This is a genomic window from Streptococcus gordonii (assembly GCF_001553855.1).
Classification (GTDB): Bacteria; Bacillota; Bacilli; order Lactobacillales; family Streptococcaceae; genus Streptococcus; species Streptococcus gordonii.
On record NZ_LQWV01000023.1, the window covers coordinates 1 to 115,343 of the forward strand.

Consider the following 115,343-nt stretch of genomic DNA (forward strand, 5'->3'; position numbering starts at 1 on the left):
GTGAAGACAACAAGGTCGTTACCAATGGTTCCAAAGTAACTGTAACTGATAAAGATGATGACCTTCCACGTAAGGTAACTTTCAGTAAGATCAACCAATACGGTACCGAAATTGGTAGTGCACAAATTCAAATTTTCCGAGGCAACGAGGCAACTGGTAATCCTGTAGCAGAATGGACTTCAGAAGTAAACAAATCACATGATTTAGAATTAGCTCCTGGAGTATATACTTTCCATGAAGCGACAGCCCCAGCTGGTTACCTAGCTGTTAAAGACATCACTTTCCAAGTGAACTTCGACGGAACGATAACAATTTTGAACGCTAATGGAAACACAGTAGAGTACAAGGATGGGAAGTTAGTAGTAACAGACCAAAGTATTCCAACAATTCCAAGTGTCCCAAATAAACCAAATAAACCAAACAAACCAAATAAACCTGATAAGCCAGGTAATAAAGATCCTAAAGATCCAGGCAATGGAAAACCAAAGGATCCGGATAAGAAAAATCCTAAAGATCCTGGTAAGACAAATCCAAAAGATTCAGAAAAACCACAAGAAAAAGATAAGACTAAGAATACTTTACCATTAACAGGTACAGAGCTTAGCTTTACACTTCTTGCCCTTGGTTTAACTATGATTGTTGGATGGGGAGTTTACTACGGGACTCGTTTTAAAAACTAAAACAAGAAACAAGTGTCAATGAAAATTGACGCTTGTTTTTTTATGTCTTTTACTTTTTTTATCAGAAATAAGTGACAGAACTGAACAGATAAAAATTGCTGATAACTGAAGAAAATTCTATGATTCTCCTAATTTTAGAAAAATCACTCATAAATATGAAAACGGCTTCATTCGTATTGAGATTATGCAACTTGTTTTATAAAATAAGGTGAAGAAAACTATAGGAATAGCTTGCTTCTATAAAAATGGAAGCGATTACTTGGTGGAGGGCCTTATGGAAAAAGGATATTGGAATCGTAAAAGAGTCTATAGCATCCGGAAATTTACTGTTGGTGCATGCTCAGTACTTATTGGAACTTGTGCAGTTTTGTTTGGAGCTAGTCTTTCTGCAGGAAACCCTGTTTATGCGGAAGAAGTGGCCGTTAACGCTAGTGCTGAAAGCGTCAAAGAAGAAGGAAAGATTGAGGAAGAGCACTCTGATAAGGCAGTTGCCACTAGTGAATCATCTGAGACTGCAGATGCTAGTCCAGCTCTTTCAACACAGGAAACTTTTCCAGAGAAAACAGAAGAGAATTCACCTAGTCCTAAGGTAGAAAAAGAGTTTTCTGAATCAGTAAAAAATGAAGTGAAAGAAATAAGCGAGTCCTCTGCCCAAGAAGGATCAGAAAAGGATAAGGTGAAATCTGCTACTGAGGAGGAAGTGAGTCAAATGATTGAGGATAGAAAGGTCAATTTTAATCAGAATTGGCACTTTAAATTAAACGCTAATGCTAAGGAAGCAATAAAAGATGAGGCCGATATAACTTCATGGAAAAAATTAGACTTACCTCATGACTGGAGTATCCACTTTGACTTTGATCATGACTCTCCTGCACAGAATGAAGGGGGCCAACTTAATGGTGGAGACGCTTGGTATCGCAAGCCCCTTAAATTAGATGAAAAGGATTTAGATAAAAATGTACGTCTGACCTTTGATGGGGTCTATATGGATTCGCAAGTCTATGTGAATGGCCAGCTGGTCGGTCATTATCCAAATGGCTATAATCAATTTTCATACGATATTACAAACTATCTTCACAAAGATGGCCGGGAAAATATCATTGCTGTTCATGTGATTAACAAGCAACCAAGCAGTCGTTGGTATTCAGGAAGTGGAATCTACCGTGACGTTTCTCTTCTTATCAGAGATAAGGTTCATGTTCAAAAGAACGGAACAACCATCTTGACTCCTCAGTTGGAAAATCAAAAAGATGGAAAGGTAGACACTCTTGTCAGCAGTAAGATTGCTAATACAGATGATAAAGATCATGAAATTACAGCTGAATACCAAATTGTGAGACGAGGCGGTGAAGCAGTAACAGAAGTGGTTCGTACTGCCAGTCAAAAACTGAAAGCTCATGAGACTAGTACAATTCAGACAAGGCTACAAGTTGAAAGACCAGAGCTGTGGACTGTGCTGAATGCTAAGCCTGCCTTGTATGAGCTAGTGACACGGATTTATCGTGATGGTCAGCTTGTTGACGCTAAGAAAGACTTGTTTGGTTATCGCTATTATAACTGGACTCCTAATGAAGGTTTCTCTTTGAATGGTCAGAGAATCAAATTTCACGGGGTTTCCTTGCACCATGATCACGGAGCCCTAGGAGCAGAAGAAAACTATAAGGCTGAGTACCGTCGTCTCAAGCAAATGAAGGAAATGGGGGTCAATTCGATTCGTACGACCCATAATCCTGCTAGTGAACAGACTTTGCAGATTGCGGCAGAGTTGGGATTGCTAGTCCAAGAAGAGGCTTTTGATACCTGGTATGGAGGTAAGAAGCCTTACGATTACGGTCGTTTCTTTGAAAAAGACGCCACTCACCCAGAGGCTCAAAAGGGAGACAAATGGTCTGATTATGACTTGCGGACAATGGTGGAAAGAGGTAAAAATAACCCTGCCATCGTCATGTGGTCTATCGGAAATGAAATCGGTGAGGCTAATGGAGATGCTCATTCTTTAGCGACTGTTAAACGTCTGGTCAAGGTTATCAAGTCAGTTGATAAAACCCGCTATGTGACGATGGGGGCAGACAAATTCCGCTTCGGTGATGGTAGTGGTGGCCACGAAAAAATCGCTGATGAGCTAGATGCAGTTGGTTTTAACTATTCAGAAGAAAATTACAAAGCCTTGCGTGCCAAACATCCAAATTGGTTGATTTATGGTTCTGAAACGTCTTCTGCGACTCGTACGCGTGGCAGTTATTTCCATCCAGAGCAAGAATGGGTTGGAAGCAATCAGTCTTGGCGAAACTATGAACAATCGGACTATGGAAATGATAGAGTTGGCTGGGGTAAAACGGCAACAGCTTCTTGGACTTTTGACCGAGATAATGCTGGTTACGCAGGACAATTTATCTGGACAGGAACAGACTATATTGGTGAACCAACTCCTTGGCACAACCAAAACAGCACTCCTGTAAAAAGTTCTTACTTTGGAATAGTGGATACAGCCGGCATTCCTAAAAACGACTATTACCTTTACCAAAGTCAGTGGGTTTCTGCTAAGAAGAAACCAATGGTTCACCTGCTTCCTCACTGGAATTGGGAAGACCAGGAATTAGCAGACAATGTTGCAGATGCTGAAAATAAAATACCAGTCCGTGCGTACTCCAACGCTACTAGTGTTGAATTATTCTTGAACAACCAATCTTTGGGACTCAAGAAATTTAACAAAAAAGAGACAAGTGACGGCCGTAGCTATCAAGAGGGGGCAAATCCTCAAGAACTCTACCTTGAGTGGAAAGTAGCTTATCAGCCAGGGACTTTGGAAGCAGTAGCTCGTGATGATCAAGGTAAAGAAATCGCCCGAGACAAGATTGTAACAGCAGGTCAACCTGCAGGTGTACGCTTGGTCAAGGAAGAGCATGCTATTGCAGCAGATGGAAAAGACTTGACCTATATCTACTATGAAATCGTAGACCGTGATGGCAATGTCGTGCCAACTGCCAATAACCTCGTTCGCTTCCAGTTGCATGGGCAAGGTCAACTTGTCGGAGTAGATAATGGCGAGCAGGCTAGCCGTGAACGTTACAAGGAACAAGCAGACGGATCTTGGGTTCGCAAAGCCTTTAACGGGAAAGGGGTTGCCATTGTCAAATCAACAGACCAGGCAGGGAAATTCACCTTAACGGCTCATTCTGATTTATTAAAATCGGACCAGGTGACTATTTTCACTGGAAAGAATGATCAGAAAGAAAAGACAGTTTTAGGAACGGAAGTGCCAAAAGTTCGTACAGTTTTGGGACAAGCTCCAAGCTTGCCAGCGACAGTTCCTTTTGTCTACAGTGACGGAAGTCGGACTGAACAGCCTGTGACTTGGTCACAAGCAGATGTTAGTCATTCAGGCATTGTAACCGTCAAAGGAGAGTCAGAAGGCCGTCAGGTAGAAGCGCGAGTTGAAGTTCTAGCCGTTGAAAGAGAGTTACCAGTTATCAAACGAGTAGCACCAGGGACAGATTTGAGTGCTGTAGATAAGTCAGTTGCTCTTGCCTTAACTGATGGGAGTCTTGAACATTATGATGTGGATAAATGGGAAATTGCGCCAGAAGATAAGGACAAACTTTCTGTTCCAGGTTCCCGCATTCAAATGACTGGTCAACTTGCAGGTACAAAGGTTTCAGCAACCTTACTGGTGACAGATAGTGAAGCAGAAGCACCTGTGAATCCAGTTGTAACTCTTGACGGTGATTCTGTAACAGGTCTAACCAGTCAGAAACCAGTTCATTACCATAGTCTAGCCTACGGATCTCAACTTCCCTTAGTAGCTGCGACAGCTGAAAATGCAGATGTCACAGTTGTTCAAGCTAGTGTTGCAAATGGGTTGCGGGCCAGCATTTATGTTCAGCCTAAGGATGGCGGTGCTCTACAGACCTATGCTGTTCAGTTCCTAGAAGAAGCTCCTAAAATTGAACGTTTGAGCTTACAAGTTGAGCAAGCGAATCATCTAAAAGAGGATCAGACTGTTCCATTAACTGTTTTGGCTCATTATCAAGACGGTACTCAGGCGGTCTTACAGGCTGATAAGGTGGTCTTCTCTACAACAGGAGAGGGAGAGCTGGCTGTTCGTAAAGGAATGCTTGAATTACACAAGCCTGGAACAATCACACTCAAAGCTGAATACGAGGGAGCAGAAGGACAAGTAAACTTGACGATTCAGGCTAATACAGAAAATAAAACGGTTCAATCCGTTCGTCCTGTTAGTGTGGTAACTGATTTGCATCAAGAACCAAATCTTCCAACCACTGTTACTGTTGAGTACGACAAAGGATTTCCAAAAGTTCATAAGGTTACTTGGCAAGCGGTGGCTAAGGAGGAACTTGATCGCTACCATACTTTTGAAGTAGTCGGAAAGGTCGAAGGTATTGATCAAAAAGCCATTGCTAAAGTCTCCGTTGAAGGGATCATTGCAGTAGAAGAAGTCAGTGTTACGACACCGATTGCAGAAGCTCCACACTTGCCAGAGAGTGTACGAACTTACCACTCAAATGGCCAAGTTTCGTCAGCAAAAGTTACTTGGGAGTCTATTACCCCTAGTCAATATCAAAAAGAAGGTGTCTTTACTGTGTCAGGACAGGTGGAAGGAAGTGCTTTACCAACCAAGCTTCATGTACGAGTATCAGCTCAAACAGAAAATGGTGCTAACATCTCTGACCAATGGACAGGTTCAGAATTGCCACTTGCTTTTGCTTCAGACTCTAACCCTAGCGATTTAGTATCTAATGTTAATGATAAAGTGATTTCTTATACTGATCAGCCAGCCAACCGCTGGACTAACTGGAACCGTCGTGAAGAAGATTCGGTAGGGGTTCTCTTTGGAGATTCTGGTATCTTGACTAAACGGTCAGTAGACAACCTAAATGTAGCCTTCCATGAAGATCACGGGGTAGGGGCACCTAAGTCTTATGTGATTGAATATTATGTTGGGCAAGCTACGCCAACAGCTCCAAAAAATCCTAGCTTTGTAGAAAGTGAAGAGCATGTCTTTAATGATGATAGCAATTGGAAGCCTGTAACCAATCTGAAAGCTCCAGATCAGCTTAAAGCAGGTGAAATGAATCACTTTAACTTTGATAAGGTAGATACCTATGCTGTCCGTATTCGTATGGTGAGAGCAGATGACAAACTTGGAACCTCTATCACAGAAGTTCAAATCTTCTCGAAACAAGTTGCTCCAGCTAAGCAAGCACAGACTAGGATACAGGTGGCTGGGCAAGATTTGCCAAACTTTAATCCGGACTTGACGGACTACTATTTAGAAGCCAAGGATGGGAAGGCGGATTCAGTAACCGCAAGCGTCAGCAACAATGGTCTGGCAACCGTTGTACCAAGTGTCCGCGAGGGAGATCCCGTTCGTGTTATCGTCAAGGCTGAAAATGGAGATATTCTTGGTGAGTATCGCATCCACTTTACAAAGGACAAAGATCTATTGGCACGTAAACCAATAGCGACAGTAAAACAAGCTCGCCTGCTCCAACTAGGTCAAAATCTAGAGCTACCAAGCAAGGTCCCTGTTTACTTTACAGGGGAAAAAGACTATGAAGTGAAAGATTTGGCTGTCGAATGGGAACCTATTCCAGCTGAAAGTCTATCAAAAGCTGGTCAGTTTACTGTTCACGGTCGTCTGGTTGGAAGCGACTTACCTGTTGAGCTAAGAGTTCGAGTGACTGATAAGTTAGGCGAATCTGTATCAGAGAATCCTTACTATGATGAGAATAGTAACCAGGCTTTTGCTTCTGAAACAAATGATGCTGATCCAGATTCTCATGATCGAGTGGATTATATCAACGACGGGGACCTTGATGAGAGCCGACGTTGGACAAATTGGTCAGCGACACCATCAGCTAATCCAGATGTTTCAGCAGGTGTTATCTTCAAAGAAAACGGTAAGATTGTCGAACGGACAGTTAATCAAGCCAAACTGCACTTCTTTGCCGATAGCGGTACAGATGCTCCGTCTAACCTAGTCTTAGAGCGCTATGTTGGTCCGGACTTTGATGTTCCAATATATTATTCAAACTATCGAGCTTATGAATCAAACCACTTGTTTAATAATCCTGATAACTGGGAGTCCGTTCCTTACAATATGAAGCAAGATATCCAGGCTGGTACAGAACTGACAGCAACCTTTAATGCTGTGAAATCCAAGGCTATGAGATGGAGAATGGATAGAAAAGCAGATAAGAATGGAGTTGCCTTGATTGAGATGACTTTCTTGGCACCAAGTGAGTTGCCTAAAGAAAGTACAAAATCAAAAATCTTACTTAATGGCAAAGAACTTCCAGACTTCTCTGCGGAGCGCTTAGAATATCAAGTGTCCTATAGTGGTCAACGTCCTAAAGTTACAGTAGAAGAAAATGACCAAGTGGCTTCGACTGTTGTAGATAGTGGAGATAACCGTTTGCCAGTCTTGGTTCGACTTCTGTCTGAGAGTGGTAAGCAGGTTAAGGAATACCGTATTCAACTGACGGAAGAAAAAACTACAGCTGGTAAGGTAGCAGCTGCAGTTCAAGAAGAACTTCCTCGTCTAGAAGTTGAAGAAAAAGCACTTCCTTATCAGACGATTGAAAAAGAAGATGCCAATCTCTACCTTGGGGAAACCCGTGTAGAAAAAGAAGGACAAAATGGTAAGGAAAGAATCTTCACTGAAGTTGCTTCAGACGGTCAGCGAGCAGAAAAACTACGAGAAGTGGTTCAAGATCCAATCAATCGCATCTTGCTTGTCGGTACTAAGAAAGGAACAGCTCTTCCAGAAGATGATATTAAAGATTTGGTTCTCTATAGACCAGAGCTTCTGATAGAGGAAGAAGAGATTGATTTCCAAGTGCAAGAGCGAAAGAATGATATGCTTCCAGCTGGTCAAACGCGTATTATCCAAGAAGGTCGTAAAGGTATTCGTGTGAACTTAGTCGAGCTTGAAAATGGCAAACGCACTCTTAAAGAAAGCTACAATAAATTAGAAGCACAAGATCAGATTCTAGAAGTGGGAACAGCCCTTTCAGAAGAGAAAACAAAGTCACAAGATACTTATACAGCTCATTCACAAACTTCTGGGCAAGACAAAGATCAGATTCTAGAAGAAAAAGTTCAAGGCACCAAAGCTGTGAAAGAAGAGCGTACAGAAGCTAAATCTGAAGAAGCGAAGCTTCAAGCAGAAAAAGTAAAATCAACTGAAAAAGGCCACTTACCGAATACGGGAAGCCAGCCAGATCAAGCAGCGATAACCACGGGCTTAGCTCTCTTGGGCTTAGGCGCGGGTCTTGTAGCAGGGAAACGTAGAAAAGAAGACTGAGATTCAATGATAAGGTAAGAGGACAGTTAGTTGAACTAGACGAAGAGATCAGGGAATTATCCCTGATCTTTTTTATGTAAATACAGCCCTTTTAGTAAGCTAAGTCTAGCAAGATAAGGTTCATATTGACTTCTTGTGTTGAAAGATGACAAAATTGTAAGCTTTAACAGCCCAAATGAAAGGTTAAGTTATGGAAGCGAGTTTAAAAAAGCAGTATCCTTATAAGTGTAAAGGAAAGGGAAAGAAAGTTTCCCTTGATAAAAGCAAATGTTATAAAGGAGGCCCACTATGAAAACTAAACTTTTTAACCAAGACAAACGTCCTCTAAAAGCACAAAAGATTTCTAAAGAAGAAATCGAGAAGACTCGCTTAGGCTGTGCCTCTAGTCAATATTACTTCTGGTTACAGTATAGTCATTAAGGAATATTAAGTTCCAGTTTCTATAAAGAGAAAGTTTGTCAAAACTTTCTCTTTATACAGTTAAAGGCTAAAGATGACAAAAATGTAAGATTAGAAGTAAGATTGTAAGGTTAGGTTATGGAAAGCCGAGTGCAAATTCGGTAGAATAAGATTATCAAAAGAAAGAAGTGTTTAGAATGAAAGTATTTAAAATCAGCCAAAAGAAAGACAGACCTTCCATTCGGCCAAGTAAAAAAGAAATTGAATGGACGAAATTCGGATGCCAGGCCAATCAGGTAGCTCAAGAAATGTACTTAGGATTTTAAAGGAGAAGTTATGAGTTTATTAGATGTACAACACGTAAAAAAGATTTATAAGACCCGTTTTCAGGGCAATCAAGTAGAAGCGCTAAAGGATATCCACTTCACAGTGGATGAGGGTGACTATGTGGCCATCATGGGAGAGTCTGGCTCAGGTAAGTCAACACTCCTCAATATTTTAGCCATGCTGGACAAGCCCACAGAAGGCCAAGTCTTTCTGAATGGAACAGATACAGCGTCCATCAAAAACAGCCAAGCATCCAGCTTCCGTCGAGAAAAACTTGGCTTCGTCTTTCAGGACTTTAATCTGCTGGATACCTTGTCAGTAAAGGATAATATCCTCTTGCCTTTAGTGCTTTCTCGACGTCCCGTCACCGAGATGATGCAAAAGCTAGTCACCACTTGTACTGAATTAGGCATTAACAAGCTGCAAGAGAAGTTTCCTTATGAGATTTCCGGTGGTCAGAAGCAGAGGGTTGCGGTTGCGCGGGCTATCATCACTGAGCCAGAGATTTTGCTGGCAGATGAGCCAACAGGTGCACTGGATTCCAAGTCATCGGCTGCGCTTTTGGATGTTTTTGACGATATTAATGACCGAGGTCAGACCATTCTCATGGTGACCCACTCGACATCAGCAGCCAGCCGTGCCAAGCGGGTACTCTTTATCAAGGATGGCATTCTTTATAATCAAATTTTCCGTGGTGACAAGACAGAACGTCAGATGTTCCAGGAGATTTCTGATACTTTGACTGTCATGGCAAGTGAGGTGGGTGCTCATGATTAGATTAACCGGTAAGCTTGCGCTTTCCAATCTGGTGAAAAATCGTAAGCTCTATTATCCCTTTGCCCTCGCGACCTGTCTGGCAGTAGCTATTTCCTACATCTTTTTCTCTCTGACCTTTAATCCCCATTTGGCAGAAATGGTTGGAGCGAGTGCCGTTTCCATGGTCTTGGCTCTAGGATTAATTATTGTTAGTATTACCACATCTATTATTGTTTTTTATGCCAATAGTTTTGTCATCAAGAACCGGTCCAAAGAATTAGGACTCTATAGTATGTTGGGGCTGAATAGGTTTCATCTCTTTATCATGGTGGTCATAGAGTTGATAGTCTTTGGGCTGGTGACACTTCTAATTGGTTTGGGGATAGGTCTCTTATTTGACCAGTTGATTTACGCTTTACTGCTGAAAATCATGGATCTGAAGGTAGTTTTGGCTTCAACTTTTCAGCCTCTAGTACTATTCCTAGTCACTTTCTTCTATGGCTTTGTATTTTTCTTCTTGATGATTAAAAATGGCTTGTATTTGAGAAAATTAGATGCCCTCCAGCTCGTCAAAGAAAAAAATAGTGGCGAAAAGAAAAGTCGCTTCCTAGGTCTACAAACCATTTTAGGTTTAGCCTCTCTTATTTATGGTTATTACTTGGCATCAGGAGTAACCAATCCAATAGCAGCAATCCTTGTGTTCTTTGTTGCAGTTCTCTTTGTCATTTTGGGAACTTATCTTCTCTTCAATGCTGGAATCACGAAATTTTTACATTTCTTACAAAAGAGAAAAAACTATTATTATCAGCCCAATAATATGATTTCGGTGTCTAACTTGATCTTCCGAATGAAAAAAAATGCTGTTGGTCTGGCAACAATTACAATCTTGTCAACCATGGTTCTGGTGACCTTGTCTGGCGGTGCTAATATCTATGCTGGTGGAGAATATATGCAAAATGCCATGTTCCCTCATGATATCAGCCTACAAGGAAAAGGTGTGAATAGCCAGCAAATAGATCAAGTCTTGACAGAGTTTTCTCAAGAGCAGAACTTACCCGTGACTAAAAAAGCTGTCTATCAATACTATACTATGGGAGTCAAAAGTCTAAATGACAATCAGCTGGACTTATACCCAAGTACTCAAAAAGCAGTAGCACCTAATATCTATATCTTGGCTGTCTCTGAAGCGGTTTATCAAGACATGACTGGAAAGTCACTTAATCTTGAAGAAAATGAAGTGGCAATATTCCAACAAGGTTTGAAACTGAAAGATCAAGAAACGCTGACAATCGCTGACCAAACTTTGAAAATCAAGAAAGTGTTAAAAGAAGACTTTATTTATGGTCATTTACCAGATCAGATGAATATGATTGTTCCCGGGAAAATCTATATGGTGGTGAAAGATCCAAGTAAGATCTTCGCTGGCTTGATGGAAAAATATGCTGTCAATAGTAACTATTACGGAGGTCTGAATCTGGATCTGCCAAAAGACCAGCAAAGTAAATTGAGAGATGCCTATCAAGAAAAGCTCAGTGCCTATAATACAACCCTGCCTGAAAATCATGCGGTCTATGGATCAGTATCGACTTCTGATAAACAAGAAATCAAGGGGATGCTGGGAGGTATGTTCTTTATCGGAATCTTCTTATCCGTTGTCTTTATGCTTGGAACTGTACTCATCATCTATTACAAGCAGATATCTGAAGGGTATGAAGATCGGGATCGCTTTGTGATCCTGCAAAAGGTCGGTTTAGATGAAAAACAAATCAAGCAAACCATTCGTAGACAGATCTTGATAGTCTTCTTCCTACCTTTGGCCTTTGCCTTTATCCATCTAGCTTTTGCTTACCATATGCTAAGCCTCATCTTATCAGCTCTTGGAGTACTCAATGCAAGCTTAATGTTAGCAGTAACCTTGGGAGTCTGTGCAATATTCTTTATCAGCTATATTATTGTCTTTGCGATTACATCGCGTAGTTATCGTAAAATCATTTCAATGTAAGAAGTTGGGTTTGCCAACTTCTATTTTTATACAGCTATTATGCTTTACAAAGTAGTGAAAGGGTGTTATACTAAGTGTAAGAAAGCTAGTATGTATTGCATATTAGTTGATGTCAATTTTCACAGAGGAATTTGAAATTAGATGAAAGGAGAGAGGATGGAGCAAACGCAACTGTTAAAAGGAATCTTGGAGGGCTGTGTCTTGGAAATCATTTCGCAAAGAGAAATCTACGGTTATGAATTGATTCAAATATTAAATGAAAAAGGATTTAATATCGTAGCTGGGACAGTCTATCCCTTACTTCAGAAATTAGAGAAAAAAACCTACATTAGGAGTAGGATCAAAGCATCACCAGAAGGACCAGATAGGAAATACTTTTCGCTGACCAAGGAAGGACGACTCTATCTGCAAATTTTCTGGCAACAGTGGGAAGGGCTGTTGACTAATGTCACAAATGTCAGAGGAGGAAAAAGCAAATGAAAAAGGAAAAAAACAATATTCAGGAACTCATTCAAAAAACAAATGACTCAGTCCAGAACTTAAAACCTGAAAATCAAGCCTACTTTGATGATTTAATTGTTTATATGGCTTCGTCCTCTTTGTTTCATGACGAAGGGGCTATTCGTGAACAGTTATATCAGATGGTATTGGATTTTTCGGACGCTGAGAAGGATGGAATTACTGCTCAAGAATTTTTCGGTGAAAATCCTCAAGCAATGGCAGATGAACTAGTTAAAGACAGTCCTAGGATTAGTAAGCGACAATTGTTCGAAATCAGTTTGATGGTGGGGGCCATTTTGGTCTTCTTCCGTCTCCTAAGTAGTTTCGCCAGTAAATCTTATTTGCAAATCGCTCCGCTAGTTTACCTTAGTGATACAGTTTTAGGGCTGGTAGTTGTAAATGTGATTTTTTACTTAGTGGCTAAGACTATTTATGAGGATTGGAAAAAGTGGCAATTATGGCTGGCTAGTTCTTTAACAATCATACTGGCTGTCTTACTTAGATATGGAGCAGAAACTAGTTTGGTGGGAGTAGGTGGTTTTGTCATCTCTTGGCCGTGGGATGTCATTCTTTTAGGTAGCCTAGTTAGTCTTATTTCCATCTTTCTAAGCAAAAAAGAAGCTCTATTTCGAATGATTCTTATCCCGATTGTTGCTCTTTTCCTAGTTGGATTACTTAAACGCTGGTCAGACAGAATGCAGATTACAGATCCTTTATGGACAGTGGCTCTGCCTATCGGACTAATTTGCCTATCGCTTCTTATTTTCTATTTTTATAGTTGGAAACAAGGTAGGAAATAATTTTGCAGTTTCTAAAAGCTAAAACTTGTGATATAATGAACCGTCTATATTTTTGAGGAGATGATGATGGGTATTTTTCGTAAAAAAGATGTCAGCAAGTCTAGGACTGGGATGAAAAGACATCTAAAGATTCATGATTTGATTTTATTAGGAATTGGAGCTATGGTGGGAACAGGGATTTTCACCATCACAGGGATTGGAGCAGCCAATTATGCTGGTCCGTCCTTGATTATTTCGATTATCATTTCAGCGCTTTGTGTGAGCATGTCAGCTCTTTTTTACGCTGAATTTGCTTCTCGCATTCCGGCCAATGGTGGGGCTTATAGCTATATCTATGCTGTCTTCGGTGAGTTTCCGGCATGGATTGCTGGCTGGCTGACTATTATGGAATTTATGACTGCTATCTCAGGTGTTGCTTCTGGCTGGGGATCCTATTTAAAGGGGCTATTGAGCGGCTTTGGTATCCAACTTCCTACAGCCTTAAATGGCACCTTTAATCCTAAAGGGGGGACTTATGTAGATCTCTTGCCTATCTTGGTTTTACTTTTTGTCACCGCAGTTGTCTTATTAAATTCTAAAGCAGCTCTACGCTTTAACTCAGCCTTGGTAGTTCTGAAATTTTCAGCTTTAGCACTTTTCGTTATTGCAGGTCTTTTCTTTATCAAGCCAGAAAATTGGTCTAACTTTGCCCCTTTTGGTTTTGGTGAGATTTATGGCGGGAAGGTCGGTATTATGGCTGGGGCTTCGCTCATGTTCTTTGCCTTTCTAGGATTTGAGTCCATTTCTATGGCGGTCGACGAAATCAAGGAACCTCAAAAGAATGTTCCGCGTGGGATTGTCCTGTCCTTGACCATTGTGACCATTCTCTATATTTTGGTGACCTTGGTCCTGACAGGGATTGTTCACTACACTAAGCTAAATGTTTCAGATGCGGTAGCCTTTGCTCTTCGCAGTGTTGGACTTGGCTGGGCGGCAAATTATGTTTCAGTAGTGGCGATTTTGACCTTGATTACCGTTTGCATTTCCATGACCTTTGCCCTGTCTCGAATGATCTACAGTATTGCGCGTGATGGTCTCTTACCTCGTTCATTTAGACAATTGACAGAGACCAGTCGGGTACCAAAGAATGCAACGATTTTGGTGGGGCTTGCGTCAGCTGTTTGTGCGGGTATTTTCCCCTTGGCTAGTATCGCATCTTTCCTCAATATCTGTACCTTGGCCTATCTAATTTTATTGGCTCTTGCCATTTTGAAATTACGAAAAGACAAAGGGATGCCCCAAGCAGGTGAATTCAAGACTCCTTTTGTTCCGGTCTTGCCAATTTTATCTATTATCATCTGCCTATCCTTCATGACCCAGTATACTAAGGAAACCTGGCAAGCTTTCGGTATTGCTTTACTGGTGGGAAGTCTGATTTATTTTGGATATGGCTATAAGCATTCTGAGATTTATGCAGATCATTAATTTTTATCGCGAAAATATTAGACAGAGCTGTTTGTAGCTCTGTTTTTTTAACAGAAAAATCAGATTGATATGAGAAAGCAAAAAGTTTTCCAAATAGAATTTTTCATCTAAAGAAAATCGGAAGAAGAACGGTCACCTGAAGACAGCAGGGAAGGCTACTTTTCTGATATAATAAAATGTAAAACGAGGTGACAAATGATTCGTAAAGTAAAACTAAGTGACGCCGCAGCCATTCAGCGAATTAATGCTGAGAGTCTAGGATATGATTTTGATAGGGAAGCGACGGAGGCCCAACTGAAGAGACTGCTAGAGACTGACCAGCATTTGATTTTGGTAGTTGAAGAAGACGGTCAGGTCATAGGCTACGCTCATGCGGCTAGCTACGACTGTCTCTATTTCCCGTCTTTGCTCAATCTCTTGGCTTTGGCCGTCGCTCAGAATTTTCAAGGGCAGGGACATGGCAGAGCGCTGATGCAAGCTTTGCGTGACGAGGGAAAAGCTGCAGGCTACACAGGGATTCGGATTAATTCAGGCATTTCCCGCACATCAGCCCATAGATTTTATCGCAGTCTTGGCTGTAGTGAAAAAGCAGATCAGAAACGATTCTATTGGGATTTTTAGAGAAAAGAGGAGTAGATGATGATTGAACCACTAACCCAGCAGCATGCTTTGGAAATTGCTAAGGACTGGCATTACGAGGCGCCCTATGATTTTTATGATATGAAAAATGATTTGGAAGATTATGAAGAAATAGTCTCCCCAGAAGCGCGTGGAGACCGTTATTATCAAGTCCTGAGAGAAGGGGAACTCTATGGATTTTTCTGCTTGGAGCAGAAAGGAGAGCGAAATGTGAAGCTTGGTTTGGGCATGAAGCCGGAGCATTGTGGAAAAGGTCAGGGCGCTATATTTCTGCAGGAAATTCTGGACTTTATCATGGCAAATTTTGCACCCCAAGTCATAAGTCTATCAGTGGCTGACTTCAATCACCGAGCCCAGCAGCTTTATCTCAACATGGGCTTTGAAGTGGTGAGGCGCATCCCTCAGGAAAGTAATGGCGATATTCATCTTTTTGTGGAAATGGAGAAGAAGGTCTAATTTTAGATCAACTTTCAGAAGCAAGGTAAGATAAAATTGAACTTTCCGATTATAAAGATGTTTTAAACCGTGGTGATTGAATATGAGAAAAATAATTTTTATTGGATAGAGCGGTGATAAGGCAGTCTACTATAATACACGAACAAAAGAGGCTCTGGTAGCTGATAAGAGTGCTCTCTTAAATACGGAAGGGGCTAGGAAGACCAATAAGGCTATTATTCCTTTTATGTTGGTTTTCATTTTCTTAGGTTTAATTGGAGGGATGGTCGCTATACCAGCTTTTTCAGGTTTTCGATACAGTAGCTGGATGGTTCCGCCTTATATCGTTGCCCAGTTCTTTGTCTGTTTTGGCTTTATATGGATGATGGAAGTTGCCTTGTATAAAGACGTGAAGCAGGTTCAGGGGGGAAGTTCTCAACAGTTCGCGAAAGCTGTTGATTCAAATCTGTTCTGGGAAAATTTTAGTGAGAAAAAAGCGACGTTTGGGAAGATGTTTATTTTTATGATTGTCATGTTATTAGTTTTTATGACTACTATAGTAATATTTGCTGCTGCCATCCCGGGCATTATTGACTCATTCAATAAGCAAGAGACATTTGATATACAAATCTTTTTTTCGCTTTTGGCGGGATTGTTTCCAGCTGTTACTTACTTGCTTTTATTCCAAAACAACCCTATCCGCTGGTTCTTAGCTGTGCGGAAGTATGAGCAGGGGAAAGTGATATTTAAGGAAGAGAAGTGAGAGGAGGATAGGATGAAAGATAGATACTTATTTTTCTGCTTCTTCCGGCCCTAATGGTATTAGGAGATACAATGCAATGATTTGATCACAGAAGGAGCAAACTAATATGAAAAAAATTATCCTAAGTCTCTTCACCCTCCTTATAGCAGGTCTCTGTGTCTTTGGTTTTTTGAGATATCGAGACTATGACTCACTTAAAAACCCAATTGATGAAATCTATTATGCGAGTGTTCATTATAAAAATATTCTAGGATTACCAGATATGAGTAAGATTATAAGAAGTAATACGGCATATGTAGGTGAGCCGGCCTGGATATACTATCGTCGTGCCAAACCTAGGTTGGCAGATGATGAAGATTTGCAGCTATATATCAATTCCGATGGTCTGCTTGCTGTTCTGTATAGTAAAAAGTTATCAGGAGATACTTATCTCAACATTGACTATGTATATGAGGATGGCTTCGTTAAACAAAATGTTTCCATTGCTTTCTCCAAAGTTTCGGATTTCACTGTTCAAGCTTTTATTAATCAATCTAAAAAAAGGGGATATGTCCGGACAACAGATGAAATTTATCGCTCTATTGGAGGGGGAGAGCCCCCGCGTAAGAGTCTAGTTTCAAAAGAGGAGATATTGGACTATCTGAAGGATTACGATATTGATCAGGCTTGGTTTGCAGAAAAATCTGATCAAATTCTCTACACCTATTTTCTAGATATTTGGTTTAAAGAGGGAAGTCAGCGCTATTCCAAAGAAAATATGGGGAATTTAAAAGTGAAATACTCAGATACTATAGGTAAAGAGTGAGTATGCCATACAGAATTTAAAAAGTTTCTTTCGCTAAAAAAAGTTATACGCCTTTTCGATTCAAAGGTGAATCATCATAAGACAGTGTAGCTCTTAGAGGATATCAATACGAAATTGGAAAAGATCGACTATCGCTATATTTCCGTTAGAATCGGTATGGTATTTTTCCCTTGTCTGAATTAGTTTATAATCAAATGGTTTACTGATTGGTAGAATCTCAATTTTTGGGAAACTAGATAGCGTAATAAAAGTTGATCTGATACTTTTATCTCCCGACACTGATATAATATTCAATAGAGATTATAAAATACTTTCTACTCCCTATTTAGCTAATGTAATTGGGAACTTCTCATCAACAACCTGCTATGAGATTAGACATGATAAAATTGAACTTTCTGATTATAGTGATCGATGGAAACCATGGTGATTGAATCTGAGGAAAATGATTTGTTAAGCAGGAGGGGGACACTAGATGACAAAAAATCTGAATAAGATATGTAAATTTATTATTTGTTTAATATCTATATTGTTTATTTCAGCTTGTTCTTCAAAAGAGAAAAATAAGAAATCAAGTAATAAAAAAGAATCTTATCAATATACAATTTATAATGCTAATGCAGATATTCAAAATGTTGAATTTATTCATAATAAAAACGGTATCGTTGTTGAATGGAAATTTGATGAAAAAGAACGTAAAGAATCAATTGCGTCTCCGGATTCATCAGATTGGGTTAGGGTAAATTCAAACTATTTGGTTAGGCACAGGGAGCGAGTGAGAGGGGTTGTTCCGTCTAAAAAAATGAAGTCAGATGAATACGCCTATCTAGATATCTTTGATTTAACCAATAAAAAAGCTACTAAAAAAGAAGTTGACGTTTGGAAATTGATGGTCAACTATTTAAAAAATGACAATATTGAGTTGCATGGGACTTTACCAACCCTTAGAAGAATAGGTGACAACGACTATGTTGTACTTTCAATAACTGAACAGAAAAAATATCGATATTTTTTACTAAATTTAAAAAACCTTAAAATAGATGCTGAGAAAACTGAGCAAGAGTTGAATGAGAAAAATAAAATAGATCTCATGTTGGACACGAAAGAGGCTCTTAGAGCAGGTGTGGAACCTTTTGATAATGGATTTTGGAAATCTGAAGATTATAAGGGGGACATCAATTTAAGAAATTCTAACTCGTCAGCCTTCAAGCTATTTTCTAAAAAGAACAGCTTTGCTTATAAGGTAATTCAATCAGAGAATGGGGCCATTACAAATGGTAAGGAGCTCATTGAACTCGAAACAGAATTTTTGAAAACAGGAGTATCTGTTTATGATGAATTATACTTGCCGGGTAAGTGGAGCACTGAAGGGTAGGACACAAAAATCATGAGCTATGAAGATATTCAGAAATATTATAATGGCAAGTTTGGAGCAGAATAATGAGCACAATCTTGGACAAAATTTCATATCTCAACCAGAGAACCAGATTGCGCAAGATTCATCATCGTCTAATATAATTTCTAATGCTAAGTAGTAAATTTGTAAGTAAATATCAATAAAACAAAGGAGAAAACCATGACATTTGAAGAAATTTTACCAGGCCTTAAGGCCAAGAAAAAATATGTGCGTACAGGCTGGGGCGGAGCAGAAAACTACGTCCAGCTCTTTGACACGATTGAGCAAAATGGGGTGGCTCTTGAAGTGACACCATATTTTCTCATCAATGTTTCAGGTGAGGGGGAGGGCTTCTCCATGTGGAGTCCGACTCCTTGTGATGTTCTTGCGACAGATTGGGTGGAAGTAGATGACTAAGACAGTACTAGTGACGGGGGTTAGCTCTGGTATTGGTAGAGCTCAAGCCCAGAGCTTTTTGGAAAATGGCTACCGGGTTTACGGGGTGGATAAGGATGAAAATCCTGGCTTTCTAAATGAGCTTCGTTTCGTCAAGTTGGATTTGACAGGTGATTTGACGCCACTCTTCACCAGCTTGCCCGAGGTAGACATTCTCTGCAATACAGCAGGAATCTTGGACGATTATCGTCCCCTGCACGAGACCAGTGATGAGGACTGGGATCAGATTTTTGCGCTTAATCTGACCGCTACCATGAAAATCACCCGATTTTACCTGCAGAAAATGCTGGAGAAAAAGTCTGGTATCATCATTAATATGTGTTCGATTGCTAGCTTTTTGGCTGGCGGAGGCGGTGCTGCCTATACGGCCTCTAAGCATGCCTTGGCTGGCCTGACCAAGCAGATAGCCTTAGACTATGCGGATAAAAATATCCAAGTCTTTGGCTTGGCGCCAGGCGCTGTTAAGACAGCCATGACTGCTGCAGATTTTGAGCCAGGAGGCCTAGCTGACTGGGTTGCTGAGGAAACGCCGATTAAGCGCTGGCTGGATCCTCAGGAAGTAGCTGACGTCAGCCTCTTTCTAGCCAGTGGCAAGGCAGCTGCTATGCAGGGCGAGATTATCAAAATCGACGGCGGCTGGAGTTTGAAGTAAGTGAATGAAGGATACGAACAATGAAAAAACCTAAGAATCTTTTCCAATCCTGGACAAAAAATATGGTACTTTACGGTTTGGATGCTGGTCTAGGGCAGTTCTTTATGAACGCGCCTGAGACATCCTGCCTTTACCAACTAGGAAATTTCATCTTTCCGGCTGGTCAGGTGGATTTGGATTTTTGGCAGGATTATAGTAGCCAGTATGGTCTGGCTGATAAGATTATCATCTCTGAGGATTTCAGCTGGCGAGAATTTTTTGATAGTCAGAGTGAGTTGCAGCAGTTTACTCGCTACGCTTTTTTGGATAGGGCTGATTTTGATACAGAGGCTTTGGAGAAATGGCTGCGCAGGCTACCTGCAAACTACTACCTTTGTCCGATTGATAAGGAAAGTTATGAGCGTTTGGCTGGGGAAGTTTGGTCTCAGGATTTGCAGGGTGATTTTTCTGATTTTGACCATTTTCAAGCGTCGGGTGGCTTTGGTTTTTTAATCTATTCAGATAAGGAAATCATCGCTGCTGTATCGACAGGATTGGTCTATCATAGAGCTCTTGAGATTGAAATTGCTACCAAGCCAGCCTACCAAAGGCAGGGCTTGGCCAAAATCTTGGGCGCCCGGATGATTATAGAAGCGCAGCATCGCTCGCTCTTTCCTCTATGGGATGCGCACAATGAAGCTTCCAAGAAGGTCGCAGAAAGCTTGGGCTATCAGTGTCTAGGAGCTTATCCGGCTTATGAATGGAAAGGGACTTTTAACCAATGAAGAAAAACCAAACCTATTTCTTAAAAGATATCATGGAGGCTGTAAAATCAGAAGAGCTAGATGATGATTTCTGTTTATATGCTAAGGAAAATGGAGAACTGAATTTTCAGGACAGCTACTTGCTTGCTGATTATCCTCAAGTAGTGGATAATAAGGACGTTTATCCAGATCAAGTAAGAGAGCTGGAGATGATTTATTATGGTGAAGATTTTGTAGATGTTCTCTTATCAGTCATGGAGCAGAAAGCAGAAGCGACTGATCAAGAGTGTTTAAAGGCTCTACTTTACTATTATGAGCATGATGACTTTATGGATTTTGATAAAGATACAGTTTTGTAGGAAGAATTTTTATAAACAATAATTTTCATTTTAGAAAGACAGGAGAAGTGATGACTCCAAAAGAAATGTGGCAAGCATATAAGAAAATCAATCCAGAAATTGGCGATACGATTGACGCCTGGGCCTTCGGTGCTTCGGCAGATGAGCTTGCTGACTTAGTGCTATGTGGTGAGAAGACAGCGACGTCTTCGGCCTATGAGTTCTATAAGCTTGAAAATGAGCCCTTGCCGCAGGCAGGAAGCTTTGATGTCATTTTAGACAGTCAGGACAAGGCAGTCTGTATCATTGAAATCACCAAAGTCTCTGTGGTACCTTTTAATGAGGTTTCAGCCGAACACGCCTTTAAGGAAGGAGAAGGAGATAAATCCTTGGCCTACTGGCAGCAAGTCCATGAGGCATTTTTCACGGAGAGTCTAGCGGAAGCTGGTTTGGAGTTTTCCCAAGAAATGGGTGTCGTCTTAGAAGAATTTCGCAAGATTTATCCCTTGAATGAAGAGTAGAGTTTATTTTGAATTCGCATAGTATTTTTAAAAATTTTCTTTTAGTGGTATAATAATGGTACTATCTTACAGAAAAGAGTTGTTTTATGACAAATTACGCGATTATTTTGGCTGCGGGTAAAGGTACTCGCATGAAGTCGGATTTACCAAAGGTACTGCACAAGGTGGCAGGAATTTCTATGCTAGAGCATGTTTTCCGCAGTGTCAATGCCATTAATCCAGAAAAGACCGTGACAGTTATCGGTCACAAGGCCGAGCTGGTGGAGCAAGTCTTGGCAGGTCAGACTGAGTTTGTTCGTCAGACTGAGCAACTGGGAACGGGACATGCCGTTATGATGGCAGAGCCTGTTTTGGAAAATCTGACGGGTCAGACGCTAGTCATTGCTGGCGACACTCCCCTGATTACAGGAGAAAGCTTGAAAAACCTGATTGACTTCCATATCAACCACAAGAATGTTGCGACCATTTTGACAGCAGAAGCAGACAATCCTTTTGGCTACGGCCGTATCGTTCGCAACCAGCACGGAGAAGTTTTGAAAATTGTTGAGCAGAAGGATGCTTCTGACTTTGAGCAGCAGATCAAGGAAATCAATACTGGGACTTACGTCTTTGACAATGCTCGACTCTTTGAAGCCCTCAAAAATATCAATACCAATAATGCCCAAGGTGAATACTATATTACGGATGTGATTGGCATTTTCCGCGAAAATGGAGAAAAAGTCGGCGCTTATACGCTCAAAGACTTTGATGAAAGTCTGGGGGTTAATGACCGGGTAGCTTTGGCTACAGCTGAGAGTGTCATGCGTCGTCGGATTAACCAGCAGCATATGGTCAACGGTGTCAGCTTTGTCAATCCAGATGCGACCTATATCGATGTGGATGTGGAAATTGCGCCTGAAGTTCAAGTTGAAGCAAATGTGACCCTGAAAGGTCAAACCAAAATTGGGTCAGAGACGATCCTGACCAATGGTACCTATATCGTGGACTCTGTCATTGGAGAGCGGACTATTATCAACAACTCTATGATTGAAGAGTCAAGTGTGGCAGATGGAGTGACGGTCGGGCCTTACGCTCACATTCGTCCAGGTTCTAGTCTGGCCAAGGATGTCCATGTTGGCAACTTTGTAGAAGTTAAAGGATCGTCAATTGGAGAAAATACCAAGGCTGGTCATTTGACCTATATTGGAAACTCTGAAGTTGGTGCTAATGTAAACTTTGGTGCAGGTACGATTACGGTTAATTATGATGGTCAGAAGAAATACAAGACTATCATTGGCGACAATGTCTTTGTCGGTTCCAACTCGACCATTATTGCTCCAGTTGAGCTAGGTGACAACTCATTGGTCGGTGCAGGTTCTACTATTACGAAGGATGTGCCAGCAGATGCAATTGCTCTGGGACGTGGCCGTCAGATTAACAAGGAAGATTATGCTAAGCGTCTTCCTCATCACCCTCAAAATAAGTAGGTTTAATCATGGAATTTGAAGAAAAAACCGTCCAACGGACGGAGATTTATCAGGGACCGATTTTTAAAGTGGTTCAGGACCAGGTAGAGCTGCCAGAAGGGAAAGGCCAGGCACAACGAGATTTGATTTTTCATAATGGAGCGGTGGCTGTGATTGCTATTACTCCTGAAAATAAGATGATCCTCGTTAAGCAGTACCGCAAGGCTATTGAGGCAACTTCTTATGAAATTCCAGCTGGTAAGCTAGAAGTGGGAGAAAATGCAGATCCGCATGCAGCTGCCCTTCGAGAATTAGAAGAAGAAACTGGTTACACAGGTCAGCTAGAGCTAGTTTATGATTTTTATTCTGCTATTGGTTTTTGCAATGAAAAGATTAAGCTATATAAAGCTAGCCAATTGACAAAAGTAGAAAATCCTCGTCCTCAGGACGAAGATGAAACCTTGCAACTTTTTGAAGTCAGTCTGGAGGAGGCACATCAGTTGCTGCAAAACGGTGACATCTGCGATGCCAAGACCATCATGGCTCTTCAATATTGGGAAATGCAGGAAAATCAAAGATAGGGGGAAAACCTATGGGAAGACCTTTATTAACTGATGAAATCATCGAGCGGGCTAACCGTGGTGAAGTCATATCGGATCCTCCTCTCGTGGATGATGAGGAAACTAAGATTATTAGAACTGATCAAGGAAGATTTGGTTATGCTACACCGCAAGGAGAGTTTAATCAGGACACCATGCAAATTGAAGTTGATCGGGAAGTTGTGAAAAGCCGACGCATTGAAAATCAGAAGCGAGGGGTCTTTCAAGCTAAACTCAATAAAATTTTGTTGTGGATTATTCTCCTGTTGGTGGTTTTGATTGCAGCCATTATTTGGCTATAAAAATAAGCGATAAGCCTAAGGCTTTCGCTTTTTTAGAAAAGGTTGGAAATAATGAAAATTGGAATTATCGCGGCTATGCCCGAAGAGTTAAAAGTATTGCTGGAGCATTTAGAAAATCCAGAAAAGCATCTTCGATTGGGACATGTCTATCATACGGGTTCTATTGGCCGTCATGAAGTAGTCTTGGTTGAGAGCGGAATTGGAAAGGTCATGTCTGCGATGAGTGTGGCTGTTCTGGTCAATGATTTCAAGGTTACTGCTGTCATTAATACAGGCTCAGCTGGAGCGGTGGCTGAAGGTCTGGCTATCGGTGATGTGGTGGTCGCAGATCGTCTGGTCTACCATGATGTGGACGTGACAGCCTTCGGCTATGACTATGGTCAGATGGCTCGCCAGCCACTCTATTTTGAGGCTAGTCGCTATCTGGTCTCTGAAATGAAGAAAATTTTAGACAAGACCCATCAAAAGGCAAGGGTAGGTTTGATTGCGACAGGCGATAGCTTTGTTGCTGGTCAAGAAAAGATTGATCGTATCAAGGAACATTTTCCAGATGTCTTGGCTGTCGAGATGGAAGGTGCAGCTATTGCTCAAGCCACACATTCGATTGGCCTGCCTTTTATGGTTATTCGGGCAATGAGCGACACAGCTAGTCATGATGCAAATGTCACTTTTGATGAATTTATTATTGAAGCTGGTAAACGCTCGGCAGAAACCCTGATTCAGTTTTTAAAAGAGTTAATCTAGAGTAAGATCGACCTAGTCGGTCTTTTTCTATTCTTGCCAAAAAATCCCTTTTGATGGTATAATCAAGGGACTGCAATCAATGATAGAGGAGAAAAAGATGAGTATTTTAGAAGTAAAAAATCTTAGCCACGGTTTTGGTGACCGGGCTATTTTTGAGGATGTATCTTTCCGCTTGCTCAAGGGTGAGCACATTGGCCTTGTTGGTGCTAATGGCGAGGGGAAATCAACCTTTATGAGCATTGTGACAGGTAAAATGCTACCGGACGAAGGTAAAGTCGAGTGGTCCAAGTATGTGACGGCTGGCTATCTGGACCAGCATGCTGTGTTGGAGCAGGGCCAAACTGTCCGTGATGTTTTGCGCACAGCCTTTGACGAACTTTTCAAGACAGAAAGCCGCATCAACGACATCTATATGAGCATGGCTGAAGAAGGAGCCGATGTTGATGCCCTTATGGAAGAAGTGGGTGAGCTGCAGGACCGCTTGGAGAGCCGAGATTTCTATACCCTAGATGCTAAGATTGACGAAGTTGCGCGGGCACTAGGTGTTATGGACTATGGTATGGAAAGCGATGTGACGGAGCTATCTGGTGGGCAACGGACCAAGGTTCTCTTGGCTAAGCTACTTCTGGAAAAACCTGATATCCTGCTTTTGGACGAGCCAACCAACTATCTGGATGCCGAACATATTGACTGGCTTAAGCGCTACCTACAGAACTATGAAAATGCCTTTGTTCTCATCTCGCATGATATTCCTTTCCTGAATGACGTGATCAATATCGTCTATCATGTAGAAAATCAGCAACTGACCCGTTATTCTGGTGATTATTACCAGTTCCTAGAGGTCTATGAGATGAAAAAATCTCAGCTGGAAGCAGCCTACGAGCGCCAGCAGAAGGAAATTGCGGATCTCAAGGACTTTGTGGCTCGCAACAAAGCCCGAGTGGCGACCCGTAATATGGCTATGTCCCGCCAGAAAAAGCTGGATAAAATGGACATTATTGAGCTGCAAAGTGAAAAGCCTAAGCCTTCCTTTGACTTCAAGCCTGCCCGGACACCTGGTCGCTTTATCTTCCAAGCCAAGGATTTGCAGATTGGTTATGATCGACCGCTGACCCAGCCCCTTAATCTGACTTTTGAACGCAATCAGAAGGTAGCGATTATCGGGGCAAACGGGATTGGGAAAACAACCCTACTCAAGAGTCTGCTTGGTATTATCCCACCTATCGCAGGTCAAGTTGAGCGCGGGGACTATCTGGAGTTGGGCTATTTCGAGCAGGAAGTTGAAGGTGGCAATCGTCAGACACCGCTGGAAGCAGTCTGGAACGCCTTTCCGTCCCTCAATCAGGCTGAAGTGCGAGCGGCTCTAGCTAGATGTGGCTTGACTTCTAAGCACATCGAGAGCCAGATTCAAGTCCTTTCAGGTGGAGAGCAGGCCAAAGTCCGCCTGTGTCTTCTCATGAACCGAGAAAATAATGTTCTGGTGCTGGACGAGCCGACCAACCACCTGGATGTCGATGCCAAAGAGGAGCTCAAGCGAGCTCTGAAAGAATACAAGGGTAGCATTCTCATGGTCTGCCATGAGCCTGATTTCTACGAAGGTTGGATGGATCAGATTTGGGACTTCAATCAATTGACATAAAGATTTTTTCTGTAGAAAAAGTATTTTGTTTTTTAGATAAAAGAGAAAGAGGCTGGTCATATACTGACCAACCTCTTTTTGAACTTAATAATTTAAATATTCATTAATATCTTGTTTTTCAATCTCTTTGCCATATTCGCAGACAGGGCAGAGTACATAATATTTTCTACCATAAGGGATGAGAGGAATCCAGTAGAGGGAAAATTTCCGACCTGTTTCAATAAGATCCCAAGGAGCAGTTTGTTGACAGTTTCCACATTGGATAGCAGACTGAGTATGTCCTAGTTCTTTTTTATAGCCTTTGTAACCCCAAATAATCATATGAATTTATTCCTTTCTTAGTTAAACTAGAGGATTATTTTTTAAAGTTGTAATCCTTGATCACTTCGATCTTTTGAATCTTGATCTCGTTTTTAGGTTTATTGTTTTCATCAGTTTCGCTTTCGGCAATCTTATCAACAATATCCATGCCGTCTATGACTTGGCCGAAGACTGTATAATCACCATCTAAAGAAGGATTTCCACCTTTCTTGTATGCCTTAATAATCTGAGCTGGATATTTGCTTTCAGATAATTTGCTTGAGCTGTCTGTCTGGTTTTGGTTGATAAAGAATTGACTGCCGTTAGTATTATCAGATGCTGCATTGGCCATAGATAGAGCCCCGCGGAGGTTATATAGGTAGGCAGAAGTTTCATTCTTAAAGCCTTTTCCTGTGTCAATTTTTTGATTCTTTCCATACCATATTGACTCCCCACCTGTACCGTTTCCTTTAGGGTCACCACCTTGAATCATGAAGCCTTTGATGACGCGGTGGAAGATAACTCCATCATAATAGCCTTCTTTGGCATGAGTTAGAAAATTTTCAACTGCTAGAGGTGCATATTTGGGAAAGAGTTTGAGAGTGATGTCACCAGCTGTCGTTACGATTTTAACTTTCGCTTCATCTTTGGCAACTTTGGTTGATAGTTGAGGGAAGTTGGCATTCTTATTTGTCAATGCTTCCTTGATTTCAGCTTCTTTTTTGCTGGCTTCAGCACTGCTTGCACTAGCTGCTAGGCTAGAGTCTACATATTCATCACCCCGCAAGACACGTTGGATACTAGTACAGCCTGCTAACAAAAGGCTAGCTGATAGACCCAAAATAATTATTTTTTTCATCATGATCCTTTCTGAAATAGAAACTACTCACATTTTACTATAAAGATCAACGATTTTCAAATCTTGTTAAAAAAGAAAGGATCCTTACTTGCAAAGCTTTTGGTCTGAAAGGAAGATGAGGGAAGTCAGAAAGGTTGATCCACCTAGCTTCATATAGGTTTTGAGAATGACTGCGTTCCTTTTCCTCACCACCTATCGTTAAGTTTTCTAAGCCCGTATAGATTGTCCAGAAATAAATGTGTTGATTATCGTCAGAGTCATAAGTGAAGGCAGGTTTTAGGTCTTCTGACTTAAAAATAAGCTGGACTTCTTCTTTGATTTCTCTTATAGCAGCTTCGATTGGACTCTCACTCTCCTCAATTTGCCCACCTGAAAGGACGTAGTAGTGTTGTCCATTTTTATATCGATAAATGGTCAGAATGCTATTTAGTTTGGGATGATAGATAAGAACGCCAGCTCTCATAAGCAACCCCTTAATTTTTCTATTCATCAAGTTTAACAAAATAATGTTTAGAATACTAGATTAGAAACGTATTAACGAAAAAGTTGCGATTGTGAAATCTAGCTAATCACTAGGGCCTTTATTTAGTTGGTCATAATTTTTGTTTTATTCCTAAAATCTTTCTGACGCTATCTAGGGAAGGACAAGGTGAGAATTTTGATGAAAGCGACAAGAGTCTAATTAGAATCTAATGTAAGGCGATGAGATGCTAGTTCTTATCTTTACCTGAAAGGTTGTGCATACAAGAAGATTATGGTAAAATGAAAAAAATAAAAATTAATAGGAGCACTTTCCATGGAGAAAAGACTTACACGAGATACTAAGAATCAAAAAATTGCTGGTGTTTGTGCTGGTTTAGCTAAATATTTCAACGTAGATCCTACACTTGTTCGCGTACTGTGGATTATTTCAGTGTGTGCTCTTGGAACAGGGGTTCTTGCTTATGCAGTTTGCTGGTTCGTTATGCCAGAAGAGGGAGCAACCCAAGACTAAAAGAAGACTTGATCTTTTAAAATCCCAAGCCAGCTAAGCTGGTTTTTTTCTTTTCGTAAGAATTATTAAAGGTGAAGATTAAGTGTGTCAAAGCGTAAAATTTATCGTTTCTTGTCTATAGTTATTGTGGTATAATAAAGGTTATGGCAAATAGTAAAAATACGAAAAAAGGCCGAACAACACGTCGGCCAACAAAAGCAGAATTAGAAAGACAAAGAGCTATTAAAAGGATGTTACTGAGTTTTGGCTTGGCCTTCATTCTTCTTTTTGCTGCCTTAAAACTAGGTGTTTTTGGGGTGACTATTTACAATCTGATTCGATTAGTGGTTGGTAGCTTGGCATACTTAGCAATTGTAGCGACTTTGATTTATCTTTTCTTTTTCAAATGGTTAAGCAAGCGCGAAGGTCTGATTTCAGGTTTTATTAGCATTTTTGTTGGTTTACTTTTAATCTATCAAGCTTACTTTGTAGATGTCTTATCACTCAAAGGTCAAGTCTTGTCCAGCACTTTAGCCAGAATTTTTTCTGATTTAACTGCATTTAAAGTTAGTTCATTTGCTGGTGGTGGTTTATTAGGATCACTCTTGCACTTACCCATCTCTTTTCTCTTTTCAAATTTTGGTTCTTACTTTATTGGTATTCTCTTTATTTTAGTAGGTGCTCTACTAATCAGTCCTTGGACCATTTACGATATTTCTGAAAAGCTGGTTGAAACATTCCACCGTCTTAGTGAAAAACGTGAAGAAAAGCGACAACAGCGTTTTATTGAAAAAGAAGAACAGGCTGCTTTAGAGGCAATGCAGGCGATTGAAGTGGAGCAAGAAGGACCTGAAGTCGATTTGGAAACAGGCGAAATTTTGGATGATGAAAATCATGTAAGAACTCCCGTTGTCATTGAAGAAGAGGGATATGAAGATTTAGGAGAATTTGAACTAGAAGAAGTTCAAGATTTAAAAATTCAGCAGGAGTCAGAAGAAGCAGACGCGGACACAGATGTTGAGGTAGACTTCACAGCCAAAGAAAGTTTGGATTATAAGCTACCGACCATTAACCTCTTTGCGCCTGATAAACCAAAGAATCAGTCTAAAGAGAAGCGGATTGTTCGTGAAAACATCAAGATCTTGGAAGAAACTTTTGCTAGCTTTGGCATCAAGGCCACTGTTGAGCGGGCTGAAATCGGCCCTTCCGTCACCAAGTACGAGGTCAAGCCAGCTGTTGGTGTTCGGGTCAATCGGATTTCCAATCTGGCTGATGACTTGGCTCTTGCCCTAGCTGCAAAGGATGTACGGATTGAGGCACCAATTCCTGGGAAATCCCTGGTCGGGATTGAAGTGCCCAATTCTGAAGTTGCGACCGTGACTTTCCGAGAACTTTGGGAACAGTCGAAGACGGATGCCAGCAAGCTCCTAGAAATCCCACTTGGGAAGGCTGTCAACGGCTCTGTCCGCTCCTTTGACCTGGCTAAGATGCCTCACCTCTTGGTAGCGGGCTCTACTGGATCGGGTAAATCTGTGGCTGTCAACGGCATTATCGCCAGCATTCTCATGAAGGCTAGACCCGATGAAGTCAAGTTTATGATGGTGGATCCTAAGATGGTGGAGCTGTCCGTTTATAATGACATTCCCCACTTGCTTATCCCTGTTGTGACCAATCCTCGCAAGGCCAGTCGTGCCTTGCAGAAGGTTGTGGATGAGATGGAAAATCGTTATGAACTCTTCTCTAAGGTCGGTGCCCGTAATATTGCTGGCTACAATGCTAAAGTAGCCGAGTACAATGCCCAATCAGAATACAAGCAGGTGCCCCTACCTTTAATCGTCGTCATCGTGGATGAGCTGGCTGACCTTATGATGGTAGCCAGCAAAGAAGTAGAAGATGCTATTATTCGTCTGGGACAAAAGGCGCGTGCGGCTGGAATTCACATGATTCTGGCTACCCAGCGACCATCAGTAGATGTTATCTCCGGTCTGATCAAGGCCAATGTGCCATCTCGGATTGCCTTTGCTGTATCCAGCGGGACAGATAGTCGTACCATTCTAGATGAAAATGGAGCAGAGAAGCTCTTGGGGCGTGGGGATATGCTCTTTAAGCCCATTGATGAAAACCATCCGGTTCGTCTGCAGGGCTCCTTTATCTCAGATGAAGATGTTGAGCGAATCGTAGCCTTTGTCAAGAACCAAGCTGAAGCGGATTATGACGATAGCTTTGATCCCGGTGAAGTATCTGAAAGCGATATGGAGTCTGGCGGTGGCGCTGATGAAGGTGATCCGCTCTTTGAAGAAGCCAAGGCCTTGGTTATCGAAACTCAGAAGGCCAGCGCTTCTATGATCCAGCGGCGCCTCTCGGTCGGCTTTAACCGAGCTACACGTCTTATGGAAGAACTTGAAGCAGCGGGCGTTATCGGTCCAGCCGAAGGCACCAAGCCGAGAAAAGTTTTGCAGACAAATTAATTCTAATTTCACTAGTCTGCTAGCAAGATAATCATTTGATAAAAACAAATCTGCCAGCAGTCAGCCGGCAGATTTTCTCTACTCACTCAACGGAAAGGAAAAGAAGGTATGAAACTGGACACTATTCACCACATAGCCATCATTGGTCATGACTATGCCAAGACCAGGGAGTTTTATGTAGACAAGCTGGGCTTTGAGCAGCTGGATGAGCACCACCGGCCAGACAAGCAGGATATTCTCTTTAATATCCGCAAGGGAAATCTAACTCTAGAGATTTTCATCAAGAAAGAAGCACCCAAGCGGCCAGCCTTGCCGCATCCTGAGCATACAGGTCTGCGGCACCTGGCCTTCCGAGTGACAAATGTCGAAGAATGCTTAGCGGAATTTGACCGTTTGGAGATTCCCCATACAGAGTTGCGCTATGACGACTTCGACGGCCGTAGGATGGCTTTCTTCTTTGATCCGGATGGTCTGCCTCTGGAAATTCACGAATGAAAATGTAATTCTATTTTACAAGGGCAATTTTAAATATCCATACTTCAGCCTAAAGTCTGAAGAAATGTTGCCCTGTTTTTGCTACAATAAGTAAAGCAAAATCAATAAGGAAAACTCTATGCATCAGAATCAATTTCAAGGACTTAGTCAAGCTCAAGTTGAAGAACGTCGCCAAAAAGGTCTGACTAATCAGGTTACCATCTCTACAGAAAGAACAACCTGGCAGATTGTTCGGTCCAATATTTTCACCTATTTTAATTTTATTTTTCTTGTATTGGCTATTCTTTTGGTTGTAGTTCAGTCATGGAATAATCTCCTCTTTGTTCCTATCGTTGTCATTAATTCTTTGATTGGGATTTTTCAGGAATTGAGAGCTAGAAAAGTTCTCAACCAAATGAAATTCTTACATACTTTCTCAGCAAATGTGATTCGAGATGGGAATGAGCAAATAGTTTCAGTTGAAGAACTTGTTCAGGACGATGTGGTTAAATTTTCTGCTGGGAATCAGATTTATGCCGATGGACAAATTCTCTCAGGAAGCTTGAAAGTAAATGAATCCCAGCTGACGGGTGAGGCTGATGAGATTGAAAAAAATCCGGGAGATGAGGTCCTGTCTGGTAGCTTCGTAGTTGCTGGTCAAGCCTATGCTCGACTGGACAAAGTAGGAGACCAGGCTTACATAAACCAGCTAGCTAAAGAAGCCAAAGAAATAAGCGGTGTAGAAGAATCCAAGATGGTTCATGCTGTCAATCGCCTAGTGCAGATCATTGGGATATTGATTATTCCTTTAGGACTCTTGCTTTTCTTCCGCAGTTTTATCAGTAATCAAGAAACTCTGCAAGTCAGTGTGACTTCAACAGTCGGTGCTATTGTGGGAATGATTCCGGAGGGACTCTATCTCCTGATGACGCTTGCCCTAGTTTTGGGGGCTGTTCGCCTAGCCAAACAGAAAGTTCTTCTAAACAGTATGAAGGGTATTGAGACTCTGTCGCGTGTTGATGTTCTTTGTGTAGATAAAACAGGGACTATTACAGAAAATGAAATGGCTGTTAGCCAGTTGCTTCCAGTAGGGGATCAAAAAGAAGTTGCCTTGGAAGCACTGGGTCAATATCTTGAGGCTAGCCAGGACGCCAATGATACAATTGAGACCATGCGAGCTTATCCTGGGATAAAAAAAAGTGGACAAGCCTGGTCCATTAAACGGCAGTATCCGTTTAGCTCTAAAAATAAATATGCAGCAGTATCTTTTGACCAAGGGACCTTTGTTTTAGGAGCTCCAGAGTATGTCCTTCGACAAGATTTGGAACATTATCAATCTTATTTTCAAGATGCAGCAGAAGAAGGGAGCCGAGTGCTAGTTTTTGGACTCTATGAGGGCTCAAACTTAGAAGCTAGCTTGGAGGCCCCTGTTAGTCCGCTTCTGTTTATCCTTTTGGAAAATCCTGTTCGAGAAAATGCTGCTGAAACTTTTTCGTATTTTGAAAGACAAGGTGTGACAGTTAAGGTTATCTCAGGAGATAATCCAATTACTGTCGCCGCAGTTGCTAAGAAGGCAAAGATTCCTCATGCAGAAAACTATATCGATGCTAGAAGCTTGGATTCGGATGAAAAGATCATTCAAGCTGCAGAAACACATACAGTATTTGGTAGGGTCAGTCCAGAGCAGAAGCAAAAATTGATTCAGGCATTACAAGGTCAAGGCCATAATGTTGCCATGACAGGAGACGGTGTTAATGATATTCTTGCTATGAAAAAGGCTGATTGTAGCATTGCGATGGAATCTGGGAATGATGCAACCAAGCAGATAGCGCAAGTGGTTTTGCTGGACTCAGATTTCTCCCATATGCCCCACATCGTTGCAGAAGGAAGACGGGTGGTTAATAATATCCAACGTTCAGCCAGTCTTTTTCTAGTTAAAAATATATTTTCTATCTTATTAGCGCTGACTTCGACCATATTTGCCTTCACATATCCTTTGCAAGCTTCGCAGATGTCCCTGATCAGTGGTTTTACAATTGGGATACCCGGATTCTTGCTGGCTTTAGAGTCCAATAAGGCACGGATTAGAGGACGCTTTTTAGAGACGGTTTTGAAAAATGCCTTGCCTGCTGCAATTGTAGATTATCTAGCGGTTTTAGTGGCAGTATATTGTGGTCATTGGCTTGGACTTTCTCCTAAGGAAATCAGTACAAGTTCGATCATCTTGCTAGCGGTGGTCGGTTTTACAATCATGTATAAACTCATAAGACCACTGAATCGGATTAAGATGGGAATTATGCTCCTCAATATAGCAGGTATTAGTCTAGCAGCTTTGCTCTTACCTCGCATCTTTAATTTGAGTGGCCTATCAATCGCAGCGATTCTAATGACTGTCTTGCTTTCGTTACTTTTGGAAAGACTGATATGGTTCTTCCAGTTTTTAACTAACAAGGCAGTAGCTCTGTACAAAAAACGTAAATAAAATGAAGTTGGAAAATCCCAACTTCATTTTATTTTGCTAAAAAGAGGCCAATGACCATCGCTAGGTATAAAAAGAATGTCAACATAAAGCCAGCTCGCCAAAAAAATTTCAAAAATTTTGGATAGTAGAAAGTCTGCTTTTTCTTGAGAAAATAGACCGTAATTCCGATTGCCAAGGCAGATAAAGCCAAGACCAGCTGTGGCAACATGCTATGGTAGTATGCTCGGTCAGAAATAATATAGAATTCCAAAAAGAACATTGGGAAGGCTAGATCTGCAAAGTTAAGACCAAAGCGTTTTAAACGTAAAAATTTAATTAAAATAATAGATAAAGCAATAGTTAAAAAAATAAATAAAACAGCAGCAATTCTTAATAACATCATAGCTATATTTTATCACAAAAAAAGTTAAAAAAGAAGAGAATTATTCTTGCATTTTCAATTCTTTAGTGTATAATAGAAAGGTATGCGATAAGCATGCTTGTGGGAGGTAATGCTCAAGTTTTATTGAGTAAATTCTACCGCCTAACCACAAAGGAGGATTTAAAATGGCTAAAAAAGTCGAAAAACTTGTAAAATTGCAAATCCCTGCTGGTAAAGCTACTCCAGCTCCACCAGTTGGTCCTGCGCTTGGTCAAGCCGGTATCAACATCATGGGATTCACTAAAGAGTTCAACGCTCGTACAGCTGATCAAGCTGGTATGATCATCCCAGTTGTTATCTCAGTATACGAAGACAAATCATTTACTTTCGTTACTAAAACTCCACCAGCTGCTGTTCTTTTGAAAAAAGCTGCAGGTGTTGAAAAAGGTTCAGGTACACCTAACAAAACAAAAGTTGCAACTGTTACTCGTGCACAAGTACAACAAATTGCTGAAACTAAGATGCCAGATTTGAACGCAGCAAACATTGAGTCTGCAATGCGTATGATCGAAGGTACTGCTCGTTCTATGGGATTCACTGTTACTGACTAATTGTAATAATCCTATTTGCCCGCAATACACTTGATCATGAGACGAGTGACGTGGGAGATGAAAATCGATATGACCACATTACAAGGAGAAAGATAAAATGGCTAAAAAAAGCAAACAACTTCGTGCTGCTCTTGAAAAAATCGACAGCACAAAAGCATACAGCGTAGAAGAAGCTGTAGCTCTTGCAAAAGAAACTAACTTTGCAAAATTTGACGCAACTGTAGAAGTTGCATACAACTTGAACATCGACGTTAAAAAAGCTGACCAACAAATCCGTGGTGCAATGGTATTGCCACACGGTACTGGTAAAACAGCTCGCGTTCTTGTTTTCGCACGTGGTGCTAAAGCAGAAGAAGCAAAAGCTGCTGGTGCAGACTTCGTTGGTGAAGATGACCTCGTTGCTAAAATCAACGACGGTTGGTTGGACTTCGATGTAGTTATCGCTACACCTGACATGATGGCTCTTGTTGGACGTCTTGGACGTGTCCTTGGACCTCGTAACTTGATGCCAAACCCTAAAACTGGTACTGTAACTATGGATGTTGCTAAAGCAGTTGAAGAATCTAAAGGTGGTAAAATCACTTACCGTGCGGACCGTGCAGGTATCGTACAAGCTATCATCGGTAAAGTTTCATTTGATGCTGATAAATTGGCTGAAAACTTCAAAGCTTTCAACGAAGTTATCCAAAAAGCAAAACCTGCTACAGCTAAAGGAACTTACGTAACTAGCTTGACAATCACAACTACTCAAGGACCTGGTATCAAGGTTGATGTAAACTCACTTTAAAAATAATAAGAAACTCTGGTTCTGCCAGAGTTTTTTTCTGGAGAAAAATCAAAATATTTTACTTGGTGCATGAAAGTTTATTCAAATTTTAACAATGTTAGCAGACTAAGTGTATAAGAGAGGCCAAGAAATATCATGCTAAAACTGGCTGTTCCCCCAATAAGCCTAGTTACAAGTCCAGATAAACATGATATAATATGGTGAAACAATTTATTTATATAAAAAGGAGACGATGCGATGAAAAAAGATCAGAATCAGCTTACTTGGCTGATGGTGTCCCTGATTGCCTTTAACATGGTATGGGGGCTTGGAAATGTCGTCAATAACTATTCCCAGCAGGGAATCTCTGTTATTGTTTCCTGGATTCTTATCCTAGCTCTATACTTCATTCCTTATGCTCTGATTGTAGGACAACTGGGTTCTACATTTAAGGAAAGTGGTGGCGGTGTCAGTGACTGGGTTGAGAAGACTTCTACCAAGCGCTTGGCTTATTTTGCTGCTTGGACCTATTGGGTAGTGCATATTCCCTACTTGGCGCAAAAGCCTCAAGGAGTTTTGATTCCGCTTGGTTGGGCTCTTCAAGGGAATGGTGATTTTTTAAGTAGCCTCGACATTCATTGGATTGTGATTTTGAGTTTGCTAATTTTCGGAGCCTTTCTCTATTTGTCTACCAAGGGACTTTCTACCCTCAAGGTAATTGGTGGTCTAGCTGGAAGTGCTATGCTCATCATGTCTATCCTTTTTGTTCTTTTAGCTGTAGGTGCGCCTTTTATCAAGCCTGATATGCAATTTGCAACGGCTAATATGGATAAGCTTAGTACCTATATTCCTAATTTTGACTTTTCATATTTTACAACAATTTCTCTCTTGGTCTTTGCGGTCGGTGGAGCTGAGAAAATTTCTCCTTACGTTAACCAAACCCGCAATCCCGCAAAGGAATTTCCAAAAGGAATGATTGTCATGGCTGTTATGGTTGGGGCTTCTGCTATTTTGGGGTCTCTAGCTATGGGGATGCTATTTGATGGAAGTAATATTCCAGACGATTTGATGCGTAATGGTGCTTACCAAGCCTTCCAAAAACTTGGAAATTACTGGGGTGTAGGTAATCTTTTGGTTGTAATTTACGCCTTGACAAATATGGTCGGACAAATTGCTGCTCTGGCTTTCTCTATCGATGCGCCTCTGCAGATTTTACTTAATAATGCTGATGCTGAATTTGTTCCAAGCTGGTTGCGTAAACGCACTTCAAAAGGTGTATTGATTAATGGTTATATCTTAACAGGGATTTTGGTGAGTCTCTTGATTATCCTGCCAATCTTTGGAATAAAAGAAATTGATGGTTTGGTTAAATGGATGACCAATCTCAACTCCATCGTTATGCCGATGCGTTATCTCTGGGTTTTCCTTGCCTATATGTTGTTAAACAAGGCTTGGAAGAAGTACAAAAATGCGGAATATAAATTAACAAAGAATCCTAAAGTTGGCTTTGTTATTGGAGCTTGGTGCTTCCTCTTTACTGCTTTCGCTTGTATTCTGGGGATGGTTCCAAAAGTGGATTATGCTCAAGATCCAGCTGGTTGGAAATTCTCTCTCTTAACCAATGTTTTAACTCCTCTTGTTCTGATTAGTTTGGGAATTATTTTGCCTTTACTAGCTAAGCGAGAGAAAAGACAAGCTCGTCGGCAAGAAATCGCTGAAAAATAAATTAAGTAATATATAAATCGGTCCTATCTTATGATAGGGCTGATTTTAATAGAGACAGATAGCTCATAATCAAGATGAGCAGCAGAGTAGTGAATATTTTATACTTAAATTTGGATGAGTAGAGAAGATGTTAAGGTATCTTATTGCAATCAAAGCAAAAACTGATGAAAGCTCTGTTTACTTATGGATTGTTTGAATTAAACAAGCGAATTCGCTATAATGAAGATACTATAATAAGACTAGCAAATAGAGGAAAGATGAATCAGATGAAAAGTATTGTTTTAGCAGGAGATTATGGCTATATTCGTCAAATTGAGACAACTATCAAGTCTTTATGTTGCTATCATGAAGGTCTGCTTATCTATGTTTTTAATCAAGATATACCACAAGAATGGTTCATTAATACTCGAAAAAAAGTAAAAGGGACAGGAAATAATCTACTTGATATCAAGCTTTTACGAGATGATTTAAGGATGAAGTGGGAAGAATCAACCTACTCTCATATTAACTACATGGCCTATGCTCGCTATTTTATTCCAGAATATGTGAAGGATGATCGAGCTCTTTACCTTGATTGTGACTTGGTTGTCACTCAGAACTTAGATCACTTGTTTGATTTGGATCTGGAAGATTACTATATTGCAGCAGTAAGAGCTACCTTTGGTTTGGGGATTGGATTTAATTCTGGTGTCATGCTCCTAAATAACAAGCGTTGGCGAAAGGAAAATATTTCTCAACAATTAGTTGAGTTGACTGACAGGGAAATTGAAAGGGTTTTAGAAGGAGATCAGAGTATTTTAAATATGCTCTTTGAGGAGCAGTACTTAGAGCTAGAGGATAGCTATAATTTCCAAATTGGTTTTGATATGGGAGCCGCTCAGTATGGGCATGATTTTGTCTTCGACATTCCTCTGTCTCCTCTGCCAGCTATTGTTCACTATATTTCCGCTCTAAAACCATGGAACCTTCTAACAAATATGAGACTGAGGGAAGTTTGGTGGTTTTATAATGACCTTGATTGGACGGCTATCATTGCGAGCAAGACACTTAAAGGTATAGAAAAGCATGGTCAAGATCTAGACCAAGTCTACAAGAAAGAATTATTGACCTTGACCAATAGTGACTCTTTGGAGCGCATCAAAGAATTGATTCAAGCTTTGCCAGATTGTCTTTTCCATATCGCCGCTTACTCAGATATGTCAGATCGTTTGATCAGTCTTTTGTCTTACGAGAATGTTCGCCTGCACCGCTTGGTTCTACCGATTCCGTTGAAGCAGTTAGGTGTGGCTTGCGATCTTTATCTAGACATTAATCATGACCACAAGTTTCTAGATTTTTTGGAGATGATTGAAAAACAAGGAAAGCCGATTTTTGCTTTTGAGACTACTCAGACAGAAGGAATTACGGAAAGAATTTTTGCTACTGACAAATACCAAGAAATGATAGAAGCTATTCGCCAATATCCTTCTTAAGGAAAAAATCATCTAACATATTTGTTTATCTCTTGAATTAAGCTAGTCTTATCCTCTGACAAGGCTGCTTTTTCTTTGCAACTGATTGAGCAGAATATCGATTTATCAAAAAAGAAAATTTTAAAAGATTTAACTATATAAAAATCATAAAATGTGGTAAAATAGTACAGATAAAATAAGGAGTGTAAAAATGGTAGAACCCAAGTATAAACGTATTCTAATCAAGTTGTCCGGCGAAGCTCTTGCTGGTGACAAAGGTGTTGGTATCAATATTCAGACCGTTCAAAAAATGGCTGAAGAGATCAAGGAAGTTCACGATTTAGGAATTGAAATTGCTCTTGTTATCGGTGGTGGCAATCTCTGGCGTGGAGAACCAGCTGCCGAAGCTGGAATGGATCGTGTACAAGCTGACTATACTGGTATGTTGGGGACTGTTATGAATGCTTTGGTCATGGCTGATTCTCTACAGAGAGTTGGGGTTGATACTCGCGTTCAGACTGCAATTGCTATGCAACAAGTTGCAGAGCCGTACATTCGAGGTCGTGCACTCCGTCATTTGCAAAAGGGACGTATTGTTATTTTTGGAGCTGGTATTGGGTCACCCTACTTTTCAACCGATACAACAGCTGCCCTTCGTGCTGCAGAAATTGAAGCAGATGCAATTTTGATGGCTAAGAATGGTGTTGATGGGGTCTACAATGCGGATCCTAAGAAAGATAAGACTGCTGTTAAGTTTGACGAATTGACCCACCGCGATGTCATCAGCAAGGGATTGCGAATCATGGATTCTACAGCTTCTACTCTTTCTATGGACAACGATATCGATTTGGTTGTCTTTAACATGAATGAAGCTGGAAATATCAAACGTGTTGTCTTTGGAGAGCAAATCGGGACAACAGTATCAAATAATTTATAAGAAATTGGAGATAAAAAACTTATGGCAAATGCAATTGTAGAAAAAGCAAAAGAAAGAATGAGTCATTCGCATCAAAGTTTGGCGCGTGAATTTGGAGCTGTCCGTGCGGGTCGTGCGAATGCAAGTTTGTTAGACCGTATCAGTGTTGAATACTATGGTGTAGAGACTCCGCTCAATCAAATTGCTTCTATTACTATTCCTGAAGCTCGTGTTCTTTTGGTGACACCTTTTGATAAATCTTCTCTTAAAGATATCGAACGTGCTATCAATGCGTCTGATCTTGGTATTACGCCAGCCAGCGATGGATCTGTTATCCGTTTGGTTATCCCGGCTTTGACTGAGGAAACTCGTCGCGACCTAGCTAAAGAAGTGAAAAAAATTGGCGAAAACGCTAAGATTGCAATTCGAAATATCCGTCGTGATGCTATGGATGAAGCTAAGAAGCAAGAAAAAGCAAAAGAAATCACTGAAGACGAATTGAAGACTTTAGAAAAAGATATTCAAAAAGTAACAGATGACGCCGTCAAGCATATTGATGAAATGACTGCGCACAAAGAAAAAGAACTATTAGAAGTTTAAAATTTTATCAAATGAACACTCAGTTGGCACTGCTGACTGAGTTGTTTTAACATAAATATCCTTGCCCTTCAAAAAATGCAAGGTAGAAGAAGGAATCAATGAATACAAATCTTGCTAATTTTATTGTGGGTTTGGTTATAGATGAAAACGATCGATTTTACTTTGTCCAGAAGGATGGTCAGACCTACGCCCTAGCTAAGGAAGAAGGCGAGCATCAGCTGGGCGAGTCCGTCAAGGGATTTGCCTACACTGATATGAAGCAAAAATTACGCCTGACGACTCTAGATGTAACAGCAACCCAAGAAAGCTTTGGCTGGGGAACAGTGACTGAGGTGCGTAAGGACTTGGGTGTCTTTGTCGATACTGGACTTCCTGATAAGGAAATTGTCGTATCGCTGGATATTTTACCTGAGTTGAAGGAGCTTTGGCCCAAAAAGGGTGATAAGCTCTATGTACGCCTGAGTGTAGACAAGAAAGACCGAATCTGGGCGAATCTGGCCTATCAGGAAGACTTTCAACGTTTGGCTCGTCCGGCCTATAACAATATGCAAAATCAAAATTGGCCAGCTATTGTCTATCGCCTGAAGCTTTCAGGTACCTTTGTTTACCTTCCGGAGAATAATATGCTGGGTTTTATCCATCCAAGTGAGCGTTATACAGAGCCACGTCTGGGGCAGGTCTTAGATGCGCGGGTCATTGGTTTCCGTGAAGTAGACCGTACTCTTAATCTTTCTCTTAAACCTCGCTCTTTTGAGATGCTGGAAAATGATGCCCAAATGATTCTGACCTACCTAGAAAGCAACGGTGGCTTTATGACCTTGAACGATAAATCCTCACCAGAAGATATCAAGGCCACTTTTGGTATTTCTAAGGGACAGTTCAAAAAAGCTCTGGGTGGTCTGATGAAGGCAGGAAAAATTAAGCAAGATCCGACTGGCACTGAGCTACTTTGAGGAATCATTTAAAACTTATGAATTTGGAAGGAAGCCAAGCGAATTTACCCCTTTTCCAATGATAAGATTCTCCTCCATCAGGAGACATTCCTCTTATAATCTGGGCTTCTTTCCCAGATTATTTTTTATCTTTTTGTGGTAGAATAGAAGAGACTTTTACTAGAATGAGAGAAAATATGCCTAAGAAAGAAAGAAAATTTGATAGCCATTCTATTCCGAGACGCTTAAATCTCCTATTTGGAATGGTGATTATATTATTTGTGACTTTGATTGGCCGTCTGGCTTATATGCAAGTCTTCAACCAAGATTTTTATACTAAAAAATTAGCAACTGCTAGCCAAACAAAGATAAAACTAAGCTCGGTTCGTGGGCAAATTTATGACGCATCTGGGAAGCCTTTGGTTGAAAATGCGACCAAACAAGTTGTTTCCTTCACTCGCAGTAATAAGATGACTGCTGCCGATATCAAAGAGACTGCCACTAAGTTACTGGATTATGTGGATGTGACAGATGTAGACTTAAAAAAACGCCAGATTGCTGATTATTATCTAGCGGATCCAGAGGTTTACCAAGAAGTAGTTGCCAAGCTACCGAAGAAGAAGAAGTTTGACTCAGATGGAAATCGCTTATCTGAATCAAAAATTTACAATAATGCTGTAGAAAGTGTGGATGTATCTAGTCTTAACTATAGTGATCAGGAGAAAAAGGCTATTTTTCTCTTTAGCCAGATGAATGAGATTGCTAATTTCGAGACGGGAAATATTCGTACGGACGATTTATCAACAGAACAAGTGGCTCTAATTGCATCTAGTAACAAGGAATTAACTGGAATTAGTATTTCAACTGCCTGGGAGCGCAAGGTCTTGGATACTCCATTAGCTTCTGTTATCGGTAGTGTTTCAAGTGAAAAAGCAGGTATCCCAGCTGAGGAAGTAGATGCCTATTTGAAGAAGGGCTATTCTTTGAAAGACCGTGTGGGAACCTCTTATCTTGAAAAAGAATATGAGTCGGTCCTGCAAGGAGAACGGGCGATTAAGGAAATCCACCTGGACAAGAACGGGAACATGGAAAGTATCGACACAATTTCTGAAGGAAGCAAGGGAAAAAATCTCAAGCTGACTGTGGAAATGGCTTTTCAAAATGGTGTAGATGAGATTCTAAAAAACGCTTTTGTCGCGGAATTAACAGCAGGGAATGCCACTTATTCTGAAGGAGCCTATGCTGTTGTCATGAACCCGGAAACTGGAGCCATTCTTGCTATGGCTGGAGTTAAGCATGATTTGAAATCAGGAATTGTTAGCTCGAACTCTTTGGGAACTGTGACAGATATCGTGGTACCAGGATCAGTAGTTAAGGCAGCCACTTTGACAGCAGGTTGGGCTAATAATGCTATCTCAGGTAACCAAACCTTGACGGACCAACCAATAGTCTTCGGTCAGGATTCGTCATCAATTACATCATGGTTTACTAGTTATGGGAATCGGGATATTACAGCTGTGGAAGCCTTAGAGTATTCGTCAAATACTTATATGGTGCAAGTTGCCCTCAAGATGATGGGGACGCCTTATACTCCGAATATGGGAGTGGATTTGAAGAATTTAGACTCTTCCATGGAAAAATTGAGAGAGACTTTTGCAGAATATGGCTTGGGTGCTAAAACGGGAGTGGACCTTCCGACAGAATCCCAAGGTTATACTCCTAAAGAATTCACTTTTGCTAATTACTTGACCAATGCTTTTGGTCAGTTTGATAACTACACACCTTTGCAATTAGCTCAGTATGCAGCTACAGTCGCGAATAATGGTAAACGGGTTGCCCCGCATTTAGTTGAAGGTATTTATGCTAACGACAAAAATGGTGGCCTAGGAGACTTGATTGAAAAGAAAGAAACCAAAGTTTTGAATCAAGTGAACATTTCTGAAGAGAATATGAAATTGATCAAAGAAGGTTTCTACCAAGTGGTTCACGGGGGAAGTGGTTTTACGACAGGAAGAACCATTTCTCAAGGTGAGTCAGTTCCAATCAGTGCTAAGACAGGAACGGCTGAAACCTTTGTTAATAATGGTCAGCAGGCTATCAACACTAATGTTGTAGCTTATGCCCCAAGTGATAATCCTAAGATCGCAGTGGCGGTTGTTTTCCCACATAATACCAATCTATCATCAACGGTTAGCCACAGCGTTACTCGGGATATTATCAATCTCTATAATCAACTACACCCTATGAATTAGAAAGGATGCTATGTTATATCCAACCCCTATCGCTAAGCTCATTGATAGTTTCTCAAAACTGCCTGGTATCGGTATTAAGACAGCTACACGTTTAGCCTTTTACACCATTGGAATGAGTGATGATGATGTCAACGAATTTGCTAAAAATCTTTTGGCAGCTAAGCGTGAACTAAGTTACTGCTCAATTTGTGGTAATCTGACGGATGAAGATCCTTGCGCTATTTGTCGAGACGAATCGCGTGATCAATCTACAATCTTAATTGTTGAGGATAGTAGAGATGTCTCAGCCATGGAAAATATTCAAGAATACCACGGACTTTATCATGTCCTGCATGGCTTGATTTCACCTATGAACGGTATTGGACCGGATGATATCAATCTTAAAAGCTTGATTACTCGTCTGATGGATAGTGAGGTGACAGAAGTTATTGTTGCGACCAATGCGACAGCAGACGGAGAGGCAACCTCCATGTATATCTCAAGGGTCTTGAAACCTGCTGGCATTAAAGTTACTCGACTAGCGCGTGGTTTAGCAGTTGGCTCCGACATTGAGTATGCGGACGAGGTTACGCTGATTCGCGCTATCGAAAATCGTACAGAATTATAAAAATAAGGATTCTTCTATTCTTGAAGAATCTTTTTTCTATTCAAAAAAAATCGGAATTATGATATACTAAAACGGTCTAAAGAGAATCAATCTCAAGTATAAAATCTTTAAAGAATAGGATAGACGAGATGGCAAAGAAAAGTTTAATTTTGTTGTACGGTGGTCGTAGTGCAGAGCGGGAAGTATCAGTCTTGTCGGCAGAAAGCGTTATGCGGGCTATCAATTATGATCTATTTTCTGTAAAAACATACTTCATCACGAAAGAGGGCGACTTTATCAAGACTCAGGAATTTGAAGCAAAGCCAGTTGCTGATGAAAAGCTGATGACCAATGCCACAGTGGACATGTCTCGGAAGATTAAGCCAAGCGATATTTACGAAGATGGAGCAGTGGTCTTTCCAGTCCTGCATGGTCCCATGGGCGAAGATGGCTCAATTCAAGGCTTCCTAGAAGTCCTCAAAATGCCTTATGTCGGCTGTAATATTCTATCTTCTAGCCTGGCCATGGATAAAATTACGACCAAGCGAGTTCTGGAATCAGCAGGTATTGCTCAAGTACCTTATGTAGCGGTGGTTGATGGTGAGGATCTAGAGCAAAAAATCCAGGAAATTGAAGAGAAACTGTCCTATCCCGTCTTCACCAAACCTTCTAATATGGGCTCCAGTGTCGGCATTTCAAAATCTGATAATCAGGAAGAACTGCGTGCTTCTCTGGACCTGGCTTTCAAATACGATAGTCGGGTACTAGTCGAGCAAGGTGTAACAGCTCGTGAGATTGAGGTTGGACTTCTTGGTAACACTGATGTCAAAAGCAGTCTTCCAGGGGAAGTTGTTAAGGATGTGGCTTTCTATGATTATCAAGCCAAATATATTGACAATAAAATCACCATGGCAATCCCAGCTCAGCTTCCTGAAGGTGTTGTGAATACTATGCGTCAAAATGCCGAGACAGCTTTTCGTGCTATTGGTGGGTTAGGACTATCTCGCTGTGATTTTTTCTACACAGAAGATGGTCAGGTCTTTCTTAATGAGCTCAATACCATGCCAGGTTTTACCCAGTGGTCTATGTATCCATTGCTTTGGGAAAATATGGGGTTGGCCTATCCTGACTTGATTGAGAAGTTAGTCAGACTTGCTGAAGAGGCATTTGCCAAGAGAGAAGCGCATCTTCTCTAAAATATGATATAATAGAAGGGCTGAAAATTTTCGGTCCTTTCTTTTTGCGAGTAAACCGAAAAACGAGGAAGAGAAGAAGTATGAAATTAGATTTATATGAAATCGCAGAAGTCCTGTCTGCGAAAAACGATGTGACTCAGTTTGAAAATGTTGCGCTTAGAAATGCGGAGTTTGACAGCCGCTTGATTGAGTCAGGTGACCTTTTTGTGCCGCTCAAGGGGGCGCGTGATGGCCATGACTTTATCCCAACAGCCTTTGCTCAGGGAGCTGCTGCTACCCTATCTGAGCATTCAGTGGCAGAGGGTCCGTATATCTTAGTTGACGATGTCCTAACGGCCTTCCAGCGCTTGGCCAAATATTATCTGGAAAAGATGCAGGTGGATGTGCTGGCGGTGACAGGTTCCAACGGCAAAACGACGACCAAGGACATGCTGGCTCAGCTACTAGCAACCAGCTACAAGACCTATAAGACACAAGGTAATTACAATAACGAAATCGGCCTGCCTTATACGGTTCTTCATATGCCTGAAGATACAGAGAAACTTGTCTTAGAAATGGGGCAGGACCACTTGGGCGATATCCACCTCCTGTCTGAACTGGCCAAACCTAAGACGGCTATTGTAACTCTGGTTGGAGAAGCCCATCTGGAATTCTTCGGTAACCGAGCTGAGATTGCCCAAGGCAAGATGCAGATTGCGGACGGTTTGAAAAAAGATGGCCTCTTGATTGTTCCGGCGGATAAGATTGTCAATGAATTTCTTCCAGCAGACTGCAAGCTAGTTTGCTTTGGTCCTGATGCGGATATCTTCCTGACGCGTCTGGAAGAGCGCAAGGATAGTTTGAGCTTTGAATGTAACTTTTTAGAGCAGAGGATTGACCTGCCTGTAACCGGTAAGTACAATGCAACCAACGCCATGATTGCAGCTTATGCAGCTCTGCAGGAGGGTGTATCTGAGGCGGCTATTGCTCAAGCCTTTTCCGAGCTGGAGCTGACCCGCAATCGAACGGAGTGGAAAAAAGCTGCCAATGGCGCAGATATTTTATCGGATGTCTACAATGCTAATCCAACAGCTATGCGCTTGATTCTGGAGACTTTCTCGACCATTCCGGCCAATCCAGGCGGAAGAAAATTGGCGGTGCTGGCGGATATGAAAGAGCTGGGAGCGGATTCTAAGTCTATGCACGGCTCGATGATTACCAGCCTCAATCCAGAAATTGTGACTGAGCTTTTCCTCTATGGACAAGACATGGAAGCCCTCTATGACTATGCCAAAGAAATCTACCCGCCAGGAAGAGTCCATTACTTTATCAAAAATGACGAGAAAGACCAGTTTGAACAGCTGACTAAAGCTGTCAGAGAGAAGCTGACTCCTGCCGATCAAATCCTTCTCAAAGGCAGCAATTCCATGAATCTGGCGAAGCTGGTAGAGGACTTGGAAGATGGAAACTAAAGAAACTGCAAAAACCATTCAGCGTCTCCTTTCTATTACAGAGACAGGTCTGGCATTTAGTCGTGATGAATTTGATCAAGAGCGTTACTTAGAACTCCGTCAGCTTTTGGGACACCTCCTGGCTGATTGGTCAGATTTGGATGGGAAAGAATTGACAGAGCTGTTGCGCCCAACGGATTTTTACGCCACTCCCTTGATTGATGTCCGAGCTGTACTGGTTCGAGACGGAAAAGTCTGTTTGGTCAAGGGGAAAAATGAGAATACTTGGGCTTTACCTGGCGGCTTTTGTGAAGTCGGCCTATCTCCTAAGGAAAATATCGTCAAGGAAGTCCAAGAAGAAACGGGATTTAATGTTTCAGTTTCTCGTCTGCTTGCAATTTTTGATACTAATAAATTTCAATTTCAGAGTAAGCAATATGCTAAACTGGTCTTCGAGTGTCAGATAGAGGATGGAGATTTTCAGCCTAATACAGAAATAGAAGAGTTAGCTTTTTTTGATATCCAATCTTTACCAGAATTATCTTCTAAGCGGACTACAAAAGAGCAGTTGGAAATCCTTTGGGAAATTTATCAAGGAGATAGAGAACAGTATTTGGATTAGTTGAAAAATTAGTCAAAGACTATTAAATACTTTATTATTAATTTTAAAAATAGGAGATGAGAATGGGAGATTTTTTTACAAGTCAAAAAACAGAACCGCCCGTATTAACACCTTTGGGATTAGTGCTCATGCTACTTGCTTTATTTATTGTGATCTATAGCGCAAGTAGATTTTACAAACAAAAAAGCTTTCAAAGAATTTTTCAAGGACTGCAGATTGTCCAATTGGTTCTTTTGTATGGTTGGTACATGGCTACTCAGGCTCCCTTGACTGAGAGTTTGCCTTTCTACCATTGTCGGATTGCTATGTTTGCAGTCTTGCTCTTGCCAAGGAGAACATCTTATAAACAATACTTTGCCTTATTGGGGGTATTTGGACCGATTTGTGCCTTGCTTCACCCAATTTTTGATCCTTACCCGCTTCCGCATATTACCTTATTTTCTTATTTAGTTGGGCATTTGGCTCTTTTGGGAAACTCTATTGTTTATTTGATGAATGAGTACGACTATAAAATTTTATCCAATCGTCGGATTATTGAAATAACTTTTGGCATGAATGCTGTCATTTTCCTTGTGAATCAGCTAACTGGTGGAGACTATGGATTCCTCAAAAATCCTCCTTTAGTTGGTGACTATGGTATGTTAGGAAATTTCCTCTTAGTATCTACAGTATTAGTTGTAGCTCTGTGTGGTTTTTCCCTTCTTTTTAAACGCTTGAAAGAAGCTCAGGAAAACAGAATATTCCTTTTAAAAGATTGGAGAGAATGAGATGCTTCCATTTTTAACGACAAATCAGACGGCTCCCCCTTTGATCTCGGCTCTTGCCTATGCTTTAATGATTTCCCTTGTTGTCTTATCCATTTATGGTGCAGTTAAATATCATGACAATCCAAGCTTTGTTAAGACGTTTAAGTGGATTCAGTTTGTTCAGCTTTTGGCTCTTTATGCTTGGTATATCGGTTTCCGTCTTCCTTTGGCCAACAGTCTTCCTCTTTATCATTGTAGACTAGCCATGTTTGCTATGATTTTCTTACCAGATAAATGGAAGATAAAGCAGTATTTTGCTTTACTTGGAGCTAGTGGTGCTATTTTTGCCTTAGGTTATCCTGTATTTGATCCTTATGACTTTCCACATATTACAAGCTTTTCATTTTTGATTGGTCATTATGCACTTTTAGTTAATTCTTTGATTTATCTATTTAATCATTATGATAAACGTTTACTAAAAAAGTCCGAGATTATTGTCTATACCTTGATGTTGAATCTCTTCTTAATTGGGGTCAATCAAGTGACAGGAGGAAATTATGGCCTTCTAGCTAGACCTCCGTTTATCAGTGGTGACAACCTCTTGATAAACTATTCTTTGGTTTCTTTTATTTTGATTCTGGCCTTGCTTCTCTTTGACGAGTTATTTAAAAGAAATATTTTCAAAAAAAGTATTTTTAAAAGAAAAAGATCTGCTTAAGAGGGCTTGAAAAGAAGTAGATTTCTTTAGAATTTAAATATTAAAAGCAGCTCTTCAAGAGCTGCTTTTGTTTAAGTTTTTATGATTTAGTATCAAGAATTGTCAAGGCATCTCGCAGTTCATCTGCCAGGTGATTTTTCTTATAGGCAAGAAATTCTTCTAAATCTTTAACAGTGTTATATCGCTTGTGAAGACGATACATCTGTGAGATTTTGTACTGAGGAAAGTCATTAAAAAAGTTTTGAGTCAGTTTCCATTCACGAATATAGCCCAGGGGACGCATGTGGTAGCGAACACCATCAATGACTCGGCTATGGTTACGATGATGAAGATGGCCAAAAACGACATCTTTCACACCATATTTGACAAAGAGTTGGTGGAAAGCTTGGCTTCCTAGGAAGGCGTTGAAGCGTTGGAAATAGGGATGGTCATAAAGAAAGTCTTGATGGGGGACAAAATGCATAGTAATAATAATGGGACCATCCAAAGAAGCAAGTAGTTTTTCTAACTGAAGGAGGCTGTGAGCTGTAATGCTGGGATCGTCTAGTTTCCTATCTAATCTACGATCAAACCAGAAGTTATTTTTTGTTCTCAGGTGCTCTTCCTTACTTTTTTCTGGAACAAAGCTGTAATCATACCAGCCAGAAAAGCTGATGAGCTTGGTCTGACCAAACTGCTGGACCTGAAAATCATAACCAGAAATCTCTTGTTCAGAAAGTCCCAGCATATCGTGGTTGCCGAGATTAAATGAGATGGTAAGTTCTTGCCTCAAGTCTTCAATAAAGGGCAAACTAATATGGGCTAGATCATTAGATAAATCCCCTGCAATGTGAAGATGGTCAATTTTTTCTTTTTTTAAAACATCCTTAAGTGTCTCTAGTTCAAAGTGACCAAACTGATTGGAGTCCAGATGAAGGTCGCTCATAAATCCGATTCTTGTCATGGTTTTAGTCTAGCACAAAATTGTTCACTTGAACATATATAAGGTTAATTAGTTTTGCAGAGCTGATTTTAAGGGATATTCAAAGAAGAACAGCAAAAGAACAGACATTTTCATGTCGTGAAATTTACTTTTCTAACAATTTTGTAACAAGGAGTCCCTTGGCTTGCTATTCAATAAAAAGTATCATACACTTGATTCTGGACTTCTTGAATTTTATTTCAAAAAATAGTCAAACGTGTATAAGTATGGTATAATTAAACGATATGTGAAAAGAGGTAGTTATGGATATTTCAGAAATTCGTCAAAAGATTGACGCAAATCGTGAAAAATTAGCTTCTTTCAGGGGGTCTCTTTGACTTAGAAGGTCTGGAAGAAGAAATCGCCATCTTAGAAAATAAGATGACAGAACCTGACTTTTGGGATGATAATATTGCCGCTCAAAAGACATCTCAAGAACTCAATGAACTCAAACAAACCTATGAAAATTTCCATCAGATGACGGATCTTTTTGATGAATCAGAAATTTTGCTTGATTTTCTAGCTGAGGATGATTCGGTTCAAGAGGAATTAGAGGAAAAGCTGGCAGAACTCGAGAAAATGATGACCAGCTATGAAATGACTTTGCTTTTGTCTGAACCATATGATAATAATAATGCGATTCTCGAGATTCATCCAGGCTCTGGAGGTACTGAAGCTCAGGATTGGGGAGACATGCTGCTCCGTATGTATACACGTTTTGGCAATGCTAAGGGCTTCAAGGTAGAGGTTCTAGACTATCAGGCTGGTGATGAAGCTGGTATTAAATCGGTTACTCTCTCTTTTGAGGGGCCACATGCCTATGGTTTGCTTAAGTCAGAAATGGGAGTTCACCGTTTGGTTCGGATTTCGCCATTTGACTCAGCTAAACGTCGCCATACGTCCTTTACTTCCGTAGAGGTTATGCCTGAATTGGATGATACCATTGAAGTAGAAATTCGAGAAGACGATATTAAGATGGACACCTTCCGTTCGGGCGGAGCTGGTGGTCAGAACGTCAATAAGGTTTCTACTGGGGTGCGACTGACGCATATTCCTACTGGAATTGTGGTGCAGTCTACCGTTGATCGGACTCAGTATGGGAACCGTGATCGTGCAATGAAGATGCTTCAGGCTAAGCTGTATCAACTTGAACAAGAGAAAAAAGCAGCTGAGGTTGACTCATTAAAGGGCGACAAAAAAGAAATTTCGTGGGGAAGCCAAATTCGTTCTTACGTTTTTACACCTTACACCATGGTCAAAGACCATCGGACCAGTTATGAAGTGGCCCAGGTCGATAAGGTGATGGACGGCGATTTAGATGGCTTTATCGATGCTTATTTAAAATGGCGTCTCAACTAACAGAAGGGAATTTTAGTAATAAATGTCTATTATTGAAATGAGAGATGTTGTCAAAAAATACGACAACGGGACAACAGCTTTACGAGGTGTGACGGTGAAAGTAGAACCAGGGGAATTTGCCTATATTGTAGGACCCTCAGGTGCAGGGAAATCAACTTTTATTCGCTTGCTCTACCGTGAAGTTGCACTAGATAAGGGTGCACTAAAAGTAGCCGGTTTTAATTTGGCTAAGATAAAAAAACGCGATGTACCAATGCTTCGCCGTAAAGTAGGAGTAGTTTTCCAAGACTATAAACTGCTTCCAAAGAAGACAGTCTATGAAAATATTGCCTATGCCATGGAAGTAATTGGTGAACGCAGAAGTCACATTAAGAAACGGGTTATGGAAGTATTAGACCTAGTGGGACTTAAGCACAAGGTCCGTTCTTTCCCTAATGAGCTTTCAGGGGGAGAGCAACAGCGGATTGCTATCGCTCGTGCCATTGTCAATAACCCTAAGGTTTTGATTGCTGACGAGCCAACTGGGAACTTGGACCCAGATAACTCTTGGGAAATTATGAACTTATTAGAGCGGATTAACCTGCAAGGTACAACTGTTCTAATGGCGACCCACAATAGCCAAATTGTAAATACTTTACGCCATCGCGTCATTGCGATTGAAAATGGCCGTGTGGTACGTGATGAAGCGGAAGGAGAATACGGATACGATGATTAGTAGATTTTTCCGTCATTTGATAGAGTCGTTAAAAAGTTTGAAGCGAAATGGTTGGATGACGGTAGCCGCAATCAGTACGGTAATGATTACTCTTAGTTTGGTTGCTATTTTTGTTTCGGTTATTTTGAATACGACAAAATTAGCCAATGACTTAAAAAACAATGTTCGAGTGATGGTTTATGTTCGCAAGGATATTGAAGACAACAGTTTGACGGTTGTTAAAGAAGGTCAGACAGTTGATAATGAAAATTACCATAAAGTCTATGATGCTTTGAAAAAAATTGATCATATTGAGAAAATTACTTTTTCAAGTAAGCAAGAGCAATATGAAAAATTGACAGAGACTATGGGAAGTGATTGGAAAATCTTTGATGGTGACGCCAATCCCCTATACGATGCCTACATCGTTGAGACAACCGACCCAAAATATGTTTCTTCAGTGAAGGAAGAAGCCCAGAAAATCGATGGAGTCTCTGATGTTCAAGATGGTGGAGCAAACACCAAGCGGATTTTCTCTTTGGCTGACTTTATTCAGACTTGGGGCTTAATCTTGGCTGGTATGTTGATATTCATTGCTATCTTCTTGATTTCCAATACTATTCGGATTACCATTATTTCTCGGAGTCGCGAGATTCAAATTATGCGATTGGTAGGCGCAAAAAATAGTTATATCCGCGGACCTTTCTTGTTAGAAGGTGCCTGGATTGGTCTACTTGGAGCTGTTATGCCAGCAGCCCTGGTTTATTTTGCATATAATATTGCCTATCGATCAGTCAATAAAGGTTTAGTGGCACAAAATCTCTCAATGATTGCACCTAAATTATTTATTCCAATCATGATTGCCTCTCTCTTTGTTTTGGGAATCATTATTGGCTCAATTGGATCTGTCTTCTCAATGAGACGTTTCTTGAAGATATAAACAAAAGGATTAGCTTAGCTAATCCTTTTCATTCTGTTCGTTTATTTTAAAAATGGATTGAACATTTTTTCATGTGCAATCGTCGTAGCCGGTCCGTGGCCTGGATAGACATCATATTCCTTTGGTAAATGAAGCAATTCTTGTTTGATACCAGTAATCAGCTGGTCAAAATTTCCAGTTGGAAGGTCTGTGCGTCCAATTGATTCTCTAAAGAGAGCGTCACCAGAGAGAACGAAATATCCTTCAGGAAAGACAAGGGAGACTCCTCCAATTGAGTGGCCTGGTGTAGGTAGAACATAAAATGTGAAACCATCCAAGTCATATTTTTCATGATAAATAAAGAAATGCTCAGCCGGTTTTAAAACAAGTGTTTCGATATCATTATGTCGATCGAGTCCAGAAAGATTCAACTCAGGTGTATAGAGCCAGCTGGCTTCGCTTTCAGCTACATAGACTGGAGGATATCCAAATGATTCTCGAACCAAATCTAGGCTCATGATATGGTCATAATGGGTATGGGTTAGTAAAATTGCTGAAATAGGCTTTCCGATTTCAGTGATTTTCTTTTGGATTGCTTGAAAATTACTACCGGGATCAACTAGGATCAGATGACTGTCATTTTCTATATAATAGGTATTTTCGTAAGCTAAAGGATTTAATGTTTTATGTACTTGCATGATTCTTCCTCTCTATGATGAGTGTATCAAAAAAAATAAGTTTTAGCAGAAATGAAGCTTGAAAATGGGCTATTTATCTTTTGCTAAAAGTAGATTGTATAATCAAGAAATCATCTAAGTGCTCTCTGGTTTTCATTATTCTAGCCTCGCATCTTGACTGCAAACATGGTATAATTTTGATAAGATGAAACGAAAAAATATGAAGTATGCTATTGTCGATTTGGAAGCGACAGGAACAGGTAGCACTGCAAAAATTATTCAAGTAGGAATTGTCATTCTAGAAGATGGAGAGATTAAGCAGACCTACCAGACAGATATTAACCCTCATGAGGCTTTAGAAGAACATATCAAACAGCTGACAGGTTTGTCTGATCAACGCTTGAGCCAGGCACCAGATTTTTCTCAGGTGGCGCGTGAGATCTATGAACTGATTGAAGATGCAGTTTTTGTAGCCCATAATGTTAAATTTGATGCGAATCTATTAGCAGAGTCCCTTTTTTGGGAAGGCTTTGACTTATTGTCTCCTCGTGTCGATACTGTAGAGTTGGCTCAAGTCGTGTTTCCAACTTATGAAAAATATGGGCTATCCAGTCTCTGTGAACTACTGGAAATTCCTTTGGAACAAGCCCATACCGCTATTTCAGATGCTATGGCGACTGCCCTGCTATTTTTAAAAATCCAAGAAAAAATTCAAAGTTTACCCAAGCCCTTACTAGAACGCCTTCTTGTTTTGTCTGATAGCTTGATTTATGAGTCTCGCTTGGTGCTGGAAGACTGTTTTGAGAAGATGCCAGATGGAAGAGCAGATGATTGGTTTGATTGTCACGGAATTTATTTAAGAAAGCAGTCTAAGATTGGTAAAGAAAGATGTCTATCTAGTGATTTTGCTAAAAATATTTCTTTGCTTGGACTAGAAGAAAGACCTGAACAGCAAAAGTTTGCTTCTCTCATAGAAGAGGCCATAAAAAATCCTTTGCCTAATTTCTTACAAGCCCAGGCTGGCTTAGGAAAGACCTATGGTTATCTGCTACCTCTTTTGGCACATTGTCAGGAAAAGATCGTAGTCAGTGTACCGACTAAAATTTTGCAGGATCAAATTGCAACTGGAGAAGGAAGAGCGATTGAAGAGGTTTTTCAAGTAGCTTTTCATAGTTTAAAAAGTCCAAAATCCTATATCAAGTTGGATGCTTTTTACCAGAGTTTAGAGCGCTTGGATGATAATCGCTTGCTTAACCGTTGCAAGATGCAGCTTTTAGTTTGGCTTACTGAAACTAAAACAGGAGACTTAGAAGAAATTGGTCAAGCTCATCGTTATCAAGCTTTTTTTGAGGAGATAGGACATGACGGCCAATTGAGCAAAAAATCTTTGTTTTACGGTGTAGATTTTTGGCAGATTGGTCAGGAAAAAGCAAGGGAGAGTAGAGTATTATTGACTAATCACGCTTACCTCCTCACTCGTTTAGAAGATGATAAAAGTTTGATTGAAGGACGTATTTTAGTAGTAGATGAGGCTCAGAAGCTCTTTTTGGCTTTAGAAAGTTTTTCTCAAAAAAGTCTCAAGATGAATCAGCTATTGCAGACAATTCAGCAAGAAATTCTTCGTGTGGATTCTCTTCTGGAACGCCGTTTACTTGAAAGTCTGCAATTTGAACTAGCACAGCTAGTGGAAGTTCTTCATAACGAAAGAGTGAGTGAAGTAAGTGACAAAACCTTACTTAAGCTTAGACAGGATTTGTCTGAACTTCCAGATCACTATCTTCCAGAATTGCGTGAGATTTTGGATCACAGGTATGAACAATTTTGGTTGGAAGATGAATATTTTGAACAACATCGAGTAACTAGTCTTCATGCAGCTAGATTATCTTTGATGAACTTTCAGGATTTTCTGCCTGAAAGGGTCCAGCTCTTTTTCATATCTGCAACCTTAGAAATCAGCCGAAAGGTGAATCTAGCTCAGCTACTTGGCTTTCAAGTCTATCAGTTTTATCATTTGCCAGCTAAGAATTATCACCAGCAGAGAATTTGGGTCGATAAAGATTTTCCAGATTTGGCTGATTTGCCACTTCCCCACCATGCCCAATTCATTGTTGAGAGGATTGAAAGTTTATATGACCTAAACCTTCCGATTTTAGTTCTCTTTACTTCTAAGGAGCTCTTGTTGGAAGTATCAGAAAATTTGTCTTTGCAGCATCTAGCTCAGTATAAAAATGGTGATGCTAGTAACATTAAACGTCGTTTTGATCGAGGAGAAGCCCAAATATTACTAGGTACAGGTAGTTTCTGGGAAGGAACGGATTTTTCTAGTCAGGACAAAATGATTCAAATCATTACACGTCTACCTTTTGACAATCCGCAAAATGTTTTCACGCAAAAGATGAATCGACGACTTCGACAAGAAGGGAAAAACCCCTTTTATGATTATAGTTTGCCGGTTGCGATTCTACGTTTGAAACAAGCTTTGGGACGGACGGTTCGCCATCGCAAACAGCAGTCTGCTGTTCTTATCTTGGATAATCGTGTCTATACCAAGCGATATAGTCGCCAGATCAGAGGAGTCTTATCTAAGACAGCACCAATTGAGCAGTCTTCTTTTCATCAAATTCGACAAGATATAGGACTTTATTTTAAGAAAAAGATTGAAAAAAAGAAAAACGAGTAACTTGTGTTTGGAGATCAAAGAATTTTTAAAAACTTTTAACACTCACTCAACTCAAGTTTCTAAATTCTGCTATAATAGAAACATTGAAAAAAGAAGAAGGTTCTGATTAATCATGTTTAAAAAATACATTCCAGGTTTGGGTTTATCTTTAGCCATAGCTGCGCTTGCTACTTTTTTGGGCAAAGCTTTTCCTTTGTTTGGCTCCAGTGTATTTGCAATTTTACTTGGTATTCTGTTGAATCATTTTTGGAAAATTCCTCAGAAATTTCATTCTGGCTTGGTTTTTTCGGGTAAGAAACTCTTACAGTATTCTATTATCTTGCTAGGTTTTAGTCTGTCTATTTCAAAAGTTTCTGCAACAGGCTTATCATCTTTAAAAATCAGTATTCTTACGATTTTACTAGCCTTTTTATCCGCTTATCTTATAGGCCGTTTTTTGGGAATGGGACGAGTCTTAACCTTGTTGATTGGATTTGGAACGGCTATTTGTGGGGGGTCTGCTATTGCGGCAGCTTCACCTATTTTAGAAGCTAAAGAAGAAGAGATTGCTCTTTCGATTTCAACTATTTTCTTCTTCAATATTTTAGCAGTTTTCATTTTTCCTTTTCTTGGACATGTTATGCAGATGTCGGCCGAAACCTTTGGAACCTGGGCAGGGACAGCTATCAATGATACTTCGTCTGTAGTAGCTGCTGGCTATACCTATGGACAGACTGCTGGTGATTTGGCAACTATTGTTAAATTAAGTCGAGCTCTGATGATTGTGCCAGCTTGTCTCATTTTTGCAGGTGTTCGCTATATTAAGTCCCAGTCATCTAAACAAAAAGTAGATTTAAAGAAAATTTTCCCTTGGTTTATTTTATGGTTTGTCTGTGCATCTCTGATTAGTAGTACGGGTTTTTTACCTGCTTCCTTTATTTCCTTTACAAAAATTCTATCTCAATGGCTGATGGCAATGGCTTTAGCAGGAATAGGCTCTCGGGTCTCTTTTGCTCAGTTTAAACAAGCAGGAGCAGCTCCACTTTTAACGGGTGCCTTTGCTTGGTTTGTTGTTGCTGTCTCTAGCTTGATTATTCAGTATTTCTTCTAGATAGGAGTGAGTATGTCTTATTTTAAACCCTCGATTGATTCGCGAGTGGATTATAGTTTAATTTTACCAGTTATTTGTTTATTGATTTTTGGCATCATGGCCATTTATATAGCAGTGAATCATGACTATCCTGCTAGTGCCTGGGCTATAGTTGGACAGCAAATTGCTTGGATAGCTTTAGGGATTGTGATTAGTTTTGTCGTCATGTTTTTTAACACCAAATTTCTTTGGAAGATAACTCCCCTTCTCTACGTTTTCGGTTTAGGTCTCATGGTTCTACCCCTGGTCTTTTATAGCCCGTCTCTTGTTGCTTCGACAGGAGCTAAAAACTGGGTAACTATTGGTGGTACGACCCTCTTCCAGCCGTCAGAGTTTATGAAAATCTCTTATATTCTGATCTTATCGCGTTCAGTTGTTCAATTCAGCCAACGAAATAAAGACAAGATTAGGACTATCAAAATGGATTGGCTATTGATTCTAGAGCTCTTTCTCTATACTGTGCCAGTCTTGATTTTGCTGACCTTACAGAGTGACTTGGGTACGGCTCTTGTTTTTATGGCCATTTTTTCAGGAATTGTTCTCTTATCTGGAGTCTCTTGGAAAATTATTCTTCCTATCTTTCTAACGGGCGTTTCACTTTTTCTAGCTTTTATGCTAATTTTCACCTGGGAAGGTGGTAGGGCGTTTCTTCACAATCTAGGCATGCCGACTTACCAAATTAACCGGATTTTAGCATGGCTTCATCCTTTTGAATATGCCCAAACAACTACTTATCAACAAGCTCAGGGCCAGATTGCTATCGGTAGCGGTGGAATCTGGGGGCAAGGTTTTAATGTATCCAATTTATTAGTGCCGGTGCGAGAAAGTGATATGATCTTTACGGTCATTGCGGAAGACTTTGGTTTTATGGGCTCGATCTTCCTGATTGCCCTCTACCTTTTGCTTATTTATCGCATGTTAAGGATTACTCTGAAATCGAACAATCAATTTTATACCTACATTTCTACTGGTCTCACTATGATGCTGATTTTTCATATTTTTGAAAATATTGGAGCTGTGACGGGCTTACTTCCTTTAACAGGAATTCCCCTGCCCTTTATTTCCCAAGGAGGCTCCTCTATTATCAGTAACCTAATTGGAGTAGGTCTCTTGCTTTCTGTTAGTTATCAAAATAATCTTTTAGAAGAGCAACAGACAGGATATTCTAGAAGACGAAAGAAAATTATTCTGAAAAAATTAAAATAGGAGGATAGGATTCATGACGAAAGTTGCGGTTATACTGGCTAATGGTTTTGAAGAAATAGAAGCACTCACGGTTGTGGATGTTTTGCGTCGGGCCAATATTACCTGTCATATGCTTGGATTTGAGAAATTAGTGACAGGTTCTCATGGAATCAGTGTTCAAGCTGACCGATTGTGGCAAGGAAATTTAGATGATTATGACATGGTTGTTTTGCCGGGTGGAATGCCTGGATCTGCTAATCTTAGAGATGATCAGGACCTAATGAAAGCTCTAGCTAAGATGCAGGTAGAAGATAAGTGGATTGCTGCAATCTGTGCCGCTCCCATAGCACTTGAAAAAGCAGGAGTACTGGAGAATAAAAAATTCACCTGTTATAATGGCGTTGAGGAGAGCATTAAGAGCGGGAATTACCTGAAGGAAACGGTGGTTACTGATGGCAAACTTATTACAAGTCGAGGTCCCTCAACTGCGCTTGCTTTTGCTTATGCCATAGTGGAGGAGCTAGGTGGTGATGCGGATTCTTTACGCCAGGGTATGCTATATACAGATGTTTTTGGAGAATAAACTAGGAAACCCATTTATCAATAAGTGGGTTTTTTATTTATTAATATAAATGAGGAATCCATACTTTATTTTTATTTGGTTTAAAAGGATTCTTATCAGTATATTTTGCCAATATTAGCGCTTTTTCAGGAAAAATATGGTATAATAAAAGCTATGGATTATCAAGATTATATCTGGGATTTAGGCGGTACGCTTCTCGATAATTATGAAACTTCCACAGCTGCTTTTGTACGAACTTTAGCGTCATTAGGCATAGAAGCTAGCCATGATGAAGTATATCAAGCTTTAAAAGTATCAACGGATCATGCAGTGCAGCAGTTTGCACCGGGAGTGAAAGATTTTTTGAGATCTTACAAGGCCAATGAAGCTAAGGAACTTCAGCATCCTGTTTTATTTAACGGGGCAAAAGAGCTATTAGAGAACATAATTGAGCAAGGTGGCAGAAACTTTTTAGTCTCCCACCGGGACAATCAGGTTTTAGAAATTATCTCTAAAACAGGAATTGAATCCCTCTTTACAGAAATTGTCACAGCTGATAATGGTTTTAAGAGGAAACCAGACCCAGAATCCATGAATTATCTTAAGGAAAAGTACCAGATTCGCTCCTGCTTAGTTATTGGTGATCGCCCATTAGATATAGAGGCTGGTCAAGCTGCAGGTTTTGCTACTTATCTTTTTGATAGTATGGAAAATCTAAAGAATTATTTACATTTAAATACAGAAAAGGAATAAAATGACAGAAGAAAAGCAACAAGACATCCAATCTCAAGAATATGATGCCAGCCAGATTCAGGTCCTTGAAGGACTTGAAGCAGTTCGTATGCGTCCGGGTATGTATATTGGATCAACTTCTAAAGAAGGACTGCACCATTTGGTATGGGAAATCGTTGATAACTCTATTGACGAAGCCTTGGCTGGTTTTGCTAGTCATATTCAAGTCTTTATTGAAAAAGACAATTCTATCACAGTAGTCGATGATGGGCGCGGGATCCCTGTCGATATTCAGGAAAAAACAGGTCGTCCTGCTGTTGAAACTGTCTTTACGGTCCTTCATGCTGGAGGGAAATTTGGCGGTGGCGGCTACAAGGTTTCAGGAGGTCTTCACGGTGTAGGTTCTTCTGTTGTAAATGCTTTATCCACCCAACTAGATGTTAAAGTATATAAAAATGGTCAAATTCACTTCCAAGAATACACTCGTGGCCAGGTCGTAGCTGATTTGAAAGTAATCGGTGAAACAGATCGTACGGGTACAACGGTTCATTTTACGCCAGACCCAGAAATCTTCACCGAGACTGTTGAATTTGATTTTGAAAAACTCAATAAACGGATCCAAGAACTTGCCTTTCTCAATCGAGGCTTGTCTATCTCAATTACCGATAAACGAGATGGTATGGAACAAAGCAAAGACTATCATTACGAAGGTGGGATTGCTAGTTATGTCCAGTACATCAATGAAAATAAGGAAGTAATCTTCGACAATCCTATCTATACAGATGGAGAAATGGAAGATATAACCGTGGAAGTAGCTATGCAGTATACGACAGGCTACCATGAAACGGTGATGAGCTTTGCAAATAACATCCACACACATGAAGGTGGGACACATGAGCAAGGTTTCCGTACAGCCCTAACTCGAGTCATCAATGATTACGCTAAGAAGAATAAACTTCTCAAAGAAAACGAAGATAATCTCACAGGTGAAGACGTTCGAGAAGGCTTGACAGCAGTTATCTCTGTTAAACACCCAAATCCTCAGTTTGAAGGACAAACCAAGACCAAACTGGGAAATAGCGAAGTTGTTAAAATTACCAACCGTCTATTTAGCGAAGCGTTCTCAGATTTTCTTTTAGAAAATCCTGCAGTTGCTAAGAAGATTGTCGAAAAAGGAATTTTGGCTTCAAAAGCTAGAATAGCTGCAAAAAGAGCGAGAGAAGTCACCCGTAAAAAATCTGGCCTGGAAATTTCGAATTTGCCAGGTAAACTGGCGGATTGTTCCTCAAATAATCCTGCTGAAACAGAACTCTTTATCGTAGAGGGAGACTCAGCTGGAGGTTCAGCTAAGTCAGGACGGAACCGTGAATTTCAGGCAATCTTGCCAATTCGAGGTAAGATTCTCAATGTTGAGAAGGCCAGCATGGATAAAATTTTGGCCAACGAAGAAATCCGGAGCCTTTTCACGGCTATGGGAACTGGTTTTGGTGCTGATTTTGATATTAGCAAGTGTCGTTACCAAAAATTGGTTATCATGACTGATGCCGATGTCGATGGAGCTCATATTCGTACCTTGCTTTTGACTTTGATTTATCGCTATATGAAGCCGGTCTTGGAAGCAGGCTATGTTTATATCGCTCAGCCACCTATCTATGGTGTTAAAGTTGGAAGCGAAGTAAAAGAATATATTCAGCCAGGTGCTGATCAAGAAATAAAACTTCAAGAAGCCTTAGCTAGGTATAGTGAAGGTCGCTCTAAGCCTTCAATTCAACGTTATAAAGGTTTGGGAGAAATGGATGATCACCAACTATGGGAAACAACCATGGATCCAGAACACCGCTTGATGGCGCGTGTTTCAGTTGACGATGCAGCAGAAGCAGACAAGATCTTTGATATGCTGATGGGAGATAGGGTAGAACCACGTCGTGAATTTATCGAAGAAAATGCTGTTTACAGTACATTAGATGTATAGAAATGAAGAAATTATATACAAGACTAATGAAATTATGATATAATCATTATGTTTATTCTCAAGTAATAATACGAAGGAGTTTTATATGTCTAACGGACTAATTATTCTAATCATAGTGATTGCAGTAGCTTTAATTCTTGCTTATGTAGCTGCTGTTGTCCTAAGAAAGAGAAATGAGACTCTACTTGATAGTTTGGAAGAACGCAAAGAGAAACTATATAATCTTCCTGTGAATGATGAAGTAGAGGCGATTAAGAATATGCATCTCATCGGTCAAAGTCAGGTGACTTTCCGTGAGTGGAATCAAAAATGGGTTGACCTTTCCCTTAATTCTTTTGCAGATATTGAAAATAATATCTTTGAAGCAGAAGGTTATAACAATTCCTTTCGCTTTCTAAAGGCAAAGCATGCGATTGATAACATTGAAAGTCAGATTAATCTGGTTGAAGAAGATATTGAGTTAATCCGTGAGGCCTTAGCTGACTTAGAAAAGCAAGAAGCTAAAAATAGCGGACGTGTTCTCCATGCTTTGGAATTGTTTGAAAATCTACAAGTTAAAGTAGCTGAAGATACTGAAAAGTATGGACCAGCAGTTCAAGAGATTCAAAAGCAATTGCAAAATATTGAATCAGAGTTCTCCCAATTTGTTACCCTTAATTCTTCTGGGGACCCAGTAGAAGCTGCGGATATTTTGGATAAAACTGAGAACCATATCCTTGCTTTAACTCATATTGTTGATAAGGTGCCAAGTATTGTCACTGAACTAAGAGAAGTTTTACCAGACCAGCTGGAAGATCTTGAATCTGGTTATCGGAAATTAGTGGAAGCTGGATATCATTTTGTTGAAACGGATATCGAGTCTCGCTTCTCACAACTCCATTCTAATATCACTCAAAACTATGAGAATATTGCTGCTTTGGAGCTGGATAATGCCCAATATGAAAATACTCAAATTCAAGAAGAAATCAATGCTTTGTATGACATCTTTACGCGAGAGATTGCTGCTCAGAAAGTTGTTGAAAAATTACAAGAAAACTTACCAGCTTATTTGAAACATACAAAAGAAAACAACCAACACCTTCAAAGTGAGTTGGATCGTTTGTCTAAGATGTATCTTCTATCTGATGAAGAAGATGAGAAAGTTCGTGATTTACAAAGTGAATTGTCTGCATTAGAGGCAGTTGTTTTAGCTACTGTAGAAGACTCAGCTGAAAATAAACAAGCTTATTCGTTAACTCAGGAAGCACTTGAAGCAACTCAAGAGCGCTTGAAAGAAATTGAAGACGAACAAATCACTCTTGGTGAGCGTTTAGAGAGAATTGAAAAAGATGATGACAATGCTCGTCAAAAAGTCAACATCTACATCAACAAGCTTCACACAATTAAGCGCTATATGGAAAAACGCAATTTACCAGGAATTCCAAAGAGTTTCTTAAGTCTCTTCTTTACAGCCAGTGATCATACAGAGGCCTTGCTTACAGAGTTGGAGCAGTTGCGCGTAAATATTGATAATGTTAATTTGTTACTTGAAAATGTTACAAATGACATTCATGATTTGGAAACTGAAACCTATCAGATTGTTCAGTACGCAACTTTGACAGAACAACTTCTCCAGTATTCTAATCGTTATCGTTCCTTTGATCAAAGTATTCAGGAAGCTTTTAATAAAGCTTTGAATATCTTTGAAAATCAATTCGATTATGAAAGTTCATTCGAAGTGATTTCTCAAGCTCTTGAAGTTGTCGAGCCTGGCGTAACAAGTCGCTTTGTTACATCTTATGAGAAAACTCGTGAAAATATTCGATTTTAAAAGAGTTCCTAAGGGAACTTTTTTATTTTTATTCTCTCCATTTTCTTATGTTATAATGGGGATAAGGATGGTCTTTGCTGAAGATTTTCCCCATTAGTTGACTCTTTAACAAAAAGCTTTTGCTCTTGAATATCTCACATTTTAAGCAATAGACTTCAAGATTGAGAAAAGAATGTCCTGAAAGGCAGAAAGTTTTTCCGTAGGAAAAATCTTATGTGAACAAAATGGGGAAAAAGCTTCCTGGTTCATGGAGTGAATGATAAAATGATGTAAGCATATAATGAGGTGAAAGAATGGAGCAAATAAAAGGTCTCTTAGTCATGGATGTAGACAGCACCTTAATCATGGAAGAGGGAATAGACCTGCTAGGAGAAGAAGCGGGTGTGGGAGCTCAGGTTGCAGCTATTACCGAACGTGCCATGCGAGGAGAATTAGACTTTGAAGTTTCTTTACGTGAGCGGGTCGCTCTTTTAAAAGGCCTGCCGGAGGATATTTTTGATCGAATTGCAGAAAGAATCCACTTCACGCCTGGAGCCGAGGACTTGGTCAAGGAGCTGCATAAGCGTGGTTATAAAGTAGGCTTGGTGTCAGGTGGTTTTCATGAGACCGTGGACAGACTGGCTGAGCAGCTAGGAGTTGACTACGTCAAGGCAAACCGTTTGGAAATCAAGCAGGGCCTTTTGACAGGACAAGTCTTAGGAGAGATTGTCACTAGGGATACCAAGCTTGCCATGCTAAATGCATGGGCAGCTGAAAACAATTTAGAATTAAATCAAACGATTGCTATGGGGGATGGTGCCAATGATCTGCCTATGATTCAGGCGGCGGGGATGGGAATTGCCTTTATGGCAAAGCCAATCGTGCGTGAGCAGGCTCCTTATCAGATTCAAGAACGCAACCTCTATCGGGTTATTGCTCTTTTAGACAATAGAAAAGAATAGGAGAGAAGTATGCATATCCTAATTGCACCAGATTCTTTCAAGGAAAGTTTATCAGCTCCTCAGGTTGCTCAGGCTCTGCAGAACGGATTTTCTCAGGCCTTGCCAGATGCTAGCTTTGACTTGCTGCCGGTCGGTGACGGGGGCGAGGGGACAATGGCTGCGCTGACATCAGCCTTGGGCTGGACTGAATTTTACCACACTGTGACTGGTCCTTTTGGCCAGCCAGTAAATATGCCTTATGCTAGGAACGGTCAGCAAGCACTGTTTGAGATGGCTGACTTGGTCGGACTCGCCTCTATTCCTTATGAAAAACGAAATCCCTTGGCCATAGAGACCAAAGGATTGGGAGAATTGATTTTGTACCTAGCTGAAGATGGTGTCAGAAAAATTTTAGTGGGTGTTGGAGGCTCGGCCAGTAACGACGGTGGGATTGGATTGGCAGCTGGATTGGGCTATGAATTTTTCGATGTGGGCAATCATAGATTGCGCCCCATTGGCTCGTCTTTGGGAAAGGTCGCTCGAATATCAGCTGAGCAGGTTCCTGCTTTCTTGAAAGAAGTTGAGATTGAGATTTTGACGGACGTTGACAATCCTCTTTGCGGTGAGCGTGGTGCGACAATTGTTTTCGGAGGTCAGAAAGGTCTAGCATCCTTATTATTCTCTCAAGTGGATCAAGCTATGGCAGATTTCTATCAGTTGGTTGATCCTCAGGTGATTGATATGGATGGAGCTGGAGCCGGAGGCGGAATGGCTGCAGGACTGGTTGCTTTTGCCGGAGGAAAAATTGTTTCGGGCATTGAAACTTGTTTAGATTTATTGGATTTTGATGACAGAGTAAAAAAAGCGGACTTGGTCGTCGTTGGCGAAGGACGAATGGACCGTCAGTCTTTGGCGGGTAAAGCACCTGTTGGGGTCGCAAGACGAACACCTGAAGGTATCCCTGTACTGGCTATTTGCGGTAGTCTGGCAGATGATTTACCAGATTTCCCGATTGAAAATATTCAGGCAGCTTTTCCGATTATTGCACGAGCAGATAGTTTAGATAAGATACTAGAACAGGCTGAGCAAAATTTGATTCGAACAGCTAGAAATGTTGGTAATCTACTAAAAATGAAAAAAAGCGGTTAGTCCGCCTTTTTTAGTAGGTATTCAAGTTCTTTGACTATCAAGCCCTTTTCAAAGAAGAAGATGTCACAAGACAGGTCACCCAAGTCATTTTCTAAAATGGTCACAATCCGATTCTGGTCGGGACTAAGCTGATAATAAGTACAACGAAATTGGACGGGGTTGTTATGGTAGGCTTTTTGAATCTTAGTCAGGTAGCCTGTTTTTCCTTTGATGATTTCGGTTGTGTCACCTTCTAATTCCCAGCTAACATGATCAGAAAGAAAAGTCTGATAGGTTTGCCAATCTCGCTGATTTTCTGCATCAAAAAAAGCAAAAAGTTTCTCTATATTAGTCATCTTATCCAAACCACTTTTTCCAGATAGATTGCTTTTCTTTTGTAGGCTTTTCTGTTGGCTGAAAAAGACTAGCAAACTGTTGGAACATGTCCTTATCATCCACTTGGACTAGATGGTCACTGTGGATAATGAGGCCAAATGGAGAAGTTTGGTAATCACCAGAAACAATTGTTGCCTCACAACTAAGATCTTTAGATATTTTCAAATAAAAGATTTGATTGCTAGACTCCACTTCTGGTGAAATTTTGACAAGGACAGGCTGATAGTTTTCTACAATTTTGCTGAGCACTTCTTTGAAGTGACTACGAACGAGAGAGCCATTTGCTTGCTCAATAGAGCAGGAGACCAGTACTCGTTCCTCAAAAGTTCCTAAAAATTTTCGTTGCTCATCAGGGTTAAGTTTGGCACCGCCTTGGGCTTTCTCCATGATTACTTTATTAATATCTGTCATAGGTTTAGTATAGCATAAAGTCATAGGGGCTGCAAAAATACTTATTTTCATAATATTTCATAAAAATAGAAAAAGTATGCAAAGTGTAAGCGGTTGCTTGATAAATCTAGATTTTTTAAGGTTAAGAGACGATTTTTTCTTGAAAAAAACGCTTATTTAGAGTATGATAGAAGAGTAAATAAAAAAACTCAAAGGAGAGTAAGAAATGTCAATTATTACTGATGTTTACGCTCGCGAAGTCCTAGACTCACGCGGTAACCCAACACTTGAAGTAGAAGTTTATACTGAATCAGGTGCATTCGGACGTGGAATGGTTCCTTCAGGAGCTTCTACAGGTGAACACGAAGCAGTTGAACTTCGTGATGGCGACAAATCTCGTTACGGTGGTCTTGGTACACAAAAAGCAGTTGATAACGTAAACAATGTTATCGCTGAAGCTATCATCGGTTACGATGTTCGTGACCAACAAGCCATCGACCGTGCAATGATCGCTCTTGATGGTACTCCTAACAAAGGTAAATTGGGTGCAAACGCAATCCTTGGTGTGTCTATCGCTGTAGCTCGTGCTGCTGCTGACTACCTTGAAATCCCTCTTTACAGCTACCTTGGCGGATTCAACACTAAAGTTCTTCCAACTCCAATGATGAACATCATCAATGGTGGATCTCACTCAGATGCTCCAATTGCATTCCAAGAGTTCATGATCTTGCCAGTTGGTGCTCCAACATTCAAAGAAGCTCTTCGTTACGGTGCTGAAATCTTCCACGCTCTTAAGAAAATCCTTAAATCTCGTGGTTTGGAAACTGCCGTTGGTGACGAAGGTGGATTCGCTCCTCGTTTTGAAGGAACTGAAGATGGTGTAGAAACTATCATCGCTGCTATCGAAGCTGCTGGTTATGTTCCAGGTAAAGATGTATTTATCGGATTTGACTGTGCATCATCAGAATTCTACGATAAAGAACGTAAAGTATACGACTACACTAAATTTGAAGGTGAAGGCGCTGCTGTTCGTACATCTGCAGAACAAATCGACTACCTTGAAGAATTGGTTAACAAATACCCAATCATCACTATCGAAGATGGTATGGATGAAAATGACTGGGATGGTTGGAAAGCTCTTACTGAACGTCTTGGTAAGAAAGTACAACTTGTTGGTGACGACTTCTTCGTAACAAACACTGACTACCTTGCACGTGGTATCAAAGAAGGTGCTGCTAACTCAATCCTTATCAAAGTTAACCAAATCGGTACTCTTACTGAAACTTTTGAAGCGATTGAAATGGCTAAAGAAGCTGGATACACTGCAGTTGTATCACACCGTTCAGGTGAAACTGAAGATTCAACAATCGCTGACATCGCAGTTGCAACTAACGCAGGTCAAATCAAGACTGGTTCACTTTCACGTACAGACCGTATTGCTAAATACAACCAATTGCTTCGTATCGAAGATCAACTTGGTGAAGTTGCTCAATACAAAGGTCTTCAAGCTTTCTACAACTTGAAAAAATAATTCCTTCTAATGGAATGAAGCAAATCCCTTGAGGTTAACTCAAGGGATTTTTAATAAATAAGGGGAGACTTTTGGGATGTTTTATTTCATTTTGTATATCCTAAGCAGAGAGTGGCTAGCTCTTACTGTTTTATTTATAGGCCTCTTTTTGGCTTATAAACGCAAATCAAGCTCTCTGGCGCTTATGGCAGTTCTTTTATTTCTTACAATCACCAGTATATTCTGGTATCCTCAGTTCAGCCCATGGTTTGCTTTTCCCTTTTTATTTCTTGTTTCCTATTTATTTGTAAAAAGATATAGGTGGGTTCTTTATCCCGCTCTTGCTCTAGGTTTGTTGCTGTTGGCAGTTTCTCCTATTCTTGGGATATTTTTTACGGTTTATGTTCCGGTGAACCATTATGCCTATCTTGAGGAAAAAGGGCAGACAGTAGTGGTTCGGGAAGATTACTATGGAGCATTTTTTAGTGAAAGCGATATAGAAATCACGACCTATGTAAATGGTCAACTCCCTCTTGCCAATAAGATAGTTTATAAAAGGGTTGCTTTACATGATTTTAATAAGAATAAAGATGTCAATAAAGATATTTTTCTTGCTCAACCCTTGACAAGGGAACGATTGGAAGAGTTAAAAGACTTTATTAATAAAAGAAATCAGCAAAGACGATAGATTAGCTAGAAGCAGATTTTTTATAGATTTGTTGGGAACTTTCCTTGCTTGAATCGATGAAAAGTAGTATGATAAGACACAGATTGTGAGGAGAAATAAATGAAAGATTTTCACTTTGATGCGATCTCAGCATTTGAGAACTACGAAATTGAAAAAATGAAGGATGGCCAAGTCATTGTTACGACCGAAGTGGTGACGTCTTCTTTAAACTATTATGGTAATGCGCATGGCGGCTACCTTTTTACTCTCTGTGATCAGATTTCTGGTCTAGTCTTGATATCACAAGGTTTAGATGGAGTAACGCTCCAGTCTTCAATTAACTACCTGCGAGCAGGACATGCTGGTGATAAGCTTACTATCTCAGGGACCTGTGTTCATCCAGGACGTAAAACGAGAGTAGTAGATGTGGTTATTAGCAATCAAGAAAAAGAAAATGTCTGCAAGGCAACATTTACCATGTTTGTTACAGGGCAAAGAAAAGAAGAAAGTCAGATTAATATTTAGTACTTAAGTCCCAGTTTTTAAATAGAAACTGGGATATATTTTTTTTAAAATACCTAGCCAGTATCTGAAATTTGTGTATATAAAAAGCATCTCTCAATGAGGATGCTTTTTTAGTTATTTGCTTAAAACAAACCTTTAATTTTATCGATAGCGTCACTGGCCATTTCATTTCCAGTTACTAACTTTTTGGCTTGGTCTAGGTATTCGCCAAGTTTGTCTTTATTATCTTCAACGAACTTTTTAGCTGCATCGAAATCTTTCTTTTCGATCATTTCTTTTACTTGGTTAAATAAATCTAGGGGATTCATAACAAGCTCCTTTGTCATTTTTCTTTCGGTATTAATTTAACCAAACTTTTAAGTAGAAAGCAAGGAATCTGCTTACTTAAAGGTGACACAGACAGATTCAGGAACATAAAAGTCATGAGAGATTTCTGTTAATTTACCGCTTTCTATATCACGTTTGAAAACTGTCGCATTGTCAGAATCTTGGTGAACAGCAATAATGTACTTTTGATCAGGTGTGATATTAAAATCACGTGGATTCTTTCCATTGGTTGGTGTAATTTCGACCAACTCCAAACTACCATCCTTGAGAATTTTATAGACGGCGATTGAATCATGCCCACGATTGGATCCATAGAGAAATTTGCCATCTGCAGAAAGTCTGATAGCAGCAGTACCATTTGCTCCAGTGAAGTCTTCAGGTAGGGTCGAGATAGTTTGTAGGTGTTCAAATTGGCCAACACCATCATAGATAAGAACTTCAATCGTTGAGTTTAGTTCACAAATGAGATAAGCCATTTTGTAATAATTATGGAAGACTAGATGGCGTGCTCCAGCACCTGGCGCACAATTGTATGTATCTAATTTTTCCAGTTTCCCATCTTTTGAAAGGTCATAGGTTACCACTTGGTCAGTTCCTAAATCACAAGTAACTAGGTATTGATCGGGTGTTAAGTCAGTGAAGTGAACATGAGCAGAACCTTGATTCTCATGTGGACCAGATCCTTCATGTGTATCTGAATCTGCTAGCTCCAAACTGCCATCAGATAAACGCTTGTAGACTAAGACTTGGCCCTTATGGTAGTTGGCTCCATATACCAAATCACGCTTTTCATCTACTGCAACATAACAGAGTGGAGCTCCTTCTTCAACGACATGATTTAAAAGCTTGAAATCCTTATCATATGCAGCAATTCCTCCTTGCCCATTTTCAGCCCCCACAGTATAAAGATGATCCGCTGCGTCAAATGCAAGATAGGTCGGACTGGCTTCTTCGGCAACCAGTGTTAAGTTTGACAAAGTTCCATTATTTGAATCAAAATCTGCCTTGTAAAGACCTTTTGATTCTCGACGTGTATAAGTACCAAAGTAAACTGTTTGTGTCATTTTCTTACCTCGTATTGGTGTTTATTAAAGATATTGTCATTATATCATAAAATAGCTTGGATTGGTTTTCATGATAGGATATGCAAAAAATTCAAAAGAATAGTATCAGTTTAAAAAACACAAAAAAAACAGATGGCAGGTAGGAGGGTCTTAGATAGCTTTGTTAGAATAGATTTGTTCAAACAAAACAAAAAGGTTAAAAAGCTGTTTATCTTTGTTGATAAAAACATTTACAACAGATTTTAACCCAATAACTTACTAAAAAGGAGAACATCATGAACTTTAAAAAATTAGCTACTCTTATCGCTGTCTTAGGACTCTCAATTATATTTTTAGCAGCTTGTGGAAATAAGGATAAGCAAAAAACGGAAACCTTGGACGGCAAGCCAATTGATTACAAGAAGGATGCTGTAGATAAGAAAAACAAAGTAGTTGATGGGAAAGAAGTGACAGAATATACCATGCCAGATGGCAATATTGTTCAAATTCCAGTAGATAATGAAGAAGATACAGATACAGCAGATTCAAGCGCAGAATAATAATGAGTGGTCGTGAGACTTGGAGGCAGTATGTTACGAGGAAAAAAGAAAAATTCTAAAATTATTTTAATCAGTAGTGTAGCTGTATTGACTTGTGCAGCTGTGGGGGGATACTTCCTTTTGCAGCCAGGTCAAAATCAATCTGTTGTTGTTAACAATAAAGTTGACTCTAAAACAGTTCAAGAAGCTGTGGATGAAGCTAAGAAGAAAAGTTTGGTTTTATCTGGTGAAGTTGCACCGAATAATAGCAGTAAGGTTAAGATCGATCCATCAAAAGGTGAGGTCAAGGAAGTATTCGTCAAAAATGGTGACACTGTCACACAGGGACAGCCTCTCTTTTCCTATGTAACTTCCCAAGAGCTGACGGCTCAATCAGCTCAATATGATGCTCAGGCTAAGTCTAATAGTATTAGTACGGCGCAAAGTAATGCCTCAATTAAGTGGGAGACTTATAATCGTAAATTAGCAAATTTGAACAGTTTGCGTGAAAAATATAATGCGAATAACGATGATTCCCTACTGGATCAGATCAAATCTGCGGAAGATGAAGTTGCACAAAGTTTAAGCGATGCGAATTCAGCTGATAATGAAGTAAAAAATGCTCAGATTGAAGCAGAAAAAGCTCAGGCGACTGCTCAAACTGAATCAGACCGAATGAAATATGATACAGTAACAGCAGATACAGCGGGCACTATCACTTCTATGAATGAAGACTTACCGACTCAATCAAAAGCTAAGAAAGAAGAAGAAAACTTTATCGAAATCATGGACAAGTCCAAGACTTTTGTAAAAGGGAACGTTAGTGAATTTGATCGTGAGAAATTACAAGTTGGACAAAAAGTTGAAGTAGTTGACCGTAAGAACCCTAAGAAAAAATGGACAGGTACAGTAACTCAAGTCGGTACTCTTACAGCGGATGCAGCAGCAAATGGTAACAAACAACAACAGGAAAATCCAAATCAAGCTAAATACCCATACAAAGTAGAGTTAGACCAAGCCGAAAATATGCCTTTGATTGGTTCTCATACTTATGTCAATGTTATTGAAAATGCGCCTGAAGCTGGCAAGGTTGTTGTGAATAAATCTTATGTGTTCACAGAAAACGGTAAATCTTATGTTTGGAAAGTAGAAAACAAAAAGATCAAAAAACAAGAAGTTAAAACCAAGGCTCTTAAAGGTTCGCTTGTTGAAATCACTGAAGGTTTGAAGATGGAAGACAGTATCTCTAGTGTTAAGAACGGCATGAAAGAGGGCATGGAGGTAGGAGCAGATGTTAAAGCTTAAAGAAATTCATAAATCTTACCAACAGGGCAGTCAGGAATTTCCTATTCTAAAAGGAATCGATCTTCATGTAAAAGAAGGTGATTTTCTAGCTATTATGGGTCCGTCAGGATCCGGTAAATCAACTCTGATGAATATCATCGGATGCTTGGACAAGGCTAATGCTGGAAGTTATCATATTGAAGGTACAGATGTATCCAATCTATCAGATAATCAATTGTCAGATTTACGAAATCAAAAGATTGGTTTTGTATTTCAGAACTTCAATCTGATGCCAAAGTTAACCGCTTGTCAAAATGTGGAATTGCCTTTAACTTATATGAAGATTCCCAAAAAGGAAAGACGGGAACGGGCAATGGAAATGTTACGTTTGGTAGGCTTAGAAGAGCGAAGCGAATTTAAGCCAATGGAATTATCAGGGGGACAAAAGCAGCGGGTAGCCATTGCCCGCGCTTTGGTTACTAACCCAAGTTTTATTCTTGGAGATGAACCGACAGGGGCCTTGGATACCAAAACCAGCGTACAAATCATGGAACTTTTTAAGCAGTTTAATGAAGCTGGAAAAACAATTGTGATTATTACCCATGAACCAGAAGTGGCTCAAATGTGCAAGAAAACAGTTGTTTTACGAGATGGAAATATTGAACACAAAGAGGTAGAAAGGAATTAAGACATTTATGGAAGATATTTTTGTAGCTCTAAATTCCATTTTATCGCATAAAATGCGCTCAATGCTGACCATGCTGGGAATTATCATTGGGATCGGTGCCATCATTGCTATCTTTTCAATTATCGAAGGAAATACAGAAAATACCAAGAGACAGTTGATCGGTGGCAGTAATAATACCATCAAAGTGGTCTATGACAAGAAGAATGTGATTGACCCTAGTATACCTGAAAAGGCTCAGGCAAAAAAACCTGGCTACATCCCTTTCATGGGTGAAGATATACTGAATAAGATTCGAGAAATCCCTGGTGTTAAAAATGCTCTTTTAACCTATGGAACGGATGACAAGATTTACCATCTGGAACAAAAAACATCTGGTAAGGTACAGGCTGTTTCTCAAAATATTGCAGAAATCAAGAAAATGCGGACCGTAGAGGGTGCAGATTTTTCGGATCCTGCTTTCCAAAATCAAGAGCAGGTTACTTATCTGGAAAAATCTCTCTATGATAGTCTTTTCCCAAATGGAAATGGTATTGGAAAATACATCGAAGTCAAGGGAAGTCCTTTCAAGGTAATTGGTGTTTTTGAGTCTACGGAACAAAGTGGCTTGACAGCGGGAGCTGATCGGGTTGCCTATATTCCACTCCAACAATGGCACAGGCTTTTTGAGGAGTTGAATGTTAATCCAGAGGTGACAGTTCAAACCTATAAAGCAGATGACCTGAAGAAGGTGGCAAAAAAAGTTGGAGATTATCTCAATCAACAAGTCCCTAGTTCTGATTATATGTTTGGGGTGCTAAATTTACAGGAATTTGAACGTCAATTGGATAATTTGAACCAATCAAACTTTGTACTTTTGGCAGGGATTGCCAGTATTTCCCTTCTGGTTGGAGGGATTGGTGTTATGAACATCATGCTAGTCTCTGTTACAGAAAGGACTCGTGAAATTGGTATTAAGAAGGCTTTGGGGGCAAGACGAAAAATCATTCTCAAGCAGTTTTTGATTGAAGCAGTTATCTTGACCTTGATGGGTGGATTTATAGGAGTAGTGGCTGGAATCCTATCTGGTTTTGCTATTACTCAGTCACTGGCTTATCCTTATATTCTTTCCCTCTTCTCAGTCTTTGTAAGTTTGCTATTTTGTTGTATAATAGGGGTAGTATTTGGATTGCTACCAGCCGTCAAGGCGTCCAAGCTTGATCCAATCGAAGCTTTGCGCTTTGAATAGAAGTAATAAGGAGTCGTTATGTATAAGATTTTGGTCGTAGAAGATGATACTACTATCAACCAAGTCATATGTGAATTTTTAAAAGAAAGTAACTACAGTGTTACGCCGGTTTATGATGGCGCAGAGGCTCTACGTCAGTTTGAAGAAGAGACTTTTGATTTAGTCATTTTAGATATGATGTTGCCATCCGTTAGTGGCTTAGATGTACTCAAGGAAATCCGTAAGACATCACAGATTCCAGTCATGATTTTAACTGCTCTAGATGATGAATATACCCAACTAGTGAGTTTCAACCACCTGATTAGTGATTATGTGACTAAGCCTTTTTCACCTCTCATTTTGGTGAAAAGAATAGAAAATATTTTACGTCGGACTGCTGTTTATTCTGAAATTGTCATCGGTGACTTGCGCGTGGTTTTAGAAGATTGTACGATTTTCTGGCAAGGAGAAAAGCTAGCTCTGACCAAGAAGGAGTATGAAATTCTAGAAGTTCTTGCTAAACGTAAGGGCCATTTAGTGACAAGAGACCAGCTTATGAATACTATTTGGGGCTATAGTGAGCTAGATAGTCGTGTCTTGGACAATCATATTAAGAATATTCGCAAGAAAGTTCCTGGAATTCCTTTGTCAACCATTACTGGTATGGGCTATCAATTGGGTGGGGATCAGGCGTGAAGATTGTAAAAAAGAATTTCCTGCTGACCAGTTCGATTATCTTTGTCGTTGTCACAGTAGTGCTTGCTAGTCTCTATTTTACTATGCCAATCTATTATGAGCAAGTAAAGAGTAGAGAAGCTAATCATGAATTTGAACAAGTGACTCAGCAAATGAAGGGAAAGTCGATTGACGAAATGAAATCTCTTCTCACTGATTATAGTCATAAAAATAATCGAATCTGGTTTAATTTGACAGATGCCAAAGATCAGGTCATTTACCCGACTGTTGAAGTAAGTGAGACCCAAGATTCCTTACAACTAACAATCCTTCCTACCATGGCTGATGGAACAGCTAAGCATAAAAGTATAAGCAAGAAGCTTAAAACATCTGATGGAAAAATCTTGACCCTGCAGGGAGAATATTCTCTGCAGCCCGTCAGTGATGCCAGTCATATTTTGCTCAATCTCTATCCTTTTGTTTTAGTCGTATCCCTTAGCCTAGGAGGACTTTCTGCCTATCTTTACAGCCGGACCTCTAGTCAGCGGATAAAGGATATATCGGCTGCAACTCGTCAGATGACCAGTTTAGCGCCGGATGTTGTTTGTGTAGCTAAAGGAAAAGATGAAATCGCTGAACTCGCTCAGGATATCAATCACCTTTATGCCAACCTGCTGACAAGTATGGAAGCGTTGAAAGTAGAAAATGAAAAGGTTGCAGAGAGTGAAAGGGAGAAGGCTGAGTTCCTTCGTATGACTTCCCATGAGCTGAAGACGCCAATAACCAGTATGATGGGAATGATTGACGGTATGATATACGGCGTGGGGGAATTCAAGGATCGAGATACCTACCTTCATAAATGTCGAGAAATTTTAGAAGAGCAATCTGCTCTGGTTCAGTCCATCTTAGCTATCTCTAAAATGGAGATGGGAACAGAGGTGACTGAGGAAGTCTTTTCGTTGAAGCAGGTTCTAGAAGAAAATCTCGGCGCCTACAAACTGATGGCAGGCATGAAGCACTATCAGTTCCAAGTTAGTTTAGAAGAGGCTAATATGAAGGGCAATAAGATCTACCTGGTTAAGGCGATCAAAAACCTGATCGATAATGCATTTAACTACACCGTTAAAAATGGGAAAATCTCAATCCGCCTTGAAGAACACCTCTTGGTTATTGAAAATCAGGCTGAGCGCGTTTTAGATGAGACTCAGATTCAGCAGATTTTTCAACCATTTTACAGACCAGATTATAGCCGAAATCGGAAAGATGGAGGGACTGGCCTGGGACTCTTTATCGTTCAGCAAATTTTAGATAAGCATCAGTTTGCTTATAAGTTTGAAGCTGTTGATGGTAAATGGATGCGATTTAGCATTTCCTTTTAATTGAAAACTCTTAGACAAGCAGGAATAGACTTTACAATCTAATAAGAACACCACAGAACAATGTGGTGTTCTTATTTTTTTTGATTTTGTGTAAAATAGACAAAGATAGATTGACAGCGCTTACATATAGTGCTAGAATGAAGCTATAGTTTGCTGAAGAATAATAGTAAGAGGCCCTCAGAAAGCCTCTTTGACTGTAGTTAAATGAGAGTCAATAGGATTTATTTGATTAAGAGGTGTTTTCAGTATAACGTGAGTCTTAGAAAAGTATGATGAGTAGTTTGGCTTGATTTATCAGTAATTTGCTAGTTTATGTTTTGCAGTATCTGATACTAATTGGCCTTTAAAATAGTGTATTACAGTTTAATTTCCTAATTGTTTCTCCTCTTCAATGATCTTGCTTTCTATTTAAGTTTAAGAAATAGAGCAGATATTTCCAATAAGGAGGGGGAGTCATCTTGCCTTTTTAAAAGAGGCGTTTTGTAAAGTGAAAGAGGGGTGGAGCGCTTCAAGCTTTTGAAAGTCCTGAATGTATTTAAAAATTTTTTCGTTATTTGTTTATCAGACGGCAGTGAAGGAAATTGTATTTACTAGCCTTGACTGCTGATTTTGAAAACATGGTATAAGGAGTCATTTTATGAAAAAATCAACCATTGTTTCGATTGTAGCTGCAAGTTTATTGATTAGCCCTCTTGTTTTAGCGCGTCACGTTCAAGCTGATGAAGTTGGCACAAATAGTGTCGAGCCAGCCTTGGCGACCAGTACGGATCAAGAGTCTAGTCCTGATAAATCGGTATCTGAGCATGTAGAATCAAGTGAGAATGCTGAAGTTAATAAGGAAAGCTCTAATGAAGGTGTAGAGCAAAAAGCGGTCGTTGAGGAAGCAATCGATTCCAATCAATCTATAGGTGAGAAGGAAAATCATTTCGATAAAGCAGTCCCTGAGTCTTCAAATGTGTCGGATAAATCAGCTATGGACAAGGGAGCGGTTCCTGAAAAGCCAGTAGCAGATACTGGTAGTGATACTGAAAAGAAAGTTGATCCAAGAGAAGAGAACAATTCAGCAACTGTAACTTCGAATAAAGAGCCAGGAAATGATAGAAGTGCTACTAGAGTGTCTAATCCACCTAAGACGACCTTAGCAGACTTGTCAGAAGTAACTGGTCAAGCAAGGACTGAGGAAGATTCTAAGAAGGAAGCAACAATCAGCGAAGCTGTTAATCAACTCTTGAAATGGGCATCGACAAAAGAAGGACAAGTCGGTTCAACTGACCAGGATCGTTTAGCCTTTGCTAAGAGTCTAGGAATGATTGACCAAAAGGCGAAAGGATCCGATCCAGTTACAGACCTTGTTACTATGGTTGCTGCAGCTAAAAAACTCCATGCTGCTTATAGAGCAGAGCGCAAGACACCCCTCTTTATGAATGGAAGAGCACAGCCTATTTTCCCATTTACTCGTGGTGATGATCCTGAACATTATTCATATGAGAATAGTGATATTGTTCGTTATGTTGTTTATGTTGAAACGGACTATGATACAGATGGAGATGGGAAACCAGACTTGGTAAAGACTTTCGTCCAAGTTCCGAAAGCTGCTGTTAAAGGTGATTATAAAGCTCCGACAATCTTTGAAGCTAGCCCATACGTTGCAGGTACGACAGAAGAACGTACCCTAGAAGGGCTTGGTCTCAAAGAAGGTGGCAAATTTGACATGGCTAAGCTCTATACCAAGCCAGACAAGAGAAAAGCAGTCAAAGAAGTTTCGACAGAAGAGGTGGCAAAAGCGACTAAACCTAAAGATTGGTACTATGTCAATCCACGTGAAAGTTCAGCAGATTACACTCATTATGATTATGAAAATCTGAACTGGTACAATTATTACCTGGTCCGTGGTTATGCGGTTGTAACAAGTAGTGGATTGGGCTCAAAAGGGTCAGATGGAATCAATACAACAGGTTCTGATTTAGAAGTTGCTGCCTACAAGAGTATTATCGAATGGTTGAATGGCAAACGCAAGGCCTATGCAGATAAAACAAGCAATCGTGAGGTTAAGGCGGATTGGTCGAGTGGCAATGTTGCCATGACTGGTTTGTCTTGGGCTGGAACAACTACTTTTGGAGTTGCGTCTACTGGTGTAGAAGGGCTCAAAACCATAATACCAGCAGCGGGAATTGCCAGTTGGTATGATCACTTTAATAGTCAAGGTTCTCCACTTGATACGGGGGCTTCAAATGATCTATCTTGGTTGTCTGTTTATACCTCTGGTCGGATTTTAGACAAGGATGACTGGGATAAAATTAAAGACTACTATGCTGCTTATATCACAAAACTCAACGAGCTACAACACAAGGATGGTCATAATTATAATGAAGAATATGCTAAGCGTGACTATACCTTAAATGCAGCCAATCTAAAAGCTGCTCCTTTGCTAATCCAAGGGCTTAATGATGATAATGTTAAACCAAAACATTTTGAATTAATGCTAGAAGCATATAAGAAGGCTGGTATAGATCCAAAAGTATTGCTGCACCAAGGAAATCACGTTTATCCATCCACTCGCTGGGCAGGAACCACAGTGGCTGGTCAAGCATTTAATGATTTAATGAACCAATGGTATAGTCATTATTTATTTGGTCTTCAAAATGGCATTGAACATCTTCCACAGGTGACTGCTCAGGACAACCTAGATCCAACCAAGTGGCGTCGATTTGATAAATGGGAAACAGACAATAAAATCACTGCTCGTGCCTATTCCAAGAGAGAAGATGTGACTGTATCCAGTGATTTTTATGGCACGGGTGAAAATTGGACTACGAGAAACCAAGACGCAGCCTTTCATTCATCCGCCGTCAGTGCTTCATATGCGGCTCCTGTTGATCGTGATATTACTATTAAAGGCCATATTCCTCTTCATTTTAGTGCAGCCTTCTTGAAAGGTGATAAGAAGCATGCTCATGTCAGCGCGACTTTGATGGATGTATCTGATGAGGAATTTGATGTTGTCAAAGAAGAAATCACTTATGATAAGAACGGTTATAGTACTCGTACACTAGAAAAAGAAACGGTTGATGAAAAAGGAGATTGGCATGGTAGCAATCTAGACAGTCTTCCTGTTAAAGAATACAAGACGCATAAAGTGAAAAGCGTGGTTATTTCTAGAGGCTGGATGAACTTGGCTAACCCAGATTCAGGTTTTAATTCTGCAAGTTCTAGACATTCAATCGATCTAAAAGAAAATGAGTACCACAACTACACTATGTACTTGCAACCAAACTTGTATACTGTTAAAAAGGGTCACCGTCTGGTCCTAACCTTACATGCTTTTGATCCAGACTACATTTATTATGCTGATCCATACGAAGTCAAGTTTAAGACAGATTCTATTTCTGCAACGATACCAATTGTAGAAGAAAGCCAGTCTCTCTTACTTCGTTATCAGCCAAATGAGAAAGATACCGAGTACGCTAAGTTAGCAGACCGTATTCTAGCAATTGCTAAAAAGAACCCTTCAGTAGAAAAGGACAATCAGCAGGACAAGGGAAGTGGCTCTGATCTTAAGCCAGGAGGACAAATGGATCAACAACCACCAGTAGGACGGGACTCTATGGACTTCCGTAAGGAACAAAAGGTTGAAATCGCTAATCTAGAACACAAAGAAAATGATCCTTCTTCAAAAGAAGTAGCTCTTTCAAGAAAAGCAAGTCTTCCTGAAACTGGGGGAAAAGCAAATCTTTGGTCAGTCTATGGTATGCTAAGTTTACTTTTAGCCGGCTTGTGGAAAGTGATTAGTGGACGTAAAGAAGAGAAATAATAGGATTGAATCATTTTATTTACACTTGGCTTTTCACTTCTTGCTTACTAGATTAAATTCTAAGCCTAAATAGGAAATACCGAACTCTAATGAATCTTCAGTAGTTTGGAGCAAACCGTTTTTATAGAAAAAAGACTGGTTTTGCAATCTAGCTGATAAATCGCACCCTGAAAGTTAGAAATGATCTAACCTTCGGGGTGTTTTCATTTGAAATATTCTAAGCTGGTTGAAGTTTCCGCTGTTTAAAGAAGTAGGAAAAATAAGTAGATGCAAGACGTCTCATCTAGTTGTTAGGGGATGAAAAAGGATTAGTTGAATGTGTATAGCTAAGAGTCAAATCCCTTCAAAAATGATATAATAAACCTATATTTTCTAGAGGAAAAGGCAGGCTATGAAATTACTTTATACAGATATTCGCCATTCTTTGACCAAGGTTTTAGTGGCTGAGGCTGAGAGTTTGGTGGCGGCTGGTAAGCGAGTCTTTTATATTGCGCCAAATTCGCTTTCTTTTGAGAAGGAGCGGGCGGTTTTGGAGTGCCTGAAGAACAAGGCTTCCTTTGCCATTACGGTGACGCGCTTTGCCCAGATGGCTCGGTATTTTGTCCTCAATGATGTCCGAAAAGGGCAGAATTTGGACGATATTGGTCTGGGAATGCTGATTTATCGGACCTTGACAGAGTTAGATGATGGAGAGCTTAAGGTCTATGGCAGGATTAAGAAGGATCCACAGTTTATCCAGCAACTGATGGATCTTTACCATGAACTGCAGACAGCCCAGATGTCCTTTGTGGATTTGGAATTTCTCGAGGAGCCTGAGAAGCGGGAGGATTTGGTCAAGATTTTTACTGCAGTGACTGCTGCTCTGAATAAGGGCGATTTTGATTCGTCTTCTCAGATTGCTGCTTTTGCCCAGCATATTCTGGCTGGTGATACAGACGAGGAATTGGCAGATTTGGCCCTGGTCATCGATGGTTTTACTCGTTTTTCTGCCGAAGAGGAATACCTGGTCGGTCTCCTGCATCGAAAAGGCGTGGAGATTGTTATTGGGACCTATGCTAGCCAAAAAGCCTACCGAGCAGCCTTTCGTGAGGGCAATCTCTATCAAGCTAGTGTGGACTTCCTGAGAAAGCTGGCCGAGGACTATCAGGTCAAGCCTGACTATATCCCTCATGCGGAAGCAGAAGATGCCTTTGGACAGATTTCCAAGATCTTGGAGAGTCGTTATGACTTTTCAGAATCAACGGTGAGTCTGAGTGAGACAGATCGCTCGCGCCTTCAAATCTGGGCTACTATGAACCAGAAAGAAGAGCTGGAGTATGTGGCTAAGTCCATCCGGCAGCGAGTTCATGATGGTGTGCGTTATAAGGATATTCGTCTACTCTTGGGGGACGTGGAAGCCTACCAGCTTCAGCTTAAGACCATTTTTGACCAATATCAGATTCCTTACTATTTAGGGCGGAGCGAGTCAATGGCTCAGCATCCGCTGGTTCAGTTTGTTGAGTCCTTAGAGCGACTCAAGCGCTATAATTTCCAACTGGAAGACCTGCTCAACCTCTTAAAGACAGGACTCTATGGAGACTTGACTCAGGAAGAGCTGGATCATTTTGAGCAATATCTGCGCTTTGCGGACATTAAGGGAGCCGGCAAGCTAGCCAAGGATTTCACGGCTAATAGCCAAGGGAAATTTGACCTAGACCGTCTCAATCATATTCGCCGCCGGGTTATGACTCCGCTACAAGACTTTTTCAAATCCCGCAGCCAGACGGCGTCGGGGCTCTTAGCTAAGTTTACGGAGTTCGTCCAAGCAGCCCGTTTGTCTGACAATTTGACAGCTCTGCTGCAGGAAGAAAGTCAGCAAGAACAGGAACGCCATGAGGAAGTCTGGAAGGCTTTCAGCCATGTCTTAGAGCAGTTTGCTCAGGTCTTTGCAGAAAGCAAGGTCAAACTGGATGATTTTCTAGCTTTGGTCCTCTCAGGAATGCTTTTGTCCAACTATCGGATGGTGCCGGCGACAGTAGATGTGGTTAAGGTTCAGTCTTATGACCTGATAGAACCTTTAGCAGCTCCTTACGTCTATGCAATCGGACTGACTCAAGAGCGTTTTCCGAAAATCGCGCAAAACAAGAGTTTGCTCAGTGATGAAGATCGGGCTCGACTTAATGAAGAGACGGATTCTCAGGCAGAACTGCAGATTGCTAGCTCAGAAAATCTCAAGAAGAATCGCTATACAGCTCTATCACTGATGAATTCTGCCACCAAAGAGCTGGTCTTGTCTGCGCCAGCCTTGGTCAATGAAGTAGAGGACAGCATGTCGACCTATCTGCTGGAATTGACTGCAGCTCCGCTTTCCTTGCCTATCATTGTCAAAAAGCCTCAAGCTTCCAGTGATGATATTGGCAGCTACCGAGCTCTCTTGTCTCAAATCATCGAACTCCACCAAGAGGAGATTGACCGAGAGTGGACAGCAGAGGAGCAAACTTTTTTGGCGGTGGCTGTGCGGGTTCTCCGCAAGAAGTTAGCAGCAGAAGGCATCAGCATTCCGCAAATCAGCAAGGAACTGAAAACGGAGTCTCTGCAACCGGAAACTCTGCATGCCCTTTATCCAAAAGATCAGCCCCTCCGACTTTCAGTCTCTGCTCTAAGCGAATACTTTAAAAATCAATATGGCTATTTCATCAAATACGTTCTGGGATTACAGGAAGAATGGACCATCCATCCGGATGCTAGAAGCCACGGGAATTTTCTGCATCGAATTTTTGAAAAAGTACTTCAGGAGGATACTAGTCGAGACTTTGACCAACGACTAGAAGTGGCAATAGACGAAACCATGCGGGAGACTGAATTTGAAAGTCTCTACAATGAATCTAGCGAGAGTCTCTTTACTCGTCAGTTGCTGCTAGATACAGCTAAGTCAACGAGCCAAGTTTTGGCCCAATCAGCTGGGATTGAAACGATTGGGGAAGAAACAGTCTTTGGGAACAGTAAAGAGCCTTTCCTTATCTTGGAAGATGGCAGAGCTGTTAGTGTTCGAGGCAAGGTGGATAGAATTGACCGATTGCTAGCTGATGGGAGTCTGGGAGTCGTGGACTATAAGTCCAGCGAGACTAAGTTTAGCTATGAAAAATTTTTTAATGGTCTGAATTCTCAGCTTCCGACTTATCTAGCGGCTATCCAGGAACTCCAAGGTCAGCAGGAAGGTAGAGATCTTTTCGGTGCCATGTACTTGCAAATGACGGAGCCTATTGTCGCCCTTAAAGATACCAAAGAGTTAGGAGATGCAGTCAAGGAAGTTGCTAAAACCATGCAGTACAAGGGTCTCTTTTTAGCAGACAAGCTGGCCTCTTTGGGTCCTGTTTATGAAAAGAGCAAGGTTAATAGTCTCAGTCAAGAAGAACTGGCTGTTTTACTTGCTTATAATGAAATTCTCTATAAAAAAGTAGCTGAAGGTATTCTAGCTGGTCATTTTGAGGTTAATCCCTATACAGAAAATGGTCGGAATATAGCACCTTATGTCGATCAGTTTAAGGCTATTACAGGCTTTGAAGCCAATCGTCACCTAGGACAAGCCAGACAGTTAGATAAATTAGATTTGAGTAAATTTGAAAAATGTCCAGTTGGTGAGAAATTGCGCCAAGCATGGATAGAAAAGATGAGGGAGGAGTTGAAAAAATGAGGAAAAAGTCTTTTTTAAGTCCAGAAGAAATCAGTCAGCTACAGCATTCTGAAGCTACTTCAAGTAAAGAACAGAAACGAACTGCTGAGCAGATTGAGGCTATTTATTCCTCAGGTCAAAACATCCTAGTCTCTGCATCAGCTGGGTCAGGGAAAACCTTTGCCATGGTTCAGAGGATTATTGACCAGATCCTCCGTGGAGTATCCATTCAGGAACTCTTCATCTCAACCTTTACCGTAAAAGCGGCAGGAGAACTCAAGGAACGTCTAGAAAAAGAGTTAAGTAAAGTCCTCAAAGAAAGTCAGGATGAAGAACTTAAACAGCACCTAGCCCAGCAGTTAGCTGCTATTGCCACAGCTGATATTGGGACCATGGACTCTTTTACACAAAAGCTTCTCAACAAGTATGGCTATCTTCTAGGCTTGGCCCCTAATTTTCGTATTCTCCAGTCAGCTAGTGAGCAGACTATGCTACAAAATGAAGTCTTTCAGCAGCTTTTTGAGCAATATTATACTGGTGAGCAGAAGGAAATTTTTGAAAAGTTAGTCAAAAATTTCACGGGCAAGAAAAAGAACATCACTGGTTTTCGCCAGCAAGTCTACGCCATTTACCAGTTTCTCCAATCAACCAGCAATCCTCAGAGATGGTTGCAGGACTTTTTCCTTAAAGGCTATGAGGAGACAGATTTTTCGCGTGAGAGAGACAAAATTTTACAGCAAGTGAAAGGTGCTCTTTTTGACCTCGAAGATTTTTTCCGTTTTCACTTGGATCACGAGGGACGTGAATTTGCGGGAGCTAAATACCAAGAAAATGTGTTGCTTGCGCTAGATAAATTGGGGAGTTTGCAGGAATCGTCCTCTGAGCAGGACTATTTCCGTGTCTTAAAAGACGTGGTTCTTCTATCACGGGCTAGCGGTGGCCGATCCTTGACCATCACTACTCGCAAGGAAGAATTAAAAGAGCTGGCTGATACCTTTAATCAAGGACGTAAAGAAAGAATCGAGCATTTGCGAGGTCTTGAGTCCAGCATCTATCAATTTGAGTTCCTTGAGAAGTACCAGGATGATAGTCTACCTCTCTTAGATTTACTACGTGATTTCATGAGTGATTTTACTCAGACTTATCTAGAACGTAAAAAAACAGAGAATGCTTTTGAGTTCGGGGATATCAGCCATTTTGCGATACAGATTCTAGAGGACTTCCCACAGGTAAGAAGTTTTTATCAGGAGCGTTACCATGAGGTTATGGTTGATGAGTACCAGGATACTAACCACACCCAGGAGCGAATGTTGGAGCTCTTATCTAACGGCCATAATCGTTTTATGGTGGGGGATATCAAACAATCTATCTATCGTTTTCGTCAAGCAGATCCCCAGATTTTCAATGATAAGTTTCGGCTTTATCAGGCAGATCCGAGCCAAGGGAAATTGATCGTTCTTAAGGAGAATTTCCGCAGTCATGTAGAAGTACTGGAAGCTACCAATGATGTCTTTAAGAGACTGATGGATGAGCAGGTCGGAGAAATCAACTATGATGAGACCCATTATTTGGTGGCGGGAAATCCGACGAAAGCATCACCTAATCCCAAAAATAGGGCTGAATTCCTCCTTTATGATTCGACGGTAGCAAGCGAGGAACTAATCGAGGAAAGTATCTCTGCTGGAGAAGTGTCTCTAGTTATTAAGGAAATCATTCGTCTGCATGAGGAAGAAGCGATTGCCTTTAAGGACATTACTCTTTTAACGCCTTCTCGGACTCGAAATGATATAATCTTGGCTGAGTTTGCCAAGCACAATATCCCTCTTGTACCAGATGGAGGGGAAGACAATTACCTCCAGTCTGTCGAGGTCATGGTCATGCTGGACACTTTGCGAACGATCAATAATCCCTTAAATGACTATGCCTTGACAGCACTACTCAAATCAGCAATGTTTGACTTTGGAGAAGATGAGCTGGCTCGAATAGCGCTACAGAAAAGTCAGGAAAAATCGCAGGAAAATCTCTATGAGAAGTTAGAAAATGCCTTGACGAATCAAGGATTACATCCAGACTTAATCTTGCCAGACCTTAAAAAGAAGCTAGAGCTCTTTCAAAAGACGCTCTTATCATGGCGAACCTTTGCTAAAACTCATTCTCTGTACGATTTGATTTGGAAGATTTATCAAGACCGTTTTTATTATGACTATGTTGGTGCCTTGCCCAATGGAGCCCAGCGTCAAGCCAATCTCTATGCCCTATCACTCAGAGCTAATGACTACGAGAAATCAAGTTTTAAAGGCCTGTCTCGATTCATTAGTATGATTGATAAGATTTTAGAGAACCAGCACGATTTGGCCAGCGTTCCCTATGCCGCACCACAAGATGCGGTTCATCTGATGACAGTCCACAAGAGTAAGGGACTAGAGTTCAAGTATGTCTTTCTGCTTAATATGGACAAGGCTTTTAACCGCCAAGATACCAGTTCTAGCATTATCTTGAGTCGTAAAAATGGGATTGGGATTAAATATATCGCTGATGTAGAGGTTGAATATCCAGAAGAAGTGAAACCAAGATCAATCCGTTTGTCAATGGATACGCTACCCTACCAGCAAAATTTAGAAGAGATCAAGCTGGCTAGTCTTTCTGAGCAGATGCGCTTGCTTTATGTAGCCATGACGCGGGCTGAAACCAAGCTTTATCTGGTCGGCAAGGGCAGTCAAGAGGTTTTGGATAAGCGTCAGTGGGGCAAGAGCCAACAAGGGCGTTTGTCTGCCAGTCTGCGCAGCCAGCTCAGTAATTTCCAAGACTGGCTCTATGCCATTCAGGCTGTTTTTTCAGAAGATCACCTTGCTTTTGATTTGAGATTTGTCAGAGACGAAGATTTGACTACTGACAAGATTGGCCAGATTCACCATTCAAATCCCTTTGATGCGGATGATTTGACAGACAACCGTCAGTCTGAAGATATCGGCAGGGCTCTGGATATCTTAGAAAGTGTAGATCGATTAAATAGCCAATATCGCTCTGCCATTGAGCTACCTAGTGTGCGAACGCCAAGCCAAATTAAGAAGTTTTATGAGCCGATTATAGATACGGAAGGCATGGATATCATGGATGAGCGAGTAGCATTTCGGCCTCAGCCTAACTTCGACTTACCTGATTTTGGCCGGAAAGCCAAGGTGACCGGGGCTCAAGTCGGTAGTGCTGTTCATGAACTTATGCAAAGGATTCCATTAGATCAGAAGCCGGACATGTCGGTTTTAAAATCAAGTCTAAAACAGGTCCAAGCAGAAGAGTCTGTGAAAAAACAGATTGATCTCAACAAGATTGCAAGTTTCTTTGAGACTCAGCTTGGTGAAATCTTGCTAGCTAACTCAGATAAGTTGCATCGAGAAGCACCGTTTGCCATGCTTAAGAGGGACGAAATCAGCGATCAGGAATTTGTCGTTCGGGGGATTTTGGATGGCTACCTGCTCTTTGATGATCGAATTATCCTTTTTGATTACAAGACGGATAAATACAAGGATTCGTCTGAGTTGATTGCTCGCTACCGTGGCCAGCTAGACTTATATGCTCAAGCTCTCAGCCGTTCTTATGGCATTTCGCAGATTGAAAAATATTTGATTCTGCTGGGTGGTGAGCAGTTGCAGGTAGTTCAGGTGGATTGATTGGTTGAATTCAGAAAGGAATAAATTAGATGGAGCAGTTAGAACGCATTCAAAAAATGGAAGGCCATTTGAATAAATATGCTCAAGTCCTAGCAGATGCTCAGAAAGCTCTAGAACAACTGGAGCAAAGTCAAACAGAATATATTCAGCTGAGGGACTACTATACGGGTCAGGGTTTTTTTGATGATCTAGAATACTCAAATAGTCCGGAATTCCCTGAAAATATAGCTTGTGGCGTCTTAAGTGAAGATGCTGTCTATGACCTAATGGGGGAGCATTTTGAAACAGCGATTAGTCTGCTGGATTTGTCCAGTGCCATGCTAAAAGAACGATAATATGTTTTAAAAATACAAATAAAATTAATAATTTTCATTTTTCTCTTGCTTTTTATTTAAAATTCATGTAGAATATTCAACAATAAATTGAAAGCGATGAGAGAAAAAGTCTAAGACAAGAAACAGAGAGTGCCTAATGGTGAGACGGTATGCAATCCTTAGACGACACATTCTTGAGTGTGGATGTGAAATCTGTCAGTAGACGGAGACTAGTGTCCGACGGCTGATTACCGTTATCAATCTGGAGTCTCGTACTCCCAGAGGGTCCTCAGGCGACTGAGGACCGAATAAAGGTGGAACCGCGTGTCAACGTCCTTGCAAAGTTTTTTTGCGAGGGCTTTTTATTATATTTAAATCAGAAGATTCCCCTATTTTCCTTTAGCAAAGCGGTAAATTTCGTCTTTCATTTATTAGAAGTTCTAAAAGATCGTCAGAGTCAGATAATGGCTAGTGTGAAAGAGAGGTGGCAAGATGGTTAAGCTAAAAGGTCTCAGGCAGATCAATCCCTATGTAGCAGGGCAGCAGCCCAATGAGCGAGACATGATTAAGCTCAATACCAATGAAAATGCTTATGGACCGAGTCCTAAGGTGGCAGAGGCCCTGCAGAACTTTGATGCCCAGGAGTTGCGCAAATATTCCAGTTTGGACCAGGCGGAGCTCTGTCAGGCTTTGGCGACAAACTTGGGTGTATCACCCGATCAGCTCATTATTGGTAATGGGAGTGACGACATCTTGTCCATGGCTTTCCTGGCTTTCTTTAACAGCGGCGAGTCGGTCTTATTTCCGGACTTGACCTATGGTTTTTACAAGGTCTGGGCCGACCTCTACCATGTGCCTTTTCGAGAAATCCCACTGACAGATGGTTTTGAGGTCCATCCGTCAGATTATTTTGGAGACAATGGCGGCATTATCCTAGCCAATCCCAATGCTCCGACGGGGATTTATCTGCCGCTAGATCAGTTGGAGGAAATTCTGGCGTCCAATCAGGATGTGGTAGTGGTGGTGGATGAGGCCTATATTCACTTTGGCGGTCAATCTGCCCTGCCTCTGCTAGACATCTATCCCAACCTCTTTATCACACGGACCTTTTCCAAGGATGCGGCCTTGGCTGGTCTGCGGGTAGGCTATGGCATCGGCCATCCAGACTTAATAGCTGTCATGAAAGCTGTTAAGGACTCCATCAATCCTTACTCAGTGGATATGTTAGCAGAGCGCTTAGCCCTTGCGGCAGTGGAAGATTGGGATTATTATTTGGAGACCGGTAGAGTCATTCAAGATACCCGAGATTGGTTTGCTGGAGAATTGGCTGCGCTGGATTTCCAAGTCCTGCCCAGTCAGACTAACTTTGTCCTAGCTCAGCCTAGTGGAATTTCTGCAGCAGAGCTTTTCCAGCAGCTAGAGGAGCGTCGGATTTATGTGCGGTATTTTCCAAAAGCAGAACGAATCAAAGACTTCCTGCGCATCTCTATCGGACGGCGAGAGGAGATGGAAACAGTCCTGGCAGCTATCAAGGGAATTTGCAGCTGCTGAGAGTTTGACTCAAAGCCAGCCAGTGTAAGAATAGAGTAAGAAAGGAAAGCAGCCTATGAATAAAATTACCCTTCCGATTGGCATGCATGACAAGCTTTTCAAGAGGGCGCGTGTGACCTACGAGATTGAGCGGGACATCAGTGATTTCCTGATGGCTCAGGGTTTCAATCGGATTGACACGCCGACTTTGGAGCACTTCGAGGTCTTCAGTGACCATGTGGAGCCCCATCATTATCATCTTTTCGATAAAAAAGGCGAGTTATTGGTACTGCGGCCTGATGTGACCAGCCAGATTGGTCGGGTTATTGCTTCGACTAGGGTGCATACGCCGACCAAGTTTTCCTATTCGGGCAAGGTCTTTCACTATCAAGAAGAGCTGCGTGGTCTTGCCAACGAGCTCAGTCAAGCTGGTATTGAGATTATCGGCTATCCAGCTCGCGAGGCGGTGCTTGAGGCTATCAAGACAGCCAAGCAGTCGCTGGATTTGGCGCAGGTTAAGTCTTATCAGTTTGAGTTTTCCCATGCAGCAATCCTGCAGACAATTCTAGAGAGTCTGGCCTTGGATTCGAAGGAGGAGGCCCAGCTACTAGATTATATTCGCAAGAAAAATCGGACGGGAATCTTTGAATTCACCCAGACCAGATCGAGTGAATTTGATGATTTTTTACAAGAACTTCCCTATTTGTTTGGACCTAGCCAACAGGTCTTAGTTAGGGCTAGAGAGATAGTTGACAACGAGCGGATATTGACGGCTCTAGATGATGTGGAGCAGGTTTTGCAGAGTCTGTCAGACTTGCTAGATCAGACAATCATGGACTTGGGTCAGGTAGCGACCATGCCTTACTATACTGGATTGACCTTCAAGGTCTTTGGCGACCGAGTGCCAGATGCTTTTCTGTCTGGTGGTCGCTATGACCAACTTTTCAAGCGCTTTGGGGCAGCAGAGCTGACAGCTATTGGCTGGTCCTTAGACATTGACAGTGTCTATCAGGCCATTCATGATGACCTACCATACGAGGGCGGAAAGGAAGGTGATGGCAGATGAGTCAGATTACCATTGCCTTGACTAAAGGGCGAATTGAGGAAGATACGGTCAAGCTCTTGACCCAGGCTGGCTTTGATATGTCCTTCATGGCAGACAAGGGGCGCAGCTTGATTTTTGAAAGTCCAGACAGTCGTTTTCGCTTTCTCTTGGTCAAGGGGCCTGACGTGACGACCTATGTGCGCCACGGAGTCGCTGATTTGGGTATTGTCGGCAAGGATATTCTCTTTGAGCATCCGACTGGCTATCTGGAGCTGCTGGATCTGAACTTTGGGCTTTGTAAATTCTCACTGGCCTCGGTGCCCAGCTATGACCCTCATGATCACAAGCGCAAGCGGATTGCGACCAAGTATCCGACAGTGGCGACTGATTATTTTAATCAAAAGGGGGAAGATGTAGAAATCATATCCATCCAAGGCAGCGTGGAGATTTCACCGGTGCTGGGTCTGGCGGATGCCATTGTCGACATTGTTGAGACAGGGCATACCCTGTCAGCTAACGGCCTGCTGGTTTTTGAAGACATTTGTCGGGTGTCGGCCCGGCTCATTGCTAATCAGGCTTCCCTGAAAAATAACCCGGATATCATGCCTTTTGTGGCAAAGATTGAATCCCTAGTAGGAAGAAGAGAGGTGGCTTTTAAATGACAATTATCAAACGTTTAAGCGGAAGTAACGAAGAAATTTCACGGATTTTATACGAAGAGCAGCTGCAGCTTAGTCAGCAGAACTTAGATGTGGAAGAAGCAGTGGCTGAGATTATAGAAAGAGTCAAACGAGACGGTGACCAAGCTTTGAGAGACTATACCAAGCTCTTTGACAAGGTTGAGGTGACAGACTTTGAGATTGGGCAGGAGCTAATCGACCAGGCTTTCGAGGAGATTGACCCAGAGGTCTTGGTCGCACTGAAAAATGCCCAAGCTAATATCGAATCCTACCACCGCCAGCAGTTGGAGACTGGTTTTGAGGACAGTCCCAGTGAGGGCGTTATCCGTGGTCAGTTGATTCGGCCGATTGAGCGGGTCGGCACCTATGTACCTGGCGGCACCGCAGCCTATCCATCTTCCGTCCTCATGAATGTTATCCCCGCCAAGATTGCCGGTGTCAAGGAAATCATCATGATTACACCACCCCAAGAGCACTTTACCCCAGCGATTTTGGTCGCTGCCAAGCTTGCTGGTGTGGATCGAATTTTCCAAATTGGCGGAGCCCAAGGTGTAGCAGCCCTGGCTTATGGAACTGAGACCATACCCAAGGTGGATAAGATAACTGGACCGGGTAATATCTTTGTGGCTACAGCCAAGAAGATGGTTTATGGTGTCGTGGGAATTGACATGATTGCTGGTCCTTCGGAGATTGGAGTCATTGCGGATCGTTCAGCCAGTCCAGTCTATGTGGCGGCCGACCTTCTGTCGCAAGCTGAGCACGACAAGCTGGCTCGGGCTATTCTGGTGACCGACTCGGAATTGTTAGCGGACCAAGTCGAAGCAGAGCTGGACAGACAGCTGAAAGAGCTGCCGCGGGAGGAAATCGCGCGTGCTTCGATTGAGAATAATGGCCGCATTATCCTTGCGCCTTCTAAGGAAGCTATGTTTGAGCTCATGAATCAGGTGGCACCGGAGCATTTGGAAATTGCCATGGATGATGCTTACAGCTATCTGGATCAGGTTGAAAATGCTGGCTCTGTCTTTCTGGGACACTATACCAGTGAGCCAATTGGTGACTACTATGCGGGAGCCAATCACGTTTTGCCGACCACTAGCACCAGCCGTTTTTCATCAGCTCTGGGTGTCTATGACTTCATCAAGCGCATCCAGTACACCCAGTACAGCCGTGCTGCTGTAGGGGCGGCTGACAAAGATATTACCAGTCTGGCCTATGCAGAAGGCCTGCAGGGTCATGCTAAGGCCATAGAAGCCCGCAGACAGGAAAAATAGAAGGAGTTACCATGAGACAAGCTGAAATCAAGCGTAAAACACAGGAGACCGATATTGAACTGGCTGTCAATCTGGACCAACAGGAGCCGGTAGCTATTGAGACTGGTGTCGGATTCTTTGACCACATGTTGACCCTTTTTGCCCGCCATAGTCGAATTTCTCTGACGGTCAAGGCTGAAGGCGACCTTTGGGTGGACAGCCATCATACGGTTGAGGATGTAGGCATCGTGCTGGGACAGGCTCTGCGTCAGGCCTTGGGAGACAAGACTGGTATCAATCGTTACGGCACTAGCTTTGTGCCTATGGATGAAACGCTGGGTATGGCCAGCCTGGACCTATCCGGTCGCTCCTATCTGGTCTTTGAGGCGGATTTTGACAATCCCAAACTCGGGAATTTTGACACCGAGCTGGTAGAGGAATTTTTCCAAGCCCTAGCTTTTAATCTGCAGATGAATCTGCACCTGAAAATCCTTCATGGCAAGAACAGTCACCACAAGGCGGAAAGTCTCTTTAAAGCGACTGGACGAGCTCTACGGGAGGCTATTACGATCAATCCAGAGATTCATGGAGTCAACTCCACCAAGGGCTTGCTCTAGCCTGACCTTCTGAGTGAAAGGAGTTGATGTAGAGATGATGATTGTTATTGATTATGACGCGGGAAATACTGCCAATGTCCTCCGCGCTCTGGCTCAGGTCGGAGTAGCAGCGCGTCTGTCAGCTGATCCGCAGGAAATTTTAGCTGCCGATGGCTTGATTTTACCAGGTGTCGGTGCTTTTCCTGCGGCTATGCAGGAGTTGGAAAGGCGAGGGCTGGTCTCCTTTATCCAGCAGGCTGTGGCTGATGGAAAGCCTCTCTTGGGGATTTGCTTAGGTATGCAGCTCCTGCTGGAGTCGGGATTGGAGAATGGTCAAAGCTCTGGACTGGGCTTGATTCCCGGTGTTTGCCGCCGGATTCCGGATCAGGCTGGTCTGCCTGTGCCTCACATGGGCTGGAATAACTTACAGGTCCAGCAGTCGTCTGCATTGACAGCTGATCTTGAGGGCCAGTCAGTCTATTTCGTCCATAGCTACTATACGGATGTTCCGGAGGAGTACTTGGATGTGACGGCTGATTATGGGCTGCCTATCCCAGCCATGATTCATAGAGGCTCGGTCTTTGGCTGTCAGTTTCACCCAGAAAAGTCAGGTGCTGTAGGCCTCGGTATCCTAGAAAAGTTTAAGGAGTATGTCTATGAAAATACTGCCCGCTATTGATATCAAAGACGGTCAGGCCGTCCGCCTTTTTAAAGGGGATTTTAGCCAGAAGACGGTAGTCAATCCCGATGTCTTGGAGCAAGCTCGACTTTTCAAAGAAGCCGGGGTTACCATGATTCATGTGGTTGACTTGGACGGAGCCTTAGAAGGTCGGGCGGCCAATCGGGATTTGATTGCCCGAATTAAGTCGGAGACTGGTCTAGCTATCCAAGTCGGGGGTGGTATCCGCAGTCTGGAGCAGATTGAAGATTACCTGGCGGTTGGCATTGACCGTGTCATTATTGGCTCTATGGCTGTTAAGAATCCTGCCTTTGTTGAGGCTGCGCTGGAGCGCTTTGGAAGCAGCAAAATCGTTATTGGCATTGATGCGAAAGAGGGGCTAGTTGCGACTGAGGGTTGGCTGGAAACCAGCAGTCAGGACTATATCAGCCTGGCACTGGCCATGGAAAAAATCGGTGTCCGACTCTTTGTCTACACGGATGTAGACCGAGACGGGACTCTGACTGGCCCCAATATCCAGCATTATCAAAAATTGCTGGCGTCCCTCAAGCATTCTCAAGTCATTGCCTCTGGCGGCATCCAGTCAGCGCATGACTTAGAAGAGCTGAAAAAGCTGGGCTTGGCTGGTGCCATTGTGGGCAAGGCCTATTACAGTGGACGAGTTAGCCTAGAGCAGATCAAGGAAGCAGAAAGGGGCTAGCCATGCTGAAAAAACGAATCATTCCCTGTCTGGATGTCAAGGACGGACGGGTGGTCAAGGGTATCAATTTTGTTAATCTGACTGATGTGGGAGATCCAGTCGATGCGGCCAAGGCTTACTATGAAGCTGGCTGTGATGAGTTGGTATTTCTGGATATCACCGCCACCCATGAGGAGAGGGACACGACGGTCGAGATGGTCCGGCGCGTGGCAGAGCAGGTTTTCATTCCCTTTACCGTTGGGGGCGGCATTCGTACGGTTGAGGACATGAAGCGGATGCTCCAAGCTGGAGCGGATAAGGTCGCTGTTAATTCCTCAGCATTGGCAAATCCTCAGCTTTTAGCTGACTGTGCTGAAAAGTTCGGCAGTCAATGCGTGGTGCTGGCTGTGGATGCTAAGAAAGAAGCAGATGGCAGCTGGCATGTCTATCTGGCTGGTGGCCGCAAGGACAGCGGTCGCGACCTGTTAGACTGGGTTCAAGAAGCTGTCAGTCTTGGAGCGGGGGAAATTCTTCTGACCAGTATGGACAAGGACGGGACCAAGTCTGGTTTTGACTTGCCTATGCTGGAAGCTGTCTCCCAAGTGGTTTCCGTTCCTATCATTGCCTCTGGTGGTGCTGGCAATAGCCAGCATATCCTAGAAGTTTTTGAAAATACTGCAGCGACAGGTGCTTTGGCCGCTTCGATATTCCATTATGGTCAGGTCTCCATCTCAGAGACTAAAAAAGCCATGCAGGAAGCTGGATTGGAGGTACGCATCTGATGACAGAAGTGAAGTTAGATTTTCAAAAGCAAGGCGGCCTCATACCTGCCATTATCCTAGACCACACTAGCAAAGAAGTCCTCATGCTGGCCTATCTCAATGAAGAAGCCTACCAGTTGACCCGCACCAGCGGTCAGATGTGGTACTGGAGTAGGTCACGTCAAGAACTTTGGCATAAGGGAGCCACCAGTGGCCACTACCAGACTGTCAAAAAAATCAATGCTGACTGCGACCTAGATACCCTGCTGATCGAGGTAGACCAGCTGGGAGCTGCCTGTCACACCGGTGCTAAATCCTGCTTTTTTCATACAATCTGGGATGAAGAAGACAGCAAAACTGACTAAAAGCTTCCTTGCTTTATTTTAGTACTTGGTTAATGCAAGAATAAAACTAAGCCATCAGCCTACCATTGGAAAGAATTACTTTTTATAGTAAAATAAGGACAGTAACAAGGAGATACTATGCTAGAAACCCTCTATCAAGAAGCACTCAAACGCAAAAAAGAGCCCAAGGAAGGCTCCTATACCAGCTATCTCTATGACAAGGGGCTGGATAAAATTCTCAAAAAAGTCGGTGAAGAAGCGACAGAAGTGGTCATTGCGGCTAAAAATGCTAACAAGGACGAGATGGCCAATGAAACAGCTGATCTGCTCTACCATCTAGCGGTCACTCTCGTCGAGACTGGCGTCAGTCTGGAAGATGTAGAGGCCGTCCTCCAGGCCCGTCAGGGCAAGCAGAGCCGGATTCACGACCGACCTGAAATTGACCATTACTAAGCGTATATAAGATTTGCAGAAAGGCGGTCCAGCATGCGCGATAACCATCTTCATACCTATTTTTCCTACGATTCTGAGGCAGATTTCTGTGACTATCTGGACCATTATGAGGGCGAGATTGTCACCACTGAGCACTATGATTTGTCTAATCCCTACCCTTACGAAGCTGCCTCGCCCCACGATGATGTGCCTGACTATGCGGCCTATTCAGCAAAAATAGCAGAGCTGAACCAGCAATATGGCAACCGCATCAAAAAGGGCATTGAAATTGGCTATTACGCTCCGCGTAAAGACGATGTTCTAGCTTTCCTAGCGGACAAGGATTATGACCTCAAGCTCCTGTCTGTCCACCACAATGGCAGCTTTGACTATCTGGAAGAGCCAGTCCTGCAGCTGGATAAGATGGAGCTGATTCCCCGATACCTGAGAGAGTTAGAAGAGGCTGTTGAGGCTGTGCCAGCAGATGTACTAGCTCACTTTGACTATGGTTTCCGAAAATTTGCGCTTACTGTAGAGGAGTTAAAAACTTTTGAACCAGAGTTGCGACGGCTTTTTCAAAAGATGATTGATTATGATCTGGCTTTTGAGCTCAACTGCAAGTCCATGTATCTTTACGGCCATGAGGAACTCTATATCTACGCTCTTTCTCTAGTCAAGGAGCTGGGTGGCCAGCGCTTTTCAGTGGGATCAGATGGCCACAAGCTGGAGCATTTTAGACTTGGTTTTGATCAAATCCAGAAAATCTTGGAAGCCTTTGAAATTGGGGAAGATGAGCTCATCTAACGTCTGTTAGACCTGCCTATGCTAATAAAGAAACAAAATATGAAATAGGACGTTCTAAAAAGTGCCTATTTACCTAACTGTTATTCAAGAGAGAAGAAAGAGTCTTCTCTCTTTTTAAAATCTCTGTCTTACGAAAAGAATAGGCAAAAACAGGTATCTGTGATATAATAGATAGGAATTCTATGTATGAAAAAGCTTGAGAGAGAAATAAAATGAGAAAAATAGTGATAAATGGTGGCCGTCCTTTAAAAGGTGAGGTTACGATTAGTGGTGCAAAAAATAGTGTAGTAGCTTTGATTCCAGCTATTATTTTGGCAGATGGCATTGTGACTTTAGATGGAGTGCCAGCTATTTCAGACGTTGATAGCTTGATTGACATCATGGTAACCATGGGAGCTAGTGTGAAGCGAGATGGAGACAGTCTTGAGATTGATCCGCGCCAGGTTCAAAGTATGGCGATGCCCTATGGTAAAATCAATAGCCTCCGCGCTTCCTACTATTTCTACGGAAGTCTTTTAGGACGCTTTGGAAAAGCAACTGTAGGTCTTCCAGGTGGATGTGACCTTGGACCTCGTCCGATTGACCTTCATTTGAAAGCTTTCGAAGCTATGGGAGCTCAGATGACTCAAGAAGGTAATGCCATGCATCTGGAAGCCGAGACTGGACGCATGCGAGGAGCAAGCATTTACATGGATACAGTAAGTGTCGGTGCGACGATTAATACTATGTTAGCTGCTGTTCGAGCATCTGGTCGGACGGTTATTGAAAATGCAGCCCGTGAACCTGAAATTATTGATGTTGCTACTCTTTTGAATAATATGGGTGCCCATATTCGTGGTGCTGGTACAGATATTATCACAATCGAAGGTGTAGATAAGCTTCATGGGACTCGTCATCAGGTTATTCCAGATCGAATCGAAGCAGGGACTTACATTTCACTGGCAGCAGCAGTCGGCCAAGGGGTTCAGATTAATAATGTCTTGTATGAGCACTTGGAAGGTTTTATCGCTAAGCTAGAAGAAATGGGCGTTAGAATGACTGTCTCAGAAGACAGCATCTATGTTGAAGAGCAAAGAGAACTCAGAGCTATCAATATTAAAACCGCTCCATATCCAGGGTTTGCTACTGACTTACAGCAACCAATCACTCCGCTTTTGTTGAAAGCTAAAGGACGGGGCATGATAATGGATACGATTTATGAGAAGCGAATTAATCACGTGCCTGAGCTTGCTAAAATGACAGCTAAAATCTCTTCAACCAGTCATCAAATTATCTATGAAGGACCAAATCAGCTACATGGTGCTGCTGTAAAAGCTACTGACTTACGCGCGGGAGCGGCATTGGTTATTGCAGGTTTGATGGCTAAAGGCCGTACAGAGATTACCAATATTGAGTTTATCCTTCGTGGCTATTCTAATATTATTGAGAAGCTGAAAAATTTGGGTGCCGATATTGAGTTGGTAGAAGAAGCGTAAGGATACAAGAATAGGATATATACGAAAGTATTGTCTAAAGGTAGCTTATGAATATTTGGACAAAACTAGCTGAATTTGCTTTTATTGAAACAGACCGCCTGCTACTCAGACCCTTCTCTTACCAGGATGCAGAAGATTTCTATGCCATAGCCTCCAATCCGCAGAATCTGGAGTTTATCTTTCCGAGTCAGTCTGGTCTGCAGGAAAGCCAGTATGTAGTAGCTAACTTTTTTATGAAGAATCCTCTTGGTGTTTGGGCAATCTGTGATAAAGAAAGCCAGCAAATGATAGGTTCTATCAAGTTTGAGAAGTTAGATGAAATTAAGCAAGAAGCTGAGCTGGGCTATTTTTTAAAAAAGGATTATTGGGGAGGGGGACTAATGACCGAATGTGTCAAAGAGATTCTCTTTCTATCTTTTAGCGAATTTGACCTAAAAAGGCTAAGCATTGTCACTCATCAGGAAAATCTAGCTAGTCAGCGTGTTGCTCAAAAGGCGGGTTTTAAAATGTGTCGACAATTTAAAGGAAGTGACCGCTATACACGCAAGATGAGAGACTATATCGAATTTCGCTATGAAAGAGGTGATTTTTATGAGTAAACACCAGGAAATTATCGCTTATTTGGAGAAACTTCCTATTGGTAAAAGAGTCAGTGTTCGTAGTATTTCGAACTATCTAGGAGTCAGTGATGGAACGGCTTACCGAGCGATTAAGGAAGCTGAAAACAGAGGCTTGGTTGAGACTCGTCCTCGTAGCGGTACTGTTCGAGTGAAATCTAAAAAAGTTGTTCTAGAGCATCTGACCTATCATGAAATCGCTGAAATTACTCGTTCAGAAGTATTAGCTGGACAGGCTGGTTTAGATAAGGAATTCAGTAAGTTCTCTATTGGAGCTATGACAGAGCAAAATATTATGCGTTATCTGACTGAAGGAGGTCTCTTGATTGTTGGGGATCGGACTGAGATTCAACGCTTAGCTCTAAAGAATGAAAATGCTGTCTTGGTTACAGGGGGATTTCGAGTTGAAGAGGATATTTTAACTCTTGCAGATCGGATGGGAATCCCGGTCATGCGGACCCAGCATGATACCTATACAGTAGCGACAATCATAAATCGTGCGCTTTCCAATATCCAAATAAAAACAGATATTTTAACAGTTGAACAGGTCTATCGTTCTAGTCATGAATATGGCTTTTTAAGGGAAACAGATACAGTTCGAGATTATTTGGAGCTGGTGCGTAAAAATCGTTTCAGTCGCTTTCCGGTCATTAATCAGCATCAAATGGTGGTTGGAGTAGTGACGATGCGGGATGCAGGAGATAAATCACCCCATACAAATCTGGATAAAATTATGACAAAAAATCCTTTTATGACAGGTTTGAAGACGAATATTGCCAATATTAGTCAACGGATGATTGCAGAAGATTTTGAGATGATTCCTGTTATACGAAGCAATCAAACCTTGCTAGGAGTCATTACTCGGCGGGATATTTTGGAAAAAATGAGTCGGGAGCAGGTATCGAGTCTGCCAACCTTTAGTGACCAGATTGCTCAGAAGTTAGTTCAGAACGCTAATGGTTTCTCCTTTACAGTAGAGCCTTTTATGCTGGAAAATAACGGGGTTTTATCGCATGGAGTTCTAACAGAAATCTTAAATACTGCAACTCATCAGCTGGTGGCTTCTAATGGACGAAGTTTAATTATTGAGCAGATGATGGTTTACTTTTTACAAGCTGTTCAATTGGATGACTACTTGACTTTGACTTCCCGTGTGGTGCATGAAACAAGACGTTCAGCAATTATAGATTATGATGTCTATTTAGACCATCAATTAGTAGCTAAAGCGACTATGACAGTGAAAATAAACTAAGAAGAGGAATAAAATCTAAGAATGATTACAATAAAATCGCAACGCGAAATTGATTTAATGGCAAAAAGTGGGGAGTTTCTCGCTTCTATTCATCGAGGTTTGAGAGACTTGATTAAGCCAGGGATCGATATGTGGGATATTGAAGAATACGTCCGCAAACGCTGTAAAGAAGCAAATGCTTTGCCCTTGCAGATTGGTGTAGAAGGCAGCATCATGGACTATCCGTATGCTACTTGCTGCTCTCTAAATGATGAAGTGGCTCATGCTTTTCCCCGTCATCAAAAGCTGGTAGAAGGTGACATTATCTGTGTAGATATGGTTGTCGGATTGGTTGATAAGGCTGAATTAGATGTTTCAAAACTGGATTTTAATAAGGTCTCAGAAGTCAAAAAATACACAGAAAGTTTTCGTGGCGGTGTTGCAGATTCTTGCTGGGCTTATGCAGTTGGGAAAGTCAGTCCAGAAGCTCAGCAACTCATGGATGTGACCAAAGAATGTCTTTACCGAGGAATTGAAGCAGCACAAGTTGGTAATAGAATTGGCGATATTGGTGCAGCAATCCAAGAATACGCTGAAAGTCATGGTTATGGTGTTGTGCGAGATTTGGTTGGTCATGGAGTTGGTCCGACTATGCACGAAGAACCAATGGTACCCCACTATGGTCGAGCAGGACGTGGTTTGCGTCTAAGAGAAGGGATGGTATTGACCATCGAACCTATGATTAATACTGGTACTTGGGAAATTGACACAGATTTTAAGACTGGCTGGGCCCATAAGACTCTTGATGGTGGTTTGTCTTGCCAATACGAACACCAGTTTGTCATCACCAAAGACGGTCCAGTGATTTTGACCAGTCAGGGTGAAGAAGGAACTTATTAGAAAACATAGGAGGTTGGGATAAGGCGTTCCTAGCCTCTTAACTTTGTCTGATATAGAATGAGAATAGTAGCAAGAAATGAACCTTGCCATTAGAAAATCAAAGAGAAATAAATGCTGGGCCTTTGCCCTAGTCTTAGAAAGGAAGCTCATGAAAAAAATAGTAGAAAAACTGAAACAACAGCATTTTTTACGGGCTTTTATAGGCTTTTATGATAAGTCTGAAATAGGCATCACCAGTATAGCTGTAGCCTACTATTTTTTGATTTCGGCCCTTCCTTTATTATTGGTTTTAGCCAATATTTTGCCCTATTTTCAAGTTCAAACGGATGCCCTCTTGAATTTGTTAAACGATATGCTACCAGATTCGCTTTATCCCATGGTGGCTAAAGCTGTGAAAGCCGTTTTTGGTCAGCCGTCTTCTGGTTTACTAGGTTTCTCCATCTTGTCAGCTCTCTGGGCTTTTTCCAAATGTATCTCATTTTTGCAAAAGGCTTTTAATAAGGCTTACGGTGTCACAAAAGGCCATGGCCTGCTTCGAAACCGCCTGTTTAGTTTTGTAGTGAGTATTGGTTTACAGATACTCTTGATCCTTTCCATGATTCTATCTGTTTTTGGTCGAAGTATTCTAACTGTGGTATACAATGTTTTTGATTTAGATGTCTCTTTTTACAGACAAATCACTACTATAACTGAAGGTCTTGTTTTCCTAGTTCTCTTTCTAACCTTAGTTGCTCTCTATTATCTTTTGCCTAATGTTAAGATAAACAAACTTCGTTACGTCTTGCCAGGAACCATCTTTGTAGTGGGAATTCTCTTTGGCCTATTGAATTTATTTAGTGCCTATTTAGAAGCGTATATGAACCACTTTATTAATGTCCGTTTTTTCGGATCAGTAGTTGTCATCATCATCATGTTATGGTTCATTATTGTTTCTAAAATATTGATTATCGGTGCTATTCTCAATGCGAGTATCCAAAGTTGCTCTGAGTCCGAGTTTCAATTAGATAGAATAGGAAGTTTTTCCTTTAAAAAGAAAGACTAGCCCAATGTCAATCTAACGGATGGCCAGAAAAAACTCCATAAAAAAGTCTTTTACTTATCACCAAACTTTATTAGCAGATGAGAAGGGAGAAACATCCATGAACTCTGAAAAAAATGCCGCAATACGATCAGAAGTTTTCAAGCAAGAGCTTGCTTCTAGTCTATTGTCTAAAAAGGTATCTACGATAAAGAAAGTAGCTAAGCAAATTAGACGCCAACGCATAGAAGGCCTGGATCAAGCATTAGCTGAAGCTCTGGACTTTGTTATGACAAAACCAAGATCATGGGAAGCTCAGCATGAGTTGATTTTAACCATTGCGGCGACAGAATGTACTAGCTTAATACCTTATCTGGAGAAATTAGTTCAAGGAAATTACTCAGCGACTGTTCTCTATCGAAGCTTGGCTTTAGCTATCGTATATTTGCAAAATAAAGACAGGAAAGAGTTGAGCTATGTATACTCTATATTAGAAAGTGGCAACCAGAACTTATTTGCTGGAGCTTTGCTAGGCTTGAATCAAAGAGAAGTTGTACTCAGTCATGAGGAAGTCCAAGACTTCTATAGTGTAGCTAAACGTGAAGTATACTTAGAGAACTTCAGGCAGGTCATTTCTCCAATTCAGGTCCTAGTATCAATGGCTTACCTGTTTGAGGACAGGGAGCGACAAGAACTGATTAGCTACTGTCAAGAATTGAATTCTGCATTTTTCTCTAGTATCATTACTAATCTTAATAAGAATAAGAAGATTCCTTACTTGTAAGGATTTTGATATAGATCTCTTAAAGAGGATTTTCCTCTTTTTTCTTTTTAGATGATTTTATTGCATTTGCAATAAAATATGCTATAATAGTTTCAAATAAAAGTTTAAAGGAGGGGATATGTCAGTATTGCGGGAAATTGGGATTATTGCCCGAGCTTTGGATTCCATTGCTAATATTGAGTTCCGTGACATAGAGCTAGCACGAGGTCAATATCTTTATCTGGTGCGAATCGCGGAGAATCCAGGAATTATCCAAGAGGAGCTATCGGAGCTGCTCAAGGTGGATCGCTCAACGGTTGCTCGCTCTGTTAAGAAGTTGGAGGCCAAGGGATTGATCCAGCAGAAGGCAACCAAAGACAACAAGAAGAACAAGGAATGGTTTGTGACGGAAAAAGGGGAAAAACTCTATCCTTTTATTCTAGCGGAGAATAACTATTCTGAAGAGACATCCCTGCAGGGCTTTTCTCAGGCGGAAGTTAAAGCCTTGGAGAAAATGCTGGTCCGAGTACGTGAAAATATCACAGGTGACTGGGAAGCCGTCAAAAAAGGACAAAAAAGAAACTATTAAGATTAAAGAGGTGCATCATGAATATTACAGTTGAAAAAGCATTTTGGGAAGTATTTCCAGAAGCGCAGATTAGTGTTTTAGTAGTCAAAGGACTGGATAATAGTGTGGATGAAAGTGAGGATCCATATTTCAAATCCCTGCTGGATAAGGGAGTGAAACGAGCTGAGGACTTTATCTTAGATGAGAACTTCACTCAAAATGAAGTCATTCAAGAGTGGCGGCAGGCCTTCAGCAAATTCAAGACCAAGAAAGGAGCGCGTTCCTCTATCGAAGCTCTGCTCAAGCGGGTTAGTCAGGGACGGGAATTTCATCCCATCAATCCTTTGGTCGATATCTACAACAGTGTTTCGCTCTCTTATGCAGTTCCTTGTGGCGGTGAGGATTTGGATAAGATTGTCGGAGGTCTTCATCTAGGAAAAGCCAAGGGTGGGGAAGCCTTTTTCCCATTGGGTGCTGAGAGTGACGCACCGGCACTGCCAGAAGAAATCATCTACTACGATGAAGAGGGAGCTGTCTGCCGTTGCCTTAACTGGCGAGAAGCCCAGCGGACTATGCTAACAGAGGAAACCAAGAATGCCATCTTGGTTATTGAGGCCATCAATAAAGAGCAAGCAGTACGCGCCCAAGCTGCCATGACAGAACTCCAGACTCTGATTGAGGACTATTTTGGCATCAAAGGTGAAATCACCCATCTGACTGCTGAACATCCCAATCTGGAAATTTAAAAATAAAAAAATCTGGATCAGAATTATCTGGTCCAGATTAATTTATGTAGGGTAGATCTTTTTTATAAATAGTTGCCAGAATCCCCCTTTCTCATCAGTTCTCAGGTCCTAAATCTTTCGTAAAATAGTACCTTTTTCCGCTATAAGGATATTCTTTCAGGGTAAATACTTCTTGATAACCATGTTTTTTATAAAAATCAGGTGCCTGAAACTGATAGGTATTGACGAATGAATAGGTGCAGTTTCTGACTAGGGCCTCTTTTTCCGCCTGATCCAAAATTTTTGATCCAATACCTTTCCCGCGAAGGTCTTCTTTGACAAATAGATATTCGATTTCAAGCCAATTTCCAAAAGTTTCTCCGGTCAAGCCAGCTATGAGATTTCCTTCTTCATCCTCTAAATAAATGTCCAGAGCTTGGCTTTCTGACGGTTCTCTTTTTGAGCGGTTATAGGTTCTGAGTAAGTTTCTCAGTTCTTCTCTTTTAGCTGAGTCACCATTTTCAAATTTCAAGTTCATTTCTGCCTCCATGGAGCTCTTTCCGAGGTCTTTAGTTCTTTTTCTCAAAGACAAAGAGTTTGCTGAAAACGTAGTTTAGAACAATAATAAGCACCTGAGCGATAAAGGTTTCAATAGTGTTGACCATTTTGATATTATGATTAACAAACTGGCCGATAATCTGCGGGAAGCTAGTCACAAAAATAAAGGTCAAGAGTAAATTTAAACCCATCGTAGCCAATCGGGCCGTGAAAAACTTGACTAGTCTATCAGGCCAGCCTTTTCTTTCCTGCTTAAAAACAATAGTGTCATTGGTCGCAAAGGCAAAGAGAATACCGAGAACATCACCGATTATCGTAGCTAGTATTTCGTTTCCGGTCACTTCATAGCAGAGCATACGGCTCGCAACAGATACGATAGTTGTTGCCACACCAAAAAAGAGATAGGATAGGATCTCGTTGTCAAAGAATTTTTTAATTAAGGATTTCATAAAGATAGTCTATCATATTTCAAATATTTATGCTATACTAGTTGAGTTGCCGAGTTTGTAAGGGAGAGGCTTGTCTTTCTTCTTATTCCTAGCAACCCTTGGCGCTTAGCTTCTTTCGCCAAGCATATTACACGCGGTAAAACCGCTAAAGGAGAATTTGATGAAAAAATTAACTGCCCGTGATATGGTGCAAATTGCTCTTGTAGCAGCTATTTACATTGCTCTTACAATCACACCACCCTTCAATGCGATTAGCTTTGGCGCTTATCAGTTTAGAATTTCTGAAATGATGAACTTTATGGCCTTTTACAATCGTAAATACATTATTGGTGTAACAATCGGTTGTATGATTTCCAATTTCTTTAGCTTTGGTATCTTAGATGTTTTTGTTGGTGGGGGGTCAACTTTAGTTTTTCTAACTCTTGGGGTTGTCCTATTTAGCAAAGTTAAGCCGGGCTATCTGCTCAACGGTTGGCTTCGAAAAGACTTCTTTTTGTTCTCTATTTTCTTTTCGATTTCAATGGTGACAATTGCTATTGAATTGAATATTGTTACTGGAGCACCATTCTTACTTACATGGTTTACAACAGCTATTGGAGAATGTGCATCTCTACTTGTCGGAGCTATCTTGATTGATAAAATCAGTAAGCGCATTGACCTAACCCAATAAAAACGAAAAGGCTTATTAGGTTTGTGAAATCTGAGGCCTTTTTTCTTGTCGTTAAAGCTAAGAGAAACTTTGATTGATAGGCCTTTTTCTTCGCTTTTTAAGGGAAAAAATAGGGCGAATAGAGATATTTATGATAAAATAAGAGTATGAAAGATAGAATGTCTGAGTTAGTTTCCCTGCTCAATCGTTATGCTCATGAATATTATACAAAAGATGCGCCAAGTGTGTCAGATAGTGAGTATGATCAGCTTTACAGGGAACTGGTTTCATTGGAAGAGCAATATCCAGACGAGATTTTACCAGAGAGCCCGACTCACCGAGTGGGTGGAAAAGTTTTAGATGGTTTTGAAAAATACCAACACCAGTATCCTCTCTATAGTTTGCAGGATGCTTTTTCACGTGCAGAATTAGTTGCCTTTGATGAACGAGTAAGAAAAGAATTTCCAGATGCGTCCTACCTTTGTGAACTGAAAATTGATGGTTTATCTATTTCACTGGCATATGAAAATGGTATTTTGGTAGCAGGAGCGACTCGTGGTGACGGATCCATTGGTGAGAACATTACGGAGAATCTCAAGCGTGTCAAGGATATTCCTTTGACCTTACCAGAACCCTTGACTATTACAGTACGTGGGGAATGCTATATGCCAAAGGCATCTTTTGATGCGATAAACCAGCTTCGTCAGGAAAATGGGGAGGCAGAATTTGCCAATCCAAGAAATGCAGCAGCAGGGACCTTGAGACAGCTGGATACATCAGTTGTAGCCAAGCGCAACCTAGCAACATTTCTCTATCAGAAAGCCAGCCCAACATCTGAAGCGACTCAGGAGGATGTCCTTGAAAAACTGAGTCAGCTTGGCTTTTCTGTCAATGAAAAACGGATATTGGCTAGCACTATAGACCAAGTCTGGGACTTTATCGAAAAGGTTGGTCAGGAGCGGGACAGTCTGCCATATGAGATTGACGGTATTGTCATCAAGGTCAATGACTTGGCGGTGCAAGAAGAACTTGGTTTTACTGTTAAGGCGCCTAAGTGGGCTATTGCTTATAAATTTCCTGCGGAAGAAAAAGAGGCTCAGCTTTTATCTGTAGACTGGACAGTCGGTCGGACTGGAGTGGTAACACCTACTGCTAATTTAACACCGGTTCAGTTGGCGGGGACTACTGTTAGCAGAGCGACTTTACATAATGTAGATTACATAGCTGACAAGGATATTCGTAAAGGAGATACCGTCATCGTATATAAAGCTGGAGATATCATTCCAGCTGTCTTGCGTGTGGTAGAAGGCAAGCGTGTTTCAGATGAACACTTGGATGTACCTAGCCAGTGTCCGAGTTGCCAGAGCGATTTGCTCCACTTTGAAGATGAGGTTGCCTTGCGATGTATCAATCCGCTCTGTCCTGCCCAAATCATGGAAGGATTGGCGCACTTTGCCAGTCGTGATGCTATGAATATTAGTGGCCTGGGACCGGCAGTGGTTGAAAAGCTCTTTGCTAAGGATTTGGTTCGAGATGTGGCAGGCATTTACCGCTTAAGCATCGAAGATTTACTCCAGTTAGAGAACTTTAAGGAAAAATCAGCTAATAAATTATATAATGCTATTCAGGCTTCTAAGTCAAACTCAGCCGAAAAACTCTTGTTTGGCTTAGGTATTCGCCATGTTGGTAGTAAGGCTAGTCGGATTTTACTGGAGAAATTCCATGATATTCCAAGCCTTGCTCAGGCAGAGCAAGAAGAGATTGCCAGCATTGATAGTCTTGGCATGGTGATTGCTAAAAGCCTGCACAGCTATTTTGCCCAAGAGGGAACACAGATCCTGCTGAAGGAGCTAGAAGAAGCTGGAGTTAACTTGGCCTACCTTGGTGAAAAAGTGGCTGCAGATGCAGTCCTATCGGGTAAAACAGTTGTTTTAACAGGAAAATTAGAAACATTAACACGAACACAAGCTAAAGAAAAACTTCTTCGTTTAGGAGCCAATGTTGCTGGCAGTGTTTCCAAGAAAACGGACTTGGTTATTGCTGGAGCGGATGCAGGTAGTAAATTGGCTAAGGCCCAAGAATTGGGAATCGAAATCCAAGATGAAGTATGGCTTGAACAGTTATAGAGGCACTGTATGAAAGATGTAATAAAACGAGCAAGACTCATTTACAACCCGACATCTGGTCAGGAAATTATCAAAAAGAATATTGCGGAAGTGCTGGACGTTTTAGAGGACGTAGGCTATGAAACCAGTGCTTATCAAACGACGCCAGAGCCTCTTTCTGCGCAAAAAGAAGCAGAGCGGGCTGCTAAAGCTGGTTTTGATTTGATTATCGCAGCGGGAGGGGACGGCACCATCAATGAAGTCGTAAACGGAGTAGCCCCCTTGGAAAATCGGCCTCGCTTGGCCTTCATCCCGACAGGTACAACCAATGACTATGCGAGGGCACTGAAGATTCCTATGGGAAAACCTGTCGAAGCTGCAAGAATCATTGCTAAAAATCAGACCATCAAAATGGATATCGGCCGTGCCTTTGGGCAAAAATATTTCATTAACATCGCAGCGGCCGGTACTTTAAGTGAGCTGACCTATCGTGTTCCAAGTGAAGCTAAATCTCGCTTGGGCTACTTTGCCTATGTTGCCAAAGGTGCGGAAATGTTGCCACGTTCTAAATTCCGCAAGGTCCGTATTACTCATGATCATGGTGTTTTTGAAGGTAAGATTTCACTCATGTTTGCAGCACTGACCAATTCTATTGGAGGCTTTGAGCAAGTTGCTCCAGATGCCAAATTAGACGACGGAAACTTTACCTTGATTTTGGTCAAAACAGCCAAACTTTTTGAAATGCTGGCCCTACTGATTCAGGCCATTAACGGTGGCCAACACGTGACAGATGTCAATGTCGAATACTTAAAAACAAGTAAACTAAAACTAGAAGTTTTAGACAGCAAAGAACCATTTATGCTTAATCTTGATGGCGAATATGGTGGAGACACCCCAGTTGAATTAGAAGTCTTCCACAATCATTTGGAATTTTTTGCCAATATCGATGAAATCAGCGACGATGCTCTTTGTTCAGAAAAATCATGATGAACCAACCTAGGAGATAAAAATGCCAGACTACCAGGTCTTAGTCCATTACCATAACCCCACTGATGATTACCTCTCTTACAATATATGGCAGTGGCAGGAAAACCAAATCGGAAAGGAAGCTTCATTTTCTAATTTTGATTATTTTGGGCGAAGTGGACTTGTTACTTACCAAAGTGAGACAAACTTAGATTATGTCCATTTGATTATAAAAAAAGCAGACTGGTCAAGCCAGACCATTGATTATACCATTCGTCTCTTGCCGCCTCACCTGGTTACAGAAGTTTGGATTCTTGAGGGAGACCATCAAGTCTATTATTCTAGGCAGGCGGCAATCACTAGCCACTATTACAAATACAGAAATCCTCACGCTTTTGATATGGCGGTTTCTTCCAAGGAATTTGACCGTCACTGGGGCTATCAGGGAAGTTTAGGTTCCTTTTACCAAGCTGACAAGACTGAGTTTAAACTTTGGGCACCAACGGCAAAAGCGGTTGAAGTGGTCATCTATAAATATGCCAGCAACCAAGCCGATATTTGGAAAACCATTTCTCTAAAGAGAGGCCGAGATTTCTCAACAGACCACACAAAGAATACAATCGGAGTGTGGCAAGGGAGTATTTCTGAAGATCTAGCCAAGCGTGCCTACCAATATCGTGTGATCTTTGATCACGAAGAATACTTGACTCGGGATCCATATAGTCAGGCTACTAGTCCTGATGGTAAACGAACAGCTATCGTGACAGACCAAGAACGAAATCCACTTGGTTTTCAAGTTAAGCAGAGGCAAGAAGCCCACTGGCGCGTGAAGAATGCCTGTCAAGCAGTTATCTATGAGATGCATATCCGTGACCTAAGCCAGTCAGAAAGCTCAGGTGTCACACCAGCTTACCGCGGAACCTTCCTCGGTGCTTGTCAAACAGGTACGACAAATGGCACTGGCCAAGCGACAACCTTTGATCATATTCGTGACTTGGGTGTGAATTATGTCCAGCTCCAGCCCATTTCAGACCGTCATAAAGACTATGATGAAAATGGGCAGGTAACCTATAACTGGGGATACGATCCGCAGAACTACAATGCGCCAGAAACAAGCTTTTCCAGCAACCCATCTGATCCAGCTCAGGCTATTCGTGATTTAAAAACCTTGATTCAAGCCTATCATGATGCTGGTATCGGAGTGATTCTTGATGTAGTCTATAACCACAGTTACTCTACCTTTGACTCCCCATTTCAAGCCAGTGTTCCCGATTATTACTATCGAATGAATCCAGATGGCTCTTTCCAGAATGGAACCGGAGTCGGGAGTGAAACCGCTAGCGAGCATGAGATGTTCCGTAAGTATATGATTGATTCACTTTTGTATTGGGTCAAAGATTATAATGTGGATGGTTTCCGGTTTGATTTGATGGGGATCCACGATGTAGAGACCATGCAGATCATTCGAGATGAGTTGGACAAGGTAGACCCACGTATCCTGACTTACGGAGAAGGATGGGATATGGGGACAGGCCTCCTGCCTCAAGATAAGGCCAAGAAAGACAATGCCTATCAGCTTCTAGACATTGGATTTTTCAACGACAATGAGCGAGATGCTATTAAAGGTGCTGAGGTATTTGGAACCTTGAAAGCTGGATTTGTCAGTGGACAAGGGACTGAAAATATCATTGCCAAGGCTATTTTAGGAAGTAGTGAGTTAGGTAGCTACCTCATGCCAAACCAGGTCGTCAATTATGTTGAGGCTCATGATAATTATAATCTGCATGATTTACTAAGAGAATTCCATCCACATGATGATCTAGAAACGCTTACCAAGCGGATTGAACTGGCAACTGCCATGAATATTCTCATGCAAGGCTTAGCCTTTATGGAGCTGGGGCAGGAGTTTTCTCGAACTAAGTTGGTAGGAACTGGACCAAATGGGCAGGTGACTCAAGCAGATAAAGAAAGAGCTATGAATAGCTACAATGCGCCAGACCAAGTCAACCAGGTGGATTGGAATCTACTTTCGAAACATCAAGATAGTGTCAATTTTATTCGCCAGATTATCCAACTAAAAACGACCAGGAAAGAATTTTCTTACTCGACATATGAAGAAATTTACCAGCATGTCTATGTTCGTCAAGCACAGACAAATAGTGGTCTTATCATTTTTGAAATCAAGGACAAGAAGCATTATTTAGTCATCTTTAATGCTAGTGGCACACCTTATCGCTTGGAAAATGCGAACAAGCTCAAACTAGTCGTCAGCAATAACCGAAGCAAAATTAATACAGAAGTTGAGAACTTAACTGCTAGCGTTTTTGAAATCTTAGCTTGAGTTGATTCACTTTAGATGACCTTACTTTATAAAATCATTGAAGCAGAATGGGAAAAATTAGATTCCTTCTGCTTTTTTTCTACTTCAAATGGAACAACCGGCTCTTATTTTCTGACAATTCTAATCTAGAAGAGTATAATAAGGATAGGAACCCATGTGATTCTTTCTGTATGGAGAAAGGAGGCTTTTATGCCACAACGTGATTATGCTTTCGGTTTTCATGATGATATAGCACCGCTTTATTCGACTGGGAAAGGATTGACAGAAGCTGTTGTTCGTGAAATATCTGCCATCAAAAAGGAACCCCAGTGGATGCTAGACTATCGCTTACGCTCTTTAGAGCTATTTAATAAACTGCCCATGCCGGACTTTGGTCCTGATTTGTCAGGTATTCGATTTGAAGATGTCATCTATTACCAGAAACTAAGCGGACAGCCAGCTCGCAGTTGGGATGACGTTCCTGAAGAGATAAAAAGGACCTTTGATCGTCTGGGAATTCCAGAGGCAGAAAAGCAATTCCTATCTGGTGCTGTTGCCCAGTATGAGTCTGAGGTGGTCTACCACAATATGAAGGAAGAATTCGAAAAGTTAGGAATTATTTTTACTGACACGGATACAGCAGTTCAAGAGTATCCAGAGCTAGTCAAGCAATATTTTGGAACAGTCGTGTCAAATGCTGAACATAAGTTTGCAGCCTTAAATGGAGCAGTCTGGTCAGGTGGAACCTTTATCTATGTTCCTAAAAATGTACACTGTCAAATTCCTGTTCAGACCTATTTTCGTATCAATGGAGAAAACGCAGGCCAGTTTGAGCGCTCCCTCATGATTATCGAGGAGGGTGGCTCCATTCAGTACATCGAGGGTTGTACAGCGCCAACCTATACGACCAATAGTCTTCATGCTGCGACTGTTGAGATCATAGTCAAAAAGGATGCTTTTTTCCGCTATCCGACCATCCAAAACTGGTCGGATAATGTCTATAATCTAGTAACGGAGCGGGGCACTGTCGAAGAAGGTGGTACCTTGGAGTGGATTGATGGCAATCTAGGTAGCAAGGTTAACATGAAATATCCTTGCAGTATTCTCAACGGCCGTAATGCACGAACTTCTGTCCTCTCTATGTCCTTTGCCAACTATGGCCAGCACTTGGATGCAGGCTGTAAGGTCTTTCATAATGCACCCAAGACATCCAGTACCTTGATTTCCAAATCAGTGGCTAAGGATGGTGGAAAGACTGATTATCGCGGTCAGGTTCGCTTTGGCAAGAATAGTGCTGGCTCCAAGTCGCATATTGAGTGCGATACCATTCTCATGGATGGTGAGTCCAGTTCCGACACCATTCCTTTTAATGAAATCCATAATTCCAATGTCGCCCTAGAGCATGAAGCCAAGGTTTCCAAAGTGTCTGAGGACCAGCTCTACTATCTGATGAGTCGCGGTATCAGCGAAGAAGAAGCCACAGCTATGATTATCAATGGTTTTATGGAACCCATCACCAAAGAACTCCCAATGGAATACGCCGTCGAACTCAACCAACTCATCAACATGAGCATGGAAGGCTCAGTTGGTTAAAAAGGTCCAGTGGACCTTTTTAATCTGCGGATAAAAACTCGCCCTGGCGAGTTCCCTTTAATCTAAGGTTCGGGGAACCTTTTTAATCTGCGGATAGGGGCTCGCCTTTGCGAGTTCCCTTTAATCCAAGGTCCAGTGGACCTTTTTAATCTGTAGATAAGAACCGACGGTAGTCGGTTTACCCTGAGACAAGGCAAACGGGTATTTTTAGGTTGTAGATAAAAACTCGCTTTTGCGAGTTCCCTTTAATCTAAGGTCCGGGGCAACCTTAAAATTTGTAGACAAGAATCAATTGTGATGATAAAAGAGGGCTCGCGCTAAGGGTCCTCTTTCTTACAAAATGCTTCTAAACTTGACTCACTTTCCAAGAAAACTAGAAAAACATCCAGAATTTTGATATGATAGGTAAAATATAAGGAGGTAACGAATGAATCTAGAAGAACTGAGACAAGAAATCAATCAAATAGACGATGAACTCGTAGTCTTACTGGAAAAACGGATGAAACTCGTGAACCAAGTGGCTACTTATAAGCAGGAGACAGGCAAGGCAGTGCTGGACACGAAGAGAGAAGAAGTCATTTTGGGTCGAGTGGCTGATCATGTTGAAACTCCAGCCTACAAAGATACGATTCTTGCTACCTTTAAGGATATCTTGAAGAACTCCCGTGCTTATCAGGAACAGAAAAAAGCATGAAGGAAGTAAAAAATTCTCTTGCCATCTGCTTAGCTGCTATGCTTGGTGGCTGGCTTCGTTACTTAATCTCTTCCTTGGTCACCTTCACTGGACATTTTCCCTTAGCCACACTCTTGGTCAACTATCTGGGGACCTTCATCCTGGTTTATTTGGTAAAGGGTTACCTAGCAAATAAGCAAGTGTCTAAACGTTTTATCCTGGCCATATCGACAGGCTTTTGTGGAGGCTTGACTACATTTTCAAGTCTCCTTTTAGACTCCATTAAACTGCTGGACCTAGGGCTATACACGGACTTTATCCTCTATCTAGTCTTGAGCATTGGCGGTAGTTTGTGGATAGCCTTGTGGGCTGGAAAGAAGGTGGCTCTATGATTTGGCTTATGCTTACAGCTTGCGGGGGTGGGGCTCTCGTCCGTTATTTTCTTTCTAAGGTCAATAGCAGAGCTGTTTTGCCAGTAGGGACTTTGATGGCCAATTTACTAGGAGCTTTTTTGATTGGGTATTTCTATAACCATGTTCAAGACAAGCAACTTTATACTATCCTGGTAACTGGCTTTTGCGGAGGCTTGACGACACTATCAACTTTCAATGCTGAGCTGGTAGCTCTCTTTTCCAACAAGAAGAAATTCATCCATTATCTGATATTGACTTATTGTTTAGGATTTTTAGCCATTATTTTAGGAATTTTTATCTAAAAATCTTTACATTTACCGGAATTTTGATATAATATTCTTTGTGCAAATGGAGCACAAAAAAACGGCTAATCCGCTTTGGTCATGAATCATAAGATTAGTAAGATAGGAGTAAAAAATGAATCCATTAATCCAAAGCTTGACTGAAGGTCAACTTCGTACTGATATCCCTGCATTCCGTCCTGGTGACACTGTCCGCGTTCACGCGAAAGTTGTCGAAGGAACTCGCGAACGTATCCAGATCTTTGAAGGTGTCGTTATCGCTCGTAAAGGTGCTGGCATCTCAGAAAACTACACAGTTCGTAAAATCTCTAACGGTGTAGGTGTTGAACGTACTTTCCCAATCCACACTCCACGTGTTGATAAGATTGAAGTCGTTCGTTACGGTAAAGTGCGTCGCGCTAAATTGTACTACCTTCGTGCATTGCAAGGTAAAGCGGCTCGTATTAAAGAAATCCGTCGTTAATCTTAGAAAGCTCTGTCAGATGGCAGAGTTTTTCTCTAGGTCCCCTTAGTTCAATGGATATAACAACTCCCTCCTAAGGAGTAGTTGCTGGTTCGATTCCTGCAGGGGGCATTTTAAGTAATGTAAAGAAAAGCAAAGAATATGCAAAGTGTTTATTTTAAGGCAATCATCACAAGTTAATTTTTAAAAATAATTTAGTATTTTTTGTTTTTTTGACCAAACTATGACCAAAATTTGACCAAAAAAATATATTTTAGTGAATGGATATAGAATAAAGTGGATCAGGAAACTGGTCTATTTTTTTGTGAAATAGTATTCAGAGTAATTCAAAAATATTTTATCATTCTCACTATGGAATTTTTCTGTCCAATTAGAAATGTTGAAAGAAATTAAATAATATTTTGGGTGTATAGATTAGATATATAGTTTTAAATATGATTACGCTTTCAAAAATGTTGTATTTTATTGAGTTATCCCTTGACAATTTTGTTTAGAAAATATATGATAAGGATAATAACAGCGGTGTCATTTTGTCTGATGAAAAAAATTAGTAATAAATATTAAAAAAACAATAAAAAATTTGGAGGTGTTTTATGAAGCATTTTGTTCACAATGAGGTTTTTAGTATTCGGAAACTTAAGGTTGGATTGTGCTCTGTTTTGGTAGCGATTTCATTTCTGGGGGTACAAAGTGTTTTTGCTGATGAAGCTGTTACAAGTACTTCACAGATATCTATGAATAAGCTTTATACTTCAACAACCAATAGTTTAGAAAGCTCATCAACTAATAATGATGATAAATCTACTGGGATTGACTCTTCTACTTCACAATTAACCGATAGTAATGTTGATTCTCCTTTGATACCTAATAAAGAATATAAAGAAGATGGGGTAAATACTGGAACTTTTGAAGATGAAATGAAAGATTCTCCTCTAGTTTCTAATAGTGCCCTTTCTAATTCAACTATCAAAACTTTAGAAGGTTCCTTAACTAGTAATCATGACAGTTTGACTGATTTTATTACTACTAATTCAAAGTCAGTTAGTTCTGAGAACGAAGTTGCAGATACTTCTAATAGTAATGAAGTGAGAGATAGTAACACTGCTTTAGAAAAAGGGACTGAAGTTTCGGCTTTAAGTGTAAAAGATTATGGTGCAGTGGGTGATGGTGTATCAGATGATAGACAAGCAATTCAAGATACAATAGATGCAGCTGCTAAAGGATTAGGCGGAGGAAAAGTATATTTTCCTGAAGGTACTTATTTAGTTAAAGAAATTGTCTTTTTGAGAAGTCATACTCACCTAGAAGTACATGAAAAAGCTACAATATTAAATGGTATCAATATCAAAAATCATCCTTCTATTGTATTCATGACGGGTCTATTCACTGACGATGGAGATCAAGTTGAGTGGGAACCAACTGAAGATATCAGTTACTCTGGTGGAACAATTGATATGAATGGAGCTTTGAATGAAGAGAGGACAAAAGCTAAGAATCTCCCTTTGATCAATTCTTCAGGAGCCTTTGCTATAGGAAATTCAAAAAACGTAACAATAAGTAATGTTACCTTTAAAGATAGCTATCAGGGGCATGCCATTCAAATTGCAGGTTCAAAAAACGTACTAGTAGATAACTCTCGTTTTTTGGGACAAGCTCTTCCTAAGACTATGAAGGATGGTCAGATCATCAGTAAGGAGTCTATTCAAATAGAGCCATTAACCAGAAAAGGCTTTCCATATGCATTAAATGATAATGGT

107 protein-coding genes, 1 tRNA gene, 1 pseudogene and 1 riboswitch (1 of these 110 running past the window's edge) are annotated in these 115,343 nt (G+C 41.1%); of the genes and pseudogenes, 97 read left to right on the plus strand and 12 right to left on the minus strand.

From position 1 onward, the window contains the following. From AWH02_RS06030 to AWH02_RS06135, 24 genes and pseudogenes are all read left to right on the plus strand, one after another. Nucleotides 1–680, plus strand: a 680-nt coding sequence (locus AWH02_RS06030; protein WP_145762184.1) for an LPXTG cell wall anchor domain-containing protein, incomplete at its 5' end; no start/stop codon positions are given. Nucleotides 681–954: 274 nt separating this feature from the next. Continuing rightward, complete coding sequence (bgaA, locus tag AWH02_RS06035) at nucleotides 955–8,007, plus strand: LPXTG-anchored adhesin/beta-galactosidase BgaA (protein WP_060553319.1); 7,053 nt, start codon at nucleotides 955–957, stop codon at nucleotides 8,005–8,007. 288 nt (nucleotides 8,008–8,295) lie between these two features. Beyond that, complete coding sequence (locus AWH02_RS11255) at nucleotides 8,296–8,427, plus strand: hypothetical protein (RefSeq protein WP_008809422.1); 132 nt, start codon at nucleotides 8,296–8,298, stop codon at nucleotides 8,425–8,427. Nucleotides 8,428–8,603: 176 nt separating this feature from the next. After that, nucleotides 8,604–8,732 (plus strand): hypothetical protein, encoded by a 129-nt coding sequence (locus AWH02_RS11260; protein WP_260471235.1) that lies wholly within the window; start codon nucleotides 8,604–8,606, stop codon nucleotides 8,730–8,732. 10 nt (nucleotides 8,733–8,742) lie between these two features. Further along, nucleotides 8,743–9,510 carry an ABC transporter ATP-binding protein gene (locus AWH02_RS06040; RefSeq protein ID WP_060954912.1) on the plus strand — a complete coding sequence of 256 codons (768 nt, stop codon included), beginning with the start codon at nucleotides 8,743–8,745 and terminating at the stop codon, nucleotides 9,508–9,510. Next, entirely contained in the window at nucleotides 9,503–11,491 is a 1,989-nt protein-coding gene (locus AWH02_RS06045) for an ABC transporter permease (RefSeq protein WP_060553321.1), read from the plus strand. Before AWH02_RS06040 ends, AWH02_RS06045 begins: the two co-directional genes overlap by 8 nt. Nucleotides 11,492–11,647: 156 nt before the next feature. Further along, a complete protein-coding gene (locus tag AWH02_RS06050; RefSeq protein WP_060553322.1) occupies nucleotides 11,648–11,971 on the plus strand; it encodes a PadR family transcriptional regulator in 324 nt (107 codons plus the stop codon). Then, on the plus strand, nucleotides 11,968–12,792 hold the full coding sequence (locus AWH02_RS06055; protein WP_060553323.1) for a DUF1129 domain-containing protein: 825 nt from the start codon (nucleotides 11,968–11,970) through the stop codon (nucleotides 12,790–12,792). The genes AWH02_RS06050 and AWH02_RS06055 overlap by 4 nt, the downstream gene beginning before the upstream one ends. A gap of 66 nt (nucleotides 12,793–12,858) precedes the next feature. Next, on the plus strand, nucleotides 12,859–14,256 hold the full coding sequence (locus tag AWH02_RS06060) for an amino acid permease (protein ID WP_060553324.1): 1,398 nt from the start codon (nucleotides 12,859–12,861) through the stop codon (nucleotides 14,254–14,256). Nucleotides 14,257–14,451: 195 nt separating this feature from the next. Next, nucleotides 14,452–14,877, plus strand: coding sequence for a GNAT family N-acetyltransferase (locus tag AWH02_RS06065; RefSeq protein WP_060954913.1), 426 nt, complete (start codon nucleotides 14,452–14,454; stop codon nucleotides 14,875–14,877). Between the two features lie 15 nt (nucleotides 14,878–14,892). After that, nucleotides 14,893–15,351 (plus strand): GNAT family N-acetyltransferase, encoded by a 459-nt coding sequence (locus tag AWH02_RS06070; protein ID WP_060553326.1) that lies wholly within the window; start codon nucleotides 14,893–14,895, stop codon nucleotides 15,349–15,351. A gap of 82 nt (nucleotides 15,352–15,433) precedes the next feature. After that, nucleotides 15,434–16,093: pseudogene (locus tag AWH02_RS06075) on the plus strand (hypothetical protein). A gap of 106 nt (nucleotides 16,094–16,199) precedes the next feature. Next, a complete protein-coding gene (locus tag AWH02_RS06080) occupies nucleotides 16,200–16,898 on the plus strand; it encodes a TipC family immunity protein (protein ID WP_060553327.1) in 699 nt (232 codons plus the stop codon). Between the two features lie 472 nt (nucleotides 16,899–17,370). Further along, nucleotides 17,371–18,270: a hypothetical protein gene (locus tag AWH02_RS06085; RefSeq protein ID WP_223358678.1), complete on the plus strand. Its 900-nt coding sequence runs from the start codon at nucleotides 17,371–17,373 to the stop codon at nucleotides 18,268–18,270. Nucleotides 18,271–18,471: 201 nt separating this feature from the next. Beyond that, nucleotides 18,472–18,708 (plus strand): DUF2829 domain-containing protein, encoded by a 237-nt coding sequence (locus AWH02_RS06090; RefSeq protein WP_002899859.1) that lies wholly within the window; start codon nucleotides 18,472–18,474, stop codon nucleotides 18,706–18,708. Then, nucleotides 18,701–19,399: a 3-oxoacyl-ACP reductase gene (locus AWH02_RS06095; protein WP_060553328.1), complete on the plus strand. Its 699-nt coding sequence runs from the start codon at nucleotides 18,701–18,703 to the stop codon at nucleotides 19,397–19,399. The genes AWH02_RS06090 and AWH02_RS06095 overlap by 8 nt, the downstream gene beginning before the upstream one ends. Before the next feature lie 20 nt (nucleotides 19,400–19,419). Then, nucleotides 19,420–20,163: a GNAT family N-acetyltransferase gene (locus AWH02_RS06100; RefSeq protein ID WP_060553329.1), complete on the plus strand. Its 744-nt coding sequence runs from the start codon at nucleotides 19,420–19,422 to the stop codon at nucleotides 20,161–20,163. Continuing rightward, the gene (locus AWH02_RS06105; RefSeq protein ID WP_060553330.1) at nucleotides 20,160–20,501 is read left to right on the plus strand and encodes a DUF7716 domain-containing protein; all 342 of its coding nucleotides are present in this window, start codon (nucleotides 20,160–20,162) and stop codon (nucleotides 20,499–20,501) included. The genes AWH02_RS06100 and AWH02_RS06105 overlap by 4 nt, the downstream gene beginning before the upstream one ends. Nucleotides 20,502–20,551: 50 nt before the next feature. After that, a complete protein-coding gene (locus AWH02_RS06110; RefSeq protein WP_060553331.1) occupies nucleotides 20,552–21,001 on the plus strand; it encodes an ASCH domain-containing protein in 450 nt (149 codons plus the stop codon). Between the two features lie 86 nt (nucleotides 21,002–21,087). After that, entirely contained in the window at nucleotides 21,088–22,467 is a 1,380-nt protein-coding gene (glmU, locus tag AWH02_RS06115; RefSeq protein WP_060553332.1) for a bifunctional UDP-N-acetylglucosamine diphosphorylase/glucosamine-1-phosphate N-acetyltransferase GlmU, read from the plus strand. Between the two features lie 8 nt (nucleotides 22,468–22,475). After that, nucleotides 22,476–23,027, plus strand: a complete 552-nt coding sequence (locus tag AWH02_RS06120) for an NUDIX hydrolase (RefSeq protein ID WP_060553333.1) — start codon at nucleotides 22,476–22,478, stop codon at nucleotides 23,025–23,027. Nucleotides 23,028–23,038: 11 nt separating this feature from the next. Continuing rightward, nucleotides 23,039–23,347, plus strand: a complete 309-nt coding sequence (macP, locus tag AWH02_RS06125) for a cell wall synthase accessory phosphoprotein MacP (RefSeq protein ID WP_020992595.1) — start codon at nucleotides 23,039–23,041, stop codon at nucleotides 23,345–23,347. A 51-nt stretch (nucleotides 23,348–23,398) separates the two neighbouring features. Then, nucleotides 23,399–24,091: a 5'-methylthioadenosine/adenosylhomocysteine nucleosidase gene (locus tag AWH02_RS06130; protein ID WP_060553334.1), complete on the plus strand. Its 693-nt coding sequence runs from the start codon at nucleotides 23,399–23,401 to the stop codon at nucleotides 24,089–24,091. Between the two features lie 97 nt (nucleotides 24,092–24,188). Next, the gene (locus AWH02_RS06135) at nucleotides 24,189–25,730 is read left to right on the plus strand and encodes an ABC-F family ATP-binding cassette domain-containing protein (protein ID WP_060553335.1); all 1,542 of its coding nucleotides are present in this window, start codon (nucleotides 24,189–24,191) and stop codon (nucleotides 25,728–25,730) included. 84 nt (nucleotides 25,731–25,814) lie between these two features. Here the strand turns inward: AWH02_RS06135 and AWH02_RS06140 are convergent, their stop codons facing one another. The 3 genes from AWH02_RS06140 to AWH02_RS06150 are packed head-to-tail and all read right to left on the minus strand — an operon-like array spanning nucleotide 25,815 to nucleotide 27,352. Next, nucleotides 25,815–26,051: a zinc-ribbon domain-containing protein gene (locus AWH02_RS06140; RefSeq protein WP_008809403.1), complete on the minus strand. Its 237-nt coding sequence runs from the start codon at nucleotides 26,049–26,051 to the stop codon at nucleotides 25,815–25,817. Nucleotides 26,052–26,085: 34 nt separating this feature from the next. Beyond that, nucleotides 26,086–26,889 carry a peptidylprolyl isomerase gene (locus AWH02_RS06145; RefSeq protein WP_060553336.1) on the minus strand — a complete coding sequence of 268 codons (804 nt, stop codon included), beginning with the start codon at nucleotides 26,887–26,889 and terminating at the stop codon, nucleotides 26,086–26,088. Between the two features lie 46 nt (nucleotides 26,890–26,935). Continuing rightward, entirely contained in the window at nucleotides 26,936–27,352 is a 417-nt protein-coding gene (locus tag AWH02_RS06150) for an NUDIX domain-containing protein (protein ID WP_060553337.1), read from the minus strand. 333 nt (nucleotides 27,353–27,685) lie between these two features. Here AWH02_RS06150 and AWH02_RS06155 point away from each other — a divergent pair, with 333 nt between their 5' ends. The 4 genes from AWH02_RS06155 to AWH02_RS06170 all read left to right on the plus strand — a co-directional run bounded on the left by AWH02_RS06155 (nucleotide 27,686) and on the right by AWH02_RS06170 (nucleotide 33,286). Continuing rightward, nucleotides 27,686–27,883, plus strand: coding sequence for a PspC domain-containing protein (locus AWH02_RS06155; protein WP_060553338.1), 198 nt, complete (start codon nucleotides 27,686–27,688; stop codon nucleotides 27,881–27,883). A gap of 143 nt (nucleotides 27,884–28,026) precedes the next feature. Next, nucleotides 28,027–30,330 carry a DNA translocase FtsK gene (locus AWH02_RS06160; protein ID WP_060553339.1) on the plus strand — a complete coding sequence of 768 codons (2,304 nt, stop codon included), beginning with the start codon at nucleotides 28,027–28,029 and terminating at the stop codon, nucleotides 30,328–30,330. Between the two features lie 108 nt (nucleotides 30,331–30,438). Next, on the plus strand, nucleotides 30,439–30,825 hold the full coding sequence (gene gloA2, locus AWH02_RS06165) for an SMU1112c/YaeR family gloxylase I-like metalloprotein (protein ID WP_060553340.1): 387 nt from the start codon (nucleotides 30,439–30,441) through the stop codon (nucleotides 30,823–30,825). 118 nt (nucleotides 30,826–30,943) lie between these two features. Further along, nucleotides 30,944–33,286: an HAD-IC family P-type ATPase gene (locus AWH02_RS06170; protein ID WP_060553341.1), complete on the plus strand. Its 2,343-nt coding sequence runs from the start codon at nucleotides 30,944–30,946 to the stop codon at nucleotides 33,284–33,286. A gap of 28 nt (nucleotides 33,287–33,314) precedes the next feature. On the opposite strand, the gene AWH02_RS06175 is transcribed toward AWH02_RS06170, so the two are convergent. Beyond that, on the minus strand, nucleotides 33,315–33,668 hold the full coding sequence (locus AWH02_RS06175) for a DUF3397 domain-containing protein (RefSeq protein ID WP_041789729.1): 354 nt from the start codon (nucleotides 33,666–33,668) through the stop codon (nucleotides 33,315–33,317). A gap of 164 nt (nucleotides 33,669–33,832) precedes the next feature. Here AWH02_RS06175 and rplK point away from each other — a divergent pair, with 164 nt between their 5' ends. The 14 genes from rplK (at nucleotide 33,833) to AWH02_RS06245 (ending at nucleotide 48,198) form a co-directional block, all read left to right on the plus strand. Beyond that, nucleotides 33,833–34,258 (plus strand): 50S ribosomal protein L11, encoded by a 426-nt coding sequence (rplK, locus tag AWH02_RS06180; RefSeq protein WP_008809395.1) that lies wholly within the window; start codon nucleotides 33,833–33,835, stop codon nucleotides 34,256–34,258. 97 nt (nucleotides 34,259–34,355) lie between these two features. Continuing rightward, on the plus strand, nucleotides 34,356–35,045 hold the full coding sequence (rplA, locus tag AWH02_RS06185) for a 50S ribosomal protein L1 (protein ID WP_012130534.1): 690 nt from the start codon (nucleotides 34,356–34,358) through the stop codon (nucleotides 35,043–35,045). Between the two features lie 237 nt (nucleotides 35,046–35,282). Then, nucleotides 35,283–36,749, plus strand: a complete 1,467-nt coding sequence (locus tag AWH02_RS06190) for an APC family permease (RefSeq protein WP_060553342.1) — start codon at nucleotides 35,283–35,285, stop codon at nucleotides 36,747–36,749. 257 nt (nucleotides 36,750–37,006) lie between these two features. Further along, on the plus strand, nucleotides 37,007–38,221 hold the full coding sequence (locus tag AWH02_RS06195; protein WP_060553343.1) for a glycosyltransferase family 8 protein: 1,215 nt from the start codon (nucleotides 37,007–37,009) through the stop codon (nucleotides 38,219–38,221). A 190-nt stretch (nucleotides 38,222–38,411) separates the two neighbouring features. Further along, complete coding sequence (gene pyrH / locus AWH02_RS06200) at nucleotides 38,412–39,137, plus strand: UMP kinase (protein ID WP_008809391.1); 726 nt, start codon at nucleotides 38,412–38,414, stop codon at nucleotides 39,135–39,137. Nucleotides 39,138–39,158: 21 nt separating this feature from the next. Then, the gene (frr, locus tag AWH02_RS06205) at nucleotides 39,159–39,716 is read left to right on the plus strand and encodes a ribosome recycling factor (RefSeq protein ID WP_008809390.1); all 558 of its coding nucleotides are present in this window, start codon (nucleotides 39,159–39,161) and stop codon (nucleotides 39,714–39,716) included. Nucleotides 39,717–39,814: 98 nt separating this feature from the next. Beyond that, nucleotides 39,815–40,669 carry an RNA-binding virulence regulatory protein CvfB gene (gene cvfB, locus AWH02_RS06210; protein ID WP_008809389.1) on the plus strand — a complete coding sequence of 285 codons (855 nt, stop codon included), beginning with the start codon at nucleotides 39,815–39,817 and terminating at the stop codon, nucleotides 40,667–40,669. A gap of 164 nt (nucleotides 40,670–40,833) precedes the next feature. Continuing rightward, on the plus strand, nucleotides 40,834–42,900 hold the full coding sequence (gene pbp2b / locus AWH02_RS06215) for a penicillin-binding protein PBP2B (RefSeq protein WP_060553344.1): 2,067 nt from the start codon (nucleotides 40,834–40,836) through the stop codon (nucleotides 42,898–42,900). A 10-nt stretch (nucleotides 42,901–42,910) separates the two neighbouring features. Then, nucleotides 42,911–43,507 (plus strand): recombination mediator RecR, encoded by a 597-nt coding sequence (recR, locus tag AWH02_RS06220; protein WP_008809387.1) that lies wholly within the window; start codon nucleotides 42,911–42,913, stop codon nucleotides 43,505–43,507. Between the two features lie 128 nt (nucleotides 43,508–43,635). Continuing rightward, complete coding sequence (locus AWH02_RS06225; protein ID WP_060553345.1) at nucleotides 43,636–44,682, plus strand: D-alanine--D-alanine ligase; 1,047 nt, start codon at nucleotides 43,636–43,638, stop codon at nucleotides 44,680–44,682. A gap of 80 nt (nucleotides 44,683–44,762) precedes the next feature. Further along, nucleotides 44,763–46,133, plus strand: a complete 1,371-nt coding sequence (locus tag AWH02_RS06230) for a UDP-N-acetylmuramoyl-tripeptide--D-alanyl-D-alanine ligase (protein WP_060553346.1) — start codon at nucleotides 44,763–44,765, stop codon at nucleotides 46,131–46,133. Continuing rightward, nucleotides 46,123–46,734 (plus strand): NUDIX hydrolase N-terminal domain-containing protein, encoded by a 612-nt coding sequence (locus AWH02_RS06235; RefSeq protein ID WP_060553347.1) that lies wholly within the window; start codon nucleotides 46,123–46,125, stop codon nucleotides 46,732–46,734. The genes AWH02_RS06230 and AWH02_RS06235 overlap by 11 nt, the downstream gene beginning before the upstream one ends. A 56-nt stretch (nucleotides 46,735–46,790) precedes the next feature. Continuing rightward, a complete protein-coding gene (locus AWH02_RS06240) occupies nucleotides 46,791–47,501 on the plus strand; it encodes a YwaF family protein (protein WP_037622216.1) in 711 nt (236 codons plus the stop codon). Between the two features lies 1 nt (nucleotide 47,502). After that, nucleotides 47,503–48,198 (plus strand): YwaF family protein, encoded by a 696-nt coding sequence (locus AWH02_RS06245; RefSeq protein ID WP_060553348.1) that lies wholly within the window; start codon nucleotides 47,503–47,505, stop codon nucleotides 48,196–48,198. Between the two features lie 79 nt (nucleotides 48,199–48,277). Here AWH02_RS06245 and AWH02_RS06250 read toward each other — a convergent pair whose 3' ends face one another. After that, nucleotides 48,278–49,141: a metallophosphoesterase gene (locus AWH02_RS06250; protein WP_060553349.1), complete on the minus strand. Its 864-nt coding sequence runs from the start codon at nucleotides 49,139–49,141 to the stop codon at nucleotides 48,278–48,280. Between the two features lie 281 nt (nucleotides 49,142–49,422). Here AWH02_RS06250 and prfB point away from each other — a divergent pair. From prfB to ftsX, 3 genes are all read left to right on the plus strand, one after another. Further along, nucleotides 49,423–50,518 (plus strand): peptide chain release factor 2 gene (prfB, locus tag AWH02_RS06255; RefSeq protein WP_012130522.1). Its coding sequence is split into 2 segments (ribosomal slippage): nucleotides 49,423–49,494 and nucleotides 49,496–50,518, totalling 1,095 coding nucleotides; the frame shifts between segments, so codons are not numbered across the junction. Nucleotides 50,519–50,540: 22 nt separating this feature from the next. Continuing rightward, nucleotides 50,541–51,233 carry a cell division ATP-binding protein FtsE gene (gene ftsE / locus AWH02_RS06260; RefSeq protein WP_060553350.1) on the plus strand — a complete coding sequence of 231 codons (693 nt, stop codon included), beginning with the start codon at nucleotides 50,541–50,543 and terminating at the stop codon, nucleotides 51,231–51,233. Beyond that, on the plus strand, nucleotides 51,226–52,152 hold the full coding sequence (ftsX, locus tag AWH02_RS06265; protein WP_012130520.1) for a permease-like cell division protein FtsX: 927 nt from the start codon (nucleotides 51,226–51,228) through the stop codon (nucleotides 52,150–52,152). Before ftsE ends, ftsX begins: the two co-directional genes overlap by 8 nt. A 41-nt stretch (nucleotides 52,153–52,193) precedes the next feature. Here the strand turns inward: ftsX and AWH02_RS06270 are convergent, their stop codons facing one another. Beyond that, entirely contained in the window at nucleotides 52,194–52,829 is a 636-nt protein-coding gene (locus AWH02_RS06270) for an MBL fold metallo-hydrolase (protein WP_048776025.1), read from the minus strand. A gap of 184 nt (nucleotides 52,830–53,013) precedes the next feature. On the opposite strand from AWH02_RS06270, the gene AWH02_RS06275 reads away from it, so the two are divergent. From AWH02_RS06275 to AWH02_RS06315, 9 genes are all read left to right on the plus strand, one after another. Next, nucleotides 53,014–55,488, plus strand: a complete 2,475-nt coding sequence (locus AWH02_RS06275; protein ID WP_060553351.1) for a bifunctional DnaQ family exonuclease/ATP-dependent helicase — start codon at nucleotides 53,014–53,016, stop codon at nucleotides 55,486–55,488. A 112-nt stretch (nucleotides 55,489–55,600) separates the two neighbouring features. Beyond that, complete coding sequence (locus AWH02_RS06280) at nucleotides 55,601–56,578, plus strand: YeiH family protein (protein ID WP_060553352.1); 978 nt, start codon at nucleotides 55,601–55,603, stop codon at nucleotides 56,576–56,578. Nucleotides 56,579–56,590: 12 nt separating this feature from the next. Next, nucleotides 56,591–57,823 carry an FtsW/RodA/SpoVE family cell cycle protein gene (locus tag AWH02_RS06285; protein WP_045503701.1) on the plus strand — a complete coding sequence of 411 codons (1,233 nt, stop codon included), beginning with the start codon at nucleotides 56,591–56,593 and terminating at the stop codon, nucleotides 57,821–57,823. 13 nt (nucleotides 57,824–57,836) lie between these two features. Beyond that, complete coding sequence (locus AWH02_RS06290; RefSeq protein ID WP_060553353.1) at nucleotides 57,837–58,385, plus strand: DJ-1 family glyoxalase III; 549 nt, start codon at nucleotides 57,837–57,839, stop codon at nucleotides 58,383–58,385. A gap of 153 nt (nucleotides 58,386–58,538) precedes the next feature. Then, nucleotides 58,539–59,117: an HAD-IA family hydrolase gene (locus tag AWH02_RS06295; RefSeq protein WP_060553354.1), complete on the plus strand. Its 579-nt coding sequence runs from the start codon at nucleotides 58,539–58,541 to the stop codon at nucleotides 59,115–59,117. Between the two features lies 1 nt (nucleotide 59,118). Then, a complete protein-coding gene (gene gyrB, locus AWH02_RS06300; protein WP_045503690.1) occupies nucleotides 59,119–61,068 on the plus strand; it encodes a DNA topoisomerase (ATP-hydrolyzing) subunit B in 1,950 nt (649 codons plus the stop codon). 85 nt (nucleotides 61,069–61,153) lie between these two features. After that, a complete protein-coding gene (gene ezrA / locus AWH02_RS06305; RefSeq protein WP_060553355.1) occupies nucleotides 61,154–62,878 on the plus strand; it encodes a septation ring formation regulator EzrA in 1,725 nt (574 codons plus the stop codon). 293 nt (nucleotides 62,879–63,171) lie between these two features. Next, entirely contained in the window at nucleotides 63,172–63,819 is a 648-nt protein-coding gene (gene serB, locus AWH02_RS06310; protein ID WP_060553356.1) for a phosphoserine phosphatase SerB, read from the plus strand. A gap of 9 nt (nucleotides 63,820–63,828) precedes the next feature. Beyond that, nucleotides 63,829–64,947 carry a glycerate kinase family protein gene (locus tag AWH02_RS06315; RefSeq protein WP_060553357.1) on the plus strand — a complete coding sequence of 373 codons (1,119 nt, stop codon included), beginning with the start codon at nucleotides 63,829–63,831 and terminating at the stop codon, nucleotides 64,945–64,947. On the opposite strand, the gene AWH02_RS06320 is transcribed toward AWH02_RS06315, so the two are convergent. Continuing rightward, complete coding sequence (locus AWH02_RS06320; RefSeq protein ID WP_060553591.1) at nucleotides 64,944–65,282, minus strand: nuclear transport factor 2 family protein; 339 nt, start codon at nucleotides 65,280–65,282, stop codon at nucleotides 64,944–64,946. The two genes, AWH02_RS06315 and AWH02_RS06320, sit on opposite strands and share 4 nt — an antisense overlap. 1 nt (nucleotide 65,283) lies before the next feature. Further along, nucleotides 65,284–65,733, minus strand: coding sequence for a DUF1694 domain-containing protein (locus tag AWH02_RS06325; RefSeq protein WP_060553590.1), 450 nt, complete (start codon nucleotides 65,731–65,733; stop codon nucleotides 65,284–65,286). A gap of 205 nt (nucleotides 65,734–65,938) precedes the next feature. On the opposite strand from AWH02_RS06325, the gene eno reads away from it, so the two are divergent. From eno to AWH02_RS06340, 3 genes are all read left to right on the plus strand, one after another. Then, nucleotides 65,939–67,243, plus strand: coding sequence for a surface-displayed alpha-enolase (eno, locus tag AWH02_RS06330; protein WP_002906836.1), 1,305 nt, complete (start codon nucleotides 65,939–65,941; stop codon nucleotides 67,241–67,243). A gap of 76 nt (nucleotides 67,244–67,319) precedes the next feature. Next, nucleotides 67,320–67,910 (plus strand): hypothetical protein, encoded by a 591-nt coding sequence (locus tag AWH02_RS06335; RefSeq protein WP_060553358.1) that lies wholly within the window; start codon nucleotides 67,320–67,322, stop codon nucleotides 67,908–67,910. A 99-nt stretch (nucleotides 67,911–68,009) separates the two neighbouring features. Next, the gene (locus tag AWH02_RS06340) at nucleotides 68,010–68,414 is read left to right on the plus strand and encodes a PaaI family thioesterase (protein ID WP_060553359.1); all 405 of its coding nucleotides are present in this window, start codon (nucleotides 68,010–68,012) and stop codon (nucleotides 68,412–68,414) included. Between the two features lie 122 nt (nucleotides 68,415–68,536). Here the strand turns inward: AWH02_RS06340 and AWH02_RS06345 are convergent, their stop codons facing one another. Both AWH02_RS06345 and AWH02_RS06350 read right to left on the minus strand, forming a co-directional pair. After that, a complete protein-coding gene (locus AWH02_RS06345; RefSeq protein WP_060553360.1) occupies nucleotides 68,537–68,722 on the minus strand; it encodes a hypothetical protein in 186 nt (61 codons plus the stop codon). A gap of 72 nt (nucleotides 68,723–68,794) precedes the next feature. Continuing rightward, a complete protein-coding gene (locus tag AWH02_RS06350) occupies nucleotides 68,795–69,805 on the minus strand; it encodes a lactonase family protein (protein ID WP_060553361.1) in 1,011 nt (336 codons plus the stop codon). A 275-nt stretch (nucleotides 69,806–70,080) separates the two neighbouring features. On the opposite strand from AWH02_RS06350, the gene AWH02_RS06355 reads away from it, so the two are divergent. The 29 genes from AWH02_RS06355 to AWH02_RS06495 all read left to right on the plus strand — a co-directional run bounded on the left by AWH02_RS06355 (nucleotide 70,081) and on the right by AWH02_RS06495 (nucleotide 103,116). Beyond that, on the plus strand, nucleotides 70,081–70,344 hold the full coding sequence (locus AWH02_RS06355; RefSeq protein ID WP_008809359.1) for a hypothetical protein: 264 nt from the start codon (nucleotides 70,081–70,083) through the stop codon (nucleotides 70,342–70,344). Between the two features lie 30 nt (nucleotides 70,345–70,374). Beyond that, the gene (locus AWH02_RS06360; RefSeq protein ID WP_060553362.1) at nucleotides 70,375–71,628 is read left to right on the plus strand and encodes an efflux RND transporter periplasmic adaptor subunit; all 1,254 of its coding nucleotides are present in this window, start codon (nucleotides 70,375–70,377) and stop codon (nucleotides 71,626–71,628) included. Next, nucleotides 71,615–72,295, plus strand: a complete 681-nt coding sequence (locus tag AWH02_RS06365; RefSeq protein ID WP_008809357.1) for an ABC transporter ATP-binding protein — start codon at nucleotides 71,615–71,617, stop codon at nucleotides 72,293–72,295. The genes AWH02_RS06360 and AWH02_RS06365 overlap by 14 nt, the downstream gene beginning before the upstream one ends. 7 nt (nucleotides 72,296–72,302) lie before the next feature. Beyond that, entirely contained in the window at nucleotides 72,303–73,520 is a 1,218-nt protein-coding gene (locus AWH02_RS06370; protein WP_008809356.1) for an ABC transporter permease, read from the plus strand. Between the two features lie 18 nt (nucleotides 73,521–73,538). Then, a complete protein-coding gene (locus AWH02_RS06375) occupies nucleotides 73,539–74,195 on the plus strand; it encodes a response regulator transcription factor (RefSeq protein WP_008809355.1) in 657 nt (218 codons plus the stop codon). Continuing rightward, entirely contained in the window at nucleotides 74,192–75,553 is a 1,362-nt protein-coding gene (locus AWH02_RS06380) for a sensor histidine kinase (RefSeq protein WP_060553363.1), read from the plus strand. The genes AWH02_RS06375 and AWH02_RS06380 overlap by 4 nt, the downstream gene beginning before the upstream one ends. A 637-nt stretch (nucleotides 75,554–76,190) precedes the next feature. Further along, a complete protein-coding gene (locus AWH02_RS06385) occupies nucleotides 76,191–79,364 on the plus strand; it encodes a CocE/NonD family hydrolase (protein ID WP_060553364.1) in 3,174 nt (1,057 codons plus the stop codon). Nucleotides 79,365–79,755: 391 nt separating this feature from the next. Next, the gene (rexB, locus tag AWH02_RS06390) at nucleotides 79,756–83,037 is read left to right on the plus strand and encodes an ATP-dependent nuclease subunit B (RefSeq protein WP_060553365.1); all 3,282 of its coding nucleotides are present in this window, start codon (nucleotides 79,756–79,758) and stop codon (nucleotides 83,035–83,037) included. Then, complete coding sequence (gene addA, locus AWH02_RS06395) at nucleotides 83,034–86,684, plus strand: helicase-exonuclease AddAB subunit AddA (protein WP_060553366.1); 3,651 nt, start codon at nucleotides 83,034–83,036, stop codon at nucleotides 86,682–86,684. Before rexB ends, addA begins: the two co-directional genes overlap by 4 nt. 29 nt (nucleotides 86,685–86,713) lie before the next feature. Then, on the plus strand, nucleotides 86,714–87,019 hold the full coding sequence (locus tag AWH02_RS06400) for a DUF4298 domain-containing protein (protein ID WP_060553367.1): 306 nt from the start codon (nucleotides 86,714–86,716) through the stop codon (nucleotides 87,017–87,019). A 471-nt stretch (nucleotides 87,020–87,490) separates the two neighbouring features. Next, the gene (gene hisC / locus AWH02_RS06405) at nucleotides 87,491–88,549 is read left to right on the plus strand and encodes a histidinol-phosphate transaminase (RefSeq protein ID WP_060553368.1); all 1,059 of its coding nucleotides are present in this window, start codon (nucleotides 87,491–87,493) and stop codon (nucleotides 88,547–88,549) included. Between the two features lie 55 nt (nucleotides 88,550–88,604). Beyond that, nucleotides 88,605–89,594: an ATP phosphoribosyltransferase regulatory subunit gene (locus AWH02_RS06410; protein ID WP_060553369.1), complete on the plus strand. Its 990-nt coding sequence runs from the start codon at nucleotides 88,605–88,607 to the stop codon at nucleotides 89,592–89,594. Further along, complete coding sequence (hisG, locus tag AWH02_RS06415) at nucleotides 89,591–90,235, plus strand: ATP phosphoribosyltransferase (protein WP_008809347.1); 645 nt, start codon at nucleotides 89,591–89,593, stop codon at nucleotides 90,233–90,235. Before AWH02_RS06410 ends, hisG begins: the two co-directional genes overlap by 4 nt. Further along, on the plus strand, nucleotides 90,232–91,524 hold the full coding sequence (hisD, locus tag AWH02_RS06420; protein WP_081041925.1) for a histidinol dehydrogenase: 1,293 nt from the start codon (nucleotides 90,232–90,234) through the stop codon (nucleotides 91,522–91,524). The genes hisG and hisD overlap by 4 nt, the downstream gene beginning before the upstream one ends. 11 nt (nucleotides 91,525–91,535) lie before the next feature. Next, the gene (gene hisB, locus AWH02_RS06425) at nucleotides 91,536–92,120 is read left to right on the plus strand and encodes an imidazoleglycerol-phosphate dehydratase HisB (RefSeq protein WP_060553370.1); all 585 of its coding nucleotides are present in this window, start codon (nucleotides 91,536–91,538) and stop codon (nucleotides 92,118–92,120) included. Nucleotides 92,121–92,154: 34 nt separating this feature from the next. After that, entirely contained in the window at nucleotides 92,155–92,778 is a 624-nt protein-coding gene (gene hisH, locus AWH02_RS06430) for an imidazole glycerol phosphate synthase subunit HisH (RefSeq protein WP_060553371.1), read from the plus strand. Beyond that, nucleotides 92,756–93,478 (plus strand): 1-(5-phosphoribosyl)-5-[(5-phosphoribosylamino)methylideneamino]imidazole-4-carboxamide isomerase, encoded by a 723-nt coding sequence (gene hisA, locus AWH02_RS06435; protein ID WP_060553372.1) that lies wholly within the window; start codon nucleotides 92,756–92,758, stop codon nucleotides 93,476–93,478. Before hisH ends, hisA begins: the two co-directional genes overlap by 23 nt. A 2-nt stretch (nucleotides 93,479–93,480) precedes the next feature. After that, nucleotides 93,481–94,239, plus strand: a complete 759-nt coding sequence (gene hisF / locus AWH02_RS06440) for an imidazole glycerol phosphate synthase subunit HisF (RefSeq protein ID WP_060553373.1) — start codon at nucleotides 93,481–93,483, stop codon at nucleotides 94,237–94,239. Next, a complete protein-coding gene (gene hisI / locus AWH02_RS06445; RefSeq protein ID WP_060553374.1) occupies nucleotides 94,239–94,583 on the plus strand; it encodes a phosphoribosyl-AMP cyclohydrolase in 345 nt (114 codons plus the stop codon). The genes hisF and hisI overlap by 1 nt, the downstream gene beginning before the upstream one ends. Nucleotides 94,584–94,700: 117 nt before the next feature. Beyond that, the gene (gene hisE / locus AWH02_RS06450; RefSeq protein WP_048779891.1) at nucleotides 94,701–95,015 is read left to right on the plus strand and encodes a phosphoribosyl-ATP diphosphatase; all 315 of its coding nucleotides are present in this window, start codon (nucleotides 94,701–94,703) and stop codon (nucleotides 95,013–95,015) included. Between the two features lie 33 nt (nucleotides 95,016–95,048). Beyond that, nucleotides 95,049–95,798, plus strand: coding sequence for a PHP domain-containing protein (locus tag AWH02_RS06455; RefSeq protein ID WP_060553375.1), 750 nt, complete (start codon nucleotides 95,049–95,051; stop codon nucleotides 95,796–95,798). A gap of 212 nt (nucleotides 95,799–96,010) precedes the next feature. After that, complete coding sequence (locus AWH02_RS06460; RefSeq protein ID WP_045773250.1) at nucleotides 96,011–97,273, plus strand: UDP-N-acetylglucosamine 1-carboxyvinyltransferase; 1,263 nt, start codon at nucleotides 96,011–96,013, stop codon at nucleotides 97,271–97,273. Between the two features lie 47 nt (nucleotides 97,274–97,320). Further along, a complete protein-coding gene (locus AWH02_RS06465) occupies nucleotides 97,321–97,872 on the plus strand; it encodes a GNAT family N-acetyltransferase (RefSeq protein ID WP_060553376.1) in 552 nt (183 codons plus the stop codon). Continuing rightward, nucleotides 97,865–99,142, plus strand: a complete 1,278-nt coding sequence (gene spxR / locus AWH02_RS06470) for a CBS-HotDog domain-containing transcription factor SpxR (RefSeq protein ID WP_060553377.1) — start codon at nucleotides 97,865–97,867, stop codon at nucleotides 99,140–99,142. Before AWH02_RS06465 ends, spxR begins: the two co-directional genes overlap by 8 nt. Nucleotides 99,143–99,163: 21 nt before the next feature. After that, nucleotides 99,164–100,021, plus strand: a complete 858-nt coding sequence (locus AWH02_RS06475) for a methionyl aminopeptidase (protein ID WP_008809335.1) — start codon at nucleotides 99,164–99,166, stop codon at nucleotides 100,019–100,021. A gap of 148 nt (nucleotides 100,022–100,169) precedes the next feature. Further along, a complete protein-coding gene (locus tag AWH02_RS06480) occupies nucleotides 100,170–101,063 on the plus strand; it encodes a YihY/virulence factor BrkB family protein (protein WP_060553378.1) in 894 nt (297 codons plus the stop codon). Nucleotides 101,064–101,160: 97 nt separating this feature from the next. Next, the gene (locus AWH02_RS06485) at nucleotides 101,161–101,823 is read left to right on the plus strand and encodes a hypothetical protein (RefSeq protein ID WP_060553379.1); all 663 of its coding nucleotides are present in this window, start codon (nucleotides 101,161–101,163) and stop codon (nucleotides 101,821–101,823) included. Between the two features lie 118 nt (nucleotides 101,824–101,941). Beyond that, complete coding sequence (locus AWH02_RS06490) at nucleotides 101,942–102,391, plus strand: MarR family winged helix-turn-helix transcriptional regulator (RefSeq protein WP_060553380.1); 450 nt, start codon at nucleotides 101,942–101,944, stop codon at nucleotides 102,389–102,391. Nucleotides 102,392–102,408: 17 nt separating this feature from the next. Further along, nucleotides 102,409–103,116, plus strand: coding sequence for a B3/B4 domain-containing protein (locus AWH02_RS06495; protein WP_060553381.1), 708 nt, complete (start codon nucleotides 102,409–102,411; stop codon nucleotides 103,114–103,116). 94 nt (nucleotides 103,117–103,210) lie between these two features. Here AWH02_RS06495 and AWH02_RS06500 read toward each other — a convergent pair whose 3' ends face one another. Together AWH02_RS06500 and AWH02_RS06505 are read right to left on the minus strand one after the other, a co-directional pair. Next, nucleotides 103,211–103,633 carry a GNAT family N-acetyltransferase gene (locus AWH02_RS06500; RefSeq protein WP_046165391.1) on the minus strand — a complete coding sequence of 141 codons (423 nt, stop codon included), beginning with the start codon at nucleotides 103,631–103,633 and terminating at the stop codon, nucleotides 103,211–103,213. Between the two features lie 31 nt (nucleotides 103,634–103,664). Continuing rightward, nucleotides 103,665–104,102 carry a GtrA family protein gene (locus tag AWH02_RS06505; protein ID WP_060553382.1) on the minus strand — a complete coding sequence of 146 codons (438 nt, stop codon included), beginning with the start codon at nucleotides 104,100–104,102 and terminating at the stop codon, nucleotides 103,665–103,667. A gap of 28 nt (nucleotides 104,103–104,130) precedes the next feature. Next, nucleotides 104,131–104,265, plus strand: a riboswitch (PreQ1 riboswitch). Here AWH02_RS06505 and AWH02_RS06510 point away from each other — a divergent pair. The 11 genes from AWH02_RS06510 to AWH02_RS06560 form a co-directional block, all read left to right on the plus strand. Beyond that, the gene (locus AWH02_RS06510) at nucleotides 104,263–104,772 is read left to right on the plus strand and encodes a QueT transporter family protein (protein ID WP_045635190.1); all 510 of its coding nucleotides are present in this window, start codon (nucleotides 104,263–104,265) and stop codon (nucleotides 104,770–104,772) included. It overlaps the preceding riboswitch by 3 nt. A 146-nt stretch (nucleotides 104,773–104,918) precedes the next feature. Then, entirely contained in the window at nucleotides 104,919–106,877 is a 1,959-nt protein-coding gene (gene ligA / locus AWH02_RS06515) for an NAD-dependent DNA ligase LigA (RefSeq protein WP_060553383.1), read from the plus strand. Between the two features lie 9 nt (nucleotides 106,878–106,886). Then, nucleotides 106,887–107,843 carry a diacylglycerol kinase family lipid kinase gene (locus tag AWH02_RS06520; RefSeq protein WP_012130475.1) on the plus strand — a complete coding sequence of 319 codons (957 nt, stop codon included), beginning with the start codon at nucleotides 106,887–106,889 and terminating at the stop codon, nucleotides 107,841–107,843. A 22-nt stretch (nucleotides 107,844–107,865) separates the two neighbouring features. Next, nucleotides 107,866–110,163: a type I pullulanase gene (pulA, locus tag AWH02_RS06525; protein ID WP_060553384.1), complete on the plus strand. Its 2,298-nt coding sequence runs from the start codon at nucleotides 107,866–107,868 to the stop codon at nucleotides 110,161–110,163. 189 nt (nucleotides 110,164–110,352) lie between these two features. After that, nucleotides 110,353–111,735 (plus strand): Fe-S cluster assembly protein SufB, encoded by a 1,383-nt coding sequence (sufB, locus tag AWH02_RS06530; protein ID WP_060954914.1) that lies wholly within the window; start codon nucleotides 110,353–110,355, stop codon nucleotides 111,733–111,735. 427 nt (nucleotides 111,736–112,162) lie between these two features. Then, entirely contained in the window at nucleotides 112,163–112,429 is a 267-nt protein-coding gene (locus tag AWH02_RS06535; RefSeq protein WP_048776145.1) for a chorismate mutase, read from the plus strand. Beyond that, a complete protein-coding gene (gene crcB, locus AWH02_RS06540; protein WP_048776146.1) occupies nucleotides 112,426–112,800 on the plus strand; it encodes a fluoride efflux transporter CrcB in 375 nt (124 codons plus the stop codon). Before AWH02_RS06535 ends, crcB (AWH02_RS06540) begins: the two co-directional genes overlap by 4 nt. Continuing rightward, complete coding sequence (gene crcB / locus AWH02_RS06545) at nucleotides 112,797–113,123, plus strand: fluoride efflux transporter CrcB (RefSeq protein ID WP_045503602.1); 327 nt, start codon at nucleotides 112,797–112,799, stop codon at nucleotides 113,121–113,123. Before crcB (AWH02_RS06540) ends, crcB (AWH02_RS06545) begins: the two co-directional genes overlap by 4 nt. A gap of 115 nt (nucleotides 113,124–113,238) precedes the next feature. Beyond that, complete coding sequence (gene rplS / locus AWH02_RS06550) at nucleotides 113,239–113,586, plus strand: 50S ribosomal protein L19 (RefSeq protein ID WP_008809321.1); 348 nt, start codon at nucleotides 113,239–113,241, stop codon at nucleotides 113,584–113,586. Nucleotides 113,587–113,625: 39 nt separating this feature from the next. Beyond that, nucleotides 113,626–113,697 (plus strand) — tRNA-Arg (locus AWH02_RS06555). A 482-nt stretch (nucleotides 113,698–114,179) separates the two neighbouring features. After that, nucleotides 114,180–115,343, plus strand: the 5' portion of a protein-coding gene (locus tag AWH02_RS06560) for a glycosyl hydrolase family 28-related protein (RefSeq protein WP_060553386.1). The gene runs 1,065 nt beyond the window's last position; the window shows 1,164 of its 2,229 coding nt (coding positions 1–1,164); the start codon lies at nucleotides 114,180–114,182; its stop codon lies off the right edge, out of view.

Coding starts and splice junctions, on each gene's coding strand:
- bgaA (WP_060553319.1), top strand. CDS start 955: ATGGAAAAAGGATATTGGAATCGTAAAAGAGTCTATAGCATCCGGAAA.
- AWH02_RS06455 (WP_060553375.1), top strand. CDS start 95,049: ATGCGCGATAACCATCTTCATACCTATTTTTCCTACGATTCTGAGGCA.
- macP (WP_020992595.1), top strand. CDS start 23,039: ATGGGAAGACCTTTATTAACTGATGAAATCATCGAGCGGGCTAACCGT.
- AWH02_RS06410 (WP_060553369.1), top strand. CDS start 88,605: ATGAATAAAATTACCCTTCCGATTGGCATGCATGACAAGCTTTTCAAG.
- AWH02_RS06095 (WP_060553328.1), top strand. CDS start 18,701: ATGACTAAGACAGTACTAGTGACGGGGGTTAGCTCTGGTATTGGTAGA.
- AWH02_RS06100 (WP_060553329.1), top strand. CDS start 19,420: ATGAAAAAACCTAAGAATCTTTTCCAATCCTGGACAAAAAATATGGTA.
- AWH02_RS06295 (WP_060553354.1), top strand. CDS start 58,539: ATGGATTATCAAGATTATATCTGGGATTTAGGCGGTACGCTTCTCGAT.
- rplK (WP_008809395.1), top strand. CDS start 33,833: ATGGCTAAAAAAGTCGAAAAACTTGTAAAATTGCAAATCCCTGCTGGT.
- AWH02_RS06385 (WP_060553364.1), top strand. CDS start 76,191: ATGAAAAAATCAACCATTGTTTCGATTGTAGCTGCAAGTTTATTGATT.
- AWH02_RS06270 (WP_048776025.1), bottom strand. CDS start 52,829: ATGCAAGTACATAAAACATTAAATCCTTTAGCTTACGAAAATACCTAT.
- AWH02_RS06080 (WP_060553327.1), top strand. CDS start 16,200: ATGAAAAAAATTATCCTAAGTCTCTTCACCCTCCTTATAGCAGGTCTC.
- AWH02_RS06190 (WP_060553342.1), top strand. CDS start 35,283: ATGAAAAAAGATCAGAATCAGCTTACTTGGCTGATGGTGTCCCTGATT.
- AWH02_RS06105 (WP_060553330.1), top strand. CDS start 20,160: ATGAAGAAAAACCAAACCTATTTCTTAAAAGATATCATGGAGGCTGTA.
- AWH02_RS06285 (WP_045503701.1), top strand. CDS start 56,591: ATGTCTTATTTTAAACCCTCGATTGATTCGCGAGTGGATTATAGTTTA.
- AWH02_RS06085 (WP_223358678.1), top strand. CDS start 17,371: ATGACAAAAAATCTGAATAAGATATGTAAATTTATTATTTGTTTAATA.
- rplA (WP_012130534.1), top strand. CDS start 34,356: ATGGCTAAAAAAAGCAAACAACTTCGTGCTGCTCTTGAAAAAATCGAC.
- AWH02_RS06150 (WP_060553337.1), bottom strand. CDS start 27,352: ATGAGAGCTGGCGTTCTTATCTATCATCCCAAACTAAATAGCATTCTG.
- AWH02_RS11255 (WP_008809422.1), top strand. CDS start 8,296: ATGAAAACTAAACTTTTTAACCAAGACAAACGTCCTCTAAAAGCACAA.
- AWH02_RS06345 (WP_060553360.1), bottom strand. CDS start 68,722: ATGAATCCCCTAGATTTATTTAACCAAGTAAAAGAAATGATCGAAAAG.
- spxR (WP_060553377.1), top strand. CDS start 97,865: ATGAGTAAACACCAGGAAATTATCGCTTATTTGGAGAAACTTCCTATT.
- AWH02_RS06360 (WP_060553362.1), top strand. CDS start 70,375: ATGTTACGAGGAAAAAAGAAAAATTCTAAAATTATTTTAATCAGTAGT.
- serB (WP_060553356.1), top strand. CDS start 63,172: ATGGAGCAAATAAAAGGTCTCTTAGTCATGGATGTAGACAGCACCTTA.
- AWH02_RS06535 (WP_048776145.1), top strand. CDS start 112,163: ATGAATCTAGAAGAACTGAGACAAGAAATCAATCAAATAGACGATGAA.
- AWH02_RS06060 (WP_060553324.1), top strand. CDS start 12,859: ATGGGTATTTTTCGTAAAAAAGATGTCAGCAAGTCTAGGACTGGGATG.
- AWH02_RS06340 (WP_060553359.1), top strand. CDS start 68,010: ATGAAAGATTTTCACTTTGATGCGATCTCAGCATTTGAGAACTACGAA.
- recR (WP_008809387.1), top strand. CDS start 42,911: ATGTTATATCCAACCCCTATCGCTAAGCTCATTGATAGTTTCTCAAAA.
- AWH02_RS06520 (WP_012130475.1), top strand. CDS start 106,887: ATGAAAGATGTAATAAAACGAGCAAGACTCATTTACAACCCGACATCT.
- AWH02_RS06240 (WP_037622216.1), top strand. CDS start 46,791: ATGAGAATGGGAGATTTTTTTACAAGTCAAAAAACAGAACCGCCCGTA.
- AWH02_RS06460 (WP_045773250.1), top strand. CDS start 96,011: ATGAGAAAAATAGTGATAAATGGTGGCCGTCCTTTAAAAGGTGAGGTT.
- AWH02_RS06140 (WP_008809403.1), bottom strand. CDS start 26,051: ATGATTATTTGGGGTTACAAAGGCTATAAAAAAGAACTAGGACATACT.
- hisB (WP_060553370.1), top strand. CDS start 91,536: ATGAGACAAGCTGAAATCAAGCGTAAAACACAGGAGACCGATATTGAA.
- AWH02_RS06120 (WP_060553333.1), top strand. CDS start 22,476: ATGGAATTTGAAGAAAAAACCGTCCAACGGACGGAGATTTATCAGGGA.
- AWH02_RS06505 (WP_060553382.1), bottom strand. CDS start 104,102: ATGAAATCCTTAATTAAAAAATTCTTTGACAACGAGATCCTATCCTAT.
- cvfB (WP_008809389.1), top strand. CDS start 39,815: ATGAATACAAATCTTGCTAATTTTATTGTGGGTTTGGTTATAGATGAA.
- AWH02_RS06325 (WP_060553590.1), bottom strand. CDS start 65,733: ATGACAGATATTAATAAAGTAATCATGGAGAAAGCCCAAGGCGGTGCC.
- AWH02_RS06485 (WP_060553379.1), top strand. CDS start 101,161: ATGAACTCTGAAAAAAATGCCGCAATACGATCAGAAGTTTTCAAGCAA.
- pyrH (WP_008809391.1), top strand. CDS start 38,412: ATGGTAGAACCCAAGTATAAACGTATTCTAATCAAGTTGTCCGGCGAA.
- AWH02_RS06135 (WP_060553335.1), top strand. CDS start 24,189: ATGAGTATTTTAGAAGTAAAAAATCTTAGCCACGGTTTTGGTGACCGG.
- AWH02_RS06145 (WP_060553336.1), bottom strand. CDS start 26,889: ATGAAAAAAATAATTATTTTGGGTCTATCAGCTAGCCTTTTGTTAGCA.
- AWH02_RS06050 (WP_060553322.1), top strand. CDS start 11,648: ATGGAGCAAACGCAACTGTTAAAAGGAATCTTGGAGGGCTGTGTCTTG.
- AWH02_RS06040 (WP_060954912.1), top strand. CDS start 8,743: ATGAGTTTATTAGATGTACAACACGTAAAAAAGATTTATAAGACCCGT.
- hisD (WP_081041925.1), top strand. CDS start 90,232: ATGACAATTATCAAACGTTTAAGCGGAAGTAACGAAGAAATTTCACGG.
- AWH02_RS06465 (WP_060553376.1), top strand. CDS start 97,321: ATGAATATTTGGACAAAACTAGCTGAATTTGCTTTTATTGAAACAGAC.
- hisH (WP_060553371.1), top strand. CDS start 92,155: ATGATGATTGTTATTGATTATGACGCGGGAAATACTGCCAATGTCCTC.
- AWH02_RS06315 (WP_060553357.1), top strand. CDS start 63,829: ATGCATATCCTAATTGCACCAGATTCTTTCAAGGAAAGTTTATCAGCT.
- AWH02_RS06370 (WP_008809356.1), top strand. CDS start 72,303: ATGGAAGATATTTTTGTAGCTCTAAATTCCATTTTATCGCATAAAATG.
- AWH02_RS06355 (WP_008809359.1), top strand. CDS start 70,081: ATGAACTTTAAAAAATTAGCTACTCTTATCGCTGTCTTAGGACTCTCA.
- AWH02_RS11260 (WP_260471235.1), top strand. CDS start 8,604: ATGAAAGTATTTAAAATCAGCCAAAAGAAAGACAGACCTTCCATTCGG.
- AWH02_RS06090 (WP_002899859.1), top strand. CDS start 18,472: ATGACATTTGAAGAAATTTTACCAGGCCTTAAGGCCAAGAAAAAATAT.
- addA (WP_060553366.1), top strand. CDS start 83,034: ATGAGGAAAAAGTCTTTTTTAAGTCCAGAAGAAATCAGTCAGCTACAG.
- AWH02_RS06400 (WP_060553367.1), top strand. CDS start 86,714: ATGGAGCAGTTAGAACGCATTCAAAAAATGGAAGGCCATTTGAATAAA.
- AWH02_RS06510 (WP_045635190.1), top strand. CDS start 104,263: ATGAAAAAATTAACTGCCCGTGATATGGTGCAAATTGCTCTTGTAGCA.
- AWH02_RS06480 (WP_060553378.1), top strand. CDS start 100,170: ATGAAAAAAATAGTAGAAAAACTGAAACAACAGCATTTTTTACGGGCT.
- AWH02_RS06175 (WP_041789729.1), bottom strand. CDS start 33,668: ATGATGTTATTAAGAATTGCTGCTGTTTTATTTATTTTTTTAACTATT.
- AWH02_RS06490 (WP_060553380.1), top strand. CDS start 101,942: ATGTCAGTATTGCGGGAAATTGGGATTATTGCCCGAGCTTTGGATTCC.
- hisG (WP_008809347.1), top strand. CDS start 89,591: ATGAGTCAGATTACCATTGCCTTGACTAAAGGGCGAATTGAGGAAGAT.
- pbp2b (WP_060553344.1), top strand. CDS start 40,834: ATGAGAGAAAATATGCCTAAGAAAGAAAGAAAATTTGATAGCCATTCT.
- gyrB (WP_045503690.1), top strand. CDS start 59,119: ATGACAGAAGAAAAGCAACAAGACATCCAATCTCAAGAATATGATGCC.
- hisE (WP_048779891.1), top strand. CDS start 94,701: ATGCTAGAAACCCTCTATCAAGAAGCACTCAAACGCAAAAAAGAGCCC.
- AWH02_RS06375 (WP_008809355.1), top strand. CDS start 73,539: ATGTATAAGATTTTGGTCGTAGAAGATGATACTACTATCAACCAAGTC.
- AWH02_RS06160 (WP_060553339.1), top strand. CDS start 28,027: ATGGCAAATAGTAAAAATACGAAAAAAGGCCGAACAACACGTCGGCCA.
- AWH02_RS06495 (WP_060553381.1), top strand. CDS start 102,409: ATGAATATTACAGTTGAAAAAGCATTTTGGGAAGTATTTCCAGAAGCG.
- eno (WP_002906836.1), top strand. CDS start 65,939: ATGTCAATTATTACTGATGTTTACGCTCGCGAAGTCCTAGACTCACGC.
- glmU (WP_060553332.1), top strand. CDS start 21,088: ATGACAAATTACGCGATTATTTTGGCTGCGGGTAAAGGTACTCGCATG.
- AWH02_RS06130 (WP_060553334.1), top strand. CDS start 23,399: ATGAAAATTGGAATTATCGCGGCTATGCCCGAAGAGTTAAAAGTATTG.
- AWH02_RS06475 (WP_008809335.1), top strand. CDS start 99,164: ATGATTACAATAAAATCGCAACGCGAAATTGATTTAATGGCAAAAAGT.
- sufB (WP_060954914.1), top strand. CDS start 110,353: ATGCCACAACGTGATTATGCTTTCGGTTTTCATGATGATATAGCACCG.
- rplS (WP_008809321.1), top strand. CDS start 113,239: ATGAATCCATTAATCCAAAGCTTGACTGAAGGTCAACTTCGTACTGAT.
- AWH02_RS06065 (WP_060954913.1), top strand. CDS start 14,452: ATGATTCGTAAAGTAAAACTAAGTGACGCCGCAGCCATTCAGCGAATT.
- AWH02_RS06055 (WP_060553323.1), top strand. CDS start 11,968: ATGAAAAAGGAAAAAAACAATATTCAGGAACTCATTCAAAAAACAAAT.
- hisI (WP_060553374.1), top strand. CDS start 94,239: ATGACAGAAGTGAAGTTAGATTTTCAAAAGCAAGGCGGCCTCATACCT.
- AWH02_RS06110 (WP_060553331.1), top strand. CDS start 20,552: ATGACTCCAAAAGAAATGTGGCAAGCATATAAGAAAATCAATCCAGAA.
- AWH02_RS06045 (WP_060553321.1), top strand. CDS start 9,503: ATGATTAGATTAACCGGTAAGCTTGCGCTTTCCAATCTGGTGAAAAAT.
- hisF (WP_060553373.1), top strand. CDS start 93,481: ATGCTGAAAAAACGAATCATTCCCTGTCTGGATGTCAAGGACGGACGG.
- pulA (WP_060553384.1), top strand. CDS start 107,866: ATGCCAGACTACCAGGTCTTAGTCCATTACCATAACCCCACTGATGAT.
- ftsX (WP_012130520.1), top strand. CDS start 51,226: ATGATTAGTAGATTTTTCCGTCATTTGATAGAGTCGTTAAAAAGTTTG.
- AWH02_RS06350 (WP_060553361.1), bottom strand. CDS start 69,805: ATGACACAAACAGTTTACTTTGGTACTTATACACGTCGAGAATCAAAA.
- hisA (WP_060553372.1), top strand. CDS start 92,756: ATGAAAATACTGCCCGCTATTGATATCAAAGACGGTCAGGCCGTCCGC.
- crcB (WP_048776146.1), top strand. CDS start 112,426: ATGAAGGAAGTAAAAAATTCTCTTGCCATCTGCTTAGCTGCTATGCTT.
- AWH02_RS06170 (WP_060553341.1), top strand. CDS start 30,944: ATGCATCAGAATCAATTTCAAGGACTTAGTCAAGCTCAAGTTGAAGAA.
- rexB (WP_060553365.1), top strand. CDS start 79,756: ATGAAATTACTTTATACAGATATTCGCCATTCTTTGACCAAGGTTTTA.
- ligA (WP_060553383.1), top strand. CDS start 104,919: ATGAAAGATAGAATGTCTGAGTTAGTTTCCCTGCTCAATCGTTATGCT.
- AWH02_RS06155 (WP_060553338.1), top strand. CDS start 27,686: ATGGAGAAAAGACTTACACGAGATACTAAGAATCAAAAAATTGCTGGT.
- AWH02_RS06290 (WP_060553353.1), top strand. CDS start 57,837: ATGACGAAAGTTGCGGTTATACTGGCTAATGGTTTTGAAGAAATAGAA.
- AWH02_RS06230 (WP_060553346.1), top strand. CDS start 44,763: ATGAAATTAGATTTATATGAAATCGCAGAAGTCCTGTCTGCGAAAAAC.
- AWH02_RS06335 (WP_060553358.1), top strand. CDS start 67,320: ATGTTTTATTTCATTTTGTATATCCTAAGCAGAGAGTGGCTAGCTCTT.
- ftsE (WP_060553350.1), top strand. CDS start 50,541: ATGTCTATTATTGAAATGAGAGATGTTGTCAAAAAATACGACAACGGG.
- AWH02_RS06275 (WP_060553351.1), top strand. CDS start 53,014: ATGAAACGAAAAAATATGAAGTATGCTATTGTCGATTTGGAAGCGACA.
- AWH02_RS06320 (WP_060553591.1), bottom strand. CDS start 65,282: ATGACTAATATAGAGAAACTTTTTGCTTTTTTTGATGCAGAAAATCAG.
- hisC (WP_060553368.1), top strand. CDS start 87,491: ATGGTTAAGCTAAAAGGTCTCAGGCAGATCAATCCCTATGTAGCAGGG.
- AWH02_RS06500 (WP_046165391.1), bottom strand. CDS start 103,633: ATGAACTTGAAATTTGAAAATGGTGACTCAGCTAAAAGAGAAGAACTG.
- AWH02_RS06250 (WP_060553349.1), bottom strand. CDS start 49,141: ATGACAAGAATCGGATTTATGAGCGACCTTCATCTGGACTCCAATCAG.
- frr (WP_008809390.1), top strand. CDS start 39,159: ATGGCAAATGCAATTGTAGAAAAAGCAAAAGAAAGAATGAGTCATTCG.
- crcB (WP_045503602.1), top strand. CDS start 112,797: ATGATTTGGCTTATGCTTACAGCTTGCGGGGGTGGGGCTCTCGTCCGT.
- AWH02_RS06225 (WP_060553345.1), top strand. CDS start 43,636: ATGGCAAAGAAAAGTTTAATTTTGTTGTACGGTGGTCGTAGTGCAGAG.
- AWH02_RS06070 (WP_060553326.1), top strand. CDS start 14,893: ATGATGATTGAACCACTAACCCAGCAGCATGCTTTGGAAATTGCTAAG.
- gloA2 (WP_060553340.1), top strand. CDS start 30,439: ATGAAACTGGACACTATTCACCACATAGCCATCATTGGTCATGACTAT.
- AWH02_RS06195 (WP_060553343.1), top strand. CDS start 37,007: ATGAATCAGATGAAAAGTATTGTTTTAGCAGGAGATTATGGCTATATT.
- AWH02_RS06235 (WP_060553347.1), top strand. CDS start 46,123: ATGGAAACTAAAGAAACTGCAAAAACCATTCAGCGTCTCCTTTCTATT.
- AWH02_RS06280 (WP_060553352.1), top strand. CDS start 55,601: ATGTTTAAAAAATACATTCCAGGTTTGGGTTTATCTTTAGCCATAGCT.
- AWH02_RS06245 (WP_060553348.1), top strand. CDS start 47,503: ATGCTTCCATTTTTAACGACAAATCAGACGGCTCCCCCTTTGATCTCG.
- ezrA (WP_060553355.1), top strand. CDS start 61,154: ATGTCTAACGGACTAATTATTCTAATCATAGTGATTGCAGTAGCTTTA.
- AWH02_RS06365 (WP_008809357.1), top strand. CDS start 71,615: ATGTTAAAGCTTAAAGAAATTCATAAATCTTACCAACAGGGCAGTCAG.